Source organism: Alteromonas sp. S015, from assembly GCF_036864485.1.
GTDB lineage: Bacteria > Pseudomonadota > Gammaproteobacteria > Enterobacterales > Alteromonadaceae > Alteromonas.
The window spans coordinates 1-115,343 of record NZ_JAZETO010000008.1; the positions used below are offsets into that span (position 1 = coordinate 1).

102 protein-coding genes and 1 pseudogene (1 of these 103 running past the window's edge) are annotated in these 115,343 nt (G+C 43.2%); 52 read left to right on the forward strand and 51 right to left on the reverse strand.

The window, feature by feature from the left end:
• Positions 1-70: 70 nt before the first annotated feature.
• Both V7R42_RS15140 and V7R42_RS15145 read right to left on the reverse strand, forming a co-directional pair.
• The gene (locus tag V7R42_RS15140) at positions 71-292 is read right to left on the reverse strand and encodes a toxin-antitoxin system HicB family antitoxin (RefSeq protein WP_013785563.1); all 222 of its coding nucleotides are present in this window, start codon (positions 290-292) and stop codon (positions 71-73) included.
• A 1-nt stretch (position 293) separates the two neighbouring features.
• Positions 294-716 (reverse strand): putative toxin-antitoxin system toxin component, PIN family, encoded by a 423-nt coding sequence (locus tag V7R42_RS15145; RefSeq protein ID WP_013785564.1) that lies wholly within the window; start codon positions 714-716, stop codon positions 294-296.
• Between the two features lie 171 nt (positions 717-887).
• Here V7R42_RS15145 and V7R42_RS15150 point away from each other — a divergent pair, with 171 nt between their 5' ends.
• Positions 888-1,439 (forward strand): hypothetical protein, encoded by a 552-nt coding sequence (locus tag V7R42_RS15150; RefSeq protein WP_334021078.1) that lies wholly within the window; start codon positions 888-890, stop codon positions 1,437-1,439.
• 235 nt (positions 1,440-1,674) lie between these two features.
• On the opposite strand, the gene V7R42_RS15155 is transcribed toward V7R42_RS15150, so the two are convergent.
• The 4 genes from V7R42_RS15155 to V7R42_RS15170 are packed head-to-tail and all read right to left on the reverse strand — an operon-like array spanning position 1,675 to position 6,528.
• Positions 1,675-3,399: a TIGR03016 family PEP-CTERM system-associated outer membrane protein gene (locus tag V7R42_RS15155; protein ID WP_334021079.1), complete on the reverse strand. Its 1,725-nt coding sequence runs from the start codon at positions 3,397-3,399 to the stop codon at positions 1,675-1,677.
• Positions 3,380-4,318, reverse strand: a complete 939-nt coding sequence (locus V7R42_RS15160) for an XrtA-associated tyrosine autokinase (RefSeq protein WP_334021080.1) — start codon at positions 4,316-4,318, stop codon at positions 3,380-3,382. Before V7R42_RS15160 ends, V7R42_RS15155 begins: the two co-directional genes overlap by 20 nt.
• Positions 4,318-5,877, reverse strand: a complete 1,560-nt coding sequence (locus tag V7R42_RS15165; protein ID WP_334021081.1) for an XrtA system polysaccharide chain length determinant — start codon at positions 5,875-5,877, stop codon at positions 4,318-4,320. Before V7R42_RS15165 ends, V7R42_RS15160 begins: the two co-directional genes overlap by 1 nt.
• Positions 5,878-5,895: 18 nt before the next feature.
• Positions 5,896-6,528: an XrtA/PEP-CTERM system exopolysaccharide export protein gene (locus V7R42_RS15170; RefSeq protein ID WP_334021082.1), complete on the reverse strand. Its 633-nt coding sequence runs from the start codon at positions 6,526-6,528 to the stop codon at positions 5,896-5,898.
• 149 nt (positions 6,529-6,677) lie between these two features.
• On the opposite strand from V7R42_RS15170, the gene V7R42_RS15175 reads away from it, so the two are divergent.
• From V7R42_RS15175 to V7R42_RS15195, 5 genes are read left to right on the forward strand one after another with little or no spacing between them, the layout of a single operon-like run.
• Entirely contained in the window at positions 6,678-8,090 is a 1,413-nt protein-coding gene (locus tag V7R42_RS15175; RefSeq protein WP_334021083.1) for a TIGR03013 family XrtA/PEP-CTERM system glycosyltransferase, read from the forward strand.
• Between the two features lie 2 nt (positions 8,091-8,092).
• On the forward strand, positions 8,093-8,938 hold the full coding sequence (locus tag V7R42_RS15180) for an XrtA system polysaccharide deacetylase (RefSeq protein WP_334021084.1): 846 nt from the start codon (positions 8,093-8,095) through the stop codon (positions 8,936-8,938).
• Between the two features lie 11 nt (positions 8,939-8,949).
• Positions 8,950-10,392, forward strand: a complete 1,443-nt coding sequence (gene xrtA, locus V7R42_RS15185) for an exosortase A (RefSeq protein ID WP_334021085.1) — start codon at positions 8,950-8,952, stop codon at positions 10,390-10,392.
• Positions 10,385-11,533 carry a glycosyltransferase family 4 protein gene (locus V7R42_RS15190; RefSeq protein ID WP_334021086.1) on the forward strand — a complete coding sequence of 383 codons (1,149 nt, stop codon included), beginning with the start codon at positions 10,385-10,387 and terminating at the stop codon, positions 11,531-11,533. Before xrtA ends, V7R42_RS15190 begins: the two co-directional genes overlap by 8 nt.
• A complete protein-coding gene (locus V7R42_RS15195) occupies positions 11,514-12,995 on the forward strand; it encodes an oligosaccharide flippase family protein (RefSeq protein WP_334021087.1) in 1,482 nt (493 codons plus the stop codon). Before V7R42_RS15190 ends, V7R42_RS15195 begins: the two co-directional genes overlap by 20 nt.
• On the opposite strand, the gene V7R42_RS15200 is transcribed toward V7R42_RS15195, so the two are convergent.
• From V7R42_RS15200 to V7R42_RS15210, 3 genes are read right to left on the reverse strand one after another with little or no spacing between them, the layout of a single operon-like run.
• Positions 12,949-13,980, reverse strand: a complete 1,032-nt coding sequence (locus V7R42_RS15200) for a right-handed parallel beta-helix repeat-containing protein (RefSeq protein WP_334021088.1) — start codon at positions 13,978-13,980, stop codon at positions 12,949-12,951. The genes V7R42_RS15195 and V7R42_RS15200 overlap by 47 nt on opposite strands.
• Before the next feature lie 2 nt (positions 13,981-13,982).
• Entirely contained in the window at positions 13,983-14,561 is a 579-nt protein-coding gene (locus tag V7R42_RS15205) for an acyltransferase (RefSeq protein WP_334021089.1), read from the reverse strand.
• Positions 14,558-15,796 carry a TIGR03087 family PEP-CTERM/XrtA system glycosyltransferase gene (locus V7R42_RS15210; RefSeq protein WP_334021090.1) on the reverse strand — a complete coding sequence of 413 codons (1,239 nt, stop codon included), beginning with the start codon at positions 15,794-15,796 and terminating at the stop codon, positions 14,558-14,560. The genes V7R42_RS15205 and V7R42_RS15210 overlap by 4 nt, the downstream gene beginning before the upstream one ends.
• Before the next feature lie 137 nt (positions 15,797-15,933).
• Between V7R42_RS15210 and V7R42_RS15215 the strand changes: the two are divergent.
• From V7R42_RS15215 to V7R42_RS15255, 9 genes and pseudogenes are all read left to right on the forward strand, one after another.
• Positions 15,934-16,172, forward strand: a pseudogene (locus V7R42_RS15215) (hypothetical protein); the annotation flags it as partial.
• Positions 16,173-16,844: 672 nt separating this feature from the next.
• On the forward strand, positions 16,845-17,018 hold the full coding sequence (locus V7R42_RS15220; protein ID WP_334021092.1) for a hypothetical protein: 174 nt from the start codon (positions 16,845-16,847) through the stop codon (positions 17,016-17,018).
• A 14-nt stretch (positions 17,019-17,032) separates the two neighbouring features.
• A complete protein-coding gene (locus tag V7R42_RS15225; RefSeq protein ID WP_334021093.1) occupies positions 17,033-17,218 on the forward strand; it encodes a hypothetical protein in 186 nt (61 codons plus the stop codon).
• A gap of 54 nt (positions 17,219-17,272) precedes the next feature.
• Positions 17,273-17,560 (forward strand): hypothetical protein, encoded by a 288-nt coding sequence (locus V7R42_RS15230; protein WP_334021094.1) that lies wholly within the window; start codon positions 17,273-17,275, stop codon positions 17,558-17,560.
• Positions 17,561-17,822: 262 nt separating this feature from the next.
• Positions 17,823-18,857, forward strand: a complete 1,035-nt coding sequence (locus tag V7R42_RS15235) for a glycosyltransferase family 2 protein (RefSeq protein WP_334021095.1) — start codon at positions 17,823-17,825, stop codon at positions 18,855-18,857.
• Between the two features lie 5 nt (positions 18,858-18,862).
• Positions 18,863-19,984, forward strand: coding sequence for a glycosyltransferase (locus tag V7R42_RS15240; RefSeq protein WP_334021096.1), 1,122 nt, complete (start codon positions 18,863-18,865; stop codon positions 19,982-19,984).
• A gap of 1 nt (position 19,985) precedes the next feature.
• Complete coding sequence (locus tag V7R42_RS15245; protein ID WP_334021097.1) at positions 19,986-20,834, forward strand: glycosyltransferase family 2 protein; 849 nt, start codon at positions 19,986-19,988, stop codon at positions 20,832-20,834.
• A 1-nt stretch (position 20,835) separates the two neighbouring features.
• Entirely contained in the window at positions 20,836-22,089 is a 1,254-nt protein-coding gene (locus tag V7R42_RS15250; protein ID WP_334021098.1) for a capsular polysaccharide export protein, LipB/KpsS family, read from the forward strand.
• A gap of 28 nt (positions 22,090-22,117) precedes the next feature.
• A complete protein-coding gene (locus tag V7R42_RS15255; RefSeq protein ID WP_334021099.1) occupies positions 22,118-22,996 on the forward strand; it encodes a glycosyltransferase family 2 protein in 879 nt (292 codons plus the stop codon).
• A 74-nt stretch (positions 22,997-23,070) separates the two neighbouring features.
• Here the strand turns inward: V7R42_RS15255 and V7R42_RS15260 are convergent, their stop codons facing one another.
• Positions 23,071-23,985 (reverse strand): glycosyltransferase, encoded by a 915-nt coding sequence (locus tag V7R42_RS15260; RefSeq protein WP_334021100.1) that lies wholly within the window; start codon positions 23,983-23,985, stop codon positions 23,071-23,073.
• 440 nt (positions 23,986-24,425) lie between these two features.
• Positions 24,426-25,169 carry a sulfotransferase family 2 domain-containing protein gene (locus V7R42_RS15265; protein ID WP_334021101.1) on the reverse strand — a complete coding sequence of 248 codons (744 nt, stop codon included), beginning with the start codon at positions 25,167-25,169 and terminating at the stop codon, positions 24,426-24,428.
• 64 nt (positions 25,170-25,233) lie between these two features.
• Between V7R42_RS15265 and V7R42_RS15270 the strand changes: the two genes are divergently transcribed.
• Together V7R42_RS15270 and V7R42_RS15275 are read left to right on the forward strand one after the other, a co-directional pair.
• On the forward strand, positions 25,234-26,097 hold the full coding sequence (locus V7R42_RS15270; RefSeq protein WP_334021102.1) for a glycosyltransferase family 2 protein: 864 nt from the start codon (positions 25,234-25,236) through the stop codon (positions 26,095-26,097).
• On the forward strand, positions 26,094-27,542 hold the full coding sequence (locus tag V7R42_RS15275; RefSeq protein WP_334021103.1) for a lipopolysaccharide biosynthesis protein: 1,449 nt from the start codon (positions 26,094-26,096) through the stop codon (positions 27,540-27,542). The genes V7R42_RS15270 and V7R42_RS15275 overlap by 4 nt, the downstream gene beginning before the upstream one ends.
• A 248-nt stretch (positions 27,543-27,790) precedes the next feature.
• Here V7R42_RS15275 and V7R42_RS15280 read toward each other — a convergent pair whose 3' ends face one another.
• From V7R42_RS15280 to V7R42_RS15365, 18 genes are all read right to left on the reverse strand, one after another.
• Complete coding sequence (locus V7R42_RS15280) at positions 27,791-29,665, reverse strand: acyltransferase family protein (protein ID WP_334021104.1); 1,875 nt, start codon at positions 29,663-29,665, stop codon at positions 27,791-27,793.
• Between the two features lie 243 nt (positions 29,666-29,908).
• Positions 29,909-32,749 (reverse strand): hypothetical protein, encoded by a 2,841-nt coding sequence (locus V7R42_RS15285; protein WP_334021105.1) that lies wholly within the window; start codon positions 32,747-32,749, stop codon positions 29,909-29,911.
• Positions 32,750-32,901: 152 nt separating this feature from the next.
• Positions 32,902-33,675 carry a transglutaminase-like domain-containing protein gene (locus V7R42_RS15290; RefSeq protein WP_334021106.1) on the reverse strand — a complete coding sequence of 258 codons (774 nt, stop codon included), beginning with the start codon at positions 33,673-33,675 and terminating at the stop codon, positions 32,902-32,904.
• Positions 33,626-34,972: an O-antigen ligase family protein gene (locus tag V7R42_RS15295; RefSeq protein WP_334021107.1), complete on the reverse strand. Its 1,347-nt coding sequence runs from the start codon at positions 34,970-34,972 to the stop codon at positions 33,626-33,628. Before V7R42_RS15295 ends, V7R42_RS15290 begins: the two co-directional genes overlap by 50 nt.
• Positions 34,973-35,878 (reverse strand): glycosyltransferase family 2 protein, encoded by a 906-nt coding sequence (locus V7R42_RS15300; RefSeq protein WP_334021108.1) that lies wholly within the window; start codon positions 35,876-35,878, stop codon positions 34,973-34,975.
• Positions 35,871-37,001: a glycosyltransferase family 4 protein gene (locus V7R42_RS15305; protein WP_334021109.1), complete on the reverse strand. Its 1,131-nt coding sequence runs from the start codon at positions 36,999-37,001 to the stop codon at positions 35,871-35,873. The genes V7R42_RS15300 and V7R42_RS15305 overlap by 8 nt, the downstream gene beginning before the upstream one ends.
• Positions 36,994-39,066: a DUF6077 domain-containing protein gene (locus V7R42_RS15310; RefSeq protein WP_334021110.1), complete on the reverse strand. Its 2,073-nt coding sequence runs from the start codon at positions 39,064-39,066 to the stop codon at positions 36,994-36,996. Before V7R42_RS15310 ends, V7R42_RS15305 begins: the two co-directional genes overlap by 8 nt.
• A 4-nt stretch (positions 39,067-39,070) precedes the next feature.
• Entirely contained in the window at positions 39,071-40,492 is a 1,422-nt protein-coding gene (locus tag V7R42_RS15315) for an oligosaccharide flippase family protein (RefSeq protein WP_334021111.1), read from the reverse strand.
• Positions 40,482-41,585, reverse strand: a complete 1,104-nt coding sequence (locus tag V7R42_RS15320) for a glycosyltransferase (protein ID WP_334021112.1) — start codon at positions 41,583-41,585, stop codon at positions 40,482-40,484. The genes V7R42_RS15315 and V7R42_RS15320 overlap by 11 nt, the downstream gene beginning before the upstream one ends.
• The gene (locus V7R42_RS15325; protein WP_334021113.1) at positions 41,578-42,267 is read right to left on the reverse strand and encodes a sulfotransferase family 2 domain-containing protein; all 690 of its coding nucleotides are present in this window, start codon (positions 42,265-42,267) and stop codon (positions 41,578-41,580) included. The genes V7R42_RS15320 and V7R42_RS15325 overlap by 8 nt, the downstream gene beginning before the upstream one ends.
• Before the next feature lies 1 nt (position 42,268).
• A complete protein-coding gene (locus V7R42_RS15330) occupies positions 42,269-43,390 on the reverse strand; it encodes a glycosyltransferase (protein WP_334021114.1) in 1,122 nt (373 codons plus the stop codon).
• On the reverse strand, positions 43,387-45,267 hold the full coding sequence (asnB, locus tag V7R42_RS15335; RefSeq protein WP_334021115.1) for an asparagine synthase (glutamine-hydrolyzing): 1,881 nt from the start codon (positions 45,265-45,267) through the stop codon (positions 43,387-43,389). Before asnB ends, V7R42_RS15330 begins: the two co-directional genes overlap by 4 nt.
• Before the next feature lie 12 nt (positions 45,268-45,279).
• Positions 45,280-46,353: a GNAT family N-acetyltransferase gene (locus V7R42_RS15340; RefSeq protein WP_334021116.1), complete on the reverse strand. Its 1,074-nt coding sequence runs from the start codon at positions 46,351-46,353 to the stop codon at positions 45,280-45,282.
• A gap of 14 nt (positions 46,354-46,367) precedes the next feature.
• The gene (locus V7R42_RS15345; protein WP_334021117.1) at positions 46,368-47,369 is read right to left on the reverse strand and encodes a polysaccharide deacetylase family protein; all 1,002 of its coding nucleotides are present in this window, start codon (positions 47,367-47,369) and stop codon (positions 46,368-46,370) included.
• A gap of 3 nt (positions 47,370-47,372) precedes the next feature.
• The gene (locus V7R42_RS15350) at positions 47,373-48,473 is read right to left on the reverse strand and encodes a glycosyltransferase (RefSeq protein WP_334021118.1); all 1,101 of its coding nucleotides are present in this window, start codon (positions 48,471-48,473) and stop codon (positions 47,373-47,375) included.
• Between the two features lie 5 nt (positions 48,474-48,478).
• On the reverse strand, positions 48,479-49,459 hold the full coding sequence (locus V7R42_RS15355) for a glycosyltransferase (protein WP_438823661.1): 981 nt from the start codon (positions 49,457-49,459) through the stop codon (positions 48,479-48,481).
• Positions 49,441-51,945: a hypothetical protein gene (locus V7R42_RS15360; RefSeq protein ID WP_334021119.1), complete on the reverse strand. Its 2,505-nt coding sequence runs from the start codon at positions 51,943-51,945 to the stop codon at positions 49,441-49,443. Before V7R42_RS15360 ends, V7R42_RS15355 begins: the two co-directional genes overlap by 19 nt.
• Positions 51,946-51,954: 9 nt before the next feature.
• The gene (locus V7R42_RS15365) at positions 51,955-52,824 is read right to left on the reverse strand and encodes a GNAT family N-acetyltransferase (RefSeq protein WP_334021120.1); all 870 of its coding nucleotides are present in this window, start codon (positions 52,822-52,824) and stop codon (positions 51,955-51,957) included.
• A 363-nt stretch (positions 52,825-53,187) separates the two neighbouring features.
• Here V7R42_RS15365 and V7R42_RS15370 point away from each other — a divergent pair, with 363 nt between their 5' ends.
• Together V7R42_RS15370 and V7R42_RS15375 are read left to right on the forward strand one after the other, a co-directional pair.
• Positions 53,188-55,902, forward strand: a complete 2,715-nt coding sequence (locus V7R42_RS15370) for a tetratricopeptide repeat protein (RefSeq protein ID WP_334021121.1) — start codon at positions 53,188-53,190, stop codon at positions 55,900-55,902.
• A 150-nt stretch (positions 55,903-56,052) separates the two neighbouring features.
• A complete protein-coding gene (locus V7R42_RS15375; RefSeq protein WP_334021122.1) occupies positions 56,053-56,868 on the forward strand; it encodes a hypothetical protein in 816 nt (271 codons plus the stop codon).
• Between the two features lie 364 nt (positions 56,869-57,232).
• On the opposite strand, the gene V7R42_RS15380 is transcribed toward V7R42_RS15375, so the two are convergent.
• Positions 57,233-58,057, reverse strand: a complete 825-nt coding sequence (locus tag V7R42_RS15380) for a PEP-CTERM/exosortase system-associated acyltransferase (RefSeq protein ID WP_334021123.1) — start codon at positions 58,055-58,057, stop codon at positions 57,233-57,235.
• Positions 58,058-58,150: 93 nt separating this feature from the next.
• Complete coding sequence (locus V7R42_RS15385) at positions 58,151-58,903, reverse strand: YdcF family protein (RefSeq protein ID WP_334021124.1); 753 nt, start codon at positions 58,901-58,903, stop codon at positions 58,151-58,153.
• Between the two features lie 364 nt (positions 58,904-59,267).
• Between V7R42_RS15385 and V7R42_RS15390 the strand changes: the two genes are divergently transcribed.
• The 4 genes from V7R42_RS15390 to V7R42_RS15405 all read left to right on the forward strand — a co-directional run bounded on the left by V7R42_RS15390 (position 59,268) and on the right by V7R42_RS15405 (position 62,357).
• Positions 59,268-60,164 (forward strand): hypothetical protein, encoded by an 897-nt coding sequence (locus tag V7R42_RS15390; RefSeq protein ID WP_334021125.1) that lies wholly within the window; start codon positions 59,268-59,270, stop codon positions 60,162-60,164.
• 122 nt (positions 60,165-60,286) lie between these two features.
• On the forward strand, positions 60,287-60,430 hold the full coding sequence (locus tag V7R42_RS15395) for a hypothetical protein (RefSeq protein ID WP_183043303.1): 144 nt from the start codon (positions 60,287-60,289) through the stop codon (positions 60,428-60,430).
• Positions 60,427-61,278: an HprK-related kinase A gene (locus V7R42_RS15400; RefSeq protein ID WP_334021126.1), complete on the forward strand. Its 852-nt coding sequence runs from the start codon at positions 60,427-60,429 to the stop codon at positions 61,276-61,278. Before V7R42_RS15395 ends, V7R42_RS15400 begins: the two co-directional genes overlap by 4 nt.
• Positions 61,275-62,357 carry a nucleotidyltransferase domain-containing protein gene (locus V7R42_RS15405; RefSeq protein WP_334021127.1) on the forward strand — a complete coding sequence of 361 codons (1,083 nt, stop codon included), beginning with the start codon at positions 61,275-61,277 and terminating at the stop codon, positions 62,355-62,357. The genes V7R42_RS15400 and V7R42_RS15405 overlap by 4 nt, the downstream gene beginning before the upstream one ends.
• Here V7R42_RS15405 and V7R42_RS15410 read toward each other — a convergent pair.
• On the reverse strand, positions 62,354-63,979 hold the full coding sequence (locus V7R42_RS15410) for an FAD-binding protein (RefSeq protein WP_334021128.1): 1,626 nt from the start codon (positions 63,977-63,979) through the stop codon (positions 62,354-62,356). The genes V7R42_RS15405 and V7R42_RS15410 overlap by 4 nt on opposite strands.
• 73 nt (positions 63,980-64,052) lie before the next feature.
• Between V7R42_RS15410 and V7R42_RS15415 the strand changes: the two genes are divergently transcribed.
• A complete protein-coding gene (locus V7R42_RS15415) occupies positions 64,053-65,069 on the forward strand; it encodes an NAD-dependent epimerase (protein ID WP_334021129.1) in 1,017 nt (338 codons plus the stop codon).
• A 28-nt stretch (positions 65,070-65,097) separates the two neighbouring features.
• Here the strand turns inward: V7R42_RS15415 and V7R42_RS15420 are convergent, their stop codons facing one another.
• From V7R42_RS15420 to V7R42_RS15435, 4 genes are all read right to left on the reverse strand, one after another.
• Positions 65,098-65,985 (reverse strand): patatin-like phospholipase family protein, encoded by an 888-nt coding sequence (locus tag V7R42_RS15420; protein ID WP_334021130.1) that lies wholly within the window; start codon positions 65,983-65,985, stop codon positions 65,098-65,100.
• 284 nt (positions 65,986-66,269) lie between these two features.
• On the reverse strand, positions 66,270-68,465 hold the full coding sequence (locus tag V7R42_RS15425; protein ID WP_334021131.1) for a malate synthase G: 2,196 nt from the start codon (positions 68,463-68,465) through the stop codon (positions 66,270-66,272).
• Between the two features lie 98 nt (positions 68,466-68,563).
• Positions 68,564-69,508: a LysR family transcriptional regulator gene (locus V7R42_RS15430; RefSeq protein WP_071959609.1), complete on the reverse strand. Its 945-nt coding sequence runs from the start codon at positions 69,506-69,508 to the stop codon at positions 68,564-68,566.
• Positions 69,509-69,790: 282 nt separating this feature from the next.
• Positions 69,791-71,386, reverse strand: coding sequence for an isocitrate lyase (locus tag V7R42_RS15435; RefSeq protein ID WP_334021132.1), 1,596 nt, complete (start codon positions 71,384-71,386; stop codon positions 69,791-69,793).
• A 437-nt stretch (positions 71,387-71,823) separates the two neighbouring features.
• Between V7R42_RS15435 and V7R42_RS15440 the strand changes: the two genes are divergently transcribed.
• The 3 genes from V7R42_RS15440 to glsB all read left to right on the forward strand — a co-directional run bounded on the left by V7R42_RS15440 (position 71,824) and on the right by glsB (position 75,497).
• Complete coding sequence (locus V7R42_RS15440; protein WP_334021133.1) at positions 71,824-72,780, forward strand: chemotaxis protein CheV; 957 nt, start codon at positions 71,824-71,826, stop codon at positions 72,778-72,780.
• A gap of 227 nt (positions 72,781-73,007) precedes the next feature.
• Positions 73,008-74,486 (forward strand): alkaline phosphatase, encoded by a 1,479-nt coding sequence (locus V7R42_RS15445; protein ID WP_334021134.1) that lies wholly within the window; start codon positions 73,008-73,010, stop codon positions 74,484-74,486.
• A 102-nt stretch (positions 74,487-74,588) separates the two neighbouring features.
• Entirely contained in the window at positions 74,589-75,497 is a 909-nt protein-coding gene (gene glsB, locus V7R42_RS15450; RefSeq protein ID WP_131136861.1) for a glutaminase B, read from the forward strand.
• A 40-nt stretch (positions 75,498-75,537) separates the two neighbouring features.
• Here the strand turns inward: glsB and V7R42_RS15455 are convergent, their stop codons facing one another.
• From V7R42_RS15455 to V7R42_RS15510, 12 genes are all read right to left on the reverse strand, one after another.
• On the reverse strand, positions 75,538-76,950 hold the full coding sequence (locus V7R42_RS15455) for a lipocalin-like domain-containing protein (protein WP_334021135.1): 1,413 nt from the start codon (positions 76,948-76,950) through the stop codon (positions 75,538-75,540).
• Positions 76,947-79,838 (reverse strand): ABC transporter permease, encoded by a 2,892-nt coding sequence (locus V7R42_RS15460; RefSeq protein ID WP_334021136.1) that lies wholly within the window; start codon positions 79,836-79,838, stop codon positions 76,947-76,949. The genes V7R42_RS15455 and V7R42_RS15460 overlap by 4 nt, the downstream gene beginning before the upstream one ends.
• Before the next feature lie 70 nt (positions 79,839-79,908).
• Positions 79,909-80,637, reverse strand: a complete 729-nt coding sequence (locus V7R42_RS15465) for an ABC transporter ATP-binding protein (RefSeq protein ID WP_334021137.1) — start codon at positions 80,635-80,637, stop codon at positions 79,909-79,911.
• A gap of 327 nt (positions 80,638-80,964) precedes the next feature.
• A complete protein-coding gene (locus V7R42_RS15470; RefSeq protein WP_334021138.1) occupies positions 80,965-81,666 on the reverse strand; it encodes a VC0807 family protein in 702 nt (233 codons plus the stop codon).
• A gap of 46 nt (positions 81,667-81,712) precedes the next feature.
• On the reverse strand, positions 81,713-82,252 hold the full coding sequence (locus V7R42_RS15475) for a rhomboid family intramembrane serine protease (protein WP_334021139.1): 540 nt from the start codon (positions 82,250-82,252) through the stop codon (positions 81,713-81,715).
• Positions 82,253-82,273: 21 nt separating this feature from the next.
• Positions 82,274-83,440 (reverse strand): glutathionylspermidine synthase family protein, encoded by a 1,167-nt coding sequence (locus tag V7R42_RS15480; protein WP_334021140.1) that lies wholly within the window; start codon positions 83,438-83,440, stop codon positions 82,274-82,276.
• A gap of 2 nt (positions 83,441-83,442) precedes the next feature.
• Entirely contained in the window at positions 83,443-84,111 is a 669-nt protein-coding gene (locus V7R42_RS15485) for a DUF1190 family protein (RefSeq protein WP_334021141.1), read from the reverse strand.
• 10 nt (positions 84,112-84,121) lie between these two features.
• Positions 84,122-84,538 carry a DUF350 domain-containing protein gene (locus tag V7R42_RS15490; RefSeq protein WP_014950196.1) on the reverse strand — a complete coding sequence of 139 codons (417 nt, stop codon included), beginning with the start codon at positions 84,536-84,538 and terminating at the stop codon, positions 84,122-84,124.
• A gap of 16 nt (positions 84,539-84,554) precedes the next feature.
• Positions 84,555-85,199 (reverse strand): YjfK family protein, encoded by a 645-nt coding sequence (locus V7R42_RS15495; protein ID WP_334021142.1) that lies wholly within the window; start codon positions 85,197-85,199, stop codon positions 84,555-84,557.
• A gap of 11 nt (positions 85,200-85,210) precedes the next feature.
• Entirely contained in the window at positions 85,211-86,266 is a 1,056-nt protein-coding gene (locus V7R42_RS15500; protein ID WP_334021143.1) for a potassium channel protein, read from the reverse strand.
• Between the two features lie 148 nt (positions 86,267-86,414).
• The gene (locus V7R42_RS15505) at positions 86,415-87,095 is read right to left on the reverse strand and encodes a PspA/IM30 family protein (RefSeq protein WP_136782230.1); all 681 of its coding nucleotides are present in this window, start codon (positions 87,093-87,095) and stop codon (positions 86,415-86,417) included.
• A gap of 24 nt (positions 87,096-87,119) precedes the next feature.
• Entirely contained in the window at positions 87,120-87,509 is a 390-nt protein-coding gene (locus V7R42_RS15510) for a DUF2170 family protein (protein ID WP_334021144.1), read from the reverse strand.
• A gap of 269 nt (positions 87,510-87,778) precedes the next feature.
• On the opposite strand from V7R42_RS15510, the gene V7R42_RS15515 reads away from it, so the two are divergent.
• The 6 genes from V7R42_RS15515 (at position 87,779) to secF (ending at position 94,031) form a co-directional block, all read left to right on the forward strand.
• Positions 87,779-88,051, forward strand: coding sequence for a DUF6471 domain-containing protein (locus tag V7R42_RS15515; RefSeq protein WP_334021145.1), 273 nt, complete (start codon positions 87,779-87,781; stop codon positions 88,049-88,051).
• Positions 88,052-88,489: 438 nt separating this feature from the next.
• Positions 88,490-89,536: a tRNA preQ1(34) S-adenosylmethionine ribosyltransferase-isomerase QueA gene (queA, locus tag V7R42_RS15520; protein WP_334021146.1), complete on the forward strand. Its 1,047-nt coding sequence runs from the start codon at positions 88,490-88,492 to the stop codon at positions 89,534-89,536.
• Between the two features lie 171 nt (positions 89,537-89,707).
• The gene (gene tgt / locus V7R42_RS15525) at positions 89,708-90,820 is read left to right on the forward strand and encodes a tRNA guanosine(34) transglycosylase Tgt (protein WP_118493223.1); all 1,113 of its coding nucleotides are present in this window, start codon (positions 89,708-89,710) and stop codon (positions 90,818-90,820) included.
• A 24-nt stretch (positions 90,821-90,844) separates the two neighbouring features.
• Positions 90,845-91,180, forward strand: coding sequence for a preprotein translocase subunit YajC (yajC, locus tag V7R42_RS15530; RefSeq protein WP_334021147.1), 336 nt, complete (start codon positions 90,845-90,847; stop codon positions 91,178-91,180).
• Between the two features lie 55 nt (positions 91,181-91,235).
• A complete protein-coding gene (gene secD, locus V7R42_RS15535; protein WP_334021148.1) occupies positions 91,236-93,080 on the forward strand; it encodes a protein translocase subunit SecD in 1,845 nt (614 codons plus the stop codon).
• A gap of 9 nt (positions 93,081-93,089) precedes the next feature.
• Entirely contained in the window at positions 93,090-94,031 is a 942-nt protein-coding gene (gene secF / locus V7R42_RS15540; RefSeq protein WP_334021149.1) for a protein translocase subunit SecF, read from the forward strand.
• 75 nt (positions 94,032-94,106) lie between these two features.
• On the opposite strand, the gene V7R42_RS15545 is transcribed toward secF, so the two are convergent.
• Positions 94,107-95,003 (reverse strand): LytR/AlgR family response regulator transcription factor, encoded by an 897-nt coding sequence (locus V7R42_RS15545; protein ID WP_334021150.1) that lies wholly within the window; start codon positions 95,001-95,003, stop codon positions 94,107-94,109.
• Positions 95,004-95,103: 100 nt separating this feature from the next.
• On the opposite strand from V7R42_RS15545, the gene V7R42_RS15550 reads away from it, so the two are divergent.
• On the forward strand, positions 95,104-96,426 hold the full coding sequence (locus tag V7R42_RS15550) for an acyltransferase family protein (protein ID WP_334021151.1): 1,323 nt from the start codon (positions 95,104-95,106) through the stop codon (positions 96,424-96,426).
• Between the two features lie 140 nt (positions 96,427-96,566).
• On the opposite strand, the gene suhB is transcribed toward V7R42_RS15550, so the two are convergent.
• On the reverse strand, positions 96,567-97,343 hold the full coding sequence (gene suhB / locus V7R42_RS15555) for an inositol-1-monophosphatase (RefSeq protein ID WP_334021152.1): 777 nt from the start codon (positions 97,341-97,343) through the stop codon (positions 96,567-96,569).
• Positions 97,344-97,598: 255 nt separating this feature from the next.
• Here suhB and trmJ point away from each other — a divergent pair, with 255 nt between their 5' ends.
• Complete coding sequence (trmJ, locus tag V7R42_RS15560) at positions 97,599-98,363, forward strand: tRNA (cytosine(32)/uridine(32)-2'-O)-methyltransferase TrmJ (protein WP_334021153.1); 765 nt, start codon at positions 97,599-97,601, stop codon at positions 98,361-98,363.
• A gap of 5 nt (positions 98,364-98,368) precedes the next feature.
• Complete coding sequence (gene cysE, locus V7R42_RS15565; protein ID WP_334021154.1) at positions 98,369-99,193, forward strand: serine O-acetyltransferase; 825 nt, start codon at positions 98,369-98,371, stop codon at positions 99,191-99,193.
• Positions 99,194-99,219: 26 nt separating this feature from the next.
• On the opposite strand, the gene V7R42_RS15570 is transcribed toward cysE, so the two are convergent.
• Positions 99,220-99,822 carry a TetR/AcrR family transcriptional regulator gene (locus V7R42_RS15570; protein WP_334021155.1) on the reverse strand — a complete coding sequence of 201 codons (603 nt, stop codon included), beginning with the start codon at positions 99,820-99,822 and terminating at the stop codon, positions 99,220-99,222.
• Positions 99,823-99,963: 141 nt separating this feature from the next.
• On the opposite strand from V7R42_RS15570, the gene V7R42_RS15575 reads away from it, so the two are divergent.
• From V7R42_RS15575 to V7R42_RS15650, 16 genes are all read left to right on the forward strand, one after another.
• The gene (locus V7R42_RS15575; protein WP_334021156.1) at positions 99,964-101,457 is read left to right on the forward strand and encodes a flavin-containing monooxygenase; all 1,494 of its coding nucleotides are present in this window, start codon (positions 99,964-99,966) and stop codon (positions 101,455-101,457) included.
• A complete protein-coding gene (locus V7R42_RS15580) occupies positions 101,454-102,377 on the forward strand; it encodes an alpha/beta fold hydrolase (RefSeq protein WP_334021157.1) in 924 nt (307 codons plus the stop codon). Before V7R42_RS15575 ends, V7R42_RS15580 begins: the two co-directional genes overlap by 4 nt.
• Positions 102,367-103,179 (forward strand): SDR family NAD(P)-dependent oxidoreductase, encoded by an 813-nt coding sequence (locus tag V7R42_RS15585; RefSeq protein WP_334021158.1) that lies wholly within the window; start codon positions 102,367-102,369, stop codon positions 103,177-103,179. The genes V7R42_RS15580 and V7R42_RS15585 overlap by 11 nt, the downstream gene beginning before the upstream one ends.
• A gap of 153 nt (positions 103,180-103,332) precedes the next feature.
• On the forward strand, positions 103,333-103,818 hold the full coding sequence (iscR, locus tag V7R42_RS15590; protein ID WP_014950178.1) for a Fe-S cluster assembly transcriptional regulator IscR: 486 nt from the start codon (positions 103,333-103,335) through the stop codon (positions 103,816-103,818).
• 18 nt (positions 103,819-103,836) lie between these two features.
• On the forward strand, positions 103,837-105,003 hold the full coding sequence (locus tag V7R42_RS15595) for an IscS subfamily cysteine desulfurase (RefSeq protein WP_334021159.1): 1,167 nt from the start codon (positions 103,837-103,839) through the stop codon (positions 105,001-105,003).
• A 493-nt stretch (positions 105,004-105,496) separates the two neighbouring features.
• Positions 105,497-106,933, forward strand: a complete 1,437-nt coding sequence (gene sufB, locus V7R42_RS15600) for a Fe-S cluster assembly protein SufB (protein ID WP_014950176.1) — start codon at positions 105,497-105,499, stop codon at positions 106,931-106,933.
• Between the two features lie 3 nt (positions 106,934-106,936).
• Entirely contained in the window at positions 106,937-107,698 is a 762-nt protein-coding gene (sufC, locus tag V7R42_RS15605; protein WP_334021160.1) for a Fe-S cluster assembly ATPase SufC, read from the forward strand.
• Positions 107,695-108,951 (forward strand): Fe-S cluster assembly protein SufD, encoded by a 1,257-nt coding sequence (gene sufD / locus V7R42_RS15610; RefSeq protein ID WP_334021161.1) that lies wholly within the window; start codon positions 107,695-107,697, stop codon positions 108,949-108,951. Before sufC ends, sufD begins: the two co-directional genes overlap by 4 nt.
• On the forward strand, positions 108,948-110,165 hold the full coding sequence (locus tag V7R42_RS15615; protein WP_334021162.1) for an aminotransferase class V-fold PLP-dependent enzyme: 1,218 nt from the start codon (positions 108,948-108,950) through the stop codon (positions 110,163-110,165). Before sufD ends, V7R42_RS15615 begins: the two co-directional genes overlap by 4 nt.
• A gap of 9 nt (positions 110,166-110,174) precedes the next feature.
• Positions 110,175-110,531, forward strand: coding sequence for a HesB/IscA family protein (locus V7R42_RS15620; protein WP_014979828.1), 357 nt, complete (start codon positions 110,175-110,177; stop codon positions 110,529-110,531).
• A gap of 50 nt (positions 110,532-110,581) precedes the next feature.
• On the forward strand, positions 110,582-111,115 hold the full coding sequence (gene sufT / locus V7R42_RS15625; RefSeq protein WP_014977033.1) for a putative Fe-S cluster assembly protein SufT: 534 nt from the start codon (positions 110,582-110,584) through the stop codon (positions 111,113-111,115).
• Between the two features lie 59 nt (positions 111,116-111,174).
• Positions 111,175-111,585, forward strand: a complete 411-nt coding sequence (locus V7R42_RS15630) for a SufE family protein (RefSeq protein ID WP_334021163.1) — start codon at positions 111,175-111,177, stop codon at positions 111,583-111,585.
• A gap of 272 nt (positions 111,586-111,857) precedes the next feature.
• Positions 111,858-112,289 carry a nucleoside-diphosphate kinase gene (gene ndk, locus V7R42_RS15635; RefSeq protein WP_012519000.1) on the forward strand — a complete coding sequence of 144 codons (432 nt, stop codon included), beginning with the start codon at positions 111,858-111,860 and terminating at the stop codon, positions 112,287-112,289.
• 400 nt (positions 112,290-112,689) lie between these two features.
• Positions 112,690-113,808 carry a bifunctional tRNA (adenosine(37)-C2)-methyltransferase TrmG/ribosomal RNA large subunit methyltransferase RlmN gene (locus V7R42_RS15640; RefSeq protein ID WP_334021164.1) on the forward strand — a complete coding sequence of 373 codons (1,119 nt, stop codon included), beginning with the start codon at positions 112,690-112,692 and terminating at the stop codon, positions 113,806-113,808.
• Between the two features lie 24 nt (positions 113,809-113,832).
• Positions 113,833-115,011, forward strand: coding sequence for a type IV pilus biogenesis/stability protein PilW (gene pilW / locus V7R42_RS15645; RefSeq protein ID WP_334021165.1), 1,179 nt, complete (start codon positions 113,833-113,835; stop codon positions 115,009-115,011).
• 6 nt (positions 115,012-115,017) lie between these two features.
• Positions 115,018-115,343: the 5' end (the start) of a RodZ domain-containing protein gene (locus tag V7R42_RS15650; RefSeq protein ID WP_334021166.1), read on the forward strand. It continues 712 nt past the right edge of the window; 326 of the gene's 1,038 nt are visible here — the first part of the coding sequence; it begins with the start codon at positions 115,018-115,020; its stop codon lies off the right edge, out of view.

The window sequence follows — 115,343 nt, forward strand, 5'->3', positions numbered from 1 at the left end:
GGCGCTTAACTCGTTCACTGGGACAGTAACGCAGCGACGCTTCGCTATTATGCCGCTACGTTACTGCCCGTTAGCTGCCAAAATGTGAATCAAGCTTATCTAGAAGTTCCAAACCTTTGTTTTTGTCACCAGTAGCAGCAATCGCCTTAAATCTTACCTCAGTATCAAATTCAGCTATCGCTTGCGTAGACAATTCTTCTATCAGTTTGTTTAAGCTCAGCTTTTTATGCGCTGCCAAAGCCTTCAATCGGTTATGCTTATCGTCTGGTAAACGTACAGTTAAAGTGGACATATTAAACTCCTCTCAAATAATCTTCAGGCGCTAACACTTTCAAACCATCAAATTGTAATTCCGCATTTCTCAGGTCTTTTAGGTTATTCGTTATAATGCTCTCGGCATTTCCTGCCACTGCAAGCTCTATAAGAAAGTTATCGCCTTCATCTTTTAAATTTGGCCGCCACAAATAATGTATCTGCACCCATTCGCAAACACTAAAAAATGCTGCTAGCAACTCGCTCACTTCGTCCTCGGTAAGCGGGCACAATTCTTTAATTTTATCTCGCTTGCTTACTGCTTCGTACTCCAAGAATAAGGTCGTGCTAATCAGCGGCTTTAGATCCCCCAACAAGCATTGCCTTATCACTTCTCGGGCTGGCCCTGTTTTGCCAATCAGAGCGCTAATAAGTACACTGGTGTCAATAACTACTTTATTCATAGATTATATGCTAGCGTATATGCTATCACTTTTCAATTTGACAATGGCAGCTAACAAACAAATTATGGCACTCGCTGTCGCTCGCTGGGACACAAACACGTGCGCGGCTTCGCCATTATTGCACACGTGTTTGCGCCCCATATTTGGTAGTTAGATGGCACGGAGATTTAGGTGACTACTGTAATCGTTGCAGATATTTTTGGTAAAACACCAGCTCTTGAAGAGTTGGCAAATATCATTTGTAAGAACCATCTCATCGTCGACCCGTATGACGGTCAATATAAAATGTTCCAAACTGAAAGCGATGCATATGAGTATTTCTCCTCTAATACCGGCTTGGGAAATTACAGCAAGCATTTGATTAACTTGCTAACCAACTTGGATTCTTCTGTAAATCTCGTCGGATTCAGTATCGGTGCTGCTGCCATTTGGAATATCTCAGAAAGTTTTGCATCTTCACGCATAAAAAAAGCCATATGCTTTTACGGGTCTCAAATAAGAAACAACCGAAAAGTTGTTCCATTATTTCCAGTTACTCTTGTTTTCCCAAAAACAGAAAAACACTTTTCGGTACCAGAATTAATCTCGGAATTGCGCAACACAGAAAGAACCAAAATTAGGCAGGTGCCTTATTTTCATGGTTTTATGAATAAGTGCTCAACGAATTTCAACTTGCAAGGATACGAAAGTGAGCTTCGAACACTTGCGGCTAATGCCATCTAACAAAAAAATTAAGTCACTCACTTCGTTCGCTGGAACGCATACACGCGGGGCGGCTTCGCCATTATGCCCCACATGCCTGCGCCCCTTATTTAAAAGTTGAATGTCCGTTGTTTGTCTTCTGCTGCCTGTCAGATGGTATCTAAATCAGCAAATAAAAGTGTTGTTAACACCAGCAAATAAAAGTGTTAGATCAGATATGAGCCACTACAGCTTAGTTTGTTAACACCAATACAGCTTAGTTGTTGTTTCGTCGATTGGCGTTACGCGCTCCATTCCTGTTTCTAAATGAATAGGTGAATGATAACTGTACTCTTCGCTCTTTTAGTCCTATTGCTTCTTCTACTAAAATATTATTGTCACGCTCTATATAATAGAAACCGAAGTTGGCGGTTAAAGGGGAACGAAACGTATGCTGAAAAGCGATAGAGCCGTTAATGTTTTCGCTTTCACCGTCAAGATCGGCAGTATTGGCTACGTTGTTTTCCACCTTCGCATAATTAAGAGAAAGGTTGAGTTTTGTCCTTACGCCTAGACTATGCGATAAGGTTGTACCATACGCCATGGTTCGCGTTTGACGCCCAGTATCAACAGAAGAGTCAAGTGAATAGCGCGTATTAAACGATAAGTTTGTTATACGGCCTTGTAGCCCTACTTGCGCGATTAAAGACTCTCTGTTTATTACGGCGTCTGATATTTCGTAGTTTGGTGCGAGAAAATCGACGAACTGTTCACCCGCTTTTAAATCATAATCTAAACTTGCCGGTTGAAAGCAAGATGATATGTCTGAACTTCCTTGCTGGCACACAAATATCCCCAAGCTCTCAGGTGAAGATATCAGCCTAGAATAGCTAGTTACTGAGTCACTGTAGTTTATCCGTGCCCTCAGGCGCCGAGTGTTATAGTTCAAAGCAAATTGGCCGGTCTTTCCTGTCGAACGACGCGTGTAATTTGCGCTCACGTTACTTCTTGGAGAGAGTGCCCAGCGCAGTTCTCCACTAACAAAGTAGTCGTCCTCATTTATATCTTCATCATCGGCGAGTTCTACGTCAATGTCCGGATTAATTTGCTTATTGATTGCCACACGCAAAAACCGTTGATTATCTTGACGATAAGTAAGACCCGCACCAAAACTGTAGAATTCTTGCGTGGTTACGCCGTTACTCTCGCTTTCGTATTGATAGGCATCGTGAAGGGTTGTAAGGAAAACGCCGAAATCATGTATAACATTGAACTCTGCATTCGCAACGTAATTTCGCGTCATAAAATCGCTTTGCGAACGTTCACCGCGTTCTGTTTCTATGTAACTACCCGAGACATTCCAAATAAATCCATATGCTGTAGACGTACTTTGCGCATTACCTGATAGAGAATAGTTTTTATCTTCTAGCTTATCCGTACCTTGCTCGGATTGATCCGTTTCGGTAAGCGAATAGCGAGCGACACCGTTCGCGATGAAATTTCGGTTTCTTGGCGTTTGAATGGACGCAGAGACGCTGTTCGTTCTGGTCTTAACAAGCGAGTCAGAATTGTTGATGAAATCAGAGGTTAGAAAGTTCAGTGCATTTCCATCTCTGTATGTAAAACCGCCGTCTAAACTAAGGTACAGCAGGTTTTCAACAATTTCGGCTCGTGAGTTGTAGTTGTAGCTGCCGAACGTATTACGTTGGGTATTTAACGCTTCACTGTTATCTCGCTCAAGGTAGGTTGCGCGGGCGTTGATGGAAGCATTTATCCGGGCACTTTGATAGCTAATCGCGAACGTTGGGCTTACTTGCCCAACGGTTTCATCCGAGCTGACTTCTCTGTCTTCCGTTTCGCGATAGATAGCGTCAGCAGTGATACTTGAAGTTACATTTACCTCTGAGGCAAAGACCTGAGGTACAGTCACCAATGAAAACAAAACAACAAAAGGTGCACGGCACGTGCGTGTTTTCTGCTTTTTAATCTTTTCGATCGGCATAGTAATATCCATAATATCCATTTAAAGAATTACTGTCGACGGACTTGTTAACAACAAAACCTACTGCCATCTCAGGGTTTAATCTTTCAATTGAGAATTTGATATCGTTTAACTTTGAACGACCTTCTTCTACCACTACGACCGCTTGTCCAGCGAAATTAGCAAGCACTGCCGACTCTGTGATGCCAATAAGTGGTGGTGTATCAATAATAACTACGCGGTCTTTATAACGGTTGGCAAATTCGTCAACCGTATCGTGCATCCTTTGGCTAGCCAGTAGTTCGGTTGTTCTATGGTCGTATTTACCGGCGGGTATAATTTTAAGCGTTTCTATATTTGTGGGATAAAGCACTTCAGACACATCGTCAACTTCGCCCATCAAATACTCCATCAACCCTTTGCGCCTTTCTAAACCCAATGTTCGAAGTACATTAGGCTTTAACACGTCAGCATCAACTAGAAGTACCGTTTTGTCTTGCTCTGATGCAATACTCAGCGCGAGGTTGGCGGCCGTAAATGTTTTGCCTTCCGATGGACGACCGCTGGTAACCATAATGACATTGCTATTAGTGAGCGTTTTTGAGATTGGACCAAACGCGTTCGACAATAGCTTACGTTTTATTTCCCGATACTCTTCGTTAATTTGCTTTCGTTGGCCCGTTGTAGAAACAAATCCCTTCTCTTCCAGTTGACTGAAGTTAAGCTTAAATTGGCTTTTAGGCGTTTTATTTTTACTCGCCACCGTTTCATCTGTTGCCGGCGAGGTCAACTCACTTTCCGCTTTTCCTAGAGCGGCTTGCGTTGATTCTGGAGTAGGCTGCCCATCAACGTCCTCTGGCGCTGCTTCAGCTTTATTCTGACGCGCTTTTTGCTTCTCGGCCTCTTGCCTTTGCTGCGCTTTTTCAATTGTGTTTTTCACTAGAATAACCCCTGCAGAATCGTCTTGTTTGTTACATCAATAGCAATGACGGCTGCAAACATCATTAAAATAATGCCAGTAGAAATAGCAAATATAACAATTCTAAAGCGATTCCGCTTTCTAACCTTATCTATTTCTAAATGTCCAACCACGCCTAGTAAGGGATAGTCGGTAATAGATTTTAACTGCGATGCACGGAATAGTACGGGAGAAAGCTGACTTATTAAAAATGCCAAACCCAGCCCTGAACTAAAGCCAACGATGAGCACCAATACATATTGTAGAATACGTTTAGGGCCAGCAGGCTTACCTGGAAGGTGAGGGGGCTGTAAAATTTTAAACTGAATGTCTTCTCCGCTTAACTCTGCACGTTTTGCCAGTTCGGCAGACTCTTTACGCGTAAGTAGTGCATTATATTTCTGTTTGAGAATACCATAATCACGATTAAGAGCCGTAGACTCCGCTTCAATTTGCGGCACAAGATCTATCTTCGATTGAAGCTCCAAAATGCTACTGGCGATATCATCACGTTGAACGATCTGCGACGCTAACTGACTCTCCAATCTCGACATTTCCAAGCTTAAATCTCGACTAAGCTCATTTAACTGAACGGGCTCTTCACCTGAACTCGCAATCAATGCTTCTATTTCTTCGGAACGGCGAGTTTCCAGCGTTTCTAACAGTGCTTTTGTTTCAATAACGTCAGGATGTTGCTCTGTAAATCGAAGTGAAAGCTCATCAAGTTTCTGTTCAAGGCTCCTAATTCTGGAATCGTACCTTGTTTCCAAGCCAGAATTTTCTGTGTTGCCACTAGACAATTGAGATTTAGCATTTGCCAGTTGTTTAGCAAACGCTTCAAGCTTCTTTTGCGTCTGTTTAATACCTAATTCTACAGACGCAAGCTGACTTTTTTGGTTTTCAAGACGTGAGTAAAAAGAGCCTTGTACGGGTAAAATATCTGCATAATTTCTTTTGAAATCAGCAAGCCGCTGTTCTGACTCCATCAGGCGGCTCTCATATTCCGCAATTTCATTGTCTATAAAGCGTTCGGCGGTATCCGTGTTTCTGCGGTTATCGCCTAACGCGCCCTCGACGAACAAATTCAGTGTTTCCTGAACTACCCGTTGTGCTACAACAGGGTTTTTATGTGTGTACGAAACCCGATAAATGTTGTCACGCGACGTGCTCTTTAAATCAATTTGATTTTTAAGTCGGTTAACTAACGAGTCGAATTGCGCGTCAGTATTTGTTGTCAGGTCTAAATCTGCGTTTCTGGCTATTTTGGCGACGTTTTCCGGCGTGAAAAATGTTCTTGCCATTAACCTTATTTCTTGCTCCTTATTAGTTTGTATGGCAAGCCCCCTCAAGAGAGGTTGCAGCATAGAACGTGTATCCACATGGACCGTTGCTGCCGAAGAGTAGTAATCAGGTTGATTGGCTACATACAAAAAGCCCGCGGGACAAATAAGCCAGCTACAGATAATGACATAGCGTTTTTTAATCCAAATCCCTTTGAGGTAGTCAGATCCCAATATAAAGAGTGATTGTAATTCTTGCATTACTACTACATCTAATCCCTAAAACCACGCTTCTGGAATAATAACAATATCGCCCGGTAGCATATCAACGTTTTCGGTGATATCACCATCGCGAATTAAATCGTCTATATTCAATTCGAAAACTTTCTTTTCGCCGTTTATTACACGGATTAGCTTTGCATCATTTCCGTCGGCAAAGTTTGTGAGTCCACCAACCGATATCATAAGGTCGAGTAGGGTCATATGCTCTGTGTAGTTCACCGCTCTAGGTTGAGCTGCTTCGCCAATAACGCGAACCTGCTCGCTTAACGGGCCTGAAAAATTGCCCACACTCACGGTTACGCGAGGAGAGTTTACAAACGTTGATAAAACGTCCTCAATTTCTCTAGCAAGCATTGTGGGGGTTCTTCCTGCCACATCTAAATCCTCAACAAGTGAGGTAGTGACTTTCCCATCAGGACGCACTACAACCTGTGCCGATAATTCAGGGTTGCGCCAAACAAAAATGTTTAATCTATCTCCAGGGCCAATCAAATATTGGTAATCGTTAACGTCGGTAGTCAAAGATGCGCGGGTGGTTGCTTCAGGCAAGACCCCAGTGTTACTGCATCCGTACAAGCAAAATAGTGGAAGTATTGCGCAGCTAGCTATTCGTGTTTTTAAACAGAACATAAGAGATCATCCTACACTCATTATGGTTGATTTATGGCTTTTGTCGTTTACCCTACGGTAATTGTCACTATAATGCCAATAACAATTCTAGTCTATTGTAATAAATCCATTTATGATGGGACAAACGCTGAAGTATTAGGGGGCCAGGGGTGGCAGGAAGTAAGCGCAATCAAAATAAACGATCGAACATACTTGTAATAACCGAAGCGTTGCTCATAGCCTACATGGGGTACATTTCTCATTTTATTCTCACTCAGGTCGGATTATCGGCAAGTGTGTCTGTCGAGAAATTGATTATTAATGTAGGTATGTTGACGGTTTCAATTTTACTTTGCTCATTATCCGTAGGTCTTTATGAAGCAAAACTAAGAGAAACGTTTAGAGGTATTATTCGTCGCATTTTCGTGAGCGTCGGACTCAGCTATTTTTTAGTAGAAGTGCTTACTCGCGCATTTTTTGACGAGCTGGTTATGGATTCGTATTTCTTGCCAGCATCGGTGTGCTCAATAATTATCACCTTGGTGGTATTTAGGTACTTTACCAATCGGTTAGGTCTACTTGGGCTTGGTAAAGTGCGAATTTTGGTATTGGGCGCTGGAGAGAGAGCGTCAATTATCGAAAAGCGCATGCGTAGAGATGTCGACCGAATAGGTTTTGAATTGGTAGGTTTCGTACCTATTCCAGGTGATAACCGAGAGAACGGAATAAGAAAGGAAAACATTATTCACCTTATGGTGGACGAAAACTTTCAAAAGTTTATTGTCGATAATGATATCGAGGAAATTGTTATCGCCTGTGATCAACGAAGAGGAACCTTGCCTGTAGAAGCGCTGTTCGAGTGCAGGCTGCGGGGAATAGAGGTGACCGAACTTCTTGACTTCATGGAGCGAGAAACAGGGCAAATCGTCGTTAATTTAATGTACCCTAGTTGGGTAATCTACTCGAATGGCTTTCAAAGTCAGAACTATTTGCGTGACGCGCTTGACTATACGCTCAACTGCTTTCTTGCACTCATTATATTTTCGCTTGTATGGCCCATTATGCTGTTCACAGCCTTCTTTATTTATTGTGACGATGGAAGACGAACTGGAGTCTCCGTTTTTTATAAACAAGAGCGCGTAGGGCTTAATGGTAAATTATTCAAAATTATTAAGTTCCGTAGTATGAGGCCTGACGCCGAAAAAGACGGCGCAAAATGGGCAAGCAAAAATGACGACCGCGTGACGCGTATCGGGCATTTCATGCGAAAGTACCGAATAGATGAGCTGCCACAACTATTGAATGTTTTTAAAGGTGAAATGGCGTTCATTGGACCTCGTCCAGAAAGACCTCAGTTTGTTGAACAGCTCGTCAGAGAAGTGCCTTATTACAATCAACGACACAATGTTAAGCCGGGTTTGGCCGGGTGGGCACAGTTAAATTATCCCTACGGTGCCAGTGTAGAAGATTCCATGGAAAAGCTTAAATTTGACTTGTACTACGTTAAACATCAGAGCTTGCTACTCGATATACTTATTTTAATTCGCACAGTGGAAGTTGTGTTATTCGGCAAAGGACGATAATTATGAAGGCGAAGGGTCGTCTCAATGCTATGACCGTGGATGTAGAAGACTACTTCCAAGTGTCAGCGTTTGAAAATGTTTTCACTCAGAAAGAGTGGGACAAAGCGCCTTTAAGGGTTGACCACAACACAAACCGACTACTAGACCTATTCGCAGAACATGACGTAAAAGCTACGTTTTTTACGTTGGCGTGGGTGGCACAAAAATGCCCTTCTCTGATAAAGCGAATTGTTAGCGAAGGCCACGAGTTGGCAAGTCACGGTCTTGCTCATAGGAGGGTGACAACCATGTCGCCCGAAGAGTTTCGAAAGGATGTCAGCGAAAGTAAGCAGATTCTGGAAGATATTGGTGGAGTTGCAATAAATGGTTATCGCGCACCAAGCTTTTCCATTAACAGTGACAACGAGTGGGCTTTCGAGATAGTAAAAGAAGCGGGGTTCTTATATTCGTCAAGCACTTACCCAATTGAGCATGATTTGTACGGTGTACCTGATTGGCCCCGGTTTAAGTACCAACGCATAGAGGGGCTTTGGGAGCTGCCCATTCCAACAATAAGGAAATCTGGGAAAAATGTTGGTATAGGGGGAGGTGGTTTTTTCCGTCTTTATCCTTACTGGTATTCGAAGAAACGTATAGACACGTTTTTTGCCTCTGAATCAGCGCCATATAATTTTTATTTCCACCCGTGGGAAATAGACCAGCAACACCCTCAAGTGAAAGGGGCACAATTTAAGTCCAAATTCCGACATTTTGTAAATCTTAAAAAAATGGAGTCGAAAATCGTTCGGCTGTTGGAAGATTACAACTGGACAACAATGAGCTCGGCTTACGATATTAAAACCGTGTAGTGGTATAACTAATGGATAAGAGATTAGACAGGGAATTTGGGGTAGTACTGCTTTCAACGCTGTTGCTGTGGTTGGCTTTTTTCTGGCAAGGCGTTGTCACGGCTATTGACATATGGTGGGGAAATGAAATTTTCAATCACTGCTTTTTTGTTTTGCCTACTACGGCTTATCTTATCTATTTAAAACAAGACTCGCTGTTTTCTAACAATATAAAGCCTACGTTACTCCCTCTGTTTGCCATTGTTCCTTTATGTGTTCTCTATGTTGTTGGACGCGTTGGCGATATTCAACTTTTCATGCACATTGCAACGTTTACGCTCTTGCCTGTGCTGATATGGACAATCATTGGGCATAATGCTGCTAAAAGTATTTTGTTTCCCCTCGTATTTTTACTGTTTGCTATCCCAGTTGGAGAGCAATTAATTCCGTTTCTACAGGAAATAACGGCTGACGGCTCGGTAGCGTTGCTAAAAATGGTGGGCGTCCCACTTTATAGAAATGGCTTGTATATTGAGATCCCAGCGGGGCGTTTTTTAGTTGCTGAAGCATGTTCTGGTGTGAGTTTCTTTATAGTAAGCATCGTCATTGGCTCGCTCTTTTCTTACTTAAGCTTCGTGTCGCCTGCAAAGAAACTCATTTTTGTCACAATTTCGGTGTTCTTACCTGTAGTAGCAAATATTATCCGAGTTTTCGGCATTATTTACATCGCGCACAAAACCGATATGGAATACGCCGCTGGTGCGGATCACCTTATTTATGGCTGGTTTTTCTTTGCCTTTGTGATTGTGTGTCTGTTAGGTATTGGTGAGTTACTTCGTGATAAGGGCGTGGAGACTGAACAGCATGGTGAGATGCAGCGTGGCAACATACAGCTAAATGTTAAAAAGGTGGCGTTAGTTTATTTTGTACTGATTGCGTTTGGCGCCTGGTCTTGGTCTTATTCATTGTATAAAACTGAAAATACTACCCGTGCCTTTAATACGAAAGACATTGCGAACCTTAAAGCGTGTGATGATGAACAGCTATATTGGCAACCCAAAATTGAAAATGCCGATAAACAGGTAAGGCAGCAATATATAGTTAATAGCCAATGCCAAGCCGTATTAGTACAAGCTGAATTTCACCGCTTTGACAGTGAACTAGTCAGTGGCCTAAATCTTCTTTATGTAGAAAAAGAATGGTCTTTAGTGCGCACAGACAATGAGATTTTAGTCATAGATGAAGTGGCTCAAACAGTACCTGTATTGTACCTAACGTCGCCACATGAAAAGAAAATAAAGGTAGCAAGATGGTATGAAGTAAATGGGCAAGTACTAACGTCTACGATAAAAGCAAAATTATATGTCACTTACTTAAAAATGACGCGTCAATATGATGGTGGGCAACTTCTTATAATGGCAGTGCCTTACACATTAGATACGTCTACATTGCAAATTACCGAGAATTATGAATAAAACGTTAGTGCTTACTGAGAACTTTCCTCCGGTAGAGGGCGGAAGTGGCCGCTGGTTTTGGGAGCTATATTCTAGATTGCCGGGCTCTCAGGTTGTTGTAGCAACGAACAATGCCACCCAAGACATTGCGCCTCCCGCCAACGGCATGGTGATTGAACGCCTACCGTTACAAAGTGCCGAGTGGGGCATTAAAAGTGTTACGGGTCTTACATTTTATGCCAAAAGTGTTGCTCGTATTATCAAGCTGATAAAAAAGCACAATATTAAAGAGATACACTGCGGGCGTGTAATACACGAGGGCGTTATTGCTTGGCTTGCCTCGAAAGTTACAGGGGTTAAGGTTGTGTGTTACGTACACGGAGAAGATGTAGAAGTTGCTGCGGTTAGTCGTGAACACAGCCTGTTGGTAAAGCAAGTCTGCAAGCGCAGTCACACGCTTATTTGTAATAGCGAAAACAGCAAAGCACTGGTACAACGTTTGAATTTTGCTGACGCTGAAAAATGTGTGGTCTTGCATCCGGGGTTTGATGCTGAACACTTTCAACCTGTTTCGCGAGACAATCAGGTTCGAAAAGCATTTGGCTGGGAGGGTAAGTTTTCAGTTATTACAGTAGGGCGTCTGCAGCGCCGAAAGGGACAAGATTACTTTATTCAGGCTATGCCAGAATTGTTAAAGCGTTTTCCGACGCTGCATTACACAGTGATAGGGCGAGGCGAACTTGAGCAGGAACTAAGAGAGCAGATTAGCGCGCTGGGTTTATCTGACCATGTACAAGTGGTCACCGATGCCGACGACGACAAAATGGCCGCTATGTATCAGCAGTGTGATGTATTTATATTACCTAACAGGACCATTGGAGGAGATATAGAAGGCTTCGGCATGGTACTACTAGAGGCTCAGGCTTGCGGAAAGTATGTGGTAGCGGGTAATTCTGGTGGAACAAAGGAAACCATGCGCGTTGGAGAAACGGGGTTCGTTATAGATTGTAGTTCGCCTAGCGCTATTGTAGACGGTTTTTCTATGGTCATGCAGAAGCTTCCAAGTTTGACTATGTCGCCCAGCGAGTTTGTTAAAAGCACGTTTTCCTGGGATGTTCATGTAGCAAAAGCAAGGGCGTTGTTTGACCGCTTCGCTAACTAAGAAAACGCTGGTCAGTTCTGCGTTTTCAAGTGCTGCTCAGGTAATTAGCAAGCTATTGGGCTTGCTAAGTACGTTAGTTGTTGCGCGTGTTCTGACTCCTGATGTCTTTGCCTTGGCAGCCATTCTTTCTATTACGCTTTACTTCGTTGACGTATTAGGCGATGTAGCCAGTGAAACTTACATATTGCAGAAAAAGCGTGTTTCGTTTTTGGATATTCAAAGCGCGTGGACATTGAATTTAGCCATCAAAATATGTTGCTGCTTGTTGCTTGCCTGCCTCGCGCCATTTGCTGCCCGTTTCTTTGAACAGCCTTCGCTAACAACGCCATTACAAGTGGCTACTTTGGTGCTTCCATTAAAAGCACTGTGTTCTGTCTACTTCCTTAAGCTTAAAAGACACCTTAAATATGGCTTATTAACCTTGGCCACATTTGCTGAGCGGGTTGTCGCTACCGTTCTTCTTGTTTCCTCTGCATTACTTTTCGAAAGCGTTTGGGCGTTTGTTGTTGCTGATATAGGCGGGGCATTTACATTAATGGTGATCAGCTATGCGTTATCGCAGCAACGTCCGGTGCTTACGCTTGCAAATGTGGCCGAACAGTGGGCGTTTTCAAAATGGCTCATAGGAAAACAAATTGCCGGTTATTTGCGTTCTCAACTTGATACGTTGCTTGTTGCTAAGTTTTTTTCTCCAACGATAACAGGGCATTATTACATGGCACGAGATGTGGCTATGTTACCCGGAAGGTTTTTATTGGGGCCTGCCATTGAACCTCTTATTGCCTCGTTTAGAAATGAAAAATTGAAACGTCAGGCCTTATTAGAAAAAGTTGCGCTTAGCTACTGCGTTGCACTACTTATTGCTTCTCCCATAGCCATATTTGTTGCTTATTTTGCCGATGTGGTTGTTTTAACGTTACTTGGGCCGCAGTGGGATACGGCAGCCGAGTATCTGCCTTCGCTTATTTTTTTATTCTTTTATTGGGTTATTTTACAAGTAACTGAGCAGGGGCTGATTGCACGCGGTAAAGTAAGTTTTCTGTTCTATTTCGATGTGTTCTCTTTGTTGGTTATTGCATCTGCGCTACTCACATCGCTTGCGGTTCAGACTGATATTTTATTACTCATAGAAGTGCGTATAGCGGCGGGCTTTTTTCTAACGGGTAGTGCAATGGGGGTTTTGTTTAGCAACCAATGGAAAGTGCTGTACGGCGTAATGATTAATCTAATGGCCTTTTTCGCCATTAGTTTATTTTCCGCAGAGGTCGCATTTAAACTTGGCGGTATGTTGGGCATAGCGTGGGCGCCACTGAAGTTGTTGGTTGTCGGCTTGGTATTTGGCGCTACATATTTACCTTGCATGCTACTTTATGTGATAAAGCTGTCTCACAAAGACTATCGCGGCCCGCTTATTTTTATTTTCCAAGAAGCGTGGACCACATTGAGCGCTTTTCGTCGCTAAGTGTTAGCTGAGCATTTTCTGCAACGGTGCCCGACGCGCCATTTCGTTGTTTAATAGCACCTAATACTACGTTGTTTCTTATTTCTACGCTGTGAGTGAAACCAAACCTGTATTCAATGGCATTAGGATAGCCTGATTGAAGCAGTACCGTATTACTTAGTACTTTTGTACCCTTAGCGCTTTCTAGCACTATTCCTGCGTCTTTGTACGGGTGTGCTGGGTTATTGTGAAGAATAACGTTGTTTTCAATCACTCCCCCAATATGTTCGTTATCGACGTTCCCTAAACCAAACCCTATGCCTCGGTCGCTGTTAATAATCGTATTATCTCGCACTATGGTATTGTGAGAATTGCGCCAAAAGTGAATAGCGTGTTCGGCAATGTGCTCTGAGGGGCTGGCGATATTCTCGAAATGGTTATTTTCCACTACCCAGTTTTTAGCGCGATGCGCATCTATTCCACCAATATAATAATTGGGGCCTACCGTTGCCGAGTATGAAAAGCGGGAATTGCTGATTTTACCGTTGTGCGAATAAGGCGAGTCTGGGTTAGGGCTGGCGCTTACTTTAAGAAGCTGCTCGTAACTGTCGCGAAGTATGCTGTTCGTTAACGTGAAATTGTCAGCGCCCAGTTCGGCTCTTACCTGTATTAGGTGGTTAGCACTTTGCTCCAAGGTTACCCCTGTAAGGGTAAAATCATCAGCGTGCACATCAATGAGAATTTCGTCGCCACCATTTTCCGATGCTGGGCGCATTCCATTGCCTCTAAAAACAACGTCTTCAGGCGAGCCAGAAGCGCCGGCAATAGTCACGTTATCTGCTTTTATTTGTAGCCGATAGTTAAGCTTGTAAACGCCAGGCTCAACAATAATGTGCGAATTAGGGCGTGTAATTGCTCTTGCCAGTGCATCAATATTGTCAACGGTGATCGCTGCTAGTGCGTGAACGTGTATCAAACTTAGCAAAGCAAAAGTAACCAGACGCATGATTATTTCCTCATTTTTATGATAGTTGCAGGGTTTCCCGCAACAATGGCGAAATCAGGAATGTCTTTTGTGACTACTGCGCCTGCTGCCACAACACATTTTTTCCCTACGTTAGCCATAATAATAGCACCGTTTCCAGCCCACGTGTCTTCACCAAGGGTGATCGGTTGAAAATGGCCGCCTTGTTCTCTAATTGGTTTATCTAAATCGTCAAAATTGTGTTGTTGCTTTCCACTTAAAATATGCACGCCACTGCCCAATAAACAGTCTTTTTCTATTACGCATGCACCAATATTGCACTGAGGGCCAATATAAACACCTTGCTTAATCACGGTATTTTTTTGGCTAAGTAAAGTAGCAAACCCGATAAAGGAATCTTGAGAAAAACCCGTCAGCGTTATTCGATAAAACGCACCTCGTAGGAAGTTACCTGACTTGCCTGGGAACAGGCTTAAAAATTGGCTGAATGCAGCAAAGCAATTGTCAGACGAGACTATATTCAGCACGAAGTAAAGAACAATCAGCGGGCTTACTGCGATGATAGCGATAAGGTGAATACACTTCTTCAGTACAGATTTCATTGTTGGTGCCTGTTTTCGGTAAGGGCGTTGAAAAACGGCGCCATCTTACTTTCCCACGAGTAGTGTTCTAATATGGTTTTTCTAGCGTTTAAAGACAATTGCTCGGCCAGCGCCGAAGAACGTAACGTATCGATAAGCGCAGCGGCAAACTCGTCAGCATGACGTGCAATAAGTACATTCTCTTCATTTTCACAAAGTATACCCTCTGCGCCCATTGGGGTAGTAATAACGGGCAAACCACAGGACATTGCCTGTAATACCTTATTTTGCACACCGCGAGCAATTTGAAATGGGGCGACAAAAGCGCTTGCCCTGTGGAAGTAAGGCATGATGTCATCAACAAAGCCTGTTACTTCAATACTTGGATGTTCTGCCAGCTTTTTTACTGTTTCTACGGGGTTCATACCGGCAATCGTAAATGTTGCATCGGGAAAGCGAGAGAGTACCGTTGGCCATATTTCTTTGGTAAACCAAATAACCGCGTCTATATTGGGTTTGTAATCCATAACGCCTGTGAAAAGTACGTTGTTACTTACCGCCTGTTGTTTATCTTCACCGGCATTGGGAGTGAATACATGTGCGTCGATCCCGTTGCCTAGTTCCACAACATTTTGCGAACGTGTCACCGTTTTATTGAACACCGCAATTTCAGCTTTGGCGATTAAAAATACTTTGTCTGCGATATCAACACACTTTTTTTCTAGCAGCCTTACTAAGTGCGCTTCTCGCTTGTATAGCACGCGCATTGGCCACTGACTTTGGTTTGCATACTGTTGCCACTTGTCTGAATCAACATCCATAAAATCGATGAAAATAGCGGTTGGCGTTGAACTATTTGAGGCGTTATTCTTCTGTAACGCTAATGCATAAGGATAAAGGCTTGAAGCGGTGAACAACACAGCACAATAGCGGTGTTCGGCAACGTGCTGAACAAGCCATTCTTGCAGTTGCTTATTAAAGAAGTTGGCTTCAGATAGTGACTTAGCACTTACTAACCCTTTAAACAGACGCAACCACTTAGCTTCCTTATATAAAAAACCTTGTGTATTCCCATTTATTGTAGTGCCCAGCTCCTTCAAGTGTTGTTGGTCTTGCGTATCTTCCAAAGAACAACTTACGTCGACATCAAAGCCCTCGCTCATTAAACACTTTATTTGATGATACGTTCGTATTTTCTCCCCTTTATTGGGAGGGTAGGGTACGCGTTGACTAATTACTAAAATCCGTTTGCTCAAGACCTAACACTCTGCTAATCGAGATAAAAAGTAAGTCTACATGTTGGACTCGCATGATTGAAGTACAAATAAAAACGAATGCTGCAAACGGTTAGTGGTAGCGACCTGACTTCTTATCTTGTCTGATTCGATTTTATCCGTACGTTATAGGCAGAAAAAACTGGTTGTTCAGCCAAACCACCACAGCGCGAATGCCAGTACTGTTCTCTACAGTACCATCAAAACCGCAAATGCCAACCACCTCAATGTGTTCTCGTATGTGATTACTTGCTTTAATGAACTCAGTAAGTCTGACGACGATGTCGAGCAACTGCTACCATGGCAGTTTGCTAAGCGCTGCGTGGGATTACCAGACGCTTGCTCTGTCCATATTTAGTTATATTTTAAAAAGTTAATGTTATTAATTCCTGAGATATCATTATGAAACAGTAATTTTTTTACATAAGTCATTGTTTTAAAGGGGCTTTGTTGGTTTTTGACTTAACTGGAATATGGGTGCAGGATTAGAAGGACTGTCAGCTTGAGGTTGCTTATTATCAAATTATCCACAGGGCAAGGCTGCAAACATTTATTGACTAGCTGAGTTTACAAGTGACACCACAACTGTACGAAATATAGTGACTGTTATCTTATGCTCCTTTTTGCGGAGAGAGTCATTGGTACAGGTGCGTTTGAACAGCTTTAAGTAAGTAATAAGACCCTCGTCAATCAGCTAAGGAGGCGTATTTATTCACTGATATTTCTTGTAGTGTGTGTCTCTATCGCTGGAGCCAAAGGCTGGGAAGACATCTAAGATTTTGGTGATTCACAGTCTATACGGACGAGTAAGCTAATAGATATTTATTGTCACTCTGTACTTGATTCAGAAACTGAGAGGATTTTTCTAGCTAGGCTCTTAAATAGCTTTGTTAGAAAATAGAAGCGGCTGACTTTAGTCAACTTTAGATGGGAAACTAAAGACAGCCAAATTAACAGTTCTATCTCATATTAAGATAGAAAAATTAACCATCCGACTTTAATAAAGGTCGAATACATGGAGTATAACAGAATGCGTCAATTAAACGTAAATGAAACTCAAAAAATAAATGGTGGAGTTCCATTTTTGATCCCTGTTGTTATGTGGGCAGTCAAAACAACAGCTGTAAGAGTAGCTGCAAAAGGAGCTGTTGCTGGAGCTTCTGCATATCTTGGTTTTAGAGCAGCTGAAAGTATGTCTTACTGAATAGAGGAAACGCTATGAAAGAATTAACTATTAAAGAAACAAAAGAAGTAAGTGCTGGAATAGCTCCTGTAGTTTGGTTTGCTGCTGGAGTTATAGCTAGAAGTGCTATCGGTGGCGCTATTCGTTCAACGGTTAAAACGGCATTTCAAGGGTTCGTTGGTGGCGCTACTGGTGCGGCTTTACGAAGCTCTAGCTATTGACAGTAATGTTGATTTGGGAGTGCGTCTTGCGCTCCCAATTACAGGAGAAAAGTTTTGTTTTCAAGAAATTGTCCGTCATGCGGAAAAAAAATATCTTTCAATTGGATAAAAAAAAACGCAAAAAATGATTTTTTCAACTGTCCTCATTGTAACTGTGTATTAACTCCCAGATTTTCTAATGTGATTATTAATAGCATTATCTTAGGTGCTGGAACGGGAGCGATTTTAGCGAAATTTACAAACTTGCCAATAGAGTTGATTATCGTTATTTGCTCATTAAGTGGTATGTATCTTCAGAAATATATAGATATACTTTTCTCTCTTGAAAAAGTAGATGAATAACTGCGGCTTTAGTTGTTTGTTTTAAATTATAGAAATAACGAGCCACAATTAAGTCATCATCTAGGTTTCAATTTTTTGCACTTACAACGGGATGCTCATCGCGAGATTTATACACAGCTATACAAGAAAATAGGCTTCAAAAATGTGCTGAACCTCAGGAAGGGCAAACGGTGTTTTATTGCCATTTTGCGCTTGCTCAATAAAGAGTAAATCTGTCAAACTAGCTAAGAAGCCCATTTATTCAATATGGAGAAGGACAACCGTGAAGCTGATTGTACAAATTCCTTGTTACAACGAAGAGCATACACTCCCGGAAACTTATAAAGACATTCCACGAGCAATAGATGGTGTTGATAAGGTTGAGATCATGATCATTGATGATGGATCGACAGACCGAACAATTGAGGTGGCGAAATCCCTCGGTGTAGACCATATCATTCGCAACAAAAATAACCGCGGGCTAGCACGTACTTTCAGAAAAGGTATTGATGAATGTTTAAAGCTAGGTGCTGATATTATTGTAAACACCGACGGTGACAACCAGTATGCAGGCTGGGACATCCCAAAACTTATAAAGCCCATATTGGAAGAAAAGGCTGATGTGGTTGTCGGCGACAGGAAAACGCAGGACATAAACCATTTCTCACCCTTAAAGAAATTACTTCAGCGCCTTGGTAGTTACGTTGTTAAAAAGGTGTCGGGCGTACAAGTTCCAGACGCGGTAAGTGGTTTTCGCGCTTACAGCAGAGAAGCAGCGCTACAGCTAAACATTATTAGCCCATTTAGCTATACCATTGAAGCCCTAATTCAATCGGGTAAAAAACACATGGCGGTAACGCATGTTCCCGTTGAGACTAACGCTAAAACTCGCGAGTCTAGGCTTTTCACAAGCATTCCCAAGTTTATTGAGCGACAGCTAACCACCATTGTACGTATGTATACGATGTACCAGCCTTTGCGGGTATTTGTATTACTGGGTGCGCTAATTACGCTAATAGGTTTAATACCTATTGTGAGGTTTTTAGTTTATTACTTTATGGGTGAAGGCGACGGGCATATTCAGTCTTTGATATTGGGCGGTGTACTTTCACTGTTGGGCGCGTTTACATTTCTTATTGCGATAATTGCTGATTTGATAAATTTCAACCGGCAGCTAATTGAGCAAACATTAGAGAAAGTAAGGCGGATGGAATTAGCGATGCATAACGACGCTAATTACGCTAAATCTACGCCCGGCCAAGTTGAACAGAGTACAAAAGCACATGAAGCACGCGATTCAGAACTCAAGGATGATTAGTTATTATGCCGAAGAAAAAAAGCATTGCTTTCATAGGGCCCATAGAGCCTTTTAGAAGTGGTGTTGCTAAACACTCAACGCAAATAGCGCTAGAGCTGAGCAAGCGCGATGACGTGGTTTTACAGGTTTATTCCTTTAAACGCCTTTATCCCAAAGTGCTTTTTCCCGGCGACGATGACCGTGATAAGCACTTGCGTCCTCCTGAGCAACTTGACGCTAAATTTTGGATTGACACCCTTAATCCTCTAACTTGGCAAAAGGTGGTTGCTAGCATTAAAAAGTCGAACGTGGATACCGTTATTGTTCCTGCTTGGACGTTTTTTGTTGCACCGTGTTTAGGTTGGATTAGTCGCGCGCTAAAGCGTTCAGGCATTCACGTAATCGCTATTGTGCACAATGCTTTTGACCACGAAGCTGGCAACGTTAAAAATGCACTAATGAAGTATCAACTGCTTAATTCAACAAGTTTTGTTTGCCACAATCAATCGCTTGCTGACGATATTAAACAGGTGGTAGAAGCCCCCAGTATTAGTGTTTCACCTCATCCAATTTTTGACCAATATCCGCAAGCAAAGGGCGAGCTGAAAAGGCGCGCGAATGTAGAGCTACTCTTTTTTGGAATAATAAGAGACTACAAAGGGCTGGATATACTACTAGAAGCCCTAACGCAGATGCCCGCCGACCTAAATTATCACTTAAGCATTGTGGGTGAATGCTGGGGTGATATTAATCAGTATAAAAAGCAAGCGCAGGAATTTGGGTTAAGTGAAAACGTTGAGTTTGTTGACCGTTACGTTTCTGACCAAGAAGCGGCAGAGTACTTTCATCGAGCTGATGCCGTTGTTCTTCCGTATCGAAGCATGACGGGGACCGGTGTAATTCCCCTTGCTTACCATTACAAAAAGCCGGTAATAGCGACTAATTTACCCGCCTTTCATGAAGTAATAGAACAAGCAAAAACGGGCGTAATTGCCAACGGAGTGTCTGTATCTTCAGTGGCTGAGTCGCTTATTGAATTTGCCAGTAAGTACAAAGCTGAAGACATGGAAAAACATATTGTAGCGTATAGAAAGTTATTTAGCTGGCATACGTTTATCGAGAGTATTTTATCTCTTAGGAAATCTTAGCATGGGCTTTGCACCTGAAGTAACCATAACGCTTACGCGTTACGCAGAGCCGAACTGGCTGTTCTTGGAAACGCTGGCATCGCTTTCACAGCAAGCCAATATAAGCGCTCGTGTATTAGTATTGGATCAGCAAGATAACGAAGAGGTTAGGGCATTTTGTGTTAACAATTCATCCAGCGCTATCGTGCTGGATTATCATGTTATTCCGGCAAAGAGCCTATCGTTTGCGCGCAATGAAGCAATTAGAATGTGTCAGACGGCACTGCTTTTTTATATTGATACCGACGCCGTTGCAGACCCAAATTGGGCGCGCGAACTATTCGTTGCAATGACCCAAAATAAGGCCGCGATTGCCGGGGGGAAAATTATTCCCAAATGGCATAAAAAGCCGGGTTTACTTCAAAGAAGCCGATTTGTTTTAGACCAATATTCGATGCTGAACCTTGGCGATGAAACAATAAATGTGAAAAAAGTCATTGGCGCAAATTTTGCCATTAACAAGGAAGAATTGGGCGGATTAGCACATTTTGACGAAGAGCTCGGTAGGCAGAATGGCAAGTTGCTAGGTGGTGAAGAGACGCAACTTTGCGCAGATGCCAGAGAAAAAGGACTAACGGTTATTTATGTCGGCAAAGCCGCTGTTTATCACCAGGTCATGCCGGAAAGAGTAACCTTCAAATGGATTGCTAAGCGAATTTATTACGGTGGCTATTCTAGGGCACTGCGTGGTGGAAAACCTGAGCCAAGCAACGGCGGTGGCGGACTGGCTGGCTGGGATTACTTCGCGCTGATATTTTTATTACCGTTTTACGTTTTTGGGTTCTTTCGCGCCAAAATGGATAGCAAATAGCATGAAACAAGACAATGTTAACGAACAGCGCGCGTTGCGAATAGGTATTCCCAATTTTGCCAGTACATTCCTTACGTTTTTTATTAATTTGGCCAAATACTTAGAAGCGTTAGGTTATGACGTTGTATTTTTAAATCCCGATCCTTTTTTGCGTTCAAGACTAGACAAACATGGTTGTTCTTACGAGCTATATCCATCGATTAACAACATCGCCCACCTAGAAGAACCCTTCGATAAAAGCGCTGATATTATTCGGTATCTCTCTCGGCTTTATCGTTTGAATGACGTGCAAGAAATAAGGCTAATTGCGGCTAAAAATAAGTTATACAGCAGAGCCCTTGAGCATTTACGCTTATCGCCCGTCGACAAGATGATTGTTTGGAATGGGCTGGGGAATGTAGAGAAAACCGTTTGCCAAGCACTCAACATAGACGCCTTTTATTGTGAAAACGGGTATTTTGAAAACACGTTTCAAATGAATAAACGTGGCGTTAACAGCGAGGGGAGCTTTGTCGATTTACCGGCTAACCAGCTGTATGACTTTGCCTATCCTGAAGCGGACGCAAAACTAACGATATCAGAATTTACGCTTACCGAAACTCCTTTCAATAAGTTCTATTATTATTTAAAGCGGTTATTTGACGAAGACTATCGCAACTACCTGTTTTCAATGATTGCGTATAATTTGGCCGTAAAAAAAGCAAAGAAGAGTTTTAGCGAGCAACAATTCGAACATATTGACTTCGAAAAGATAGGCAAATTTATCTTTATTCCTTTACAGGTAAACTCTGACACACAAACCATTTTGTACAGTGATTTTAAAGATAGTTATGACTTTTTAAGTACGGTTATTCCTAAGCTAAAGCCGCTAGGCTACCATATTGTGTTGAAACAGCATCCCTTTGAAACAGAGCCTGTCGACTACACGGCGTTTGTTGATGAGCAGGTCTCTTTGTACTCTAAATGCGACTTAAACGCCCTTATAGATTGCGCTGAGTTTGTTGTTACTATTAACTCAAGTGTTGGGTTACAGGCCATTGAACGCGGCAAAAAAGTGGTAGCCTGTGGCGCGGCCTTGTATCAAAACGCACCCAACTGTTATTCCCTCAGTGAACTAAATGAAATAGAGCAACAGCCATTGCAAGACGCGAATCAATATATTGAGAAATTGAAGCGGGATATATTCATCAAAGGCAATTGGCGAAAAGTGGACACGTCACTATTGGCATCGGTTTCTCAGCGTATGTTGGGATGATTTCACCACGGACGATACAAAAGCAATCATGATAAAAAGTAATCAGCCAGTTATTTCTGTTGTCATTCCAACCCGCGACAGGGGAGAACTATTCACAAAAGCGGTAAAAAGCGTTTTTGACCAGACATACACGAATATTGAATTGGTGGTTGTAGATGACAACTCTGCAACACCGCCAGTTATTAACAATGCCCCTGAACATGTTGCAGTAAAATACCACAGAAATGATAAAGCGGTAGGTGGCGCAATTTCCAGAAATACGGGGGCGGCGTTGAGCAAAGGTGAGTTCATTTGTTTTTTGGATGATGACGATTATTACCACGCGACGAAACTACAAACACTGTATGAGCAGCTTAGTGCCGACAGTAGCCTTTCTGTGGTCTTTGGCAGAATAGTTAAACTTTCTGAACCAGAACGCAGAATGGACAAAAAATACCTTGATGAGCACGGTATTATTAAATCACCTGAAGCCATTAAGTATTTACACACCAATTCATCGTTAATTAGACGGGAAGTTTTCGAAGATATTCGATTTGACGAAACGCTACAAAAGTTTCAAGACACGCAGCTGCATATTGAATTGATATGTAATGAAAAGTGTAAGTACGTTGATGAAGATGTCGCCTACTGGAACGATAAACATGGGCTGGCGCAAATAACGGATATGAAAACGCAAGAAAGCCATATTCGGAGTTTGGTTAATTTCAGGAAAATGTTTACAAACCTAGCCAAGCGCCAGCGGATCAGCAAGCGTTACCATTTGGTACTTTATTCAAAGTACTTGGTTATGTTAAGAAATTACAAAAGGCAATTTGGTAATGTGGCCGGAATAACGTTAAGTAACCTTGATGTTGTTTGTTTGCATGTAGTGCGCTTAGCCAGCTTCTTATTGGGGAAACGTGCATAACCGGCAATGCGCTGCGTTAACCTGTTGCTGTAAATCGCCGGTGCCTTGCCTAGCCTTAACTTACCTTGCGTAGCTTACCGTCTTTCCGGCGATGTCACTAACCCCAACGCACACAGCAGTATTTGCTGTAGTTTGTATAATTTGCCGAAATACAAAATACTGCTTGCTTTAAACTTAGTTGAAAACGAAACGTCGCGATTAAAGTTAAACAGTTGGCGAGTTCGCTGAAAGGGCGGTATTACCAGTGAAAGCAAGCCTTTAATACGCAGTGCCTTACGAGCCTGAGGGCTGCTTTGGCGGCGCGCCCACAAACCGTGAGTAGTACGTCGGATTTTAGTGAAATATCCCGACACAGAGTCACGAGCAGGGTGATGGATAACAACAGCAGCATCGTAAACCAAGCATCCATTTTGCTCGTGTAAGCGAAGACCCCACTCGGCGTCACCACCCGACATTAGCGAATCATTAAAAATACCAACACGTTCAAACGCTGACTTTCTCACTATTAGATTTGCCGTAGGGGCGTAATGGTAAAGCGCAATGGATTGTTCTTGAGGAAATGCGAAACACATGTCAATAAGCTCAATAGCATTAGGACGGTTTTGCTTATTTGAGAACAGGGTTATTGGCCCACTTACCGCGTCAATGTTTGGGTTTTCTTCTAGCTTGTTGACTGCGCTTTCAAGCCATTCGGGCTCAGGAATACAATCGGAGTCGGTAAATGCGTAAATAGGCGAATTGAACTGTTTTATTGCCTTATTTCTTGCACTGTATGAACCAGGCTTGTGCTCTACCAGCAGCACAACATTGTCAAACTGTTGAACCGTTGCCTCTGGCGCAATAGTGGAGCCATTATCGACAACAATAACTTGGTAGCTGTCGGATGGTAGCGTTTGGTTAGACAACGCCTGCAAACATTTATACAAACGGCATTCGTCATTGAAATGAGGAATGATGACAGCTATCTGTGGTGGGGTTGTATGTGACATCGCAAGCTTTGTGTATATCATTTAAGTAGGTACATAATAATTAACCCACTATACGAAGCAAGTAGCCATACCACATTATTTTATTGAAAGGTGGGCGTATTCAAATTAAGCAGGATAAACAAAACCATTATGTTGAGGTGCGTTACTACCTATGTGAAACGCTGCCGACAATTGCGTAAGAGTGTAGCGACCAGGCTAATATTACTGTAAGATTTTCGTGTTAATCTTGAATAACTTAAAGCTGACTGTTAGCTCACAATTAAAGAGATAAAGGTTTGCCAAAGGGAAGCTGGCTGGCGTTTATAGAGGATTGATAGATTCCAGTTGGATACCGAACTGTATGTAAATGCCAATAGGGCTGAGCTGACTAGTAAAATATAGTCACGACCGAATGGGTAACATGGAGTGCATTTACGTAAAGTTATATAACTTTATCGAATTCATTCTTTTATTTCATAGTTGTAAAGCTTGAAATCTTGAGCGTAGTATTTATTAAGGGAAAGAACTAAATCGTGACTAAGATTGAGCTGTTCGGCTAAAAGTTTGGGATCAGCTATTGGTTGCATTGGGGAAGACGTTTTTGAGTTTGCGCCGTAACTTAAATCTAATGTTAGCCCGGCATTTTTAAGCTCAGTAAGCGAACTATCCAGTTGTTCTAATTTCCCTACATAGTCGACTAGGGAAGTATCTCCGTCACAAATCCAATCTGACTGGCGTATAAAGTGAAGAAGCCTATTTGAATTGAGTAACTTCCCATCAGCTAAATCCTTTGCGAATGCAGCCATGTTTGGATAACTAGTAACTATCTTGTATTGCTCAATGTCTAATGGATACTGCGCTGGGTCAATATTTTCCCGAGTTGCCCATTTATAGGCGCTTACAAAACGACTGTAAGGATGGCGAACAAAGGAAAAACGGAACGAACCACTCTTTAGCTTCAGTATGTTACGAACAGTTTTAGGGCTAAAAGCATGTGGAATAACAGTGCTTTTTACTCCGTGGTTTTTATCGAGAGCTTGCTTTATGCTTTGACTAGCAACTTTTGGCATTCTAAAAAATACGAATTGAGAACTGAGAATTCCTTTTAAAGAATAGACTCTATTTTTAAATAACTTAAGCTGTCCTCTATGAGCACTGCTGAGACTTTGGACACTATGAGCGACACTACTGTCTAATTTTTTCATTGTAAAAATTAACTACCTATATAGACTTTTAAGGTTTAAACGGTACAAGTGATAGAAAGTAAATATGAAACTAGCAATAATCGTTGTACTTTATAACAAAGCCATAAAAAATTCCACGACAATAAAGTCACTTTCAAACTTAGAAAATAACGAATTTTCCGTTCTATTGTTTAACAATGGGCCATTGTTAATCAACGCTGATGAAGAAGATAAAGTTCTATTAAATAAATTTGAGAATATAGAAATTGTTCAGGACCCAAATAATAGGCCTTTGAGTATTATATATAATGATTTTATTCAAAATGTAAAGGCGGATTCTTACTTGATTCTTGATGATGATAGTTATGTTGATAATTCTCTTATTCTAAAATATATGTCTGCTGACTTATCCTTAGATCTACATGTTCCAGTAATAAAGTCAAAGTCAAATGGAGATGTTTTTTACCCCGTATATAATAATGAAGTTGTTAAGGATTCTACGGTTTTAGACTTTGATGATAGCTTTAGAACAATTGGATCTGGCACTTTGATATCTAAGTGTTTAATAGATAAATTCAGCGTTTTCCAAAGCGAGATTTTCGATACAAGATTTTCGCTATATGGTGTCGATTTTAGTTTGTTCAGAAGAATGACATTACTCATCAAAAACCAAACTAAATTCAAAATAGCTGTAGTAGGTGAATTGGAGCATTCACTCTCTAAAGTAGATGTGGTTGGTGACCTAATGGAAAATGATGAGCGTTATATTGCCATGTTTCTTGGGCAGTTACTATACGAAAAGCATGGCATAAAAAAAGAGCGGTTTGTACTCGGTGAACTTTTAAAATACTTGAAGAAAATGAATTTTAAACGTTGTTTTTTAATTTTGAATCTATTTCTACTACGTGCACATAAACGCTCAATTAAATACAAAAAGAAGATGAAATGAATTTATTAGAAAATGTTAAGTGGGCATCGGTTTCTCAGCTTTTCAAAGTTATTGTTCAAATAGCAAATTTAGTTATTTTGACTCGCTTCATTAAACCGGATGATTATGGTCTGATGGCGATTTCTATGGTTTTCATAAACTTTGGTTTGCTTTTAAAAGATCAAGGGCTATCAAAAGCTATTATCCAAAAACTTAATCTTAAAATTGAAGTGGTAAATGCCGTTTTTTGGTTCGGTATCTATGCCAGTCTTTTTGTTTACTTAATTATATACTTTAGCGCAGGTCTTATCGCTGATTTTTACGAGTCAGAAGAGCTTACACTTATACTAAGAACGATTGCTCTAATTTTTCCGATAGGCGCGCTTGGTAGTGTGCATGTTGCATTGTTAGAAAGGGAATCAAAATTCAAGCTTGTCGCATTTGTCGAGTTAAGCTGTAGTATTGTGTCTTTTATTGTCGCTATTGTTTTGGCATATTTAGGATATGGCGTTTATGCCTTAGTTTTTCAAGCAATTTCCTATAGCGTTTTGAATACATTATTAATGATATTGTCAAAGAGTTTTTCGATATCAATAAGCAGCTGTCTGAGACTTGGACCTATTAAAGAAGTACTCAGCTTTAGTGTTAACCTTTTTCTATTTAACGTAATTAACTTTTTTTCAAGAAATCTAGATAATATTCTTATTGGAAAGTTCTTGGGCGTAATCTCGTTGGGAACATACAATCTTGCTTATAGAATCATGCAGTTCCCCTTGCAAAGTATAACTTTTGTCTTCTCGCGAGCGCTTCTTCCAGTTGTAAGTAAAGCTCAGAATGATAATGAAAATATAGAAAGAATGTATCTGAACTGTGTTTTTAGCATTGCATTTCTTGTTTTCCCACTCATGATTTTTCTTACAAGTTTTGGTGTTGAAACTGTAATTGTTTTTATAGGTGAAGAATGGAAGGTCACTGGTGAGATATTAGAGTGGCTTGCCATTTGTTCTTGCTTTCAGTGCATAAATTCGCTATCTGGTTCTATCTTTATGGCAAAAGATAAAACAAAGTTTTTATTAAGACTAGGTACCGCCGGTGCATTTATTCATATAACAGGTTTTATTGTCGGTATAAATTTCGACATCGTTAGTTTTTCAAAAATTTATGTCGTCACTACAGTTATAAATTCGGTTTTAGTTCTTTATTTTACTACGCTGATAATAAACTCTTCCATATTTAGAGTTTTTTCAAAGGTTAAAGGCGTTTTAGCGTATAGTTTAGTATCTTTGCTAATAGTTACAAATTTATCAACATTTTTAGATGGAAACGCTTTTTTTCAAAATGATATAGTAAATATCCTTTCAAAGTCATTTATCTATGCTTGTCTTTATTTGACTATGATTGTTTTGCTTTCCAGTGATGCTAAATTAGCTATAAATAATTTAATTAACCGTAATAGTAATAATTGATAATGTCTTTAATATAACTAAAAAAATAACAAAAAAGTCGCTTCGGCTGGGTGAGATTTAGCCAACAGCTTATCTTGACCACACCGTGGCAAAATGATGCCAAGGGCGATGTATAATTAACAAGCATTTTTTCCATTAAAAATTCGGTAAGACAAAAATTAATTTCTATTTGAATCTTACTGAATATTCGAGATCTACATAAGAAATACGAATATATGTTTTGTGTTCCTTTAACACTTCACTAGAAATTATAACAGTCCATTAGGATATATTTTTTCTAGTAACATTTCTGAGCCCTCAAGTGTTAAATGTCCATAATCGAATTGAACTGGAATACCTTGTTCGGTCGTTAAAGTACAATTGCCTAATTCACATAAAGTATTAAACAACGATATGTAGCTAGCCGGAGTTTCAGATATTGTTTTTAAAAATAGCTTATCTAAAGCTTGTTTCTCGAAATAAAGCGAGTGCTCAAGTATTTTGCTTTGCTCTGCTTGATATGAAATCAACAACCTCGGTAAATCGGTGTTGTACTCCATAATTGGCCCTAAGAACTCTATAGAGTTGGTTTTTCTTTTAAGGAGTTCAATAGTACTTTCCAATTTTTTTACATGTTGCTTTCGCCATCTACCAGCAAGAATTATTTTTTCGAATTCTACTTGATTAATTAGGTCATCGAATGCCCATTGCATTAAATCTTTACAGCGCTTTTCACCAGTAGGGGAAACGACCGGCCAGCATCCGCTTGCACTTACCTGTGTTAATGTTTCATTATCCTTTAGTTTGCGGCGCATGGCCTCGTACCACATGGCTGAATGGCTGTCTCCAATTAACAAGATATTCCGCTTGTTCTCCTCTGCATTGATGCAAAACTCCTGATTATAAAACTTAAAGTCATTTGAGCTTGTTGTGAGAAAACAGATGTCTCGACGATAATGCGATTTATCGTAATCTAGAAATGACTCAAGATAAGTTTCTTTGGCACTGAATTTGTTTGAATGAAACGGAGTACTTATAATTGTCGAACAGATCATCACCAACGAAGCTGCCAAAGAGAGGCTAATCACTCTATTTGGGTTTTGAGTGTACCGATTTCCTCTGAATCTGTTTTCTACAAAGCGATAAGTCAAATCGGCTAAGAGCAAGCAAATGCCAAGTAACATTAATTTTTCGAAACGGCTCAAATTATCGATATTGTACAATTTGTAAAAAACAATCACTGGCCAGTGCCACAGGTACAATGAGTAAGAAATGTTTCCTATGTAGGTTGCCAGTTTGTTGTTAAGAATTAGTGCTCCCAGTCCTTTCTGTGGACATGCATAAATTATCAGTGCTGTTGCCAAAGACGTTGGTAAAGCATAAATTCCAGGAAATGGCGTGGTCTTGTTAAACAAAAAAAAGCACACAAGTAAGACCGTTAATCCAATTAAAGTACAGATTTCACTTACACGCTCTGATGTCGCTTGAATTGCTAAGATACTTACCAATCCTCCTAGCACAAACTGCCAAAATCTGGTTGGGGCAAAATAGAAGCTTAAAGACGCGTCATAATGAAGTGCGATCTCGCTAGCAATTAGAGAGATAACTGCAACAACTGCCAACGACAGTATCACAGCCCTAGTTGCTATAAACTTTTTGTATACCACGTACATGATAAAAGGAAATATCAGATAAAACTGTTCTTCAACAGAAAGAGACCATGTGTGGAGCAGGGGGGCAAACTCTAATGCGTTGGCAAAATACCCAGATTGACTGTAAAACCAATAATTTGATACGTACAAACTTGATGCAATAAGGCTGTGAATATACGTTTTGTATTCTTCAGGCAACATCATCATGTAGGCGAATAGCGTAGTTACGATTGCCACCACAGCAAACGAAGGAAAAAGTCGCCTAAAACGTTTGCTGTAGAAATCTGTGAACGAAAACTCGTTCGACACCAATCCACGCCATATTTGCCCAATAATCAAATAACCTGAAATGACAAAAAAGACATCAACGCCTAAATAGCCGCCCTTAAGATTTGCCGGTGAAATATGAAAAATTACGACGCTCAATACTGCTAAAGCTCTTAATCCTTGAATGTCTTTTCTTTGAGAGTGTTTAATCACGGTATGGGTCATCAGTTATTATTAAGTTGTATGGCGCACATTTTTATCCCTTCAATAATCAATCATATAGTAATTGTCTTGAAGGATGTAATAAATAAGAGGTCGGTGATGCTTCTTAGATAACACACAGTAACCATGAAGCTCAGCGTGTAGCCGAGCTTCAGGAACAATATGAAGCAGATATCTGAAGGTAACGTCTTTGCTGCTAACTCATAGCAAAGCGTACACGAGCATAATCCTTATTCCCGTTTTGCACTATAATTTCACGCCTTTATATCTGTAAGTACTTGTTTCTACGTTACCCGTTTTATCCTTAATAGAAACAACAATTATCGCGTCTGATAACTTATTTATCTGCTTTTCAATAATATTGAATCGGAAGATATTGGGGTTCGAAGTTTTGTAGCCTTGACTTACTTTTAACGTTTTAAAGTCGGCTTTTTTCGATTTCGCGTTATTCAACACCTTATATTGAAACGTAACACTGTCCCAATCAACACCTGAATGCAGGTCGTTGGCGCTTACTTGAATTTCATTAACCGTTGGCATGGTTAACGCAATCACGGGTAGCTGATTGTCTTCGGTGTAGGCAAAACCCTCTGCATGTTCTAAATCGATAGGTGAGCCTAAATCTACCCAGCGAGCTATTGTGCGCTTGTCTTTGTCAGACATGTTAATGGCGGGGTGATCAGGCATATCTACATCTTTTTTACTCGACATATTGCTTCGGCCATCTAAGCGAAGGCCATAGGCAATCCACACTAGTAAACTCTGTCTCGCCTGAGGCGTACGCACATACTTGCTTACCTGTGGCCATGTGAAATTTTGGCCCCTTCTGGGGCGCATAATAGACTGGTAAGCGCTCATAGGGTGATAGTACAGGGTTATGCCATTTGTGTTTTCTAATTTAGAGCCGTGGCAGGAGTAGCAGTTCTCCTTTAAAATTGGCAACACGTCTCTGGTAAACTCTACTTGCACACTTGCTTGTTCGGTAAATACCACGCCATCATTTTCTAGCAATGGTATGTTGCCGTCGGTTAGGTCCCATGCACCATTCTCGCTATCTACTTGGCCGCCTTTTGCGGTAATGGCATTTTTGTCTACAAAAATATCAGACAAAGCCGCGCGTGTGGTTTCAAAGTCAGTTGGTGCAATAGCGTGCGCATGACAGCCGCCGCAGTCTTTTCTAACTTCACCGGGTTTTAGGGCTCGCCACGTGAGCTCGCTTATTATCGTCATGCCATTTTTGTCTAATGTTTGTATTAAAAACGGGGTGTCAGAGGGCACCTTCGCTAACCATGATGTATCTGGCATGCCTTTACCGTCTTTAAATTCTTTGTTGGAAAGTGGGAATTCGCCCAATATTTCCCACATCTCTCCGTGAGTAGAGCCGTATTGTGCTACTAAATCATCAATCCGTTTATCTAACAGCGTGGGCTTCACTTGTTTCCAGGCGTCTTGGTTTTTATATTTGTTAAGCGGTTTTGTAAAAGGTTTAGGGCGTGTAGCCACTATTCTCACGCCCGCTATATCGCGGTTGTCGAATATGCCTGCGTGGGCGCCTTGAATGGTCCAATTACCATTGTGTAACTCTCTTGCTGGAGAATCTTTGAATTTGTCTTTTCCGTTCTCACTGTCGCGATTGTACATCGACGATGTGCCAACAAGTGCCGCTGCTTCGCCTTTTTGCAGGCGTTTATCGGCAACAGGCAGCGAATCGATGCTAGGGATAATATTTGGCTTCTTTACCCCGTAAATATCTTCATAGGGAACCAATGCGCGAGGCCAAATTTCATTGTGATTAGGTTCATCAATGACTTCAACAAGCTCTTTAGGATGTGATATTACGTTAGTGTCTGCATTTTTTATGGCATAAATACCTGACTGAAGCGGGTCACATCTATTCCCCTTTTTGCATTTTGCATTGAAGAAATTAACGCTCCCTTTAGAGTACGCCACAAGTAAATCGTTGTTTTTCCCCACTGAAGGCATTGAGTACTTGCCTGAGCGGTTCGGTGCTGGAACGTCGTTGGGGGTTGTGTGTGGCGTGACTAGCGACAAGCCTTTTCTGTCAAGCTCTCTGTAGCTTACTTTAAACTTTTTGCCCCAGTTAAACTTTTCTTTCGAGCTTCCTCTTATATAATCGGGCCCGTCAGGATCCATGGGGTAACGCAATAGAACGCCGTAGCCATAGTCGAAAGACGGGTAGTAGTAGCCCGTTACAATTTGCTCACCGGGAAGCTGAGTAGCGAAATGCTCAAGCATTTTGTGATGATCATGTGGCTCTGTAAACTGCTGCAAATTTGAGCCGTCGGGATGCACAGTAAATAGGCTTGTCATCGCATAAAGGTATTTAGGGCCGGCATCTTGCCATGTTGAAAACATAATGCGGCCATCTAGCAACTGAAAAGGGTGCTGCGCCATGTGCAATGTACCATTTTCCAGCACTTTCATGTTTGCCTCGGCGGGTGTTTTCAGGCTGCCGTCGTGGTCATCCATTATGTAAAGTTGCTGAACGCTACCCGTAACTACCGCGTCGGTATCGGGGTTAAAGGCAGTAAGTGCTGAACGGTTCGATGTGAAAACAATTTTTCCGTTAGATAAGGGATAAGGCGCCATATCTCTTACCCGTCGGTAATTATCTAAATAATGCGCTTTGCTCGTGTTCTTTGCGTATTTTTTGCTGTCAAAGCCGTTGTTAAAAGTAAGGCGCGTTAGCTTTTTATCTTTGACACGAATTTTGTATAGCCAGCTAGCCGATTTTCTGCCACCGGCTTTTACCAACGAAAAATATACGTGTGTAGCATCGTAAGAAACCGCTGGGTCCATAACGCTGCATTTTTTATCGCACTCGTACAATACACGATACTCACCATTAGCTGTAAAGTGAATAAGATCGGCGCCCATCGTTATTTCATAAGGGCGTTCTCCCTGAGGAATACCAACAAATTTTCCTTTGCCGGGGTCGGGGTAACGCACATAAACAATGTCATAACCAAGCGGATTTTTTGCAATTGCCTCTTGTGCCTTGCTGCTAGAAAAGGGCGTAATAAGCAGCGCGATAATGACAAGAAAACGAGATAAGTGGGGCAACATTAAAAATACCTTCTCTCTTTGTTGATAGTGAGTATTGCGAATGAGCACACGTATATTAAAGCAGGCTACGCGTTCGTTGAAAGCGACTAATACCCGTGAACCGCTTCACCACGCTATAAAAGCGTTCGGCGTTACATGCGCTTTTCGCGTGCCTATAACAGCGCTGCTATTAACATTAATGCAGCGGGTACCAACCATTTAATAGTATAGGCTAATGTTTCAAAGTAGTAGCGCTTGGTCATAAGCGCTTTTACGTTGTCCCATTCTTCATACGGCGCAGAATAAATGCGTTGAAGCTCTTTTAATTCGTAATCAGAGTAGCCCCTTTCACGATAGGAATCTAGTGCAGTAAGATTAAGATTTCTTAGCTCAGACTTGCCATCAAGTGAAAAATACACGTCAAAATCGGGGTCGAGTACCCAGTGCTCGTCGTTAATATACACCAGCAATATGACATGTTCGGGAAAGGTAACGATAACGCTGTTGATATTGTTCTTTGACAGCATTTCAGAAAGTATCATGCACGCGTCGCCACAAACGCCTATGCCTCTTTTTACGCTTCGTTTAAAGTTTGCGAAATGGTACTTTTTAAAATGCCCAATGCCGGTAAAAGAAAGAAGGTACAGCAACCAGTTTTCGAATACAGGAACAGATTGGTTGTACTTATACGTGTCTTTTTGCTCGTTCCACTTTATATGGAAAAAAGACTGATACACCAAGTGATTCACACGGGCAATATAGTCGCTTACGCGTTCATTTGCGTTGCGGTTATAGTTTTTAAGCACGTTAGCACTGGTTTTGTAATTCGTTTTAACGAACCGCAAATCCTTTTCTTCAACGTGTGTTGGCCGTGTACTCATAAACAAACCAACAATGTTAAGTAGGGTGAGTAATAGCCCTGTTGCCAGAAGTGCGATTTGAAACATTGTCAGCATCTTTATTCTTTAAATAGTAAATATTGTAAGCAACCGCGCAAAACAGTACTAACCAGTACAAAATCTCCGCTCGTGACCGGTTTAAGAAGGTCACTGCCACCAAGTAGGTAATCAGGGACGCTTCAATGGCAAACACCAGAAAATAGGCATCTACCTTATTTTGCCTTCGTAGTACAGCGCGCGCCTTTTTGTTGCCTTTGTAGCAGGCCCATAGCATTAATATGAAAAACAACAGGCCGTGGTATCCCATTTCGGTGAGTACTTCAAACCACGTGGAGTGAACCGCACGGGCTCTGTGTCCCCCGGTGTTTATGTCGTGTGGAATGTAGAAATCGGCTAAAATGTTGAATGTTCTATAGCCCGCACCCGCTGGGTGGTCGAGCGACATCTGAAATGCAGCTTTCCAAAACTCTATGCGTGTGGCACCTGTTTCTTTGCTCTTGTCCACCTCGGTATTCTGCATGGTCTTAATGCGCTCTATGAACGACGCGTCAACAATCACTGCTGCACCAGCAAGTCCACCTAAGCAAATGGCGATGACCGTCGCTTTTTGAAACTTCCTCTGAAACGAAGAGAAGAACATATGAAACATGAAGTAGGCTGCACCAACAACCACGGCCAGGAACGCGCCGCGACTATTAATGAGAACCAAGCCATTAGCAATAAATGCCCCAGCCAGTACAAAAATACCTTTCTTAACAAGCTTTTCAGATGTCCAGAAATAGTAAAGACAAAACATTAACGCTGGCGCAATGGCGGCGGCAATTCCGTTAGATTCAGGCGAGTCGACGGTGCCAATACCTTGCACCCTATCGCCGGCATTACGCCCAACTTGAAAAGTAAGGTACGAAATATACCAACTACCGAAAATGTAACCGTATAAAGCAATTTTTAGCCTTTCATGGCTATCGATCAGTTTATAGGCAATCGACATGATTATTATTAATTTAATAAAGTACGTAAGCGCAATGTTGTGTAAATGCGGTACAAAAGCCCAAAATGTAGCCGCAAAATACGCTGCACCCACGAAATACATCCATCGGAAGTGGGGGGAGGCTAACAGCTTGTTCTTGTTATGCCTTTTAAAATACACCAGCAAAACAACGGCCATTAAAACAACGGTGGTGAATGAATAGCTAAAATTAGGCACCATGTGCCGCCACCAACGTTGCTGCGGATAAAGAAAATAGATGGCCTGATAAACGGCGAAAGCGTACGCTGGGTTTCTAAACAGCGCCATAATGCTTCCGCCAATATAGCTACCCCAAAAAATTAATAGCGTAATCATTTACTTTTGAAACCTTCTGTTTATTGCCCACCAAATACGTTTTGGTAATAAAAGTAAACGCGTATGTTTTAGCGTTGCAAACGAAGCGCTGGCAAAGTGTTTAAATTCCTTTTCCAGTAAGAAGGTGACCATTGCATTTGGCCCCTCATTCGCTATACGGTCTTTGATGTCACTGCTCTGTTTGGGATCTGCGTTTATACTGCCCATTAACGTAAGTAACGAAATAAGTGAGTAGGATACTTGCTTTAGTGGGCCATTTGTACTTGATATACCTTGTTCGTTTATAAAGTAGTCGACGGTTTGTGTTTGCGCATGAATCCAGGGGCCTTTCATCGATAGTTGAAATTGAAAGTGATAATCGTTGGCCGCTTTAAATATTTCTATGCCTTTGAACGACGTTAACGCATGCGACTTATACGTAGCCAAGTTCATAGCAAGCGCAAGCGGGTAGGGAGAACGGCAAAAATGTGCTAGTGGCGTTGCGTGAATATGGGTGTTTAGTGTGTTGTCACCATTAGTGCGCTGGTGGTCATCTGTAAAATTAACATCAGCGAAAGCGGCGATACATTCAGAGTTCGTAAGTGCGTTGTATAACGTAGATATCTTATGGCGATATGCAATGTCATCGGCATCGTGGAATATCACCACGTCTCCCTTCGCCTTTTTAACACCGTACATTCTGGCCAGTCCTGCTCCCTGATTTACTTTGTTATAAATAACTAAATTGTTAAAAGTCGGCAGCGGTAGGGTTTCCCAACCATCGGTTGAGCCGTCGTTAACCAGAATAATTTCATAGTCAGATGCAGGGAAGTCTTGATTAATTAAACTGGTAAGCACCGCAACAATGCGGTCTTTGCAATTGTACGCTGGAATGACAACCGAGACGCGTATCGAGGAGTTAGTCATTGTGTTTTGTGCCTGATATGTTGTCTAACTCATCCACTATGCTTTTAACCATAACGCTAAGTTGGAAGTGCTTAAGAAACTGTTGTCGAGCGTTGTCTCCAATGTGTTGCCTAAAAGCGCTATGCTCAACTAAAGGGGCGAGTAAATCTGCGGCAGTGGCATTGTCTTCAGGTTCAAACAAAAAGCCGTTTTCTCCACTCACTATCATTTCGCTAATGCCGCCGACATTGGTTGAAACCACGGGAAGGGCGCTTCTAAACGCTTCAATAATACTTATAGGCATTTCTTCTTGAAGCGACGGACAAATATAAATGTCTATCTGCTCTAACGCGAGCGACGTGTCGTTCACGAAACCATGGAAATGAACATACTGTTGAAGTTCTAGTTCATTAATTAGCGCTTCTAGGGTTGCTAGTCTGTTTTCATTCCGTTTGTCTTCGCCAAACAAATGCAGTTCGGTTGTTAGCCCTTTATCTAAAAGTAGGCGTAGTGTTTTTAGCAGGTTTTCATGGCCTTTAATTGCTTCGAAATTTGCTAAGTAGCCAAGTTTTACGGCGTTTGAATGCTGTGTTTCTGTTGGCGTTTTATTAGCGATATCCTGTATGCCGTTGAAAACCACTTTCGAGGGTAGCGAGGTCTTCGCAACGCGCTCATATATAGGATGGTTTTCCGACAACGTGCTTGCAGAAGGGTAAAAGAAAAAACAGGGCGTTGGATGATGGTTAAATTGCCACGCAATGGCTTGCTCATCTACTTTGCAATGAACGTGGCATACCACTTTAATATTCAACAGTTTACACAGAGGTGTAAACGAACGTGCTGCAACCGATGAATGGCAATACACAATGTTGGGGCGTAGTTTGAGTAGAAAGTAAAGCAATGTGCTTAGAAGCATAAAACTTTCTAAGGTAGAAAGTGTATAAAAATTAATGGCTTTATTGGTAATGATGCATTGATTTCTATTGGCCTGTTTCAACGCCGCATCAGAGACTTCACCTTGTCCTGGAATAAAGTAATAGGGCTGCCAGCCAAAATCTGACAGCTTACTACCAATATTCAGCATGCAAGATTCTGCACCACCGAGTTTATTTTTATTGGCGACAAGTAGTACTTTTTTAGTCACTGCATACAATCCATGAAGAAGTTAGATCTTTACACGCCAGTGAGGCATTGAGAGCTTGATAAAATGGCGAGACAATTAACGCGTCACTTGTAGGAATAACAACCTTATTCACGCCAAATGCTACTATCTGCGCCATAAGTCTCTGGGCGTTTTCTTCGCTTAGCGATTCCCGTTCATTAAACGCAGATTGCATTTTTTTCCTACGTCTTGTTTCCTCCTTCGTAAAATAGCTCACGTTCCAATAAAGCGGGCGAGAAGAAAAGAGTCTAGCGTTGCCAGGTAACATAGGAATAATTTCGCTTAGCTGCTGCTCAGCTAAAATATGGTCGTCTTCAGTGGCGCTTTTAACCACCTGTCTTGCTACGTTTAGCGATTCAGAAGGTAGTTTTATTAATTTCATGTCTGTGCCATACAAGTTTTGCAAAGGCACTAGATTGACTTTCAAAAAGAGCGCTAGCGTAACACCTAAAACCACGAGTAATGATGCACGAGACAGAAACGTCGTTGTGTTATTTCTGTAGCAAACAGGAACCTTCAAGGAAAATAACGCGGTAAACAGAACAGACAAGATAAGAGGGGCGGGTAGTATCCAGTGGTAACGCCATATTAGATTCTGCATGGCGCCCATATCAATGGCTGCCGCAGGTATAAACCTTGCGAAACTAAACGCGAAAGCAGCGCTAAGAAACACCAGCAAATAGGGCTTTTGTCTAGCACGGCACAGGGCGGCAGATGCTAGGGTAGCGCAACAAAGCAATATACAGCCAAGTAAATAATGCTGATTACCAAAAAGCCAGTAAATGGAATCTATAGGTCTTACATAAGGCTGTTCTGAAACGGAATCTTTAATGAATTCAAAGGGTAAATTAGCCAGGCTGTCGGGGAAAGGGACAGGTTGTGTGCCTTTGATGCTAAGCAGTATGTTTACGATAATAATACCCATGAAAACACTGCCACACACCGCTACCACTATGGCTTTTCTGAGTTTGAACCAGTCGAACTTCGATGCCAATAAACTACTTAATATAACCAAGCCCATAACCAGAATGGCCAAGTACACGCCCGTAGTCGAAGCGCCCGCACAGCAAATTAATACCGCAAAAGTCTGTACTATTGTTTTTGTATTAGCGTTTTCGGTTAATTTAAAACAACAGTAAATAAGGAGTGGAAGCAGTAGCGCCAGAAGCATGGCTTTGCCCTGATACAAGCGAGGAATGAAAAAGAATCCGTGCAGATGATTGAACGTTCCCCACATTAACAAGGTTACAACAGTGAGAAAAACGGCAATACCACGATTTTTATCAAAAAAGAGGCCTAAAAACAGATACCACGAATAGGGAACCAGAGGCAGCCACAATAACGGAAGGCCGTAGTAAACGGCTAAGTGGTCAATACCTGAGTAGTATGAGACAAGTGCAATTAATGCGTGGTAAGACTCTCCAAAGTTCAGGCTGTAAATAACGGGGCTGTTCTGTGAGTTGAAAATGCCATCCAGCGACATGAGCGGAAGATGTGGGTTCTGTAAAGAGGTCGCGACGTAAGAAATGAAATGAGAGTCGTCGCTGTTATAGTAATCAAGAAGCACATAACTTATTGCCATGAGCGCACAAGACAGCACAAGCCAAATAGCGTTTACGTTCGTGCTGTGTTTCGGCGGTTGTTGTGCAGGTGGCGTTGCTTGCGTGTTTGAATACGCAGCGAAGAAAGCCATGGCGATAAACCCAAGAAAGCAAAATATGCTGCTGATTAGGAAAAAGGGATCGGTGCCGCTATAGCTTGTTTTTAATGGATATAGCAATAGGCCTGCACCTGCCAGCAAAACCGCTCCCCACATCATAGAGGGAAGGGTATAGTGTAGGTAAGCTGTGCTTTGGGGTAGGCTATCGTCGCTACTCGCTGACAATACTTTATTGGGCATTTTTATTATTGCGAATAAAAGTATTCCAAAAGTAATCGGCACGATAAAACTAAGCTGATGCAACGACAAATTGAAGTACAGTGCTAGCCAAAAGGTTAGCGTTAGCGTTGCAAATGCCAGTGTAAAACCGCTGGTTAATGATCTCATACTATCAACTTCCGTTGTTTTTGAAAAAGCTGCGGACAAGCGCTTTGGGCTCTTCGTAGTTGAGTACAAGCGCAATATACAAGCATAACGATGTGACAAGCGCGCCAATTAGCACAAGAACGTTTGTCCACCAGCCACTGTCTTGGCTTACAATAAGGGCAATTAATGGGCTGCTCGCTAACACTGCAACAAGAAACGCTTTAGCTGCAATGCTTAGTTGCTGTGCGACATTGATATTTAGTTCTCTATTTGCAAGGGCTACAAAAAGTGTTGTTCTTAAAATAGGAGGAAACACTGTCGCACAAATTACCATTACGTAAATACCATAATTAAATGTCAGTAATGCGATGGCAATACGAAACACTTGAATATAAAGGCCTACTTTCACCAGCCTATTTGCCAAGCCTAACCCCATTAGCGCAGGCTCGTAAACACTCGTTATTGAGCTTGTTGCCCGACCTATGCATATTATCGTCAGGAAAGGGGCCGCCGCTATCCATTTTTCTCCAAAAAGAATAACAATGGCGGGTTCAGCTAATATTCCTAACGTAATGTAAAACGGAATAGATAAATTTGAACTGATTTTCGCCATGAGCAAAAACTTTTCGGTTTTACTTTCAGAAACCTTAGCTTTAGAAAAGTACGGAACCACCACAGGGTGAAACCCTTCGTTAAATAATTTCACGAACATAGACGCTGTGGTGTTAGCTCTGCTTAGTAATCCGGTGTCGGTTAATCCCGCAGACTTCGCTGAAATAAATTCAACACACGACAAGCCTAAATGAGAGATGACGTTGTAAGTCAATACGTACTTAGATTTCTGAAAAATTGAATGGGCGTGCAGTAAGCTAAATGAATATAAGCGTTTGTCGTAGAAGAGTATTACCGCTGTTTGCACAATGAACAGTGCAAGGTTACCAATGGCAAGAGCAATAACTTCGTACCCTTGTGCGGCAAGGTAAATGGTAAGGCTAGTTGATAAAATTATACCTAGCGTGGATGACACTAAATCTTTTGTGAAATCCATTTCCTTCTTAAAAATAGAGGATTTAATGACATAAATAGGCGTAATTAACAGCGATAAGCTCATTATTTGTAGCGCTGGTTCAATAGCTGCCGATTCGAAAAACCGGGCTACCGAGCCTGCACTGAACATAATTGATAAAAACAACGCTAAGGAGGTTAAAAAAACCAGAGTAAAGGCGCTATCCAACGTTTTTCGGCAATTGCTATCGTTAACGATAAGGAAATTAGAAATGCCGAGATCTCGGATAATATTCGCCGTAGTGAGGATAATAACGCATACAGAAAATGCACCAAAGCTGTCGGGCGCAATAAGACGCGCTGTGACCAGCGAGCCCAAGAACTGGGTAATGATACTGATGTATTTTGTCGAAAAAGACGAAATGAAAGCGTTAGTTGTCATCAAATACGGTCTTCAAAAAACGTTGTTCGTATTGTTCTGGTTTAAAGCTCTCAGCCATTTTGAGCTTTGCAGCAGACGCAAAAGTGTCTCGTTTTTCTTTCGATACTAAAAGCTCATGGATGTACTGCGCCATTGACGAGATATCGCCTTCTTTTACGATGTAGCCGGTTTTTCCGTGCTCTACAACATAGGGTATGCCGGCGTGATCGGTTGATACAACGGGAATGCCAGCGGCACTGGCTTCCATTACTGAAACAGGTGTGCCTTCCATATCACCGTTGGCTGCTTGCATGGAATGCTGAACAAAAATACTTGTCGTACTAAATAATGCCTTTACATCTTTATGCATAAGCGCACCCTTGAATTCAATGTTTGGAATATTCAATGCGCTAACCAATTGCTTGCATGCACCTAACAGCGGCCCATCACCAACAAGTATTAACTTTGCTTCAGGCGAAAGTTGAAGTACTTTTTGGAACGCCAGTATTAATAAGTGAGGGGCTTTCTTTTCAACAAATCGGCCAACAAACAGCAGCGTTCCGTCTTCTTCTTGACGTGGCAACGTAAAAAAAGAAGCGTCTGGTGCACAAGGCAGCTCAACAATTTTGCCACGTTCGCAGCCTAAATTGACTAACGCATCGGTCATCGGCGGGCTAACAGAAATAACCTTCTTTGAAATTGTGAACATATTTCTGTAAGCGTCTGCATGTTTCTCAACCACGCTCGACATAGAAATATCGAAGCCGTGAAAGTGAGGAATAATAGGAATTCCCAGCTTTTCACATACTTCGTAAACGGCCGCGGCGGTTGTGCCATACTCGGCAAGTACGATTGATACATTGTTTTTTATGAATGAGCGCCCCAGCGCTTCTTTGTGCAAAGAGAAATGCATTTTTCTCAATACACGATTAGCAAGCGACTGCACGAAATACTGCACATCACGCTTCATAATAGGTTTACCATTACCTTCAAAAAATGGAAGCTCACCGCCATAGTAATAAACGCAATGTTCCCCTAATAGTGAACGATGCTTTTTTATGAAGGTTTCAGAAACGGCATTTTGAGATGGGGATATAAGTGCAACTTTATTCATTTAACGTCCATCTGTTAAGTTTTACGTTGATAAAGTGCTTTAGCGTGGGCGCCTTAGCTGTTTTGTTTTTATCGCAGTTTGTAAACCCTTCATAGCCAAATACTTCAATATCGCGTTGATAAAATTCGCTGGTGGCTTCAATGGCTTCCTTTGTCCAGAACAACGGAACTTTGGAAGAGTTTTTCTCGTGCGGCAGTTTCTCAGGTGTTTCTAGCTTCAACACGTCGCTAACGGCACAGGCCACTTTTAATAACCCATCCTCGAACTTAAACACGCTCACAGTATCATCAAAAAACTCATGTTGAGGGCGTATATGGTTATCGTAAATCCACGCATTATCACTATATTGGCGAAGTGTTTTTAGCACCCAAGGTGAAAAGTAAACGGCTTCTTCATCACTTTTTTCGTTTAGATGCATACGGTATCTAAATTCGCTTTCCAGACGCCTAAAAGGATTCCTAACAATGGCAAATGCAAGGGCAAATTGCTGCTGGTTAGTGAGTAGCTGAATATCGGAGTAAGATATGTGCTGAGGGGTCGTTCTCATCGATTTTGCGGGAAACTTTGATAACAGCAGCGTATTCTCTGACTGTCCCTCTAACCAATGCTCAATCGACGAGCCTCCTGTTTTTGGGAGGTGCACAAAAGCCACTTGTTGGTTTCTAATTTTAAATAAAGGCATTTTATTTAACTTCTTTATATAAACGAAAATAGCGCTCGATCATTTTTGAAACGTGGAAATGGTTTCGAAAGGCTTCTTTTGCGTTGCTGCTGAATGACGATAAAAGCGCGTTGTTTTGCGCTAGCAATAAAATCGCATTGGCAAAGTCCATTGCATCATCGTTTTGCGTAACCAACCCCGTGTGCTCATGCTCAATAATTTCTGGGTTTCCGCCAGCATTGGTAACAATACACGGTAGACCAATAGATAGGCTCTCTAAAAGCGTTATTGATGTACCTTCGCTTAACGAGGACAATAAAAATATGTCAAATATAGACATATAGGGCGACGGATCCGATTTGTAGCCCACAAGTCTGGTATTTTCCTGCAGTGATAGCGCTTCTATTTTCGACTCTATTCGCTTGCGCTCATCGCCATCACCTACGATAACAAGGAATAAATCCTTATTTTTTTTAAGCGCTAGGTGGAAAGCCTCAAGCATCATAGTTTGGTTTTTTATAGGGTCTAGCCTTGCGACCGTTCCTAAAATAAGCGCGTTAGAAGGAATGTTTAACGCCTTCTTAAGTTCGCTTTGCTCAGACGCTGCCGTTGTTTGTAACGGCAAAATACCGTTGTATATGGTCTTTATTTTGCTTAGCGTCAGGTTTTCGTATTCAGCCAACGCTTCTTTTGTTGCATTGGAAATGGCAATTATCTGATGCGTAAACATGGAAAGCACGGGATTTACTAACTTTCGTTTCCAACTTGAACTGTCAGGGTAGAAGCGACCGTGCTCGGTAAATATGACCTTTGCTTTTAAACCGATAGCGGCCATGCAGCCATACACCCAAGGCGTATATTGGTGACAATGCACAATATCTATATTGTTGTCTTTAATATGCTGGCGTATGTGCCCAATTAGGCGGTAGTCAAAACCAGGCGTGCGGCTTTCGCTTTTAATCGCAATGCCCTGCGATTGTAATTCTTTTCCCCACGGGCCCAAGGGTTGCTCAATACAATAAATTGACATACAGATGTCTTGAGATGGGTTGCCAGTAATGAGATTTTTTATCACCATTTCTGTGCCGCCAATCCGCATATCGAAGGTGAGATGCAATACGTTGATACAGGGCGCGTGTTTCATTTCATGTACCTGTCGAACCACATCTGATACATCAGCATGCTCCAAAGAATGGTTCCATGGTCCTTTGCCGTTTTTTGATGCTCTTGCCATTTCTTTTCTACAACATCCATTTGGAAAATATCCGCAATTCCCGACGTTGCTTTAAGCACCGTGGTTTCAAATGTCTCTTTGAGATCTTCTCTAAACCAGAGGTCTAACGGGGTAGAGAACCCCATTTTTTTTCGGTTAATTAAATCTTCAGGAATGAAACGCTGAAGGCTTTCTTTCAATATTTTCTTTTTTACTCCGCCATCGAATTTCTGAGACGATGGCAACCTTGCGGCAAATTCAGCAACGCGAAAGTCAAGCAATGGAGCGCGCACTTCCAAGGCATTCGCCATACTCATTCGATCCACTTTCACTAAAATTCCACCGCATAAGTAGGTCTTTACATCGGTGTACAAAATTTTACTTAAGTGGTCGTCGCCATCGGCACAGGTGTACTTTTCTAACGTAAGTTGACTTGGATGATAGTCGCCAAGTTGCTCAAGAAGCGTTGGTTGGGCAAGTGAGTGCCACTGTTCGTCAGTCATTTGGCTGTTAGTAATATAGAACCCCATGGCGGGCGAGTGACTTAAACTGTTAAGGAGTGATTTGCCTTTTTGTGCCATGCGCCACGGAATTTTTCCGGCGGCTTTCGCTAATTTGGGGAATAGCACCTCGCGCATAGGGCGAGGGAATTTGCTTCTTAAGTTGTTTTCAATGTCGTCTGTAGTGTATTTTTCGTAACCGGCGAACATTTCATCGCCGCCGTCTCCGGCAATAGCTACGGTTACCGTCTTCCTTGCTAGTTCAGATACGAAATAAGTAGGAACCAACGACGGGTCTGCAAACGGCTCATCAAAAAAGCTAACAATGTGTGACAAGCGTTCTTTTACCGTACTATCAACAACAAACTCGTGATGTTCTGTTTTGTATTTCTTAGCGATGACTTCAGCAAATTCAGTTTCGTTGAATGACTTGTCTTTAAAGCCAATGGTGCAGGTCTTAACCGGCTTTTCGCTATTTTTCGCCATTAACGCAACCACACCCGAGCTGTCTACGCCGCCGCTCAAGAATGCGCCTAATGGCACATCACTAATCATACGCTGGCGCGTAGTTTCCTCTAAAAGCGATAACAACTCTTCTTTGTTATGCTCGAACGAGCCTGTTGAGGTCTGCTTAAAACTTAGGTCCCAATATTCATGTTGGGTAATTCCCTCTTTGGTAATTACCATGAAATGTGCAGGCGGTAGCTTGTGTATATCTTTAAATATACTTTTAGGGTCGGGGATATATTGGTACGCGAAAAAGTCGTGAACAGCATCGAGCCTAATTTCACGTGGAATATTATCGAGCGCTAATATCGCTTTAATTTCAGAGGCAAACGCAAACCGGCCACCTTTACTAAAGTAGTAAAGCGGCTTTTTGCCCAAGCGATCACGGGCAATGAACAGCTGACCTTGTTGTTTGTCCCACAAGGCGAATGCAAACATCCCGTTTAAACGATGGATACACTCTACGCCTTCTTTTTTATACAGGGCCAGAATAACTTCGGTATCTGAGTGTGAATTGAAGACCACGCCTTCTTGTTCAAGCGTTTCTCGTAACTCAAGGAAGTTGTAAATTTCGCCGTTAAACACAATGACGTAATTACCACAGCCGGAAAACATAGGTTGATTGCCGGCTTCGGATAAGTCAATGATGCTTAGGCGTCTATGACAAAGGCCTACGCTATCGTCGATATAAGTGCCGCCTGCATCGGGTCCTCGGTGGTAGATGGCGTTACCCATTTTTACCAAAGATGCCTCATTGCCCTCGGGGTGGTTAAGTAAACTGAACCCTGCTATTCCACACACAATATTGTTTCCCTATAAGCTAATATGCGGTCTTATTCTTTTACCTATCGCAACGGTGAGAGAAAGTGGCAGCTTGCGCCACACTCGTTCTGCCATCGCTTTTATCGATTCTTTCATTCCATTATTAGAAGCCGCCTCTTGTTGATTTACAACATTGCTTCGCGGATAGTGATACCAATCGAGAAGATAAGGCTCTGCGCCCCATTGTTTTTTGAATTTAAATGTACCTTCATTGAACGTGCTGCGTCCAAAGTCAAATTCGCGAATACCATTGTCCGCGCAATGCGCCAGTACATTCCAATAAAGCTTCATATTAGGCGCTAACTTATTAAATTCACGCACTGTTGACGCCCACGGTATAGATGCTTTGTTGTTGTTCTTAAGCACAATGCCTGCGCCTATTGGCGCGTCGTCGTGGTAAACCACACTAATATAGCAAGCAGTATCGTAGCCACGCGCTATGTTTAAAAACCATTCTAAACTGTGCGCAGGTGAACCGAGATCACGCATATTTGTCACGTACACCGTGTAAAAATCATTTACGAGTTCAGGAGAGTTACCACCTTTAGACGTTAATCCATTCTTATCGGCTTTTTTTATTTGGCTGCGCAATTTCGATTTAAACGATTTAAGCAAAACGTCGCTACTGTCAGGTAACGGTAAGCGCATTTGCACTTTCTTACCCGCTAAAAAGCTATTGTCTGCGGTTTGTTGCGCATGACAACCCCGAACTTCAAAGTACTTCGCGCTAGCGTGCTTTTCTTTTAAATTGGCGAGTAAATAGGCTTCAATGTCAGGCGAGTCAGCCAAAGGAAAACCTACATCACAATAGGGAAGGGCGCATAGCCTTTCACCTAGTACCCACGATGTTAATTTTACCGCAGGAACGACACCCACAATACGATCGTCTTGTTCGTTAATGGCGAGCATGCCTTCGCATTGCATTGCATATACGTTTTCGGATACGCGCTGCCATGCTGCATTGTGGTAAGGCGTTGCAAGGGGGTGAGAAGAAACGTACCGGTTCCAGTCTGATACGTTTCTCTCATTAAGTGGAACTAATTTTAGTGGTGTGTTTACATTCACGTTTATACCCAATCCTAGTCACTACAATGCGTATTAATCTTATGCTTCAGCAAAGCTGATGCCTCTGATATTGTGCAAAATCTCACGTTGGCTTTAGCATGTAAGTGTTTTATAACTTCTGACATACGCTCGCAAATACGCTGGTAGGCATTATCAACTTGTAGCAGCCCTGTTACGCCATCTAGTAAGCTTGAACTATGCAAATACATATGAATTACTGGGTATTGTTTTTCTAAACACATATTCACAAGCATCTTCATTGAAGTACTGTCGGTTAATTCCGGACTTAAATAGAGCTTGCGAAGTATATTCGTGTGCCATAGCAATCCAACAGGCTTAGCCAGCCTCATTGGACTTTTCGCTAAAAACGTGTGGATATTGTCGGCATACTTAAAATGAGAACGATTAAAGCCTGCTGTAATGGGAAGCTCCATTAAATTGCGTTGTGACCCTTCCACATCGGCGTTTTCAAAGCTTGGCCAGTAGGGCGTGCTATCCCGGTTTTTGCAACTAAAATAGGTGTTTTCGTAAAATGGATAAACGCTACTATCTACCTTAAAACCGCGCTCTGCGAGCAACTCAAGGGTAGAGCCATTAATTCCCCATCGCCCACTTCGAAACGACATCGGCGCCGGGCCTATATTAGTGATTAACTGTTCAATAAGCTGATCCAGCTTCGCTTTAACGTGGTCTTTCGGCAAATTGACAACGTGAGATTTTGCCTCGTCTGTTTTACCAAAAAATGGCGGGTTACACCAAGGATGAAGGTGAGCACCAATTTCCGCTTTTTTCTTCGACGCAAACGTTCGCAATACGTCAGAACTAAACGTGTCGTTGGCAACCGCATAATCGACAAAATAAGTGGGTTTAATACCCAATGACTCACAAAATTCCTGAAAAGCAGGCAGCTTTTCTATGTTTTTCACTGAGCAGTCTGTCTCTGGGAAGTCGTTACTCCATTCCCATTCTTCTTCCGTATCTACACTCAGTACAAATAAAACGTCCTGCTTATCCATTGCTTACTCAGTTAACATTTTCTTGAAAAGTGAATAGTACTCACTGGCCATTCTTTTCGCTGAAAAATTATCTTCAACAAATTGACGTGATGCCCGCGCTAGACTTGTTGCATAGTCGTTATCGTCTAATAGCGTTATCCAGTCCTTTTGCAGCTGTTCAAAATCGTGTAAAGGTGCAAGTAGCCCCGTTTTTTTATGCGTAATCAACTGGTCTATGCCGGCGATGTCATACGCCGATACTGGAATTTCCATTGCGCACGCTTCCATTAGACAGCGAGGAATGCCTTCCAGCGTTGATGTCATAACGAATAAGTCAAAATCTTTGAGTAATTCGAGCCTATCGTCACGGAACCCCAAGAATTGAATAGCGTTTACGCTTGATAAGGTTTTGCTATATGCTTCCAATTCTTGCCTGCTATCACCGTCTCCGAGCAGTATTAGTTCGATATCTTGTCGTTGAGCGTAAAGCACGTCAAAACAATCCAGTATTGCTTTGATATTCTTTCGGCTAATCATTTGACCCACAAAGCCTATGCGCTTTTTCTCACCCGCAGGTTTGACGACTTTAGTTTGTCTTACAGCGTCAACCTCGGATAGGTCGACACCGTTTTGAATATACTCAAGCTTCGGCGGTTTAATGCCAAATTTCTTTACGTCTTCCATAAGCTGTTTTGATAGCGGCACAACTTTGTCTGCTAATCGCATTGATTGGCAGCCTAGCCAGATAAAGGTTCGTAACTTGATATCCGCAGCATTTTCAAAGCCATGGGGCGTTACAACGCAAGGGATGCCCGCTTTTCTTGCAGCGAATACGCCCAAAATATCTGATTTGTACCCGTGGGTATGAATCACATCAATACCATTGCGCTTAATGAGTTCTGCAAGCTTCGAAATAGCGCCTAAGTCAAAGCGATTGCGCATTGCTATCTGGTGTGTTTGGCCCAACGAAGAAAACTGCTTTAAAAGCTCTAAATCTTCGGTTCCAGGTTCTAGCGTAACCACTAAATGATTCTCTACATCTTGGGGCATATGTTTACTTAGTGCCAAGATCCATCTTTCAGCTCCATAGAAGCCCGTTGAACAAATAAACTGTAATACTTTCATTGTAATTATCTGTGTGTAGGTGTAGCTAGCGCACCTTTAATTCCTAATAAAGTGCCGAGAACCCGAGCGGGAAAATACAAGCAATAAAAAAGCAGGCAGTAATACATGTTTACACTACCACCGGTGAGCTTTTTCAATCTACCCGTATACACTGCTAAGGGCAATATAGTTAGTACGCTTGCCATAATAACTAAACTCATGTTTGAGTACAGCAGCGCGACTAATAAAAATGCGACACCCAATGTAACAGCAAAAGGTATAAAGAAGCTGGGAAGTTCTCGCAAGGGAATGGACCGGCCTTTTATTGACGCTAAATTTGACTGTCCTCGCCAAATTTCTTTTTTGAACATGGGCAAAAAGGCTTTGTCTTCCCCTAAATGCACATAGTTGGACGCAGAGGTATAAAGTAAGCGACCTGTTTCAGCCACTTTTTGCGTAAAGTAGTAGTCTTCACAGGTTTGTAAGTGCTCTGGGAAGCCGCCGACAGCATGGAAAGTTGTTTTCGATAAAAAGAGGTTTCGACCGGGTAAAAAGGTAACGAACTGATCAAGCTCCGCATTGCTTAATGCCGTTCTTATTCTTTCCAAGGGCGGGGCGTTGACCGCGTTTTTTTGCATTGCACTGCAAAGTACAATGTTAGTGTCGTTTGTTAGCACGTCGATCATCGACATTGACCAATTCGCATCTAGCGCTATATCTGCGTCTAAAAATGCCAAAAACTCACCCTTTGCTTCTTTCGCCCCTTTGTTTCTTGAGTGTGAAATAGTTTTATTAGGGTCGTTAAAAATTAGCGACAACGGAAGGCGGTTGGCAAGCGAATGAAGCGCGTCGGAAAACGCTGTGTTTTGGCTTACCACAATCACTTCGAATTGGTTCATTGGGAGTGTCTGCATACTGACGCTTTCTAGCGTCTGTATCAACATCTCTTCTCGTCCTTTATGTGGAATAATAAAACTGACTTTGATTGTCACGGCTTGCCTATCCATTTCTGAAATTTAGGGAATCGTTTGGCCAGTTGACTTCTTTCTCTAGCAAGCGAGAAACGCTTGAGTGTGTCAATGAGAAATACTGGGAACGAACGTTTCCTATGTCCATTTACGTTATGTTCAATTAATGCCATAGGCTGCGGAAGGGCAGCATAGACATCGTAATGTGCGTTTTGCATCATTAAACAGAGTATACGGGTTGTTTCTGCCTCTGTACTTTTCGATAGTCTCTCATAGATGCCACGCGTTAACTCGGTAATTTTGCTAACCAGCGCTTCATTTGACGGAAAATACGCTTTTGCAAAGTTCATGACACAGAGTTTGCGCAAATCTTGTCCAGTCCACGTGTCGTTGGGGAACTCGAGTATGTTGGGTTTTTCTAAATACACGTATTCGTTTTCAATCATCCAATGAACGTAATGGCACAGTGACTTAACCGCATAACTGTAGTCAGCATCGTTTTGCGAGAGTCTTTCTTTTACCGTAATAAACCTGCACAGCGCTTGCAAAAACACCGTATAAAACCACGTCGTTTCTACATCACTCAACTGTCGTAAACTTATGTCATCATTCGGAGAAACGGTGTTGGCAATAATCGCTGCACATTTGTCTAAGTCTTGGGTATTCCCCAATAGATCAAAGCGATCCATTATAGCCTGTAGATAATTCGCCGTGCCCCGGTCAAACGGATAGGCGCCTGTCATGACATTTTTTAGGCCAATATTCCCAGCGTTTTTTATGGCAAGTAGAGCACCAACTAGCGTTCCATCGCCTTCATAATAACGCGTAATCCAGTCACAAATTGAAAGCAATGCTTGCTTGGATGTTTCGCTTCCCGACAAATAGTAATGAAGTAGAAGACCGTTGGTATAACAATGTTGACCTCCAGGCCCGCCGCCGCCGGCATGGTCTTGATACACGTCGTTTGGTTGTAACGTCGAATAGGTTCTGTGTGTGGCGGTGTAAGCTTGAACGTAATGGTCGGTATGCCAAAAAAGCCCGCCAGCGTATTCAGGTTTGTCTAATTTCGTGTGGTATACGTCAATATTAGCGACGTGCTTTGCGAGGTCGTCTGCGAGCGTTTTCCATCTTTTATCTCCAGTGCTTACCCACTGGCACAGCATGCCACAAATAGGGTCGTACTGATTATTGTAATGAGAAACAAAGTCGGTATCTTGCGGTGCGTTGCCTCGCTCGTGGTCGGCGTAGAGTTCTCCAAAATGACGCCATCCATAGACATCAGCCACTTCTCTTTTCTTGAAAAAACTGTTTTCACCGTCAACGGCTTTTGCAATTAGCGCGCTAAAAGGGTTTGTTTTGCGATCGCTATTAAAAAGAGGGAAGAACTGGCTGGAGTCTAACCAGGTAAAATGAGGTTTAACCTGTATTTTTCTAAGCGGTTCATGGCTAATTGAAAAGTCTCTGGTTAACTGTTCGCCTGGCTGCAACTCTTCCATTGCGCTTAATGTAGAGCCAAGCAAGCTGTATTTTACACGTTCATTGTCGACAACAATTGATGAAGGGAAATGTTGCCAAAAATCGGCGACCTCTATGACCACCTTTGAATTATCGCTAAACGTGCCTGAAACCCTTGGTTGGATGTGGCTGCCTTCCAATATGCAGGTACTTTCTCGATAGGCCCTGAATCCTTTAAATGCGAGGTTCACATTATTTGTATGATCAACATGAATACGATTTTGCCAATTTTCGGTGCCACTTGACGCTTGAAAAATAGTCGTTGGTACTTGGGGAAAATTAACCGATGATGCATCAATTTCCGGATTACATTTTGTTATAAGAATATCAAGCCCAAGTTCGGCAATGTTAAGTGAGTGACTATCGCCTAGGTCCCACGTGCCGTTCGGATGTTCAGCCGAGGCTGGGTTGGTAAAGGTAACCGTGCTTAGCAATGTGCCGGTGGATAGAAATGTATAAATTCGCTGAACAATGGAAAGCGGTTTACCTTCTACACATACGGTAAACGCACTGCGAACAATAACCGCGGTTGTCTTTTGCCCGTTTTTTAATAGCTCAAATTCGGTCGACTCTTCTTCAACCTTGGAAAAGGCTGTAGCATTTAACGAACCTTCTATTTTGAACCTATTTTCTCTTGTCAGTGACAAGGGGGTATTTGTAGATATGTATTGAGTGGACTGGTCTTGCAAACAAATTTCTATTCGTTGTTTGTTGTGCTTAACCGCAACGGGTTCAACATGGCACGACATGTCAGCGGTGCTTATTGTTAGCGTTTTTTCTTCATTTTCTGCCAGTTGAATAATGCCGTGTATCAAAATCCATTTGATACTACCGTCGTCCCATAGGTTAGTGATGCTTATATACGCGGTATCGCACATTTTCCCATTGCAGTATAGTGCCAAAGGAACATGAGAAAGGAACTGTCCTTTAGGACAAGGTATCCCTTGTTTAAAGTGACCGAAAGTACGATGGTTTGATGTATTGACGATAGTAATTGGCAAATGAGTCATATGTTCAATTTATTGAGGAATAGGTAGCTTTGATGCATAAGCGCGTAATCTAAGTTTACTGCGGCGCAACCAGTGAATGAAAATGCCTTTAAGGCTCTTTCTTGTGAAATTGATCGAAGTGAGTGAATAAGTGTCGGAAGACATCGACTTTTTATACTGCGAATAACCGGCTAAAAAATCATATTCAGTTTTACCTTCCTGGGCATAGTACTCAATTAATGTGTGATGTAACAGATAGCCCGGCTTGATTTTTTTGTCAGCAATAGCGTAATTGATGCCTGAACAGTAAAACCCTATTTTATCTCCGGCAATCAGATTAAACGAAACGCCCAAAAGCGTATTACCCGCCGATACAGAGACAAGATCAACCTGCTCAGGAAATTGTTCTATGAGTTTATTTAAGTGGCGCGTAAAAATAGGGTTTTGAAAACCACTTCCGTATTCAGAATCTTTCCATTTTGCAATGTGAAAATCTGCGAGCAGTAAGAAATACTTGCGCTTTTCTTCTATAGATATTGCCCGATGAACATTCATACTGCCATAGCGTGATGTCACACTTTTTATCGCTCGATTTATTTGATATTTGGTATTTTTCGAGTAATGACTAGTGGCGTTTGATACGTCTAGATTCACTTTTGCCGCGAAGTGTTTATCTGTTTCGATATACCAATGTTCACTTACCGCATTGAGCCAACTATTTGGTTTTTTAGCTAACGAAATATGGAATTCAGTAAATGTCGATGTTTCAATGAAATTCATTAGCGCTTCAACGCAGGCGTCTTCCCAGCCGTCTTTACAGAATACGTCGTTATATTCTATCCAAGACTGGTCGCAGGATGATATGCCAGCTTGATTGAGGTATGCAGCATTCCATGTCAAAAACCCACTACGCCTTTTTTGAGTACCTAAAACAACAAGGCCTACACATTTTTCTTCATATTGAAATGTGAGTAGTGAAGGAGGAGACGGAAGAGAAAAAAGCCAGGAACTCAACCAAGACACATTACAAAAATACTCTGGATGTAATCTTGAACGTGATATTTCCTCAATTAGCCCGTGCGCCCATTCCCAAGAGTAGACCGTCCTTAAACTGGTCTCTACCATAGTTAAAGTTCCATACTACATTCTATTATACGTTGATAATATCACCCAAATCGGACAACAATAGACATTAATCTAAAAGTCATTGCGTTTCCACTGGCTTCAGGAAATCATTGAAACAATAATAAAAGGGGATTTGTTATGCGTATTGGCATAATTGCGGCAATCGTTTCAGCAGCTTTTGCATTAAATGGATGTTCTGATGTTAGCCAGGAAACTCGACTCGCTTCAGCCGAACAGAATGTGAGTGAAAAGAACTATAAAGAAGCAGTAATAGAGTATAAGAATCTATTGCAGGAAGACCCTTCTAACGCTGAAACAAGAAGTCTACTTGCGAAGGCACTGTACCAAGATGGCGATTTAGAGGGGGCAGAAAAAGAGTTTTCTCGCAGCATTGATGCAGGGGTGACGTCAAGTGAAGTATTAGCAACCTACGCGTTGACGCTTTACTTTCAATCTAAGTTCTCTGATGTCGTCAATGTTAGCGATAAATTTGAATCGAGAAATAGCCCCGAATTAAATGCAGTATCGTATATCGCGCTGATACGCACAGAAAACCCTAATCCGGCTAAAGTCAAAAGACGAAAGGATTTATTAAAGGGAGAGTATTTAAAGTTTGCAGAGGTACTAGCAAGCTTTTTAGATGGAAACTATACCGATTCGAAAGAAAAGTTGGACTCAATAGCATTGCCTGATTATTTTGAACCGCTTAAATTACAGCTCGAATCGTTGTTGCTAAGCCGCTCCGGTGATCAGAATGGCGCCATATCTTTAATAACTCCACTTGCACAACGTTGGGAAAAAGTCGCAGTTATCGCGTTAACAGAGTTAGAGGTTTTAATTGCTGCTCAAAAATACGACGAAGCGAAACGTGTACTAAACAATTGGGTGTCTGAGCGTGGAAGCCCAATGTTTGATCTTTTACTTGCTGATGTTAGTTTGCGCCAGTCAAATTTCGAGAACGGTTTTATGTTTGGCGAGAAAGCCATTCAAAAAGGCTTGGGAACGTACCAAGCAAATTTGATAACCGGAATTTCCGCGCTAAATCTCGGTAAAATAGAAGTTGCCTATACTTATTTAAAGCGAGCACATGAATTAAACCCATTGGGTAAAATGGGTACGCGTTATCTGGCAAAGTCACAGCTGGGACTTGGATATACAGATGAGGCAACCAAGTTATTAGAAAAATTAGAAATAAATTCTCAACAGGACCTGGAGTTTATGCTTCAGGCCAGTGAGTATCTAAATGCAGCGCAAAATACTGATAAATCCATAGATTTGATAAAAAGCGCGCTAGATCAATCTCCCAACTCCCTGCCATTGTTAGTTCAACTGGCTTCTTTACAATTTAATATTAATAGTAACGATTATCAGGAGACGGTTTCCAAGTTAGAGTCGTTGTCTGAAGATTCATTGGCCGTAACGTATTTGGCTGTTCAACGTTTAATGGCTGAGGAAAAGTTTGACGAGGCACTTAAAAGGGCAAAAGCGTTTGAAGATGAAGCGCCTGTAGAAAGTTTGGTGCTTCAGGGGTCAATTTTATTCAACCGGGGCGCTTATGAAGACGCGTTTTCAACTGCTGAGCAAGCCTATACTATTTCAAATGAAAGTTTACCCGCGGTCAGATTGGCAATGTTGGCGTCTTATGAAGCCGGAAAGCTGAGCAAAGCAATTGAATATGCTGAAATTCAAGTGTTATTAAATAAGGAGATGACAAATGTTGAAGAGCTTGTCTTTTTAATTGAATTACATCCGGATTTCGATGTTGCACTATACGTAGATAAGCTGATGAGAAAGGCTAAGAGCCCTGAGCTAAAATCGATTTATCGTATTGGTTTAGTAAAGTATCACCTTAATGCGGGAAATATTCAGTCTGCCTGGAAGTTATTAAATGGAAATATTGAAAATAATCAGCTGTTAACGCTTAGCGAGAAGCTGCAAATACTCTCAGTTCGCGGCGAAGAAGATAAAATTGATACGCTGTTAAATGCGCTATTTAAACAAGAGCCTGCCGTGACTAACGATTTCATTTTAGGCATAGCATACTACTTTTCTAGAAATGAGTTATCCAAAGCGAAAAAGCTTATTGACCAAGCAGAATCTCTTTTCCCTGATGATAGCCGATTTGCCTTGGGCCACTTCGAATATCTCCTAAGAACGAATAAATTTGAGCAAGCAGATGCGAAGCTTAATCAAATACGTGGTTTGGGCGTTGCGCCATGGCAAACTGCGCTTTTGGCTGGTCAAAAAGCCATGCTTAACGGCGAATTGTCAGAAGCGGTTAAGCTTATGAACCAGTCTTACAGTTTAAAACCGCTGAAGTCGACAGCAATTGTATTAGCTAAGGTGTTGAGTATTAGCGGTAAACAAATGAAAGGGCTCATCGTATTAAAAGATGCGTTGTTGACAGGCAATAATTTGCGCGAGCGAGACTTCCATGCCACTGCCGAATACGCGGTCGCTCATGGTTATTTAACCGAAGGCAAAACAATTTATAAAAGTCTACTTGAGAATTGGCCTAATTCTTCAATCGCAAAAAATAATTTAGCCTCGTTGTTGGTAAATCTTAAAGAGTTTGACAGTGCTGTAGACTACGCAAGCGAAGCGGTGCAGGAAAAAAGACTACCGGCTTATTTGGATACTTACGGCTGGGCGCTATTCAATAGCGGTAATACGGAAAAGTCTCAATCATTGTTTGAAGAGGCATTGGCTAAAGATGAGAGCTATGAAAAAGCGGCCATTCATTTGGCCATAACGTATATTCAAACACAGCAACGGCAGAAAGCCGAAGCGTTGAGGAAGAAATACATAGCGCGCGGAAGTACGCTAGAAACGACGTGGGATCGATTATTTTAAAGTGTCTAATTATTTTACATAATGAGTTGGGTTGAGACGTTGTTATCATTTTTCTTTTTATAAATCATAGTTTTATATTTTTGGCTTGCTTTTTGTATAGTAAGCAATAGTTGTGAATGAAGGTTTTGGCAGCAAATAAGGATGACTACTATGAAAAGAATTTTTAAGACTATCGTCGGAGCGGTTGGTGCTGCGTCTGTATGTCTATCTATGAATGTTAACGCAGATGTTGTAAGTGAAAGTGGTATTACATGGGACACGACTGAGCAGGGCGGTTTAGCTGCAAGCGTTCAGTTCCAACAATGGTACTCAAACGGTGACTATGGCATGGCTAACGGTGTACCAGTTATCAATAGTTCAAGTGCACAAGATGTAACGCTTGGTGCTGGTGTACTTACTGGTATTGGTAAATTCACTCTGTTTTCAGACGGTCGTGCGCAAGGGCCATTCGGCTTTGGCGGCGGTACATCGTTTTGTACATCAGGTCCTGGTGCTTGTGAACTAACGTTTGCTTTTGGTGGCCTTGTTCCTCTATCTGTGACTGAGTTTGATTTCTCAAATGCTTGGTTGAATGTTTACTATGACGACATGTCGTTAGATGGCACAGGATTTGGTGACGTTAGCAGTACCTCTTACTCACGTTACAGCGAAGCTCAAGATGGTAACTTATGGGCATCATTTTCTTTTGATGACTTTGTTTTCGCAAGCTTGAGCGGTGACTTCACAGATGGTGAAGGTTATGCAGAGCTGAGCGTTACTGGTGGTGAGGCGTTTGATACGCTTAACTTCTCTGAAGGCGGTCCTGATTTTGAATTTGTTACCGCTTCTCAATTCGAGAACAATAGCAATAACTACTCAACAACTGGCGACGGTAACATTACTACAGTGTCAGCGCCGTCTACCGTTGCATTTTTCGGATTAGCATTAATGGGTCTAGGTGCGGTTTCGCGCAGAAAGCTTAAATAATGCTTTCGTGACCTCTTAAGTCCTAAAGCCTACACCTCGTGTGTAGGTTTTTTTTTTGCCCAGCGAACGAAGCGTGCGCTAAAGAGCGGTGACGAAGGAAGTTACAGCAAATGACGGACTAAAAGCAGGGTTGTGCATTTCGCCAAGATAGAGGGATGCGTGCAACACAGGATAAAGTCCCAGACTCAGTCAGCCCTGAAGTGCACGCAAAGGTAAGTTTTAATAGAGTAACAGGAATATAAACCTATTTATCAGTGAGGCCCGGCCTTAACTTGATAATAAATCACAGAGGCCTTTGCGGACATGTTGGCTTAAAGTGGTAGGTATCGTGAGCGACGCCGCAAATTAAGCCACGTCAACGCAGTTACTGAGATGCTATGCTTTCCCTTATGTCTTTAAGCATTTTCAAAAAGCTGGGTGAAAGCTTAGTATGAAGCAAATCTTGGTTTATATAATAGGGCGCACGCTTGCCGTGATAGTCTACAACGGGCCCGATTTGTTTAAACTTAATGCCAACAAACCCCATGCTTCTTGCTAACCTTGGCTCCATCATTACGTACGCGTGTTTTATTTCGTTTTCTAAAGCCAATGCTGCGGCCGCGAAATACAAGCCTACTGCAATGAATGGAAAGCAGCGTAACTCAGTCTCAGAATAAGTTGCTCTATTAATAATACCAACACCAGCCCCTTGATGACTATCCATTTGGCGTCGTCTAAATTCCTTAGGCACTGCCAAGCGCGATACTTCGCAAATGTCTTTTCTATCAAAATTTGATGGGTTTAAATCCTTATCAGTAATAGAATTTAAACAATATTTTTCGATGGGGAGTTGCTGATTAGGTTCAGTGGGGCGTACTATTCTAACGGTACCTGCATGAGCCGATGAGCGGCAGTGTTTTATTAAACAGTGAACGGAAAATGCGTCAAAATCGTCCAATTCTAACCCACTTTCTTTGACGGGCTCAAACCCTAATTCTTCACAGTAAACGCCGTGACGAATTTTAAACACCTCATTTCTTAACGCATCAGATCTCGCTACAACAGGGACTAGATAAGAAGAAAAATGAGAAGAAATATAATTCGCTTCTTTCAGTTTTCCGTATCCAGACAACAACTTACCAATCTTGTTGTTTTTACCGACAAGCTTAGTGACAGCATCTAAAATACTTGCGTTTTTTAAATTTGGCATAATATGCACGCACGATTAAATATAAAAAGAGTGTAGCAAAAAAGACAATGTTTTAAACTGTTTTGTCTTAAACATTAGTTCAAAGGAAGAGAACTATTGAGTCGCGCGCTGTTTAACGAGCGCTAAGTATTCATAAAATGCAGAGCGAGATGCTGTCAATGCGGCGAGGGATGGCATTGTTAAGTAGGGGGTTAACGTTCCTGCGCTATGATAATCGACTGGGAAAAAAACGACATGGTTGGTGATGTGTTTTAACTCGTTGGAAACACGCCGTACATGAGTTGCAGTCGTTACCACTAACACGTTTTTATTCATAACCAGTTGGCTGGCGGACACAATTTCCTCATGGGTATTGGTGCCTTCATCTGTTAAGATGATTTTATCTTGAGGCACCCCCAGTGACATCAAAAACGCTTCTGCTTTTTGACTATAACTGATGTCTTTGTTTTCTAGAAAATACCCACCACTTATTATTATTTTACTCTTCGTTTGTTTGTACAACATCGCAGTCTGTACAAGCCGTTGAAGCGAACAACTCGACCATCTACTAACTTCTGGTACATCTCCTTCTGTATTGTAATAACACGCTAGTACGAAAATAAAATCGGGTAATTCTTGGCTATCGTGTTGGTGTTTTTTTACCTCCAGGTTCCTTTCGAGTGGATAAAGCAGCAAATCAGCGGAGTAGGGTTGTGACCAGATAAGCAGCCATACCAATGATATGCAAACAAGTGTAGACGCTAATCTCTTATTTCTTAAAATACGCTGTGCGATGGCGGCCATGAAGACAAGAAAAAGGCTGGTTTGTAACGGGGAGATGAGTTCAATTACGAGTGCTTTAAACACGCTGTTGCCGCAGTATAAATAGATAATGCCTAAACATTAAGTAGTTTATATGGCAATTTCAACCACCTAGAAACGCCGAAGTGAAATTTGATAAACAAAACGATTAAAATTTGAGGGATAAACGCCTATCAATTCGTTGTGATTTTGATATCCTCTGGTAATCGGTTATGTGTAATACGAGCTTATGTAAATTTATGCAGTGTATACATACAGTGTTTTAGAGTGTCCTATTTTTTTACATAGCGAGCGATTGGTGATTTTATCACTATGAAATATATATACATTTTTTCTGGTTTATTTCTTGCATATCCGTGATATCTGCGTCTACGGATGTATGCAAGAGTAATTCAATTTCGAGGATCAAATGAGCCATAAACTCACTAAAGATGACAAAACAATTCAGCGTACAAATTCACGGAGACAATTTATTGTCAAAGCTGCCGTGGGTTCTGCTGCTTTGTCAGTTCCAGGTAAGTCTGTTTGGGGCGCATGTTCAGTATCGGGAGCTATGTCTGGCAATGTATCTCGAGTGAACCCCGAACAAAAATGCGAAGCACCTCCTATTTCTGGTGGCCGCTCACCGGGCACATGGAAAGATGCGTTAGATGGTTCTATGAATGGGCAGAGACTAAAAGATATGTTTACTGCGCTTCAGAAAGTAGATTACCCTGCGATGCCAGCCGCTGAACCTGGTTCTATTCTTTGGGTGGCCTATGAAAGCCACCTTGAGTCGGTTATCAAATCAAACTCGATGAAAATAGATAAACGCGTACTCGATGATGACGTTTCCTATGCAAACGGCGGTGTTCCACTGTTTGACGCCTTAGATAAGCCTGGTGGTATGGATTACAATTTGGCGGCGGTTTGGCTTAACACGTATTTTGGTTTCTATCCGTCAGTTGTTCACTACCGCGCTAGTGCGTCAGATCGAATTCTAAAGGCAAATGAGCTTGTAAATAACATCGCGATTTATTTATTTAGCGAGTCTCGTATCGCGCTGGCTTCACCAGAGAGCCTTGGTGGAACTCAAACGGTGAGCTTTAGTTATAATTTTGAAAGTGGTTCGTCTAGCGAGTACACATTATCCCAGCCTGAACACAACGAGTACAACCGTACCACGCCATTCGGCTTGACCGAAGATAATGCGTTAGGTGAAGCTCCTGGCAACGGCAACGGCAACGGCAACGGCAACGGCAACGGCAACGGCAACGGCAACGGCAACGGCAACGGCAACGGCAACGGCAAGGGTAACAGAAAATAGGCTGATAGCGCATTGGTGGATCAGCCTTATTTGTTATGTTCAAGTTCAGCAGCTCAGTCAAGGTTAGGCTTTTGAGGTCTAGCAACTATCTCCTTGTCTTCGATACGCGCTCGGGAGACACCATGGCCTTTGAATATAATGATACTGCCATGGCCGAAAAGCTGTTGGAAGAGTCTCACGAACAGACGTTTTTTGAATCGGCACTGAATTTTAAAACGCTAAGTTTTAAAAAGGCATCCGACCTGAATATTATTGAAAGAGTTTGAAGTTTTCATTTATTAATACAGGGCCTTACGTATTCAGACTGTACAATGAGTGTGCGGCAGTAAGCCATTCAGTGCGTCATATGTATTGTAATACCAACACAGAGATGGAACGCTATGATTTTGATATTGCAGTAAAGCCTCCTAATTTACTAAGAAAGTTCATCTCTCCACAGATAAGTTTCTATTGCGATAAACAAACGCCGTTTTTCCCTCTCCCTCGTAGTCAAAGTTACCCAATGCTCGAATGGGGCATGAATTGGTGTATTGCTGCTCATGAATATTCAAGGCTTGTAATACATTCTGCAGTACTAGTTAAAAATGGAAAAGCAATCTTATTCCCTGCATTGCCTGGTTCAGGAAAAAGTACGTTAAGCGCCTTATTATCGGAAATGGGATGGACAGTTTTTTCAGATGAGATGGCGATAATTGAACTTGAAAACCTTCATGTTAAACCAATCAATAGACCTGTTTGTTTGAAAAACGATGCTATCGATATCGTAAAATCAAGTTTTAGTGATAGCGTATTCACAGAGAAGTTTTACGACACCCAAAAAGGGACAGTTGCGCATAAACGTGTGCATACGGCAGCATCTTTTAAGTTTCTCAAAGATACGCCCATAGGTGCAGTGGTGTTTCCTAAATATGTTCGCGGCAAGGCAACCACCTTACAGGAAGTCGCTTCAGCGGAAGGCACACTTCAGATAATAAGAAATGCGTTTAATTACCATGTCTTGGCCGAAAAAGGGTTTGAAGCTTTAGCCGACCTTGCTGATAAGGTTGAATTTTTTTCTATGGATTACTCTGATATCAATAGCGCAGAAGCGGCGTTAACGGAGTTGCTTCTGTGAATGCTTTTGCTAAAGCAAGATACTTTCTCAAAATATTCAATGATGTAACTTTGGTGTCATCGCTATCACCGAAAACCCTGTCTGAACTGTTTGTCTTTCTTCGTGCTGCGAATTTATTGAGCATCTTCGCTCACAAAATTAAACGCAAAAACATGGTAGATAGATTGCCTGAAAGCATTCAGTGGCATGTAACTTCAAACGTGAACTATTCTGATCGGCAGCGATGCCAGGTTGGAACTGAAATAGACAGAATCAACCTTCTTTTAGAGGAGATAGGGATAACCCCCGTTTTTCTTAAAGGCGCGGCATACAATATTGAAAATGCCGTTTCTTTGGAAGGTCGAACCATGTCTGATATTGACATTCTCGTTAGTTCAAACGAGATCCAAAAGACAGAGAAAAGACTCCTCTCGTTGGGGTGGCAAATAAAACCGCTAGCTAACTACGATGAAAAATACTATCGGGAGTTTGCTCACGAAATTCCACCAATGTTCGATCCTCTGTCTGGCACCACGTTAGATATTCACCACAATTTATATTTGCCAGTGAGTGGAAAAGCCCCCGATGAGTCAATATTGAGGCAGAACATCGTTGCCTCTTCGCAACAGAAACTTGTTCTCAATAAACATATGCAGGCATTACACACATGTGTGCATCTTTACTGGAACGAGGATGTAAGCTCGTCACTTCGTGACCTGTATGATTTTACTTGTCTTTGTAATGACAATGCATCACATCATTTTTGGGAAGCAATAGTTAAAACCGCAAAAACCATGAACTTGTCTTCACTTTTATTCGATGTGATATGTTTGGCAGAGTTCTATTTCCCGTTGCACTGTCCAATTGAAACAAAACGTCAGTTGCAAAGCCAACTCAGTCTTTTCCATAAGACTCGTCGAGCGTTTACACTGTTCGTTATGAAACGTGCTTTAGTGCCGGATACACGCGTCTGCGACAGCAAATTGCTTCGTATCTGTCGATTTTTGGCATACATGCGGGGGCATCTAATGAAAATGCCCGTTTACGTACTTGTGCCGCACATGCTAAAAAAGTTATCAATGACCTTGCGAAAAAGTTAACGTCCCTTTGCGTAGCGCCCTGGCCCAAGAATATTGTTAGGGTCTAGCGCATGTGCAATTTTGTTCGATGTTGACCAGAATGCTTTTGACGTATCAAGATTTTCTTGTTGCTCTATATTCAACCTATACGGAACAAAGCCAAGTTTTAGGCCTTGCTCGTAAAGTGATGCAAGGCACGCTTTTGCATCTTCTTTTGCCTTTTCGTTGTTGATATCAAAAACTATTGGGATAGTACTGTCAGTACAATATTGATTGAAGTTAGTGAACGTTATCATAGGTTCAATGTTGAACTGTTGGCACGTCTCTCTAACCAACGCGATAAAACTTAACATCGAGGCTGGTTTTGTCGGTATTAAAGGTGCGTACCATAAAAGGCCGCACCCATCTCTTGCCGGATTAAGTTGGTTTGTTTTGTTCGGCGTTGTTGCCGAATTACGCCAATAAGCAAGAGGTAAGGCAACTTGATTAGGTATGCCTTTCATAATTGCCATGCCTTCTTCTAACGTGGCCAGCTGCTGTCGTGGCGCTTGCAGCAAAGACTTTGGTGCCAGTTTGGTTACAAGCTTTCCAAACTCAATAAGTAGGTCATTTGAGAAGAAAAGTCTTGATGCTCTGTTTTTCGCAATCTTCTTTATTTCTGCTTTCACAGCCTTGGCCACGTTTTTCGCACCATAAACTGTCCCTATTACTGTCCACTCCGGTATCTCTTGTTGCTTACTTATTTTTTCTACTTGTTGGTCAGTCATGATTTGATGTGAACCTGGGCCATTCGGATTGTCGGCCATCATGGCGGACACCCTTCTTTTGTCCATTAGGTTCATACTCCCTACATTGCGCCCAACTTTATCGAATATTTCGGATACCACTTCATAGGCGGTAGTAAATGAAGATTGATCAAAGAATTGCATGTAAAACGAGGTGAAACCGTCACCCGCTTTTTCAAGTGAAATAGTGGCTTCGGTAACAACCAAATTCGCCGATTGCGTGAAAATTCCATCCAGGTAAGGGCCATGTTTCCACTTAAATGATTTGTCGGCCAACTGCTCAGATGTCATGTCCATATCTGCAACGCTGGACTGATAGTATTCACCTGTGGGTAAAAAACCTTTAATGGAGGTTACTGCGGAAAAGTGGTCTGCCACAGGCGTGATGCCATAACCACGCTCAAGTGCATTAGCAAGAACACTGCACGTAGGGCCTGCACCAGTTACGGGAACCATATAGTCGGATGCGTGCTCATTTAGAAAATCATACAGTATTTTCTGCGTAACACCTGGTTGGACTGTGCACAGGCCTGTTTTTTCGTTGAAGTACAGTATTTTATTGAGCTGCGATAAATCGAGTAGGTATTGATCCCTTTCATCACGGGGTGGAACACTGCTGCCATACCCCCAATTATTTCCAGTGCTAATAGGGTAGATAACGAATGCCTCGTTGCTGCCGCTACATTTGTTCGCAAGTTCAATAACAGCCTTAATGTCTGAACTATCACCTATTTTAATCACCCCCTTGACTTGAGAGGTAAAACCTTCTGGAGATTGGTGATAAGTTAAAATATCGTCAGTATGCGTAATTAACACTGATTTTGAACTTAACACAGATTCAATAAGTGCCGTGCTCATGCAACTTTCCATTATTTAGATTTAACGTATAGTAGTAGCATAACTGTATCAGAGCGTTTAAGTATATATTTTCATGAAAATCTTAGTCACCGGAGCAGCTGGTTTCATTGGTGCAGCTGTGTCGCAATACCTTATCAATCGTGGTGACCTTGTTGTCGGAATTGACAACATTAACAATTATTACGATGTAAATTTAAAACACGCCCGTTTAGATGAGATTAAGTCATCATCGGCTGCTGATTTATTTTCATTCGTAGAAATGGGTGTTGAAGAGCGCGATAAGATGGCTACGCTTTTTGAGGAACACAAGTTTGATAGAGTAGTGCATTTAGCTGCTCAAGCTGGTGTGCGTTATTCTCTTGAAAACCCAAATGCTTACGTCGACTCCAATATCGTGGGCTTTGTGAATATTCTGGAAGGGTGCCGTCACAATAATGTTGAGCATTTGGTGTATGCGTCTTCTAGCTCAGTCTACGGTGCAAATGAAACGATGCCGTTTTCAGAGCTGCATAACGTAGATCATCAAGTCAGCTTGTATGCGGCTTCTAAAAAAGCGAATGAGCTGATGGCGCATACTTATAGCCACCTGTATAACTTGCCTACAACAGGGTTGCGCTTTTTTACCGTTTACGGTCCATGGGGACGTCCAGATATGGCGCTGTTCAAGTTCACTAAAGCTATCTTAGAAGGTAAAACAATACAGGTATATAATTACGGTAACCACCGCCGCGACTTCACCTATATTGACGATATTGTTGAGGGCGTAATTCGCACGCTCGATAATGTGGCTAAACCCAACCAGAGGTGGAACGGCAGCAACCCGGATCCAAGCACGAGCAGGGCACCTTATAAGGTGTACAACATAGGTGCGCAAACGCCTGTTCATCTTTTAACGTTTATTGAAACCCTTGAAAGAGCCTTGGGTATTGAAGCCAAAAAAGAGCTTCTTCCTATGCAGCCTGGGGATGTGCCTGACACCTATGCTGATGTGTCGTCGCTAGTTGAAGATACTGGATACCAACCCTCTACCGATGTAGAAACAGGCGTAAAAGCGTTTGTCGACTGGTATCGCGACTTTTATAAGGTATAAGTGCTGGCAAGTTTCAAGTGCTCTCGTGTTATAAAACAGCACTGTTTCTCATGAATCCTGCACACTTTTTGGGTAAGAACTCTTTCGTGGTGGCATAACCAAGCTCAAAAAGTGTGTTTTTAATTTCAGGCGTGAGCGAAAAATCTACCGCAGAAATTTCTCCGGTATTCACCACCACCGTATTATGCCAATACTTCGCGTTGACATACTCCCTGGATATTGCGGTCATAAATGTACGAATGAGCATGCTGACGTACTGGGGAAGCTGAAGTAAGTTTTTCTTGATGGCTTTACGCTTTTGATTAGTACTTTGCAGCCTAAAACAAACTGATGGCGTGCCATCACCTCGCCAATCCTCAAACAGCGCATCTTCAGACAATATCGCCCCGTCTACTAATAAGTGCTCTTTAAAGGGCTTAAATGAAAAGATAAGCGGAATCGACATAGAGTAACGCACTGCTTCTGATACTTTCATATCAGGGGAAGTTTGCTTATTGAAAAGAACTGGCCCGCCGCCGTTCACGTCGGTAGCGAGTATATGCAGGTCAAGGGGGAGGTCTGCAAACACTGCGCCCTCTAGCTGTTCGTCAATCCATCGCTGAAACACATCGCCAGATGAAAGCCCTCCTTCCCGAAGCAATCTTACGATCGAAAACTCAGTGAACTGCTTGAAATCAGTAACTAGTGCTAGCTCTCGCATTTGCTCGACATTGTAACCTTTGGCATAGAGCGAAGCGATAATTGAGCCGCCCGATACACCCACTAATGTGTCGAAGCCAACATTCATATCGTGCAGCGCTTTTATAATGCCGATGTGGGCGCTCAAGCGCGTGCCCCCACCTGAAAAGATGGGCACAATTTGTGTTACGTCCGACTTTAAAAGGTTATTCGGTATTGCTGCCGAGGCTATCTGCATATGCATACTCCAAGCTAGGGAGGCGTTACGCTCGGTGGCTAAATTCATTGGAATAACAGAACGCAGAACCTCGTACTAAAAGCGTAGTTTATTCGTGTGCTATCGGCAAAGTGTGCGGCAGAGATAAGCGATATCTTTAGTCTAAAGTGTTGCCAAATCACTACATAACTAACGGTTGAATGTCGCTTTAGCATTACAAACACATTGGCAATGTTATGGTGCAAAATAAAAAGGCCCACCTCCGAATGATAACAGAGCGGGCCTTGTTTAAATGGGCGTTTTTATTAGCTTGCTGCGAGCTTTGCTTTCATCTCGCGTCGACGGGCATGCAATAAAGGTTCGGTGTAACCGCTAGGCTGCTCTTTACCTTTAAAGATAAGGTCGCTTGCAGCTAAGAAGCCAATTGAGCTGTCTAAGTCAGGTGCCATCGGAATATACTCAGGGTCCCCCGCATTTTGCTCATCTACCAGCACTGCCATACGAGCCAAAGACTCTTTTACTTGATCTACACTGACAATACCGTGCTCTAGCCAGTTGGCGATGTGCTGCGATGAAATACGCAAGGTAGCGCGGTCTTCCATCAAGCCTACATTGTTGATATCTGGAACCTTAGAGCAGCCTACGCCTTGGTGCACCCAGCGTACTACGTAGCCCAAAATGCCCTGAACATTATTGTCGATTTCACGCTTAATGCTTTCGCGCGTTAACGTTGAGGCATCCTCTAACAATGGAATTGTAAGAATATCAGCAAGGCCGTCAAAGTTTTCATCAAGCGACTTTTGAACGTCGAACACATTCACATCGTGATAATGAAGCGCATGCAGAGTTGCTGCAGTAGGTGAGGGCACCCAAGCAGTATTTGCACCAGCTTTAGGGTGACCTATTTTAGTGGTCATCATATTTTGCATTTCGTCGGGGACGGGCCACATGCCTTTACCAATTTGCGCTCTGCCAGAAAGGCCACAACGCAGTCCTATCGCCACATTAGCGGTTTCATAAGCCTTAATCCAGGCCATCGACTTAAGCGCAGCTTTTTCTGCAAACGGCCCGGCAAGCATTGAGGTATGAATTTCATCACCGGTTCTGTCTAGGAAACCCGTGTTGATAAACACAACGCGTGAAGTGGCCTCGGCAATACATGCTTGTAGATTAATACTCGTGCGACGCTCTTCGTCCATTATGCCCATTTTAAGGGTATTAGCTGGAACATCGATAATGGTTTCGATAGCACCAAACAATGCGTTAGAGAATGCCACTTCTTCTGGACCGTGCATTTTAGGTTTAACAATATAAATACTGCCTTCACGGCTGTTTTTAAATTTGCTGTTTCCTAAAAGATCATGCTTTGCGATAAGTGAGGTGACTAAACCGTCCATGATCCCCTCTGGCACTTCTTCGCCGTCAAAGAGCATAGCATTGTTAGTCATAAGGTGGCCCACGTTTCTTACAAACATAAGGCTTCTGCCAGAAAGCACTAGTTCGCCGTCTTTTAGCTCGTCTTGTGAAGCGTGTTTAGATGGCTGATAGCGTCTATCGTCATGCATAGCTCGAACAAGCTGCTTGCCGCCCTTTGTCATTTCAATGCTTAGCGAGCCTTTCATTAAGCCTAACCAGTTGCTATACACCAAGGTTTTGTCTTCCGCGTCAACAGCAGCTACGGAATCTTCGCAGTCCATTATGGTGGTTAATGCGGCTTCAGCCAGTACGTCTTTTACGTTCGCGGCGTCGCTCTCTCCAATAGGGTGAGTGGGGTCTAGTTGAATTTCAAAATGCAAGCCATTGTGTGCAAAAAGCAGGCTTGACGGTGCGCTAATGTCACCTTGGTATCCTTGCCATTGCTCTGTGTTTGCTAAGGTAGTTTCATCACCATCGGAAAGGGTAATAGCTAATTTACCCGATTCAATCTTATACTCAGTAACGTCAGCGTGGCTGCCTTTGGCAAGTGGTATCATGCTATCTAAATAGTCTTTCGCCTTCGCAACAACTTTGGCACCGCGTACAGGGTTATAGCTTTTTCCAGGCTCTGCGCCGCCGTCATTACTAATTACGTCAGTGCCGTATAGCGCGTCGTAAAGGCTTCCCCAACGGGCATTTACCGCATTAAGTGCGTAACGGGCGTTATTGATTGGTACTACTAACTGTGGGCCAGCCATTGTTGCTATTTCTGCGTCTACATTTTTTGTTTGTGCGTTTACTTGTGACGGCTGCTCAACAAGGTAACCAATGCTTTTTAGGAAGTCGGTATATGCATTCCCATCGACTGGGTTGCCGGCTTTATGATAGTCGTTGATAGCGCGCTGAAGCTGTTCTCGCTTTTCTAAAAGTGCGCGATTTTGAGGAATGAACTTTTGAAAGAGGGTTTCTGCACCTTGCCAAAACGCGTCTTTATCTACACCTGTACCAGGAAGTGCCTGTTCATTGATAAAGTTATCGAGCTGTTCGGCAACCTGTAGTCGGCCTCTAGTAATATATCCTTGCATAACTACCTCTATACATTTGTCTGTTTACCCAGTGTAGTGTGTATAGAGATAGTTTTTTAATTTATGGTTTGTATCTTTGTCATATATTTTGTGAATGTTTAGCCTGCGTTCATTTCGCTAGCGACATCGCTTATCAGCCGGCGCAACCAAATATGACCTGCGTCATGGTGAAGTAAGGCACTCCAGGCCATTTTTAGCGCAATGGGGGGAATGTCAAAAGGCGGCTCTTTTATCACCACATCCGGGTCGTGCTTAAATAAACGGGCAGCTTTACTTGGCAAAGTGGCAATAAGCTTTTGCTTTTTCGCAATCTGAAGGGCTGCGTGATAGTGGCGAGTAAACACGCGGATAGCCCGCTGTTTTCCAATTTTTGTTAGTTCAGCGTCAACCCAGCCTAGTTTTTGCACTTCATTCGGGTCAATACCTACGCCCACACCAAACCCCGTTTTACTCACCCAGATGTGCTGGGCACTTAAATACCCTTCAAGATTACACTTTTCCACTAGCGGGTGGTCGGCACTCATTACGCAGCTAAAGGTGTCATACCAAATCACTTTTTGGTGAAATGAAAGAGGCAGTTCATCGAAGCGGTTAATAGCCATATCAACCTTACCTTGCTCTACATCGTGAAATGTAACGTCACTCGGTGTAATAAGGTCAAGGGTAATATTAGGCGCCAAGTCGGCAAGCCGTCCAACGAGTTCAAGTAACAAGGTGCTTTCAGCATAGTCACTGGTCATAATGCGGAAAGTTCTGTCGCTGGTTAACGGATCGAAATCAGTTTCGGGCTGAATAGAGCTTTCTAATCGACTAAGCACATCGCGAATAATGGGTTGAAGTTCAAGCGCGCGCTTAGTGGGGGTCATCCCGTCGCTGGTGCGAACTAATAGCGGGTCTTTAAACAAGTCGCGAAGACGCTTTAGGCCATTACTCATTGCTGGCTGAGTGATGCTTAGCTGGTTTGCGGCTTTCGTTACACTTCCTTCGCGCAACAGCACATCTAAATAAACCAATAAATTCAGGTCGACCTTCGCTATATTCATTATTCTAATGCTCTTTTTAAACCTAATTAAACGCAGCTATTATAGAACTTTTTTATTTCGATGTCAGATAAGCGTTTAGTCTTAATTTGGCCATTGTTATACCTATAAGCTATTGAAAAGTAGTTGGTATGTGGAATTGTCATGAAATTTATAAAAATATGGTTTCTTTTATTTATTTTAAAAAGCATAAATGGAGTGAATAATACGTACAAAAAAGGGCACCCGAAGGTGCCCTGTAGGAAAGGTTGGGATACTTTCCGTTTAACTCATTGCCTATTCGCGTTATACGTCGAACTGGTTCATGGTGTTATCTTCACCTGATGCTTTAAGTGCACCTTCACCGGAGAAGTATTCTTTGTGCGTATCACCTAAGTCTGAACCTGCCATCGCCTGGTGCTTAACGCACGCCAGACCTTGGCGAATTTCTTGACGCTGAACACCGCGTACATAAGCAAGCATACCCTCTTCACCGAAGTAGCCTTTTGCAAGATTGTCGGTAGACAGTGCTGCAGTGTGATAAGTCGGTAACGTGATAAGGTGATGGAAAATACCTGCTTCACGCGCCGCATCAGCCTGGAAGCTCTTAATCTTCTCGTCTGCCGCCGCTGCAAGTTCGCTGTCATCATAGTCAGCAGACATCAGTTTCGCACGGTCATAACCTGAAACGTCTTTACCTTCTTCTGTCCAAGCATCAAAGACTTGCTGACGGAAGTTAAGCGTCCAGTTGAATGATGGAGAGTTGTTATATACCAGCTTTGCGTTTGGTACTTGCTCGCGAATAGCGTTAACCATTTCAGCAATTTGACCAACGTGAGGCTTTTCAGTCTCAATCCAAAGTAGATCTGCGCCGTGTTTAAGTGACGTTACACAATCAAGGACTACACGGTCGAAACCGGTGTTGTCTTTAAAGCGGAACAAGCCGTTTGGTAGGCGCTCAGGTTTAACCAGTTTGCCACCTTGTTTAAGCACTAGGTCACCTTCATTTAGGTCATCAGCGCCTGCAACTTCAGTGGTTTTAAGGAATGCATTGTACTGAGCCGCTAGGTCGCCTTCTGACGTAGATACAGGGATCTTTTGAGTTAGGCCGGCACCTAGTGAGTCGGTGCGCGCAACAATTACACCTTCATCAACACCTAGTTCAAGGAATGCATAGCGTACGGCGTTGATCTTAGCTAGGAAATCTTCGTGCGGCACAGTTACTTTACCGTCTTGGTGACCACATTGCTTAGCATCTGATACTTGGTTTTCAATTTGGATACAGCATGCACCCGCTTCAATCATTTGCTTTGCAAGTAAGTAAGTTGCTTCTTCGTTACCAAAACCCGCGTCGATATCAGCAATAATTGGCACTACGTGTGTTTCGTAATTGTCGATTTCAGCTTGAATCGCAGCTACATCGCCGCCATTTTTCTTCGCGTCGTCTAATTTATGGAAAAGGTCACCTAGTTCACGTGCGTCAGCTTGGCGAAGGAAAGTGTAAAGCTCTTCGATAAGGGCAGAAACTGACGTTTTCTCGTGCATTGATTGGTCAGGTAGAGGACCAAACTCAGAGCGTAGTGCTGCTACCATCCAACCTGAAAGGTACAGGTAGCTTTTATTCGTTGTGCCTTGATGCTTTTTAACTGAAAGCATTTTTTGTTGGCCTACAAAGCCGTGCCAGCAGCCTAGAGACTGTGTGTACTGAGACGAATCTGCGTCATATTCAGCCATGTCTTTGCGCATGATGCTTGCGGTGTAGCGAGCAATGTCTAAACCTGTCTTAAAACGGTTTTGAACCTTCATGCGTGCAGCGAACTCTGGGTTGATACCTTCCCACGTTCCGTTTTGTGCTGCCTTTAATGTGGCGAAGTTATCAATGTCTTGTTGATATTGCGACATGAGCGTCTCTCCCGACTATAATTAAAATACTTAACGTTGTTTATGTTTACGCTGTAGGGCGTTCCCGTTGATTCCATTTCATCCTAGTGCCGGATTTGAAATAATAGAAATATATATTTTGGATTGCGGTCATTTATTTGGTGAATGTTTGGGGGCTGGCTAACAGTTAGATCGCGTATACTTCTATCACATATACTTCGTTTTTTATGCAATGAGGCAGAACTGGGGCGAGAGTTCGTTCGAAAATGAAGTAACTTTTTTAACGGGCAAACGCTTGTTGTTGCTGGTTATTTCATCTGTCTATTAGCTAAAAGGGTAATAGCTTTGCCATGGCGAGCAAGGTAAATTTAGGCATAGAGCTTCACGCTAGGCATATTGTATCTTGTTGAGGGGTATTTGCTTTAGCTTGTTGATTATTTTATGAAAAAGTGGGTGTTATGAGTAGCAGTGTATTGTCGTCGGTTGACCAGAGAACCAAGCTTGTAGGTGAGAACAGGCTTGAGCTTTTGATGTTTCAACTGGGAACGCGCCACATATTTGCCATGAACGTCTTTAAGATTAAAGAGGTTATAAATGTTCCCAAGCTTAATATAATGCCTGGTTCGCATCACAACCTGAAAGGGGTAATGAATTATCGCGGAAGCTCCATTCCGATTATCGACTTGCGTCAGGCGATCAAAATGCGCGGTGCAGCAACGCAAGCAACAGCAAAGAATGTCATTATCACTGAATACAACAGAAGCGTGCAGGGCTTCATCATTGGTGAAGTAAAAAACATCGTGAACACATCGTGGGAAACCATTCAGCCTCCCCCCAGCGGCATTGGGAAATCTAACTATTTAACGGCTATAACTCAGCTGAATGTTGAGGGTAAACAAGAGCTGGTAGAAATCATCGACGTTGAAAAAGTGCTTGCGGAAATTATCGATTACGACATATCTATCTCGGAAGAGGTGTTGGATAAAGAGATAGTCAATCACTTCTTAGGTAAGAAAGTGTTGATAGTGGACGACTCTAGTACAGCCAGAAAACAGATCAAAGATACGTTAGAGCAGCTCGGTATTACTATTATAGAAAGGAAAAATGGTGCTGAAGCTTTGGCGTTGCTTAAGAAGTGGGCTGATGAAGGAAAGAATCCTACTGATGAGATTTTACTTATGTTTACCGATGCAGAAATGCCAGAAATGGACGGCTACCGGCTTACCTCAGAAGTGCGTAATGATCCGCGTATGAGCAACTTATTTATAGCGCTTAACACATCATTGAGCGGAAGCTTTAATGATGCCATGGTAGAAAAGGTGGGGTGCAACCGGTTTATCTCAAAATTCCAGCCTGATATGCTCGTAGACGTGGCGCAGCAGCGTATGCGTGAATATCTCACACCTCAAAAGTAAGTAGTTGCTTTTTTCCTTTTTAAATAACGAATGACATGAGATGACCGTCCGGTCATCTCTCGCTCGAGTTATTTTATCCAAAAGCTTTGAGCATCTAGCCAGCGTGATTTACACTATTACGCCTTATCGCTAACTAACACTAATGAATCATTCGCGATAGTGTCGTTACTGTAGTATCTGCGGGTAACCAGGCCAGTAGATACCTTTACTTACTCAGGGAAGTTTAAATGATTAAACAATTTGTTCGCACATCACTACTAAGTTGTGCGTCTATTGCTGTTCTTGCGGGTTGTGGTATCACTGAATCCAAAACTGAATCAGCAAATGCGACCGGTACTCAATCCATAGGTGTACCGAAGAATATTATAATGGTTGTAGCCGACGGTATGGGACCTGCTTATACCACGGCTTATCGCAACTATGTCGATGATCCATCAACGCCAAAAGTAGAACCCGTTGTATTCGATGATATTTTAGTGGGCAATGCATCGACGTATCCTGCTCGCGTATCTGGTTACGTTACCGATTCAGCTGCTGCTGCAACTGCTCTTGCTACCGGCGTCAAGTCATACAACGGTGCAATAGGTGTTGATGTAAATAAACAGCCGGTAAACTCGGTCATGTACCATGCTAAAAGTAAAGGCATGCGTACTGGGTTGGCAGTAACTTCTCAAATTGTTCATGCTACTCCTGCTTCGTACATTGCCCATAACGAAAGCCGTAAGAACTACAACGAAATTGCTGAGGATTTCTTTGACGTGCGCGTAGACGGTAAGTTTGTCGCCGATGTAATGCTAGGCGGGGGTACCTCGTACTTTGAGCGCGATGACAGAGATATTCTCGCGCAGTTTATTGATGCGGGTTACGAATATGCTGATACATATAACCGTTTGGCTTCAGTGCCAGCGGGAAGTAACGTGCTTGGTCTGTTTGCTCCTGTGGCGCTGCCTGCGGTACTCGACGACAAGCGTAAAAATCGTCTTGAGTACTTAACTCAACATGCTATTAAACACTTAGAAAACGACAACGGTTTCTTCCTTTTAGTTGAAGCAAGCCAAGTAGATTGGGCGGGTCACGCAAATGACATTGCATCTGCCATGGCTGAAATGCACGACTTAGCGCTAACCATGGAATATCTGAAACAATATGTAAAGGCTCACCCTGATACACTTGTTATTTTGACAGCAGACCACAGTACGGGCGGTTTAACCATTGGTGCGAACGGCGATTACCGCTGGAGCCCTGAGCATCTTAAGTCAATGTCAGCCTCGGTAATGACTATTGCATTAGATATGGCCAACGAAGAAAACCCTGGCGAGTTTGTGGCACAAAAACTGGGGCTGTCGTTGAGTGAAGAAGAACTTGCTACGTTAGATAGTGTATCGAATCAAGATGATAGAGCCCGATTCATGGCAGTAAAAACGTTCTTAGACACGAAAACAAATACCGGTTGGACAACAGGTGGTCACACTGGTGTAGATGTTGAGGTTTTTGCTTTCGGCGCTGGCTATCAATCGCTTATGGGGCAAATTGACAATACCGATATTGCAAAAACGATATTTAGTTTTATTGATAAAAAACAGCCAGTAATAATCGATTCCGATTCAAATAAAGTATCAGAAAAGGTATCGACCAACATTGAGCTTACGTCAGACGAAGATGATGATGGCTTGTGTGACTTTAAGGAAGATTGGCGCTGTAACTAATCGCTACATTGTTTGTATAGAAATTAAAGCGCCAGCGTTTTTATAACAAGGCGCTTTATTTTTATCTGTCGTAAGCAGGAAAGGGGAACTATGAAAAACGAAATGCTGGCACTACTTCAAGATATCTATGATGAAGTTGAACCCATGTTGGGCATGGGAAAAGTTGCCGATTACATCCCTGCGTTAGCCACGGTTAACCCACGGCAATTTGGCATTTCAATTTGCGATACAAACGGTCAAATAACCTCGATAGGCGATGCGAGCGTTCCTTTTTCTATCCAAAGCATCTCAAAAGTCTTTAATCTTGTATTAGCCATCAACCACTACGGTGAAACCATGTGGGAGCGCGTTGGATGCGAGCCATCCGGCCTGCCGTTTAACTCTCTCGTACAGTTGGAATATGAAAATGGTATTCCCCGCAACCCCTTTATTAATGCCGGTGCACTGGTGGTCAGTGACATGGTGCAGTCTCGGTTTGCTTCTCCTCATATTGCCATGCGAGATTTCGTAAGACGTTTAAGCTGCAACGGCGATATTGTGGTAAATAAGGTGGTGGCAGAGTCTGAATATGAGCATCGTTCCCGCAATGCGGCAATGGCATATCTGATGAAGGCCTATGGAAATTTTGAAAATGAAGTGGAAGATGTGCTTCGTAATTACTTCCACAACTGTGCACTAGAAATGAGTTGTGAGGACTTAGCGCGCTCAACCAGCTTTCTTGCTAACGCAGGTTTTTCCACTTGCGCAAATGAAAAGGTGCTAACGCCTTATCAAACCAAACAAGTGAACGCACTTCTGGCAACCAGCGGTATGTATGATGAAGCAGGGAGCTTTGCCTTTAAAGTAGGCTTGCCGGGTAAAAGTGGCGTAGGCGGAGGCATAGTGGCTGTTGTACCAGGACGCTTTTCAATATGCGTATTTTCGCCAGCGCTTAATAGTGTGGGTAATTCTCAGCTAGGCGTGGCTGCTTTAACGTCGCTAAGCGAACGCATCAACTGGTCTATCTATTAGGGGCTATTGCGCTTTGCTGTACATCAAAGGTCAACAGGTCCTAGTAGCCTGTCAATTCCATAAAGCCGCTCCCTGAATGGGAGCCCTTTATTTCCACTCGCCCTTCATAATAGGGAAATAAGCTGTTATTCCATTGGTTTTTCTTGAATGGGCTAATGGAGACGTCGATATCTTTTCCTGGTATTTGAATACGCCAAGCGGTGGGGACAGAGCGAAGTGACTCTCCCTCGTTGATTGTTTCATACGCCGTTGGCGTAATTGATACGTTGGCTTGCTCGATGGTTTCTTTCGTGCCATTTTCCGCTATATGACTAGCCGTTGTGAATATTTCGCTGTGTTTATTTGTGCTATTTTTTATGTTTTTATTGATGGCGTGCATGCGAAACGCCATCAATTTACTTCCATCGTCTAAATGCAGTGAAAACCAATCCCATCCCATGGCTTCACTGTTGGCTAAGTGGCTCGTCCATTCATGATCAAACCAGCCTTTACCCTTAACCTGTATGCTATTGCCCTCTATATTTAACGTGCCTTCCGCGTTAATGAACGGCTGGCTGTAATAGTAGGAGCGAAGGCGTTCATCTTCTGTTTTTTTGCTGTAGCCGTTATTTCCCTGTTTGATGAAAGGTCCGGAGGTGTCTAGGTTAAGGGAAACTTCAATGGCGTGAGAACCCATCGTTTCATTTAATTCTGATAAGGAAGCTGCAGAGGAAGCAAAACCTTTTCCTGATGATTGAACCGCTTCATGCGTGCTGCTTTTCCCAAATGAGACTGTCAGCAATGAGGGGAACATAGCTCTGCTGTTAGCAGGTGCTGTGGTCTCAGCTTTGGTTACTGCTTTCCATACCCAATCGTCAATAACCGTAGTAAATGGTTTCTGCTCCACATAAGCGTTACCTACGGCGCCACCTGCAAATCGCTCTTCAAAATAATGGTGTTCAGCGGTGTGTAGCGATGCATGCCCCATCCACTGCTGGCTATTGCTCCAGTTTCTTGCTATCTGGTTGCTAGCAGTATCATTACTATTGAGGTTATCTTCAGCGCTACCTTCATAGCCATTCTCAGCACTATTTTCAGCATTGGCCTTAGCGCGCGGTGTTTCGTCTGCCCCAGTATTGAATCGAAAAAGCGTATATTGAAGGCCGAACTCTTGTCCGTCTTCAGCGCTTAATACAAACGTGAGGTACCACCACTCTAACTGAAATTTGGGATGACTTTTATGATCGCGCGGTAATTCGACAGCATAGCCCCTCTGTACTGGGCTAAAGGCATCGCTCGACGGCATGTTTCCAAAAAAGCCGTTTGGCGTAGAGGTTCCCGGAGTTTCGTTCTCGTTTTTTGGGTCTTCAGTACAGGCACTTAACGTGAAACAAACAGCGACAAGCATCAAATAGCTTTTGGCTTTTATTCGTAAAAATGCGTATTTGTTAGCAATTCGTAATTGCTCTGTCATAACTGGACTTCCTGCCTTAAATCAATTTTCGGTTTTAGTTTTCCTAAAGGTAACAACAGCACCATTGAAACAATAAGCAGCGATAACCCCACGCTAGAGAGAATAACCGGTGCATTAAGTGAAAGTGGGTACACCCAATTAAACGCATGCCGGTTTACTTGTTGAATAAAGATATAGGCCAAGTAAACGCCAAACGGAATAGCCAGTAAGGCTGAAATAAAGCAAAGCAACAAATATTGCGCAAACAAAGAAGCCTTCACTTTAAACTGGCTAACGCCAAGAGCGCGCAATACCGATAATTGCGCTGCACTGCCTATGGTTAATACGGTAAGCGAGACGGCGAAGGCAATCCCCGCAACCAATAAGGTTGTAATATTGAGGCCATCGGTTAACACAAAGGTGCGATCAAAAGTCTGCATAGAGGTATCTAACAGCGCTTGTCTGGTATAAAGCGCAATCTCGCTGTGTTCCCCTAACTGGTTTTTTAGGTGTTGTTCGAGGATGTCCTTTTCATAGATAGTGTGACGGTGGCTGTCGGGCGCGGCGGTCTCACCAGACGGCTCTGGGTAAATAGCTACTACACCGGAGAATAATTGATTTCTAATTGGGGTATGGTGTCGATTGAATGAGGGAAGGGGCACCAGTATTTGCCCGTTCAGGTTACCGTAATCAGGGTAGATTCCCAGCAGTTTCCATTGAGGCTGCGCTGAAAAAATATTCGAATTTAACCCGTTACTTTTTGAACCGTGCGATGAATTGGGTGTTATTTCTTCTAGAGAGTTTGAAGTACTAACAGCTGCATCGTTTGAATTCACTATTTTGCGAAGCCGTACATTTTTTATATCTAGCACCTGACCCAATTTAGCATTGAGGGCAAATGCTAACTGCTGATTAATGAATACCCCGTTCCCTTCTTTGAATTCACGCCACACTGCATTGATATCATTGTTTAACACACTGTCGAGAACAAGCGCACTTCTGCCGCTTGGGTGAACGGGGTAGCTACTTATAGAAACGTAATTGGAGGCAAGGCTAGGTACTTTTTGTGTTGTTTCAGGGCTGTTTACACCCAAAACGGTAGCGTCAGCTTTAAGTAATGGGGTTAATTCAAATGGAGGTAACGATTTGGCGAATAACGATTCGATAGTACTAAGTGGCGCGTCGGTGTAAAGATAGAAAGGCGCATAAAGCCTTTGTGTTAACCATTGTTCAGTGGCGTCTCTAAAACTGTCCGTCATGGTATTCATTCCAATATTGGCTGTTAAAGCAATAAAAAACGCGCAAACGGCAAGACGGGTTTTGCTAGACAGTAGATGCATATTAGCAATGACGTAGTGAAATACGGGCCACTGTCTTGGTACGAATTTAGTGAGCAAACTAGACAAAATAGGTAGCCAAAGAAGTACAAGCGCGCAGCTGGTAAGAAGTAACAATGCAACAAAGGAAAGTGCTGAAGCAGTAGAAGCCACGAACGTTTCAGCTAAAAATAACAGCAAGAGGGCGCATAATGAGATAAGGCCAACAGCAGATTGGCCCATAACGTTTTCTTTTTTGACAGGCGTTACGGCTAGGGCATTTGAGAGCTTAATGATAGAAACTAACGAAAAAACAACCAGCGATATAAAAGTCGTTGTTAAAGCGAAGCCGAAGGTGAAAAGCAGATTAACGTCTGGGTTAACAAATACGGCATTAAATAATGACGTAAATGTACCGTTTATAACCGGCGACAACCATGACGCTGCTTGAAAACCGATGAACATGCCAATGGGAATACTTATCACACAGTAGGCAAGCAGCTCAATGAATAGCGCACCACTTAAAATTCGCTTCGATATGCCCAGTTGCCGCAACCGAATGATGTTAGGTAGCCGCGTGCGGTACATTAAGTTTAAGGCGTTAAGTACAATAAAAAGTGCCACAACGCCCATAAGCCCACTCATGGCCCACAGGTTTAGCCTAAAGCTATCAGGCAACGAGCCAGTGTCATTGTCTGTATTATTCGTGGTTTGCTTAACAGGTATTCCAAGTAGGGTTTCTATTTGGGTTAAACGCTGTTGCGATAGCGGTGAAAGCGCAATAAGCCCGGAAAGTGGGACGTAAGTCTTCTGTTGCGTTTGCGCGCGTCGAGTATTATCTGATTTGGCCGGAGCGGCAGGCTCTTCTGAATTAAGTGTTATTCCGCCTCTGTAAAAATCGTCGACAGAAATCAAAATCGTATTTTGCGGTGCGAAATTGCTCACATGCGCGCTAACCGTTGCGGGCCAAGAAGGAAAATTCGCCGATTTATTATCGGTTTCATTAAGCGTGTCGTGACAGGTCAGTTTTGCATTCGTTAAAGGATGAATAAATCCATTTACAGCGAAGTCGACCCCAGAATTTGAGTGTAATACGCGTCTCGCTGGCGTCTGCTGGTTTTCTATTTCATTGTATTTCCTCGCATTTCGCGATAAGAAGGAAAGTGAAAAAGCGCTATCGTTTATCGCAGGCGCTTCAAAATCCTTTGTTCTAAATGCACTTCCTATAAGAGGCTGAGTATCAACACCAAGTAATGTGAGCGATATTGTTGTGGGTTTGCTGCCACGGCAAGATAGGGTTACTTCCCGTTCGGAGAAAGCAATAAGTTGGGTAAAACCATGACGGCGAAGCGTGGCATAAGCACTTTGTGTAAAACGTGCTCTGCTGTTTGCTGGAGCTATGATACTGCCCGAGGTAAGCCCTTTCTTCGACTGTAATAGTTCACCTTGTGTAGCGCCTTCGTTTATAAGCAAAACGGTAACCAAACCCGCATTGGCCAGTATGATTGCGGCCATGATGAGCAAAGGCTCCCACAGCCTGAACTTTGCCATTGCAAGTAGGCTGTTAAGCGTTAATAGCAAAGTGCGTAGCACAGTCGCTTCCTACTTATTATTGTGGATGTATTTCTCACAAGGCTTATATCGCCAACGTTTTTCATTTCTGTTAGTTCGCAGCGAAGGGTGAAGATGAGTCTTGCTCGGTTTTCTCGTGCTTCACATTTTCTAATATGCCTTTATGTAGCTGTAAAGCGGTGTCTGCTTTTATCGCGACGTCTTGGCTATGAGTAACGACAACAAGGGAAGTATTGGCCTCTTTACAGGTTTTAAAGAGCAAGTCAGACACGGTTTCGCTGGTGGTCTCGTCTAAATTTCCGGTGGGTTCGTCGGCCAATATAAGCGACGGGCGATGTACAAGCGCTCTAGCAATGGCACAGCGCTGCTGCTCGCCGCCAGATAACTGACTGAGCGGCTTTTGCGCAAGCGATAATATTCCGAGCTGCTCCATTAATGCCAATTGATAGTCTTTATCTGAATTGCCTTTTAGTCTTGCAGTAAACGCAATGTTGTCCCATGCATTAAAGCAGTCGAACAAGTTAAAGCTTTGAAACACAATGCCTAAATGCTGTTTGCGAAAATTATCAATATTCCTTGTTTTAGATATATTGTTGAGGGGGAGTGTGCTATTGCCAGTAATCGACAGTCCGTTTATCGTAATGTCTCCGCTGTCTGGGGTTTCAAACCCAGCTATAAGCGCAAGTAAGGTAGATTTGCCGCAGCCAGAGGCCCCTTGAATACTTACCGATTCACCCGTGTTTACGGTAAGACTAAGGTTGTTTATGAGCGGTATCCCTCTCTTTGAAAAAGATTTCTTTAAGTCTTTTATTTTCAGCATAGTTCGCCGTTTTGTATTGAACCGTTTTGGTGTGAACATGAGGTAGCGAGAATGCACGCAACACGTAGTGCTGACTGCTTACAGTTATAGGTACTATGCACGCTTTCTATTAGCGCCGACATGTTCTTATAGAACGGGTTATTTCTATCATTGAGAGTATACGTAATGCCCGCGCTTTTTGGTTAAAAGCGGTGTGGAAATTTGATGGGTTAATACTCGTATACGTTTCAGGATATTGCTTTGTTGGCTTCGGATACTAGATTTGATTGTAGGGCAGGGCATCTTAAATAATAAAGGGGCCGTAAGCCCCTTCTTGTTTGTACTTTTCTACTGGTTGATAAAGTTATCGAGGTCTTCGCCTGTGATTTTTTTGATTTGCGCAAATAAATACCAAAGCGCAGCAATAAGCAAAATCATGCTCGGGATCACAATGACTGGATAGCTAAGCGCAGTCATTCGACCTAGCTCCTCGGTGTACGCCGTAGTGCCTGGCTCACTGACTAAAATCATTTTAGCTAAAATATAGTTGAGTGCTGAAGAGAGGAAAAACGAACTCGCTACGATGTAAGAGCTAACGGCGACTTTCTTTTTAAACTCGCTTTGTTTTCCTTTTGCATCAAGTACTTGGTTTAGGTGAGGCCAGTTTATGATCTGATCGTTCAAAATAAGCATTTTGACCAAAGGCTTGTTAGAGTATTGGGTTACCAGCACTGCAAGACCGATAATGCCCGGGATAGCGGCTTCTTTTACCGCAATATACTCGGCAGGTAATTTTAGTAAGCTAAATCCGCCAGTAAGTAGTACGCTGATAATACCTAAAATGGAAAAGCCATTGACCTTGCCCGACTCTTTTAAATCCCAAAGACCATAACCAATAGGAAAGCTGAGTGCCGCGACAATGCTCCACGCGGGGCCTAGGTAATCTTCCGAACTTGCATAGCTCATTAGCACCACGGGAATAACAATGTTAAACGCCAAGTTGCCGAAAAAGCCTTGGTTTTTTTGTGTAGGTTCTTGTACTGCTGACATATCTAATTACAACGTCTAATCTTGAGGCTAATTATACGTAAACTAATTAGCGTGCCCAGTGCCATGCGGCAAATAAGCCACCAATAAAGCCAAACAGATGATATTCAAAGGAAATAAATTTGGATGTGGGAAGTACACCCACTAGCATTCCTCCGTACAGTGCCGCAACTACAAGTGAAATAAGTAAATACCGCACTTTATTACTTCTAAAACCCGCCAACACCAAGAAGCCGAAATAGCCATATACCATACCGCTTGCGCCAATGTGCGTAGCGCTTCTACCGAACAACCATACACCTAAACCACCAATAAGCAACGCGCTTAGCGTAGCGATGAAAAACGTGCGTTTTCCCCACTGCATGGTAAGCCACATGAATAGCAAAAGCGGTACTAAGTTTGCCATCAAATGCGTCGGCGTGCCGTGAAGGAAAGGGGCAGTGAATATATAAGGCAAAGTTGGCAGTGTGCGAGGCACTACACCAAATTGATTCAGTGCATTGCCGGTGAGTAAATTAACCACTTCTATTACGATTAATAGTGCACCTAATGTTAGCAATACTCGAATTTGAAAAGAAAGCGGCTTCATCAAAGTTGCCCCTAAAGTAGATTACAAAATAATATGCGGAAGGTAGCGAGAGAGATCTTGGGTAATAGCAGAGGCATCTTCTCTCACTGAAATACCTGCGGGCATGTCATCCACCAACCAACTGCCTATAAGTGTATGATTACCTTCGAAGATGGGTAAAGGTTCAAATGCTTGAACAATAAAGCCTTCTTCACCGTAAGGGCCATCACTAAGCTTATTTTCAACCCCGCCTTCTATCGTAGATACATTCGCGCCTTCCCGAGAGAACAGCGGCTTCTTGATCCACTTTCCTGCTAATGTATTTGTGTTAATTTCATCTGAAAAATAGGAGGGAAGCAGGTTAGGGTGTCCCTCAAATTTTTTCCAAAGTTGAGGAAGTAAGGCTTTGTTAGAAATTACTGATTTCCATGGGGGCTCCATCCAGTTAACCTGGGCGTCTTCTAACACGTCGCCAAACTCTTCACGCAGCATGAATTCCCAAGGATAAAGCTTGAAGCAGTCTGTGATGGGGGCGTCTTGAAGATCGGTAAAAAAGCCCGTGTCCGCCAAACCAATATCTTCAATAAAAACAAAGTCAGCTAAAAGCCCTGCTTCTGTGGCGCAGTCTTGAAGGTATTGCACGGTTCCGCGGTCTTCTACGGTATCTTTACAACACGCCATATGCATTTGGTTAATATTGTAGTGCATTGCTATTTCGCGAAAGCGATGAACTAATTTTTCTTGCAAGCTATTGAACTGATCAGCGTGCCGGGCAAGTTTACCGGCATCCACATTTTGTGAAAGCCATAGCCACTGCCAAAAGCCAGACTCATACAAGCTGGTGGGAGTATCCGCGTTATTTTCAAGAAGCTTTGCTGGCCCTTTGCCGCTGTAGACAAGGTCAAGGCGTGAGTACAAGCTTGGGGCTTTTTCGTTCCAGCTGTTTCTTACTAAGTCCCAATGTTGCTCGGGGATTCGAAAGCGAGTAAGCAATTCCTCACTATTCACCACATCTTCGGTCACTGCCAGGCACATTTGGTGCAGTTCGGCGGTGGGGTCTTCGATGTCATTTTCAATTTGCGCTAACGTGAATTGGTAGTAGGCACTTTCATCCCAATAAGGCTCGCCGTACATGGTGTGGAAATGAAAACCAAACTCGTTGGCCAACTGCTGCCAGCCCTTGCGAGGCTGGCAAGGCATTCTAAACATAGTTATCCGCCCCAGCCGCCTTTACGGCTGCTGCTACCCCAAGACGATTTTGCACGAACACTACTACCAAATCCGCCTCGTTTCATTGTGCGATTTACGGTGGGTTTAGGTTTATAGACGTCCTTATTTACGCGATAATTTCTTTTACGAATATCGCCGTCGAATACATAGCCGTCTGCGGTTACCCAGCGAGAGCGAAACGGTGAATTGTATGAATAGGAAGTGTATAAAGGCTGTGAGTAATAGCGGTTTGGTGAAAGTAGGGAACTCACCATGTAGCCCGCCATAAAAGGCATAAAAAAGCTACCGCTGCTGTTGTTCACATATTGACACTGGTTAGGGCCAAATTCATGTTCACAGTCGTACTCAGAGCTAAAGCGCGGACTGGTGCGCATGGCTTCGTCGACCGCTGTCTGGTAAGCCGCTTCACAACGCTCTACTGCATCAGGAAAATCCTGCTTACAGTCCTCTAACGAGGTGTAAATGGTGGCGTCTTCTTTTTCGCCGCCACAACCACTCAAAATAACGCTGGCCACGCCCAATGCTAAAGGCTTCACGCTGAAACCTTTGCGCATGCGACTAAGATCAATATGTTTGGTACGTTTCAATGTGGGCTTCTCACCTTGCACGCTATCAATAACATCAAGCTGAGTATTTGGTTTATCAGTCATCGCTGCCCCCTCAATAGGTCATGCAAGCGGCATTGAGTAAGCCTACGGCAATAGACATGCTGGCAAGCATAACACCCGCAGAAACTTCGTTATTGTTTATGCGCTCAGCGATTTTCGGCATAAAGCTGAAACGCAAAATGGCAAACGCTAGGGATTGGGCAATCACAGCAACAAGCGCCCAAATTGCAAAATCTACTACAGCAACTGAGTTTGAAGCTGCGCTGCCAAGGGCGATAGCAAAACCGATAATAGCACCGCCAAAGCCAATGGCTGCTGCCACATTCTTTTCTTCTTTTACCAGCTTCCATTCATCGTGAGGCGTGACCAATGCGTACACCAATTTGAAGATAAACAAAAAGACAATCGACAAGCCGAAGTAGAGCGCAAAGTTATCCAGGCCAGCCAAAGATTGCATGATCGTATCCATAGTTATTCCCTTTTTATTAACCGTTTATAGTGATATCTGCAGGTTCAACATCAAAGCCCGTTGAAATCACCAAACATCTATCTAAATTATTACCTACTTGCTTTTCTTCACCTACAACAAGCAGGGTTTCAACTCTGTCATTACTGATTGGGCGTTCGTACAGCATCATAAACTGATCAGTAGTACTAACATCACCATCTTCTTCATAGGTAGTTTCAGTGACGGCAACAGGCGGTGACTCATCGCCCACTGCACCCCATACGCGGGTATAGACCTTACCGTCAAGCTCATAAGTGGGCTGGCTGATAACGTTTTTCAAGCATTCGTTCCACTGAGCAGTATTACCTATGGTTTTAGTTTCATAAAAGTGCCACAGCTTAACATCGGTAATATGATTCTCAGACAACCCGCCGTCGGTCACCACCTGTAAAAATCCATCGTCGTCGGTGTAAAAGCGAAGCAGAGTGCCTCCTGTATCTAAAGGCGCTTCACCTACCGCTTGAATTAACTGAGAACGGGCTGCGCCTTCAATAGTGAGCTCTGGCTCTAATAATGAAAGCTTTAAATTATCTAACTCGAAAGAACCACCTAAATAAAGCCCCATTATTTCCGGCGACGTAGGTTTTTTTGGTTCTGATTTTTTAAAAAGTTTACTAAACATGTTTACGCCTCTTAATCAGCGTCCAGAGAAGACCAGTTAATTGTGTTAATGCGGCGCTCAGCAATATAAAACAAGGTGTCGCCCGGTTTTAACGTAACGTCCAACGGTGGGTTTACCACCATTTCTTTTACAAGACCACTTGGCGCATAACCAATGAAGATAGCGTCGTGTTTACGCTTTAAATTGATAAATAATTTGGCAACGGAAATCGCTTGGCAGCTTTCCGGTATTTTAACTGAAAACTGTGCCTGACCTTCATCGATACTTAATAAGTCGTGATGAAGCATACTAGAACCAGGGTCAAAGGCGGCTTTGACTAGCATTTCTATTGCTACGCTCGGCGTACACTCCACTTTAGGGCAGTGATCCTGAAGTAAGCCCACTAGGCTATCATCATCAAAATAAGCCACTTGATGTGCATCAGGATTGCGTTTAGTACAATACAGCGCGGTAGTCATGGTGACATCGTCTTGTGGGTTATCGATAAGAATAGTTCGGGCGGTGGACACGCAGGCGCGATCCATATCTTCGTCTTTGTTAAATGAATCTACCTTCACAAACTCAATTACGCCAGGCATGGGATTTGTGATATCAGCCTTCACACACAGCACAATATCGGGGCGTTCTGGCATAGCATCACGTTCTTGAAGAATTAAATCGAGCAGTAGCATAGTGCGTTGTTCGTTCCACCCAATAACCAATATATGTTCATTTAGCATCAAGCTATTCATGCCCAACAATCCTTTCTTCCACGTTAATGAAACCCAAGCTGCAATCCGGCCAATTACCATGGCGAAAATACTTAAACCAAGCGGTATGACGTAAAGCGCTACAACTAACTTTCCTGCTGGTGTGACGGGTGACAGGTCGCCATAACCTACCGTTGAAGCAGTGACCGCTAACCAGTAGACAAAATCGGTTTTAGCAATTAAATCGTGCTCGCCTGCAGCGTAAAGTAGCCAATAGCTTGTTACTGCGTAAAAGGCGGTGGCACCGACAATAGTGTACCAGCGTGATTCTGCAAAATATTGCAGCATGATTTTTCGCAGTTTTATCCATGGAGACATAAAAGAAACAGCCCTTGTTATGTATGCCCTTACTCTGCCTTGAAGTACTTGATTTGTCTAGGTTAGCGCTTTGTTTAACGGTAATTTACGCAGGAGATTCTTGTAACAAGAATTAAAAATGGGAGCGCGTAGCTCCCATTTGCTTACCTTACTTGCCCAGAATTCGCGCTAGCTCGTCATCGGCAGAGGTTTTACCTCCTTTAATGCCCGCTTCGGCTAGGCGTTTTTCTAGATCGCTGCTCGATTCATTGTTTGCTAACTCTTCTGCTGCTTGTAGTTCGGCATTGCGCATCTTTTGCTTATCTTGAATACGAGACAATGATTCTGTCGCCGTTTTCATTTTGCTGTTCGCACCCATGTGTCGTGAAGAGACCGCTACTTGTGCTTTTTGAACACTTTCAGTGGCCTTTACCATATCCACTTGCTGCTCTAAGCGACGCAAATTCGCTTTCGCCTGTTGAATATTTTGTGCTAGTTGCTTTTCTGACTGCTGGAACTGATCAAGATAAGTTTGTTCCTGATCTCGTTCTTCTTTTAGTTCAGACACTTTCTGAGCACAGTCTAGCGCTAGCTGGCGGTCGCTATCAATGGCCTTACGAGCATGGGCTTCGTATTCGGCAATTGACGAGTTGAAGCTATCTACTTTTTGCTGAGAAAGTTTACACTTTGCCAAAATCTGCGTGCGCGCATGGTCTGACTTACGTAATTCTTCTTTGGCTTCTCTAATTTCTTGTTCCAGAATTCGAATAGCCTGACTGTCTGCGACAGACTGCGCAGCTTCGGTAGCTCCACCTTTTACTGCAGTAATTAGTTTTTTCCACACTGACATTCGCTTCTCCTTAAGAAGTAAATTTTAGTTAAGGTGTGTTTCGTAGGCATCTAAGAAAGATGCAACATTCTGAAACAGGGTTTCCACTTCAATAACAATACTTTCGGCTTTTGACTGGGCACTTAGAGCACCAAAGGCAGTATAGTATTCTTCACCACCAATATTTGAAATTCCCACTGTGGTCAGAGGGAACACCATATGAGTAGACAATATTTCATGATCTAGCGCTGGTTTATCGTTGACTTCCGACGCCGCAAACAAAAGACTCTCTACTAAGATTTGCTCTCCGCTTATTGCAAGCCAGGCATCAATGCCGTCTTGATTTGCAATAAGTAGACAGTTTTCCTCACGTGTTACCACAAAGTCATCATGCTCTTTAAATAAGGCTTCGATGCTTTCTAGTTCCCAGCTCATACCTTTCTCCTTTAATTATTGAAGCGATAGTGTTGAAAATGAATGTCGTTTACGCGGTGTTTTAAATAATTGCACTTAATCAAAAAAGCAGGTGCCTCGCTTTATCAACACCGAGGTTACTGTAACGACTATTTCCATCTTCGCCAATATCTAGACTTGCAGTGTAGACCTGTTGTGCCATAATCGTCAACATTAAATACATGCTATAAGTGTAAAAAAGTGTGTTTTTGTAAAATATATATCACATTTGTGTGGTTTTTGGAGGCGGTGTGAACACAGGAAATACGCAGGGTGCTAAAAATGCGTGGCGCCAAACGGTAGCAAGAGTAGTGAAATCTGAAATGTCTGTGCGCGGCGTAAAATATCAAGCGTTAAGCCAAAGGCTTTCAGAAATTGGCGTGGAGCAAAGCGCAGATAACCTTAGAAATAAGGTTAATAAGGGTATTATGGGGGCCGATTTACTTCTGCAAATTTTGTACGTATTGAAGGCGCGTCCATTAGATGCGGCGCTTTTAGAAGAAATCTTAACTGATCTTCAGTAACAAACAGCGTAAAATGACGTGGTATCACCAAACCGATGACTAACTTTACCTGTTAATGTAAAAAATCCGACGTATAACGATAGCTTTACAACAAGTGAGGGCAGATGGGGAAGAGTGAGCAGATAAAAAAATACCCAGCATGTGCCGGGTATGAATGATAAGGAATGTTATGGGAGAACATCATCACTATCTGTGAGTATCTTAACCGTTTAAGGGTTTAAGTGCTATTTAATAAGTGTAATTATGCGTATATTATTCAATATCAAGTTGTTTTGTTTTATACGTTTATTTTTAACTGTATGATATTAAAGCTATTTTGTTTTCGTTTTTGGTCTTTTTCAATTTTGAAGTTATTGATTATTAGCCTTTAGTTGTAACTTAAAAAGAACTTAATATTGTACTTTTGTCTAACTTTTATGCCGTAACTCAGTCGTATCTATGAAACTATCAGATTTTAGCTTCGAGCTACCCGAAAAACTCATCGCCAAATACCCAACTCAGCAACGCACAGCGAGCCGCTTGTTACATTTAGACGGGAAGACAGGCAGTGTGGCGCATACTATGTTCGCTGACATGCTGAAATTTGTAGAGCCAGGCGACCTTTTGGTATTCAATAATACGCGGGTTATTCCCGCACGTTTATTGGGGAAAAAGGAAACGGGTGGACAGGTTGAAGTGCTGATTGAACGCATAACATCAGACAAAACGGCGTTGGCGCATGTTCGTGCGAGCAAGGCACCTAAACCTGGAACTACGCTAATTCTTGAAGAAAAAGTGAATGTTACGGTGACAGGGCGAGATGATGCGCTATTTATATTGCAGTTTGACCACGATGAGACCGTATTGACGCTGCTGGAAGCTCATGGCCACATGCCGCTACCTCCATACATCGACCGTCCCGATGAAAATTCAGATAAAGAGCGCTATCAAACCGTTTACAACCAAAAGCCGGGCGCGGTTGCCGCACCTACTGCAGGGCTTCATTTTGATGATGCAATATTGGCAGCACTGAAAGAAAAAGGGGTGAATTTGGCGTTTGTGACCTTGCATGTTGGCGCGGGGACCTTCCAGCCTGTGCGCGTTGACAATATTCAAGAGCACAAGATGCACGCAGAATTTGCAGAGGTGCCGCAAGATGTCGTTGACGCAGTGCTTGCGACAAAAGCCAACGGTAAACGTGTCATTGCAGTGGGCACAACTTCAGTACGGTCTCTAGAATCAGCCGCTAAAGCCAGTGCAGAATGTGGAGATAAAGAAATTATTTCGGCCTTTAATGAAGACACCGAAATCTTTATTTACCCTGGCTTTGAATTCAAAGTCGTTGACGCAATGTTCACTAACTTTCACCTTCCAGAGTCCACGTTGATGATGTTAATTAGCGCATTTGCTGGCAAAGATAATGTAATGAATGCGTATCAAGAAGCGATAGAAAAAGAATATCGATTCTTTAGCTACGGTGATTCTATGTTTATTGAGCGTGCGTGAACACATCAGTCAGGCTCGTTAGCGTTTAGAGCGGTGTTTTTCAAGCCATTCTAGGTTAGTTACAGATAAACATAGATACGGGGCATGATCTCAGCCGAATTACTGGTATAATCGCCGCCAATTTATTTTTATACCCAGCGCAAAAGCGCACCAAAGTGGGAATGCTTTCACATGCAATTTGAGTTGTTAAAAACCGAAGGCCGAGCACGACGCGGTCGTTTGGTGTTTGAACGCGGTGTTGTTGAAACCCCAGCGTTCATGCCCGTAGGTACATACGGTACTGTTAAGGGAATGACCCCTGAAGAATTAAAAGACAGCGGTGCACACATCTGTCTTGGAAATACCTTTCACCTAATGCTGCGCCCTGGTACTGGCATTATTCGCCAGCACGGCGACCTGCACGACTTTATGAATTGGGACAAGCCAATTCTTACCGATTCGGGTGGCTTTCAGGTATTTAGCTTAGGTGATTTGCGTAAAATTACAGAAGAAGGCGTAACATTCCGCTCTCCGATAAACGGCGAAAAGATTTTACTTACGCCGGAAAAATCGATGGAAGTTCAGCGCGACCTGGGCTCTGACATCGTGATGATTTTTGACGAGTGCACGCCGTACCCCGCCACTGAGCAAGAAGCGCGGGTTTCAATGGAAATGTCGTTGCGCTGGGCCAAACGCAGTAAAGAAGCCCACGGTGACAACCCAGCGGCATTGTTTGGTATCATCCAAGGCGGTATGTACGAAGGGCTACGCGACGTTTCACTTGCTGGTCTTGAAGCTATCGGCTTTGACGGCTACGCCATTGGCGGTCTTTCAGTAGGCGAGCCAAAAGAAGACATGATCCGCATTATCGATCACACCGCGCCTAAAATTCCAGAAGATAAGCCTCGCTACCTAATGGGCGTAGGTAAGCCGGAAGATTTGGTTGAGTCTGTGCGTCGCGGTATCGATATGTTTGACTGTGTTATGCCTACGCGGAATGCGCGAAACGGTCATCTATTTGTAACAGAAGGCGTTATCAAAATTCGCAACGCGAAGCACAGAAATGACACCTCACCATTAGATGAGAATTGTGATTGCTACACTTGTAAAAACTATTCTCGCTCTTATCTACATCATTTGGACAAGTGTAACGAAATTTTGGGTGCGCGCTTAAACACCATCCATAACCTTCGCTACTATCAGCGTGTGATGCAGGGGCTTCGCGATGCGATTGATGCAGGTACGCTTGACGAGTTTGTACAAGAATTTTATGAACAAAAAGGGTTGCCGGTTCCGGCACTATAACAACGATAATATTTGGGGAATTTTATGAGCCTATTTATCTCGAACGCTTACGCACAGTCTGCTGGTGCGCCGCAAGGTGGCGGCATGGAAATGATCATCATGCTAGCTGTATTCGGTTTAATCTTTTACTTTTTGCTTTACCGTCCGCAAGCTAAGCGCGTGAAAGAGCATAAAAACCTGGTTTCTTCACTGAGCAAAGGCGATGAAGTGTTAACGCAAGGTGGTTTAGTAGGAAAAATCACTAAGGTGTCAGAAGAAAAAGACTTCATCGAAGTGGCACTCAATGACGCAAACAACATTGTTGTTCAGAAGTCTTCAGTAACTGCTGTGCTGCCTAAAGGCACAATGAAGTCACTGTAAGTAACAATCGCCGGGGCCGGGACGCTTTCCGGTGCTGGCACGAAAGGATTATCCAGTGCTAAACAAAAACTCTATTTGGAAAGTACTGAGTGCACTCATTGTCATTGCAGTGTGTGCACTTTATGCGCTTCCTAACATTTACGGTGAAGATCACGCCGTACAAATTTCTGCAGGCCGTGACGCTGTGGTAACTAATGCCACTGTGGAACAAGTAAAGGCCGCGCTAAGTGAAAAGAATATTTCTCCAAAACGCGTTGAATTTGAGAACGAACAAATTTTAGTTCGCGTTTCTGATTCAGACACCCAGCTTGTAACGCGCGAAACGCTTGAAAAGGCGCTTGGCGATGATTATTACGTTGCCATGAATCTTGCACCTGACACGCCAGAGTGGCTTGAAGGCTTAGGCGGCGCGCCAATGAAGCTAGGTCTTGACCTTCGCGGTGGTGTGCACTTCTTAATGGAAGTGGACATGACAGAAGTGATTGCCAAGTCGCTAGAGGATGCAGAAAGCGGCTTCCGTACTTCACTGCGTGAAGAAGGTATTCGCTATCGTGGTGTAAAGCAGGTTGACGATCATATCGACATTACATTTCGTGATGAAGACGCGCTAGACAAGGCTGAGTTCTTTTTGCGCAACCAAAGTCGCGACCTTACTTTTAACCAAGTGGACGACTTAACGCTTCGTGCTATTTTTGCTGAAAGCAAGCTTCAAGAAATTCGCGACAACGCGGTTAAGCAAAACATCACTATCATTCGTAACCGTGTGAACCAGCTTGGTGTGGCTGAGCCGCTTGTACAGAAGCAAGGTGCTGATCGCATCGTTGTGCAGCTTCCTGGTATTCAAGACACCGCCCGTGCGAAAGAAATTCTTAATGCCACAGCAACGCTAGAATTTCGCATGGTAGACCAGAAGAACGACATCCGTGATGCATTGAACGGCCGTGTTCCTCCTGGCTCTCAAGTGATTGAAGATCAGCAGGGCATTCCACAGCTCTTAGAAAAGCGCATTATGCTTACCGGTAGCCATATTATTGATGCGAATAGCGGTGTTGATGAATATGGGCTTCCGAACGTAAACATCTCGCTTGATTCTGAAGGCGGTAATAAGATGTCTCGCTCGACCCGTGGCAACATTGGTAAACCAATGGCTACGGTGTTTATCGAATATAAGTCGACTGGCGAACGTAACAAAGACGGCAAGCTAGTGTTTGAAAAACACGAGCAAGTTATCTCGGTTGCGACGATTCGTGCGCAACTGGGTAGCAAGTTCCAAATCACAGGTCTTGATTCTCCGAAAGAAGCCCGTGACTTAGCGTTGTTACTTCGCGCTGGTGCACTGATTGCGCCAATTCAGATTGTTGAAGAACGTACGGTTGGACCAAGCTTGGGTAAAGAAAACATTGAGCTGGGTATGCAGGCTATTATGTATGGTCTGGCTGCGGTACTTGTTTTCATGTTGATTTATTATAAAGCGTTCGGTGTGGTAGCGAATATCGCACTGATTACAAACTTGGTTATGATTGTAGGCATTATGTCGATGATCCCTGGTGCAACGCTAACGCTACCAGGTATGGCAGGTATTGTACTGACTGTTGGTATGGCGGTAGATGCAAACGTTCTTATCTTTGAGCGTATTCGAGAAGAAATACGTGACGGCCGCAGTCCACAGCACGCCATCCATCAAGGTTACGACAGCGCGTTCTCTACCATCCTAGATGCTAACATTACCACCTTCATCGCAGGCCTAATCTTGTTTGCTGTGGGCACCGGCCCAATCAAAGGCTTCTCAATTACGCTAATGATTGGTATAGCAACCTCCATGTTTACCGCAATCCTAGTTACGCGCGTTGTCGTTAACGCAATATGGGGCGGTCGACGTGTTGAGAAATTGGCGATTTAAGGACGTAACATGCAATTATTAAAACTATCCGATACCGTCAATTTTATGCACCTTCGCATTCCTGCGATGGTGTTGTCGACGGTACTCATTTTAGGTTCGTTTGTGTCGTTAGGCGTTAATAGCCTTAACTGGGGGCTAGACTTCACCGGCGGTACACTTATTGAGGTTGGTTATGAAAATGCCGCTAATTTAGAAGGCATTCGCGCTCAGCTAAACGAAGCGAACTTTGAAGATGCCATAGTGCAGAATTTTGGCAGCAGCCAAGATGTACTTATCCGCATTGCTCCTCGTGATGGCGTTAAAGCCGTGACGATTGGGGAACAGGTACTAGCTGCGCTGCGCGCTGACGGTACTGAGGTTGATATGCGTCGCATCGAATTCGTAGGTCCTAACGTAGGTGAAGAGCTTACCGAGCAGGGCGGCCTTGCGATGCTAGTCGCACTGTTGTGTATTCTAGTTTATGTCGCGATGCGATTTGAATGGCGATTCGCTTTAGGGTCGGTTTCGGCGCTCGCTCACGACGTTATTCTTACGCTAGGTTTATTTTCAGTACTTCAAATCGAATTTGACCTTACGGTACTTGCAGCGGTGCTAGCGGTAATTGGTTATTCACTTAACGATACCATCGTTGTGTGTGACCGTATTCGTGAGAATTTCCGTAAAATTCGTAAAGGTGAGCCTGTTGAGATTATCAATATCTCACTAACGCAAACCCTAAACCGTACTATCATCACCTCATTAACCACGGTGTTGGTATTGGTTGCGTTATTCTACAAGGGTGGTGCGCTTATTCACGGGTTCGCTACCGCCTTGTTATTCGGTGTAGTTGTAGGTACTTACTCATCGGTGTATATTGCAAGTTCAGTGGCACTTGCATTGGGTATTAGCAAAGAAGACCTTATGCCACCACAAGTGGAAAAAGAAGGGGCAGATTTAGATCCTATGCCTTAGTTTTACACGCTTGAAACGTACAAAAAACCGCATCTATGATGCGGTTTTTTTATCCTTTATTAAAAGTGGAATTTACTATTGATTGAGGGCTAATGCTTGTTTCAGATCATCTTTATATCGCCTGGAAAGCGTTACTGATTGACCGTTATTGAGCATTATTGTTCCATCCCCTGTTTCTTCATAACTTATAGACACAATGGCAGGTATTCGCACTGCGTGCGATCGGTGCACTCGCATAAAGCCTTGACGCGCTCCTTCTTCACAAAACCGGCCAAGGGTATAACGCAAGGGATAAACACCCACGTGAGTATGAAGGTTAATGTAGTTTCCTGAGGCTTCTATTCGCTGTATGTCAGTGACTTGAACCAAAAACTCCTTATTGAGCTTTTTCACCAATAAATAGTCAGGTAAGGTGCTGGCCACGTTGTCATTCGTTATCTGTGATGTGTCGCGTGTAATAGGTGATGCTTCACCAATTAAGCGTTGATAGCCAAACCGTGCAATATAGTAAAAAGTAATCAGGGTAATATAGCCCCATACATCCTTTCGATATTCGTAGATGAACTCATTGAGCCATATCCCAAAGTCATAATTACGTTCAGAGAACAAGTAGACAAGCTTTCGAAACGCTACCATTAATGATACATGGGCTACTGAAAATAAACTGGCGAGAGCAAAATGCCATCCAAGCCATGTCGCACCCACTTTTACTTTCTGATCGAGTGTACGTATAGCGATAATTAATGGGATGACGAGCAAAGCGGTACTCAAAGCACTCGAGTATTCCCAAACGAACGGCTCCCAAATTGCTACGCTGTTATCGTCGCTTCGAGAAAATTCAGTCCAATTAGATACAGCATTGATCGAATTGTTTATAAACAAATAGGCTACAAGCAAAAAATATGCAGCGTATTTATGTTTTGACTCAGAATCCCTTAGAAACTGACTCCATTTTTCATCCCAGTTATTCACCGCTTAACCCTTTTTCTCTTACTTTTCGTCACTTAGGCGTTTGCTGTTGGACGTCTATCACATTAGATGCAACACGTTAGTTAAGCACTATTGAATAGGAGTGAGGACATTGACGCAAGCATATGTTGGTCAGGAAGCAACGTTTGTTGACAGAACTTCAGAGGGGGAGGCGAGTGAGAAGGCCGTGGTCGAGAGTCCTGTCACTCAGCGTTATTTCGAATTAGATGCGCTGCGAGTCGTCGCATTTGGTGTACTCATTTTTTATCACATTGGAATGTATTACGTTCTAGAGTGGGGCTGGCATATAAAAAGCGATGTGCAATTTCCACTATTACAAGATGTGATGATATTGACCAACCAATGGCGTATGTCTTTATTATTTTTGATTTCTGCCATGGTATTTACTGTCGTTCTGCACCGGGCTTATGACAAACCGACCTCTCGCTGGCGTGTATCACTTTTACTACTGGAGAAGCGGGCGTTGAGGATATTAATTCCTCTTGTATTCGGTATGTTCGTTATTGTTGCGCCACAAGTTTATGTAGAGTGGACAGTAAGCGGGGAGCTAAATACGCCGTTCAGCGAATTCTACATTGCCTACATCAATCCAAATACCGACTTGTTTATCGATAAACAATCGGTAATTGGCTTACTGACATGGAACCACCTTTGGTTTTTACCTTACCTTTATGTATACAGCGCTATCATTTTGCTGCTTTTCCCGCTGCTCAGATTTTTGGAAGTGAAGGCGTTGAGAGTACTCGATAGCTTGGCGTTGTTTAGCGTGTTAGTGGTGACGATCATGACTGCCATATGGTTAGAGCTACGCACAGCATACCCCACGTCTCACGACTTGCTTAACGATTGGTATAGCCACGCAAAGTACTTTTTCGTGATGCTGGTAGGTATTGTGGTTGTGCTTAGACCCGCATTGTATGCTGCAATTATGAGGTCCCGTTACGTAAGCTTAACCATTGCGATAGTACTTTACAGCGTCATAATTTTAGACCGGCACGACTTGCTAGGCCCTACAGGGCAGTTGATGGAGTCGTCTCATGGGTTTCGTGTTTTGGTTGGTGTAGTCGTTGTACTTAATCACTGGGCATGGTTAGCAGCGATATTAGGATTTGGTCGAAAATATCTATTTAGACCGAGTAGGGTAGTGAACTACTTAAACAAAGGGGTAATGCCTTACTATATGGTGCACCAAACGATAATAGTGGTGGCGGCGTTCTATTTGAGCTCCCGTGTTTCGTCAACGCTCGGAGAATTTATTTTGATAACGCTAATTACCGTTGTTGGGTGTGCACTGACATACGAAGTTGCGAAGCGCTTTTTAATACTTAGATTCTTGTTTGGCCTTAGGTTAAATACCAGTCCGCATAGCTCATTGCCCACTCAGCGAAATTTAAAATGTTCGTAATCGCGGCGTGTTACCGCAGGTATAACGAAACCAATAAGTGAGAAAAAGAAAAGGCGCTATGTCACGTCATTCGTGTCATAGCGCCTTTACTGTTTAACTGTGCTTGGTTTATTGGCTCAGTTTATGTGCTTACGAGCGATTTACTTAAGATGCTTCACTAAGCCTTGAACAACCTTCACGCTACCAGCAACAATTTCGCCTTTGTGAAGCGGGTCGTTTCCGCCTTTAAAGTCTGTTACCAGACCGCCAGCTTCACGAACAATAAGTTCACCTGCTGCAATATCCCAAGATTTAATGCCGCGCTCCCAGTAACCGTCGTGACGACCAGCCGCAACGTAGGCAAGATCTAACGCTGCGCTACCTGCGCGGCGAATGTCACCCACTTCGTGGAAAATTTTGTTCAGGCTTAGTGCATATTCGCCAAATTGAGACTTGTTTTTAAACGGTAAGCCAGTAGCAATAATGGTTTCAGAAAGGTCGCGAGGCTTAGATGCACGAATACGATAACCGTTAAGCTGCGCGCCTTGACCACGGCTTGCGGTGAATAGTTCGCTGCGAATTGGGTCGAAAACAACCGCTTGATCTAAGCGACCTTTGTGAAGAAGGGCAATTGAAACGGCAAAATGAGGAATGCCTTTTACAAAATTGGTGGTGCCATCTAGCGGATCAATAATCCACTGATAGTCGGTTTCTTTGCCGTGAACTTCACCAGACTCTTCGCCTAAAAAGCAGTGTTCTGGGTATGATTGCTGAATTTTATAAATAATTGCTTGTTCTGCTTCTTTATCAACTTGTGTAACGAAGTCGTTCAAGCCTTTTGACTCTGTCGCTACTTCATTATGTTTTTCAAAACCACGAACAATAACTGTTCCAGCCGCACGCGCAGCGCGCACCGCAATATTCAGCATAGGATGCATAGATAAACCACCAATTGTAAAAGACCAATGAAACAAACCAGCTGTACAAAAAATAGCTAGTTGTTTTCGAAAACGGGCGGAGTCTACCAGAATCTATGCGCGATGCAAATGAAATCCCAGAACAATAGCGTGAATAGCCATCTATACTGCCGCTGTGTTAGACTTCACGCTATTAAGGTCTATAAGATAGTGCGCCAAAAGCGCGTATTATCAAATTAAAGACGCTATCCAAATCAGTACGTAGGTATTTCACGCATGCTCGAGAATATTCGCATTATTTTAGTTAACACGTCTCACACGGGAAACATCGGCTCGACAGCAAGAGCCATGAAAACCATGGGGCTGAGCAGCTTATATCTTGTCGACCCAGTAAATGAGCCAGACGGCCAAGCCAGTGCATTGGCAGCAGGGGCTGGCGATGTGCTAGCAAATGCCAAAATTGTTAGCACATTGGAAGAGGCAGTTAAAGACTGTGGTTTAGTAGTGGGAACATCTGCTCGTTCTCGCACGCATTCATGGCCTATGTTAGGTCCGCGCGACTGTGGCGAGAAGCTTGTCCAAGAAGTAGAAAAGTACCCGGTAGCGCTGGTATTTGGGCGTGAAAACAGTGGATTAACTAACGAAGAGCTGCAGCAGTGTCATTTCCATATGTGTATACCAGCGAATCCTGAATACAGTTCACTTAATTTAGCGGCTGCAGTGCAAACCCTTTGTTATGAAATTCGCATGGCCTATTTAAATCGTGAAACCTATCCAAGCGTCGAGGAAGAATATCCACTGAATGATGATTTGGAGCGTTTTTATACGCATTTGGAAACCACGCTGGAAGGCACGTCGTTCATTCGCAAAAGTCATCCCGGGGTTGTAATGACCAAGTTACGCCGTTTGTTTAATCGAGCACGCCCTGAGTCTCAAGAGCTTAATATTTTGCGCGGTATATTGGCGTCTATCGATAAATCGGTAAAGCATGCTAATGCGGGTGATGCAGACTCTGTGAAAGCAACAGAAGAAAACGAGTAAACACGATGTTCGCCCGTATAAAAGATGATATTCAAGGTGTATTTCATCGCGACCCTGCGGCCAGAAACACCTTTGAAGTGCTAACCAACTACCCTGGCCTTCATGCAGTATGGCTACATCGCGTTAGCCATAAATTGTGGAAGGCTGAATGGAAATGGCTGGCACGTAGCTTATCAACTTTTAGCCGATGGCTTACGGGCATCGAAATTCATCCTGGCGCTACGCTAGGACGGCGCGTATTTATCGATCATGGTATGGGTGTGGTCATTGGTGAAACCGCAGAAATTGGCGATGATGTCACGCTTTACCACGGTGTTACTCTTGGAGGCACCAGCTGGCGAGCGGGTAAGCGACATCCAACCCTTAAAAAAGGTGCTGTAGTCGGCGCTGGCGCTAAAGTATTGGGGCCTATTATTATCGGTGAAAACGCCAAGGTAGGGTCTAACTCTGTGGTTGTTAAAGATATCCCTGACGGCGCTACGGCGGTGGGGATCCCCGGTCGTATTATTATCTCGAAGCATAAAGAGATGAATGCGTCGGTAAGCCCTCAGCGCGATAAAATTGCCCAGAAATATGGTTTTGATGCCTATGCTGTGGCGCCAGATAATCCTGATCCTGTGGCGAATGCCATGGGTATAATGCTAGAACATATGCACCAAATGGACACAAAAGTGGAAGAGATGTGCAAGGTCATTCAGTCGTTAGGTGGCGATGTATGTACCGATAATTTACACAATATTAGCGCTGAAGATTTCGCAGAAACGGGTTTCGACCTAACGGAAACCCAAGAGCGAGAGAGGGCGCATTCTTCTTTCGATCCTGCGATATAAGAAATGGCTGTAGGCAGCGGAGCGCTCTAATTTAACTGCAACTGGTTAACTGTGCCTATAAAAATAGCAAGCGACGTATCAATAATATCATCGATGTTGGCTTGATATTGGCTGTTTACCCATACCATTGCACTATTAATTAAGCTGCCTGTTAGCGCTGCACCAACAAACTGCATTTGCGTATCAGATAGTTGTTTTGTGTCAGGCAAAGACGAAGTTAAATAAGACATCATCAAAGCGGCAAAATCTGCTGAGCAACGGCTGTAAAGCCGGTCAACGCGTTCACTTACGCCTAATACTTCGGTGTGCGTGATTCGGGCAAACTTTGGGTCAGACATAGCTCGATAAAAGCATTCTAACCCCGGGCGAATGCGCTGCGACGGCTCGCTATTTCCTCTTGCCTTTTCAAGTACCTCTTTTAATCGAAGGCGAAAATCATCCATCAGTTTCTCGTAACAGGCTACGAGCAAATCTTCTAAGTTCGAGAACGACTCATAGAAATAACGGTTTGTTAACTCTGTTTGTGCCGTCAGCATACGCATAGTTGTTGACTGAAATCCCACAGTGCCAAACAGCAATATACCTGCTTCAATAAATCGCTGGCGGCGCAGCACGATTCTCTCGGACATTGAGATGCCTGAATACGTGCGCTCTGTTGATGCTTCGGATGTTAAAGAATTATTTTTCATAGTCAGCATATTATGCATTGACGACTCAGTTGCAACAACATACATTAAAGTGACAACGTCCGTTATCACATTGAGGCTAGCATGCAAAACACAGTGCCATTTTTAGATGTATTGATTGTCGGAGCAGGTATTTCAGGAATCGGCTGCGCTTATCACTTGCAAAGTAAGTGTTCGGATTTGACCTACTCCATAATCGAAGCTCGTGCAGATCTGGGAGGGACCTGGGATCTATTCAAATACCCCGGTATTCGTTCAGATTCAGACTTGTTCACGTTTGGGTATGACTTCAAGCCTTGGAAAGAAAAGAAAGCTATTGCTGACGGTAGCTCCATCAAGGCATACATCGAGCAAACAGCAAATGAGAATGGCATCAGAGAAAAAATACGCTTTTTAACACGAGTTGTTGAGCTAAATTGGCAAAGTGATAAGCAGTATTGGTTAGTGACCATACGCTCAGAAGAAACAGGGCATACTGAAAAAGTCGCAGCCAGATGGGTTTTTAATGCATCGGGTTATTATCGTTATGACAAAGGGTATACACCTGAGTTTAACGGACAGTCGAGTTTTTCAGGTGACATCATACATCCCCAGCAATGGCCCGAAAACTTAGAGTATGATGGTAAGCGCGTAGTTGTAATAGGAAGTGGCGCTACTGCTGTCACATTAGTACCTTCAATGGCAAAAGCGGCTTCTCACGTAACCATGCTGCAACGAACGCCCTCATACGTATTGCCCGTTCCAACACAAGACCCTATAGCGAAGCATTTAAGACCTCTAGTCGGCGATAATTTAGCTTTCAAAGCTGCTCGGCGATTTAATATTGCGAAGCAGCGTTGGGTATATGCTTTTTGCCAACGCTTTCCTAATCGCGCTCGAAAAATTATACGTGATTTGAATGCTAAAATGCTGCCTGAAGGATTTCCGGTTGATACGCACTTCAACCCCCCTTATAACCCATGGGAGCAGAGACTCTGCGCAGTGCCGGGAGGAGACCTGTTCAAAGCGTTATCAAATGGTAGTGCATCGGTAGTAACAGACAATATTAAAAACTTCACAGAAACAGGTATTCAACTTGAATCTGGGGAGCATATTGATACAGATATAATAGTTACCGCTACTGGACTTAATCTGCTGCCACTAGGGGGGCTAGTTCCGAAAATAGATGGAAAGGCAGTATCGCTTCCTCAGTGTGTTACATACAAAGGGATGTTACTAAGTGGCGTGCCTAACTTTTCTATTGCAGTAGGGTACACATCCTCTTCGTGGACTTTGAAAATCGGTCTTCTGTGTGAGCATTTTACGCGATTATTGAATCATATGAAGCAGCACGATTATTTACAATGTACGCCTATTGCAGACCCAAAAATGGAAACACAGCCGTTGCTAAATTTCGGTGCAGGATATATTCAACGCTCAATCGAGCAGTTACCGCGTCAGGGGACGCATTTCCCTTGGTCGATGTCTTGGAACTATGCAGAGGATGTAAAAATATTTCGTAAAGGTAAGGTGGACGATCCTGCCTTGATGTTTGAGAGGAGCCTTGAGACAAAAAATACTGCCGAGGTGGCACTATGAGCCTAGCCTTACACCAAGAACAGTTTATTACGCTAAAGAATGGGGATACGTTTTGCTACGCGGAGCATGGTAACAACACACAAGGTACAATTTTGCTTATTGCGGGCCTTGGGCTGCAATTAGTGTACTGGCCAAGCGCCTTAATAGAGCGGTTGGTGACTAGCGGTTACCGAGTGATTTGCTTTGATAACCGTGATGCGGGACGTTCAGTTCGAAGTACCACTCCACACCCAAGTTTGCTTCAACAGTTACGAGGAAAAGCGCCAAAAGGGGCATATGGGTTAGACCGTATGGCAGAAGACACTGCGCAGCTTTTGGAAGGACTAAACATCAACAGTGCACATGTAGTTGGTATGTCGATGGGGGGAATGATTGCGCAAACACTGGCAAGCACTTACCCAGATGTTGTTGATTCAATGACCTCTATATTTTCAACTACTGGAAGTAGAAAGGTTGGCCAACCCTCTTACTCTACGTTATGGCGAATTGCCAGAGCGAAGGCCCCGAATAGTGAAAATGACGCGATTATGAATTATCGCGCCATGATGACTCATATAGGCGATATCAATGCAGAAGGGGCGACAAGTCAATGGCAACAGTATGCGAAGCTTGCCTGGCATCGAAACGGTTCTAAAAGTGACTCAAAAGCGGTATTTCGTCAAATTGGCGCCATTATGAAATCAGGTGATCGTACTCGATTACTCGAAAAAGTGTCAGCCCCTACATTGGTCATTCATGGTGATGTTGATCGCATGGTGCACCCAAGTGGCGGTGTTGCAACAGCAAATGCTATTTCTGGAGCAAAGCACCAAGTGTTACGTGGCCTACGTCACCAAATAGATACGATACAGTCTCATCGAATAGCCGACAGTATATTAGGCCATATAAAATTACACACGGGTCATAAACATGAAGCTTAAAGGAAGTGTCGCAGTTTTAACTGGTGCCGCAAGTGGAATTGGTAGAGCATTAGCTATTCAGCTATGTGCATCAGGATGCAACTTAGCGCTCGTCGATCGCGATGAGGGTGGATTGAAAGAAACAGTTTCGTGCTTACCTTCTCACAGTCAGAGTGTAACCTTGCATATTTGTGATCTGTCTATAGCCGAAGATGTGAAGTCGCTGCCAAATGAAATTCTCACAAAACACAATTCTATCGATGTGCTGATAAATAACGCAGGAGTAGCACTTGGAGGTAGTTTTGAACAAGTTAGCGAAACAGATTTTAACTGGCTAATGAGAATTAACTTTGACGCTCCAGTTTCACTTATTCGCGCTATCTTACCGACTATGCGCAAAGTCGGTAGTCCCACAAAAATAGTCAATATTTCAAGTCTTTTCGGGCTAATTTCGCCACCTGGGCAGGCTGCATATAGTGCTAGTAAGTTCGCTGTACGCGGTTTTAGTAATGCTCTTAGATATGAATTGAGAGATACAAATGTAACCGTCTTAGTCGTGCATCCAGGGGGAATTGCCACGTCGATTGCTGATAATGCTAAAGCACCATCAAGTGCCAGTGACGCTGAAATATTTCGCCAGCGCAGGATGATGAACGCATTTCTTAAGTTTCCACCTCAAAAAGCGGCGAGTGTGATTATAAAAGCTATTGAAAATGATAAGTCCCGTTTGCTCATAGGGCTCGATGCAAAAATTTTGTCGTTTATCGAACGGTTGATGCCAGTATCTTATTGGAGCGTGATTGCAAAACTGATGAAACGATAACGAGTAAACCTTTTTCGTTAAACTAGAATATTTATTATTCATAAAAAACGTTTGTATTAATCAATAATACCTGACTAATTTACTGGGTCTTATACTTGACCATTTTAGTCGGGTATGTGAAAATTCCCGCACTACAAACGGCGGGAGAATCCAATGAAACTCACTTCTAAAGGGCGCTATGCGGTTACCGCAATGCTTGATGTCGCTTTGCATTCAAAGCGTGGTCCAGTGCCTCTTGCCGACATTTCAGAACGACAAGAAATTTCTTTATCTTACCTTGAACAGCTTTTTTCTCGATTGCGTAAAGAGCAATTGGTAGACAGCGTCCGCGGGCCTGGCGGCGGCTATTTGTTAGGCCGTGAAGCAAGCAAAATTGCGATAGGCGAAGTTATTCGCGCCGTCGACGAGTCCATTGATGCGACACGTTGCCAAGGACAAGCAGACTGCCAAGGCGGCGATCGCTGCCTAACGCATAGCTTGTGGCAAGACCTAAGTGATCGCATTGCGGCGTTTTTAAATTCAATTACGCTGGGCGAGTTAATGGCAAAGCGTGATGTGCAAGAGGTAGCCGACCGTCAAGACGGTAATGCCTCACTTCGTCATATCACCAAAGATATTGAAGTTAGTATTCAACTTTAAATTGGTATTGAGTAACCCATGGCTTTATCAACACCCATTTATTTAGATTACGCAGCAACAACACCGGTAGACCCAAGTGTGGCCGAGGCAATGGCAAAATGCCTAACGCTGGATGGCAACTTTGGTAACCCAGCTTCTCGTAGCTATCGCTTCGGCTGGATGGCAGAAGAAGCGGTTGATGTTGCTAGAAATCAAATCAGCGACGCGCTTAATTGCGACCCTAGAGAAATTGTTTTTACGTCGGGGGCCACTGAATCAAACAACCTTGCTATAAAAGGCGTCGCCCAAGGTTATGCCAATAAAGGCAAGCATATTATTACCATTAACACTGAACACAAAGCAGTGTTGGATACCTGTGAGTACTTACAAAACCAAGGCTTTGACGTTACGTATCTTAAAGTACAGCCAAACGGGTTAATTGATTTAAATGATCTCGAAAACGCGTTGCGCGACGACACTATTTTGGTGTCGGTGATGCATGTGAACAATGAACTTGGCGTTATCCAAGACATTCAAGCTATTGGCCAGCTTTGTCGTGACAAAGACATCCTTTTTCACGTAGATGGCGCGCAGAGTGTGGGCAAAATTGCCATTGATTTGGCAGAGCTTCCGGTAGATTTGTTGTCTATTTCGGCGCATAAGATATACGGCCCGAAGGGGATGGGGGCCTTATATGTGCGTCGTCGTCCCAAAATCAATTTGGTGGCACAAATTCATGGCGGTGGCCATGAGCGCGGCATGCGGTCAGGTACATTAGCCACCCATCAAATTGTTGGAATGGGTGAAGCTATCGCGCTGGCTTCTTTAAAAATGAAAGAGGATAGTGCGCGTATATTAGCGCTGCGTGAATCGCTGTGGCAGGGCCTTCAACAGCTCGACGATGTCTATTTAAACGGCCACGCAACACAGCGCATCCCGGGTATCCTAAATGTGAGTTTTGCGGGAGTAGACGGCGAAAGTTTGATGATGGGCTTAAATGACATTGCCGTATCTTCAGGGTCGGCATGTACGTCAGCGAGTTTAGAGCCTTCGTATGTGTTAAAAGCGATTGGCCGCAGTAATGAGCTGGCTCATGCAGGAATCAGATTCAGCGTGGGGCGTTTTACGACCCAAGAAGACATTGATTACGTAATACAAAAAGTAGTGGACGTAACCACAAGACTACGCCAAGCGGTTTCAGCATAAGCGCTTGTATATTCGTTTAGTTAAACGTTTGACTGAGCGCTCACAATTAGCGCCTAGACCAGAGCGCTTTATTTATAGCTCAACGTAGAGCCCGAATAAGCATTGGAAAAATGGTTTGAGCGCGCGTTTTTGTTCTGGGTAAAGCGTACGTTGTGTTAGCGCATTCCTTATATTTGAGTGAATGTGGAAGAAAATTAATGCGCGTTTGAAGGAAATTGTCTTTCAAGCAGCGTTTAAAGCGCGTAAGTGGCCATAAATTAATGGCTGAATATTTGAGTGAAATAGTCGGGTATTATATACTACGGCACCAAAATTTTAGGCTGTCCGCAATGTAACTGGCAGTTTTGGCAACTCTCTTGGGCGTAAGCCCGAATAAATGAAGTTGTTGAAGTTGAAAGTCGATATAAATTACCAAGACCGTGGGGTGATTTATTTGCCAGTTAAGTAGAAAGGTTAGTGGCAGCAAATGCAGGCAAACAAGTGAGATCCCAACATGAGTGAACAGATCGAACAGGCGTTAGAAAGAAAGTACGATGCGGGTTTCTATTCAGAAATCGAATCGGAAACGTTTGAAAGCGGCCTGGACGAGTCGGTTATCCGCCGCATATCAGCAATGAAAAACGAGCCTGAATGGATGCTTGAATGGCGTTTGAAGTCTTATCATGCATGGCTAGAAATGGAAGAGCCAGATTGGGCGCATGTCGACTATCCGAAAATCGATTATCAGGCCATTTCTTATTACTCGGCACCAAAGAGTATGAAAGACAAGCCTAAGTCGCTAGATGAAGTTGACCCTGAGCTACTTCGCACCTATGAAAAGCTGGGCATTCCACTGCACGAGCAAGAAATGCTGGCAGGCGTTGCGGTGGATGCGGTATTCGACTCAGTATCTGTTGTTACTACGTTCCGCGATAAGCTTGAAGAAGCGGGCGTGATCTTTTGCCCAATTTCTGAAGCCGTACAGAAGTACCCAGACCTTGTAAAGAAATACATTGGCTCGGTAGTGCCGCGTACAGACAACTACTTCGCTGCGCTTAATAGCGCCGTATTTACTGATGGTTCATTTGTTTATATTCCAAAAGGCACACGTTGCCCAATGGAGCTTTCTACTTATTTCCGTATTAACGAAATGAACACCGGTCAGTTCGAGCGTACCTTGATTGTTGCTGATGAAGGCAGCTATGTAAGCTACCTTGAAGGTTGTACCGCACCACAGCGTGATGAAAACCAACTGCATGCGGCAGTGGTTGAGCTAGTGGCAATGGACGACGCGCAAATCAAATACTCAACGGTACAAAACTGGTACCCGGGTGACGAGAACGGTAAAGGCGGTATCTACAACTTCGTGACAAAACGTGGTGTAGCGCATACCAATGCGAAAATCTCGTGGACGCAGGTTGAAACGGGCTCTGCGGTTACGTGGAAGTACCCAAGCTGTGTACTTAAAGGCGACAATAGCGTAGGTGAATTCTACTCAGTAGCGTTAACGCGCGGTCGCCAGCAGGCTGATACCGGTACTAAGATGATACACGTGGGTAAAAATACCAAGTCGACCATCATCTCTAAAGGTATCTCAGCGGGTAACAGCAATAACGCCTATCGCGGATTGGTTCAAATGGGCCCTCGCGCAGACGGTGCACGTAATTTCACCGAGTGTGACTCGCTCCTTATCGGTGACAAATGTGGCGCGCACACGTTCCCGTATATCGAAAGCCGTAACCCTTCGGCTATTGTTGAGCACGAAGCAACAACATCGAAGGTGAGCGACGAACAATTATTCCTGTGTCAGCAGCGTGGCTTAGACACAGAAAAAGCCGTTTCTATGATTGTTAACGGCTTCTGTAAAGAAGTATTCAAAGAGCTGCCAATGGAATTTGCCGTAGAAGCCGGCAAGCTGCTCGAAATTAGTCTTGAAGGTTCAGTGGGGTAATCAATGCTTAGTATCAAGAATTTACATGCCAGCGTGGAAGAGAAGAACATCATTAAAGGTCTTAACCTTGAAGTTAAACCTGGTGAAGTACACGCTATCATGGGCCCCAACGGTGCCGGTAAAAGTACACTAGGCTACGTCCTATCTGGCCGTGACGGTTATGAAGTCAGCGAAGGCGAAGCCACGCTTAACGGTAAAGACCTATTGGAGCTTGAAGTAGAAGAACGTGCCCGCGAAGGCCTTTTCCTTGCGTTCCAATACCCAGTTGAAATTCCTGGCGTAAGCAATATGGAATTTATGAAAGAGTCGGTAAACGCCATGCGCGAAGAGCGGGGTGAAGAACCTCTGACGGCTGCTGAATTTCTTAAGAAAGCTAAAGAAGCCTGTAAGCAGGTTCAGCTTCCGCTAGACTTCCTTAAGCGTGGTGTTAACGAAGGTTTCTCTGGTGGTGAGAAGAAGCGTAACGAAATCATGCAAATGATTTTGTTAGAGCCAAAGCTTTGTATTCTTGATGAATCAGACTCCGGCCTTGACGTTGACGCACTTCAGGTTGTTGCAGATGGCGTTAACAGCCAGCGCGACGGCGAGCGCAGTTTTATCGTTGTTACCCACTACCAACGTCTTCTAGATTACATCAAGCCTGACTTTGTTCACATTCTTGCCGACGGCAAAATTGTGAAAAGCGGTGACGCGTCACTTGCGCTAGAAGTAGAGAAGAGCGGATACGCATTCCTAGGTAAAGCGTACGAGGAGGCTGAAGCATGAGTCAATGGCTAGAACAGGTCATTGATGCGGCGCAAGTCTCCGATTACTTAGCGCCCGTGCGTCAGCAGGCCTTAGACAAGTTAAAAGCTGATGGTTGGCCAGCCCGTAGAAACGAAAGCTGGCGTTTTACGCCGCTAACGCCACTTGAAAAGCGTGAAGCCAAGCAAGCGGTTCAGGCAGACAGTTTACCGGTACCTGCTATCGATAACCTAAATGCTATCGACCTTGTATTTGTAGACGGTGTGTTGGTTACGCAGGTTAACACACTAGATGTGCCAGCGGGCATGAGCATCACGTCACTTAATAATGATGACGCCGCTACACAGCAAGCGATCAGTAGTGTATATGGTCAAGTTAAACCAACTCGTCATATGTTTGGTCTAGTCAACGACGCGCTGTGCCAACATGGTATATTTGTTAATGTTGAAGCGGGCGCGAAGATCGACACGCCAGTGCGTATTGTGAACATGGCGTCACAAAACGTCGATGCCCATACGCGTGTGGTGGTAAAGGTCGCTGAAGGCGCAAGTGCAACTGTTATCGAGCAAGGTTTTGGCGATACTGAAAGTTTAACTACTGCGTTCGCTGAATATGACTTGGCTGACGATGCACACCTAGAGCACTATCGCTTTGCTATGTTTACTGGCCAAGCCAAGCAATTAGGCGGTAGCCACTTTAAACTGCATAACCGTACTACGCTTAACAGCACCATGGTGGGCTATGGAAGCGAGCTTTCCCGTTTAGACGTAGATATTCATCACGCTGGTGAATTTGCCGATGCGAAAATGAACGCCATTTATCTTCTGGCGGAAGGCGAGTTGTTTGACCTTCACTCCACCATTGAGCACGCGATGCCTAATGGTACAACAGAAGAAAACGCGCGTGGGATAGTAGGCGATAAAGCACGTGCCGTGTTCAATGGTCGAATTCATATTCATCGTGACGCGCAAAAGACACTGGCTGAACTTAATAACCGCAACTTGTTGCTATCTCGCCGTGGTGTTATCAACACCAAGCCAGAGCTTGAGATTTATGCTGACGACGTAAAATGTGCTCACGGTGCAACGGTGGCTGAAATTGAAGAAGAAGCCTTGTATTACATGCTTACCCGCGGCGTTTCTCGTAGTAAAGCACTGGTAATGCTCAACTTTGGCTTCATTCAAGAGCTTATAAATGACGTGCCTAATGCGGCAGTCCGTGAATGGCTAGCACCAATTCTAAGTGAGCGCTTCGCCCAAATGGAGGTGAAATGAGCTTAGACGTTGCAGCACTTCGTGCCCAGTTTCCTATTTTATCTAAAACGGTAGACGGCAAGCCGCTGGTATACCTAGATAACGCGGCAACAACACAAAAACCTCAGGCCGTTATCGACGCCTTAGTAGATTTTTACACGGGGACGAATGCAAACGTGCACCGCGGTGCGCACCATTTATCGGATGAAGCCACGCGCCGTTACGAAAATGCACGTACCAGCGTAGCAAAGTTCATTAACGCAAATGCGCGTGAAGAAGTTATTTGGACGTCGGGCACCACAGAAGCCATTAATATAGTCGCCAATGGTCTTGGCCAGCTATTAAGCGAAGGTGACGAAGTGATGGTGACAGAACTTGAGCACCACGCAAACTTGGTGACCTGGCAACAAGCGTGTCGCCGCTCTGGTGCAACGCTGAATGTTGTACCTATTTTCGACACTGGTGAGTTAGACGTAGATGCTTTCGATAGGCTACTGTCTGAAAACACCAAGCTAGTCGCGTTTCCTCACGTATCCAATGCACTAGGAACGGTAAACCCAATTAAACTGCTTACTGAAAAAGCGAAAGCGGTTGGCGCATGGGTGCTGGTTGATGGCGCACAAGGCATTGCTCACGGCGGTGTTGACGTACAAGACATAGGCTGTGATTTTTACGCATTTTCAGGCCACAAGCTATTCGGTCCAACAGGCATTGGCTGTCTGTGGGGCAAAAAAGAGGTACTAAAAACCTGGCCTGTTTGGCAAGTAGGCGGCGAGATGATCAAAGATGTGACCTACCATGAAGCCACATGGGGGGCGTTGCCAAATCGCTTAGAAGCCGGTACGCCAAACATCGCAGGTGCCATTGGTATGGGCGCTGCAGTAGATTGGTTTAGTGCCCTTGATGTAAATGCTTTGCATGAACATGAACAAAAGCTACTTGCCTATGCTACAGAGCAGGCCGAAGCGTTTGACGGTATGCGGATAATCGGTACGGCACCTAACAAGGTAGGCGTGCTGAGCTTTCTACTTGAAGGCGCGCACCCCGCAGATGTTGGTTTTATCCTAGATAGACAAGGTGTGGCAATCCGCACTGGTGACAACTGTGCACAGCCGCTAATGAAGCGCTTTGGTATTCCGGGTACTGCCCGTGCGTCGTTCTCAATTTACAATACGCTTGAAGAAGTCGACAGCCTATTTGCTGCGCTTAAAAAAGCAAAAATGATGTTGGCCTAAGGAGGCAATATGAGTGTAGAAACTTTCGTACCTAGTACAAAACTCATTTCGCTAACTGACAGTGCCGTTAAGCATTTCGAAAGTAAGCTTAAAGACAAGCCTGGTCAGTTAATTCGTTTATCGACAAAAGTAAGCGGCTGTACAGGTTACGCTTACGTGCTTGATTTTGCAGATAGTGCGCAAGCCGATGACGAAATTGTTGAAATTTCGCCAGTACTTAACGTTGCCGTGGCTGCAGATGCCACCGACCTACTGCGTAACACAGAAATTGATTACGTTACAGAAGGTGTTAACGGCGTCATTAAATACAACAACCCCAACGTGGTTGATGAATGCGGATGCGGTGAAAGCTTTAACGTAGGCTAAGTGCCACGTTAAAGGCCATCAGTGGTAGAACAAAGAGTACTAAGTAGTTTATGAAGCAAAAAATGGTGACCACCGAGCGCGACTGTAAAGCGCGCTTAGTTCCAGCGGGCAATCCAACCGTGATCCCTGAAGGCGAGTTTGTGAATATCACCCAAGAGCTCGGTGGTAACTATACGGTAACGTGGCGCGGCAACATGTACCGCATCGACGGTACTGATGCAGGTGCTATTGGCCGTAAAGCGATGACATTAAGCTTTGACGCACCAGAAGACGGCAACATTAGCGAACAACAAGTGTGGGACGCGTTAGAAACTATTTTTGACCCTGAGATCCCTATTAATCTCGTATCCCTTGGTCTTATCTACAAAGTGGAAATTGATCAAGATACTAGCAGCGTTAATATAGATATGACCCTGACCGCACCAGGCTGTGGCATGGGCCCAGTATTGGTGGGTGACGTTGAATACCGCGTTGCCATGGTTCCCCATGTTAAAAACGTCAACGTAGAGCTTGTATTCGACCCTGCGTGGTCCCGTGATATGATGAGTGAAGAAGCACAGCTTGAAGCAGGTCTGTTCTTCTAATCATCCACGCAGTGAAATTTAATCACACAATTTTTCAAACAAATTAAGCGGAAATAGCAATGCAACTACCTAGCAGTGACGACATTATTGATGATTTAGCGTTCTTCGACGATTGGGAACAGCGTTATCAGTACATCATTGATTTAGGGAAATCTATTCCGGGCTTGCCTGAAGATGCTAAAACACCCGAGCGTTTGGTCAAAGGGTGTCAGAGCAGCGTTTGGCTGGTGGAGTCTTACGACGGCAATAAAATCAACTTTGATGTAGACAGCGATGCAGTTATCGTTCAAGGGCTGCTTGCCTTAGTCCTTGCCGCTTATAATGACAAAACACCAAAAGATATTTTGGCGTTTGATATTGACGGATATTTTGAAGCACTAGACCTAGAGCGTCATATCACACCAACTCGCGGTAATGGCTTACGCGCCATCGTGGGTAAAATTCAAGAATTAGCAAAAGCCAACGCTTAACTTATTAAGCGTTGGTTTCTTTACGCCGTTTTCGGGTTTCATAGTAAAGGCAGGGTGCAGATACAGTTGCCGGTAACCACGCACTGCGCAAAATAATCTGTACGTTGTCATCATATTGTCATCGCCGACAAGCTAATCTTCCTCTACATTTACACGCAAAAACAGTACTTTAAACCTGATTTGATAAAGCCTCTGGTCAAGCTGCTATTTATTGCCTATAATTCGCGGCCAAAATTTTAAAGATACATACACTATTTGTTTGGAGAGAGAACATGGCTCTTGAGCGTACTTTTTCGATTATCAAGCCTGATGCGGTAGCTAAAAACGTAATCGGTGCAATCTACAACCGTTTCGAATCTGCAGGTCTTCGCATCGTGGCATCTAAGATGATCCACATGAGCAAAGAGCAAGCAGAAGGCTTCTATGCAGAACACAAAGAGCGTCCTTTCTTCGGCGCACTTGTAGACTTCATGACGTCAGGTCCAGTTATGGTTCAAGTACTAGAAGGCGAAAACGCTGTTCTAGCTAACCGTGAAATTATGGGCGCAACTAACCCAGCTGATGCAGCTGCAGGTACACTACGTTCAGACTACGCTGCGTCAATCGACGAAAACGCAGTTCACGGTTCTGACGCACCTGAGTCAGCAGCTCGCGAAATTGCTTACTTCTTCTCTGAAGAAGAAATCTGCCCGCGTACTCGCTAATATTATGTAGGTAGATAAACGGGGCTATAAGCCCCGTTTTTTGTTTCTGAGCGCCTGAGCACGCTTTATGCTGCTTTGCTCGGCGCTCATTTAGGCGAGCTAAACCACGCTTCTCGCGCATTGCCTAAAGCGCGCTCAGATACTCAGAAGAAAGATATACGCTTTATGCTGCTTTGCTCGGCGCTCATTTAGGCGAGCTAAACCACGCTTCTCGCGCATTGCCAAACTTAACCTTTCTCTGCGTTAAATCGGCTTTTTCTCAAATCTCATCTGTGGTAAAATCCGCGCAAATTTTAATCAGCCTGAGTTTGTCGCTCAAGACATATTCGAATCGCTGGTTTTTACACCATATTCAGCAGTTAGAGGGGCATCCCTCGAAGGTAAAAGGGTCATCGTATTCATGGCAAAAACTAACTTATTAAACTTAAATCGCGAAGGCTTGCGCAATTTCTTTAAAGAAATGGGCGAGAAACCATTTCGTGCCGACCAGGTGATGAAATGGATTTACCAGCACGGTATTAGCGATTTCGAGGAAATGAGTAATCTCAATAAAAACCTTCGCGCGATGCTCATTGAAAATTGTGAAATTAAAGCGCCTGAAATCGCTTATTTTCAAGAAGCGAGCGACGGCACGATCAAGTTTGCACTAACCCTTGAAGGTGGTCAGGAAGTTGAGTCAGTCTGGATCCCAGAAACTGACCGTGCAACCCTGTGCGTGTCATCGCAGGTAGGATGCGCATTGGAGTGCACTTTCTGCTCAACGGCGCAACAGGGGTTCAACCGTAACCTAAGCGTGAGCGAAATTATCGGTCAGGTATGGCGTGTGGCTACTTTTCTTGGGTTGTCAAAAGACTCAAGTAAACGTCCCATCACCAACGTAGTGATGATGGGCATGGGTGAGCCGCTGCTTAATCTTAAAAACGTAGTGCCGGCCATGGACATCATGCTAGACGATTTTGGTTTCGGTTTATCTAAGCGCCGCGTTACGCTAAGTACATCCGGCGTTGTGCCTGCGTTAGACATGCTAGGTGACCAAATTGACGTAGCGTTAGCTATCTCACTGCACGCACCAACTGATGAGCTTCGCAACGAGATAGTGCCTATCAATAAGAAATACAATATTGAAGCGTTCTTAGCAGGAGTACGTCGCTACTTGGCTAAGTCTAAAGCGAACCAAGGCCGTGTGACAGTAGAATATGTGATGCTTTCAAACATTAACGACAGCACTGAACAAGCACACCAGTTGGCAAAGGTATTGAAAGACACACCTAGTAAGATAAATTTAATACCTTTTAACCCATACCCAGGTTCACCATACACTTGTTCTAGCAATTCGCGCATTGATAGATTCTCAAAAGTGCTTATGGAATATGGGTTTACCACTGTTGTGCGTAAAACCCGAGGCGATGACATCGACGCCGCATGCGGTCAATTAGTGGGTGATGTGGTAGACAGAACGAAAAGAATGTTAAAAAAACAGGTGAAGGGCGAAGCAATTTCAGTAAAAATAGCCCAATAATCATTAAGATATTAGGGTAAGACTATGATTGCAGGATTGCGAACATCACTTAAAATTAGCTTGTTAAGCGCGGTTATTTTCACTTCTGGCTGTGTCAGTAATAGCCAGTCATCATTGTATGGCGGTAACTTCGATCACGAAGAAGCCGCCAAGACACGCGTGTCTCTCGGTCTCACCTACCTTCAAAATAATAATTACACGCAGGCAAAAAAGAATCTCGACAAAGCGCTTGAGTTCAATCCACGCTCTGCAGACGTTCAGTTCGCTATGGCGTATTACTATCAGTTGGTTGGGGATAACCTTAGAGCGGAAGAGTATTACAAAACAGCCATTGATCTAGCTCCGGATAATGGTGATATTGCCAACAGCTATGGCGCATTTAAGTGCCAAAACGGCGAATATGAACAAGCTAAGATTTACTTCTTCAATGCTATTGATAACCGCCTTTATGCAAATGCTGCACAAACCTATGAGAACCTGGCTTTGTGCGCGCAAAGTCAAGGCAGGTTAGATGAAGCAATTGGTTATTTTCAAGACGCACTCAAGCATCAGCCTGCTCGGGGGAAAAGCCTGTTCTTACTTAGTGAGCTTTACATGGTATCAGAGCAGTGGGCATTGGCGGAGTCTACCTTACGAAAATATGAACGTATTGCCAAAGTTTCGCCAGATTCATTGTGGTTAGCTTATGAAATAGCTAAAGGTAAAGCGGATTTAGAGACTGCTAAGGGGTATGGTGAGATGATGATGTCACTGTACCCAGAGAGCGAGCTTACCAAACGTTATTTAGCGCAGCGTGAAAGCTTGCAAAAAAGAGTGGTTAAAACAGTTAAATCTGAGCAACCCGACAAATCTCCAAAGCAAATAAGCGAAAATCAGACAAAACCGGGTCTGCTTGTAAAAGAGGCGGCAGGCGGAAAAAACGCTGCGCAAGGTAACGAAGTTCAACATCAATCGCAGAGCAGTGCTTCCGATAGCACTTCTTTAGCTGTAGGTAAAGCAATAGAAAATGCGCAAAATAAGGATTTATCTTCGCAAAGTGATAAATTCCATGTAGTAAAAGAGGGTGAAAACTTATATCGTATTTCTCTATTGCACAATATCAAATTAGCAAGACTGCAAGAGTGGAACAATCTTGAAAATACTGGCGCTATTATTGCTGGTCAGACGCTTTGGTTAGTACCACCGGGTATGCAGGAGGAATAAGGGTTAATGGTGTCGGAAGAAAAAGCGAATCAAGAAGTTACTTCGCAACAACAAGAAAACACGCCAAGTCCAGGGGCAATGCTAAAAGCGCGCCGTGAAACGCTAGGTTTGTCTCAACAAGATATTGCTGATAAATTATTTTTAAAATCTCAACAAATCAATGATTTAGAGGGTGATGTCATTGATGAAAAGTCTTCGGTTACGTTTACAAAAGGGTACGTGAGGAATTATGCCAAGCAATTAGGTATGAATTCTCAAGAAGTGATTAAGGCATTTGAATGTTTCCATAAACAAACTTCTGTGCCATCGTCAGAGAAATTACAGAGCTTTTC

What these genes read in the sequence shown, in the direction of transcription:
- sufB (WP_014950176.1), top strand. Translation starts at nt 105,497, where the DNA reads ATGAGTGAACAGATCGAACAGGCGTTAGAAAGAAAGTACGATGCGGGT.
- pilW (WP_334021165.1), top strand. Translation starts at nt 113,833, where the DNA reads ATGATTGCAGGATTGCGAACATCACTTAAAATTAGCTTGTTAAGCGCG.
- V7R42_RS15475 (WP_334021139.1), bottom strand. Translation starts at nt 82,252, where the DNA reads ATGAAGCCGCTTTCTTTTCAAATTCGAGTATTGCTAACATTAGGTGCA.
- V7R42_RS15205 (WP_334021089.1), bottom strand. Translation starts at nt 14,561, where the DNA reads ATGAAATCTGTACTGAAGAAGTGTATTCACCTTATCGCTATCATCGCA.
- V7R42_RS15315 (WP_334021111.1), bottom strand. Translation starts at nt 40,492, where the DNA reads ATGACAACTAACGCTTTCATTTCGTCTTTTTCGACAAAATACATCAGT.
- V7R42_RS15165 (WP_334021081.1), bottom strand. Translation starts at nt 5,877, where the DNA reads ATGCAAGAATTACAATCACTCTTTATATTGGGATCTGACTACCTCAAA.
- V7R42_RS15510 (WP_334021144.1), bottom strand. Translation starts at nt 87,509, where the DNA reads ATGAGCTGGGAACTAGAAAGCATCGAAGCCTTATTTAAAGAGCATGAT.
- V7R42_RS15300 (WP_334021108.1), bottom strand. Translation starts at nt 35,878, where the DNA reads ATGACTAACTCCTCGATACGCGTCTCGGTTGTCATTCCAGCGTACAAT.
- V7R42_RS15380 (WP_334021123.1), bottom strand. Translation starts at nt 58,057, where the DNA reads ATGCCAAATTTAAAAAACGCAAGTATTTTAGATGCTGTCACTAAGCTT.
- V7R42_RS15495 (WP_334021142.1), bottom strand. Translation starts at nt 85,199, where the DNA reads ATGTTTAGTAAACTTTTTAAAAAATCAGAACCAAAAAAACCTACGTCG.
- V7R42_RS15425 (WP_334021131.1), bottom strand. Translation starts at nt 68,465, where the DNA reads ATGCAAGGATATATTACTAGAGGCCGACTACAGGTTGCCGAACAGCTC.
- V7R42_RS15440 (WP_334021133.1), top strand. Translation starts at nt 71,824, where the DNA reads ATGAGTAGCAGTGTATTGTCGTCGGTTGACCAGAGAACCAAGCTTGTA.
- V7R42_RS15140 (WP_013785563.1), bottom strand. Translation starts at nt 292, where the DNA reads ATGTCCACTTTAACTGTACGTTTACCAGACGATAAGCATAACCGATTG.
- V7R42_RS15615 (WP_334021162.1), top strand. Translation starts at nt 108,948, where the DNA reads ATGAGCTTAGACGTTGCAGCACTTCGTGCCCAGTTTCCTATTTTATCT.
- V7R42_RS15200 (WP_334021088.1), bottom strand. Translation starts at nt 13,980, where the DNA reads ATGCGTCTGGTTACTTTTGCTTTGCTAAGTTTGATACACGTTCACGCA.
- V7R42_RS15145 (WP_013785564.1), bottom strand. Translation starts at nt 716, where the DNA reads ATGAATAAAGTAGTTATTGACACCAGTGTACTTATTAGCGCTCTGATT.
- V7R42_RS15240 (WP_334021096.1), top strand. Translation starts at nt 18,863, where the DNA reads ATGCCGAAGAAAAAAAGCATTGCTTTCATAGGGCCCATAGAGCCTTTT.
- V7R42_RS15620 (WP_014979828.1), top strand. Translation starts at nt 110,175, where the DNA reads ATGAGTGTAGAAACTTTCGTACCTAGTACAAAACTCATTTCGCTAACT.
- V7R42_RS15255 (WP_334021099.1), top strand. Translation starts at nt 22,118, where the DNA reads ATGATAAAAAGTAATCAGCCAGTTATTTCTGTTGTCATTCCAACCCGC.
- V7R42_RS15225 (WP_334021093.1), top strand. Translation starts at nt 17,033, where the DNA reads ATGAAAGAATTAACTATTAAAGAAACAAAAGAAGTAAGTGCTGGAATA.
- cysE (WP_334021154.1), top strand. Translation starts at nt 98,369, where the DNA reads ATGTTCGCCCGTATAAAAGATGATATTCAAGGTGTATTTCATCGCGAC.
- V7R42_RS15410 (WP_334021128.1), bottom strand. Translation starts at nt 63,979, where the DNA reads ATGAGCACGGCACTTATTGAATCTGTGTTAAGTTCAAAATCAGTGTTA.
- ndk (WP_012519000.1), top strand. Translation starts at nt 111,858, where the DNA reads ATGGCTCTTGAGCGTACTTTTTCGATTATCAAGCCTGATGCGGTAGCT.
- V7R42_RS15370 (WP_334021121.1), top strand. Translation starts at nt 53,188, where the DNA reads ATGCGTATTGGCATAATTGCGGCAATCGTTTCAGCAGCTTTTGCATTA.
- V7R42_RS15470 (WP_334021138.1), bottom strand. Translation starts at nt 81,666, where the DNA reads ATGTCAGCAGTACAAGAACCTACACAAAAAAACCAAGGCTTTTTCGGC.
- iscR (WP_014950178.1), top strand. Translation starts at nt 103,333, where the DNA reads ATGAAACTCACTTCTAAAGGGCGCTATGCGGTTACCGCAATGCTTGAT.
- V7R42_RS15310 (WP_334021110.1), bottom strand. Translation starts at nt 39,066, where the DNA reads ATGAGATCATTAACCAGCGGTTTTACACTGGCATTTGCAACGCTAACG.
- V7R42_RS15500 (WP_334021143.1), bottom strand. Translation starts at nt 86,266, where the DNA reads ATGTCTCCATGGATAAAACTGCGAAAAATCATGCTGCAATATTTTGCA.
- xrtA (WP_334021085.1), top strand. Translation starts at nt 8,950, where the DNA reads ATGGATAAGAGATTAGACAGGGAATTTGGGGTAGTACTGCTTTCAACG.
- V7R42_RS15325 (WP_334021113.1), bottom strand. Translation starts at nt 42,267, where the DNA reads ATGCCTTTATTTAAAATTAGAAACCAACAAGTGGCTTTTGTGCACCTC.
- V7R42_RS15265 (WP_334021101.1), bottom strand. Translation starts at nt 25,169, where the DNA reads ATGAAAAAATTAGACAGTAGTGTCGCTCATAGTGTCCAAAGTCTCAGC.
- V7R42_RS15375 (WP_334021122.1), top strand. Translation starts at nt 56,053, where the DNA reads ATGAAAAGAATTTTTAAGACTATCGTCGGAGCGGTTGGTGCTGCGTCT.
- V7R42_RS15245 (WP_334021097.1), top strand. Translation starts at nt 19,986, where the DNA reads ATGGGCTTTGCACCTGAAGTAACCATAACGCTTACGCGTTACGCAGAG.
- V7R42_RS15330 (WP_334021114.1), bottom strand. Translation starts at nt 43,390, where the DNA reads ATGAAACACGCGCCCTGTATCAACGTATTGCATCTCACCTTCGATATG.
- V7R42_RS15465 (WP_334021137.1), bottom strand. Translation starts at nt 80,637, where the DNA reads ATGCTGAAAATAAAAGACTTAAAGAAATCTTTTTCAAAGAGAGGGATA.
- V7R42_RS15575 (WP_334021156.1), top strand. Translation starts at nt 99,964, where the DNA reads ATGCAAAACACAGTGCCATTTTTAGATGTATTGATTGTCGGAGCAGGT.
- V7R42_RS15180 (WP_334021084.1), top strand. Translation starts at nt 8,093, where the DNA reads ATGAAGGCGAAGGGTCGTCTCAATGCTATGACCGTGGATGTAGAAGAC.
- V7R42_RS15640 (WP_334021164.1), top strand. Translation starts at nt 112,690, where the DNA reads ATGGCAAAAACTAACTTATTAAACTTAAATCGCGAAGGCTTGCGCAAT.
- V7R42_RS15295 (WP_334021107.1), bottom strand. Translation starts at nt 34,972, where the DNA reads ATGATTACGCTATTAATTTTTTGGGGTAGCTATATTGGCGGAAGCATT.
- V7R42_RS15320 (WP_334021112.1), bottom strand. Translation starts at nt 41,585, where the DNA reads ATGAATAAAGTTGCACTTATATCCCCATCTCAAAATGCCGTTTCTGAA.
- V7R42_RS15435 (WP_334021132.1), bottom strand. Translation starts at nt 71,386, where the DNA reads ATGTCGCAATATCAACAAGACATTGATAACTTCGCCACATTAAAGGCA.
- V7R42_RS15260 (WP_334021100.1), bottom strand. Translation starts at nt 23,985, where the DNA reads ATGTCACATACAACCCCACCACAGATAGCTGTCATCATTCCTCATTTC.
- V7R42_RS15420 (WP_334021130.1), bottom strand. Translation starts at nt 65,985, where the DNA reads ATGCAGATAGCCTCGGCAGCAATACCGAATAACCTTTTAAAGTCGGAC.
- V7R42_RS15430 (WP_071959609.1), bottom strand. Translation starts at nt 69,508, where the DNA reads ATGAATATAGCGAAGGTCGACCTGAATTTATTGGTTTATTTAGATGTG.
- trmJ (WP_334021153.1), top strand. Translation starts at nt 97,599, where the DNA reads ATGCTCGAGAATATTCGCATTATTTTAGTTAACACGTCTCACACGGGA.
- sufC (WP_334021160.1), top strand. Translation starts at nt 106,937, where the DNA reads ATGCTTAGTATCAAGAATTTACATGCCAGCGTGGAAGAGAAGAACATC.
- sufD (WP_334021161.1), top strand. Translation starts at nt 107,695, where the DNA reads ATGAGTCAATGGCTAGAACAGGTCATTGATGCGGCGCAAGTCTCCGAT.
- V7R42_RS15485 (WP_334021141.1), bottom strand. Translation starts at nt 84,111, where the DNA reads ATGACTGATAAACCAAATACTCAGCTTGATGTTATTGATAGCGTGCAA.
- yajC (WP_334021147.1), top strand. Translation starts at nt 90,845, where the DNA reads ATGAGCCTATTTATCTCGAACGCTTACGCACAGTCTGCTGGTGCGCCG.
- V7R42_RS15170 (WP_334021082.1), bottom strand. Translation starts at nt 6,528, where the DNA reads ATGTTCTGTTTAAAAACACGAATAGCTAGCTGCGCAATACTTCCACTA.
- V7R42_RS15290 (WP_334021106.1), bottom strand. Translation starts at nt 33,675, where the DNA reads ATGTTTCAAATCGCACTTCTGGCAACAGGGCTATTACTCACCCTACTT.
- V7R42_RS15455 (WP_334021135.1), bottom strand. Translation starts at nt 76,950, where the DNA reads ATGACAGAGCAATTACGAATTGCTAACAAATACGCATTTTTACGAATA.
- V7R42_RS15415 (WP_334021129.1), top strand. Translation starts at nt 64,053, where the DNA reads ATGAAAATCTTAGTCACCGGAGCAGCTGGTTTCATTGGTGCAGCTGTG.
- V7R42_RS15350 (WP_334021118.1), bottom strand. Translation starts at nt 48,473, where the DNA reads ATGAAAGTATTACAGTTTATTTGTTCAACGGGCTTCTATGGAGCTGAA.
- V7R42_RS15480 (WP_334021140.1), bottom strand. Translation starts at nt 83,440, where the DNA reads ATGTTTAGAATGCCTTGCCAGCCTCGCAAGGGCTGGCAGCAGTTGGCC.
- V7R42_RS15270 (WP_334021102.1), top strand. Translation starts at nt 25,234, where the DNA reads ATGAAACTAGCAATAATCGTTGTACTTTATAACAAAGCCATAAAAAAT.
- V7R42_RS15220 (WP_334021092.1), top strand. Translation starts at nt 16,845, where the DNA reads ATGCGTCAATTAAACGTAAATGAAACTCAAAAAATAAATGGTGGAGTT.
- V7R42_RS15190 (WP_334021086.1), top strand. Translation starts at nt 10,385, where the DNA reads ATGAATAAAACGTTAGTGCTTACTGAGAACTTTCCTCCGGTAGAGGGC.
- V7R42_RS15280 (WP_334021104.1), bottom strand. Translation starts at nt 29,665, where the DNA reads ATGACCCATACCGTGATTAAACACTCTCAAAGAAAAGACATTCAAGGA.
- V7R42_RS15275 (WP_334021103.1), top strand. Translation starts at nt 26,094, where the DNA reads ATGAATTTATTAGAAAATGTTAAGTGGGCATCGGTTTCTCAGCTTTTC.
- V7R42_RS15630 (WP_334021163.1), top strand. Translation starts at nt 111,175, where the DNA reads ATGCAACTACCTAGCAGTGACGACATTATTGATGATTTAGCGTTCTTC.
- V7R42_RS15285 (WP_334021105.1), bottom strand. Translation starts at nt 32,749, where the DNA reads ATGTTGCCCCACTTATCTCGTTTTCTTGTCATTATCGCGCTGCTTATT.
- suhB (WP_334021152.1), bottom strand. Translation starts at nt 97,343, where the DNA reads ATGCATCCTATGCTGAATATTGCGGTGCGCGCTGCGCGTGCGGCTGGA.
- sufT (WP_014977033.1), top strand. Translation starts at nt 110,582, where the DNA reads ATGAAGCAAAAAATGGTGACCACCGAGCGCGACTGTAAAGCGCGCTTA.
- V7R42_RS15355 (WP_438823661.1), bottom strand. Translation starts at nt 49,459, where the DNA reads ATGGATAGGCAAGCCGTGACAATCAAAGTCAGTTTTATTATTCCACAT.
- V7R42_RS15505 (WP_136782230.1), bottom strand. Translation starts at nt 87,095, where the DNA reads ATGTCAGTGTGGAAAAAACTAATTACTGCAGTAAAAGGTGGAGCTACC.
- glsB (WP_131136861.1), top strand. Translation starts at nt 74,589, where the DNA reads ATGCTGGCACTACTTCAAGATATCTATGATGAAGTTGAACCCATGTTG.
- V7R42_RS15585 (WP_334021158.1), top strand. Translation starts at nt 102,367, where the DNA reads ATGAAGCTTAAAGGAAGTGTCGCAGTTTTAACTGGTGCCGCAAGTGGA.
- V7R42_RS15155 (WP_334021079.1), bottom strand. Translation starts at nt 3,399, where the DNA reads ATGCCGATCGAAAAGATTAAAAAGCAGAAAACACGCACGTGCCGTGCA.
- secF (WP_334021149.1), top strand. Translation starts at nt 93,090, where the DNA reads ATGCAATTATTAAAACTATCCGATACCGTCAATTTTATGCACCTTCGC.
- V7R42_RS15345 (WP_334021117.1), bottom strand. Translation starts at nt 47,369, where the DNA reads ATGGATAAGCAGGACGTTTTATTTGTACTGAGTGTAGATACGGAAGAA.
- V7R42_RS15360 (WP_334021119.1), bottom strand. Translation starts at nt 51,945, where the DNA reads ATGACTCATTTGCCAATTACTATCGTCAATACATCAAACCATCGTACT.
- queA (WP_334021146.1), top strand. Translation starts at nt 88,490, where the DNA reads ATGAAACTATCAGATTTTAGCTTCGAGCTACCCGAAAAACTCATCGCC.
- V7R42_RS15595 (WP_334021159.1), top strand. Translation starts at nt 103,837, where the DNA reads ATGGCTTTATCAACACCCATTTATTTAGATTACGCAGCAACAACACCG.
- V7R42_RS15570 (WP_334021155.1), bottom strand. Translation starts at nt 99,822, where the DNA reads ATGTCCGAGAGAATCGTGCTGCGCCGCCAGCGATTTATTGAAGCAGGT.
- V7R42_RS15490 (WP_014950196.1), bottom strand. Translation starts at nt 84,538, where the DNA reads ATGGATACGATCATGCAATCTTTGGCTGGCCTGGATAACTTTGCGCTC.
- tgt (WP_118493223.1), top strand. Translation starts at nt 89,708, where the DNA reads ATGCAATTTGAGTTGTTAAAAACCGAAGGCCGAGCACGACGCGGTCGT.
- V7R42_RS15395 (WP_183043303.1), top strand. Translation starts at nt 60,287, where the DNA reads ATGGCCTTTGAATATAATGATACTGCCATGGCCGAAAAGCTGTTGGAA.
- V7R42_RS15580 (WP_334021157.1), top strand. Translation starts at nt 101,454, where the DNA reads ATGAGCCTAGCCTTACACCAAGAACAGTTTATTACGCTAAAGAATGGG.
- V7R42_RS15390 (WP_334021125.1), top strand. Translation starts at nt 59,268, where the DNA reads ATGAGCCATAAACTCACTAAAGATGACAAAACAATTCAGCGTACAAAT.
- V7R42_RS15445 (WP_334021134.1), top strand. Translation starts at nt 73,008, where the DNA reads ATGATTAAACAATTTGTTCGCACATCACTACTAAGTTGTGCGTCTATT.
- V7R42_RS15250 (WP_334021098.1), top strand. Translation starts at nt 20,836, where the DNA reads ATGAAACAAGACAATGTTAACGAACAGCGCGCGTTGCGAATAGGTATT.